This window comes from Marivita hallyeonensis (assembly GCF_900129875.1).
Taxonomy (GTDB): Bacteria; Pseudomonadota; Alphaproteobacteria; order Rhodobacterales; family Rhodobacteraceae; genus Marivita; species Marivita hallyeonensis.
The window spans coordinates 57672-170815 of sequence record NZ_FQXC01000005.1; the positions used below are offsets into that span (position 1 = coordinate 57672).

The 113144-nt window shown below is 60.2% G+C and carries 113 protein-coding genes and 1 tRNA gene (1 of these 114 only partly in view); 72 read left to right on the forward strand and 42 right to left on the reverse strand.

Annotated features, from left to right (window positions below):
- From BUA42_RS16435 to BUA42_RS16485, 11 genes are all read left to right on the forward strand, one after another.
- Positions 1 to 649, forward strand: the 3' portion of a protein-coding gene (locus BUA42_RS16435; protein ID WP_072779424.1) for an HpcH/HpaI aldolase/citrate lyase family protein. It extends 209 nt beyond the left edge of the window; 649 of the gene's 858 nt are visible here — the last part of the coding sequence; its start codon lies off the left edge, out of view; the stop codon is at positions 647 to 649.
- A gap of 3 nt (positions 650 to 652) precedes the next feature.
- On the forward strand, positions 653 to 1204 hold the full coding sequence (locus tag BUA42_RS16440) for an NnrU family protein (RefSeq protein ID WP_072779425.1): 552 nt from the start codon (positions 653 to 655) through the stop codon (positions 1202 to 1204).
- A gap of 3 nt (positions 1205 to 1207) precedes the next feature.
- Positions 1208 to 1411 carry a DUF1737 domain-containing protein gene (locus BUA42_RS16445; protein ID WP_072779426.1) on the forward strand — a complete coding sequence of 68 codons (204 nt, stop codon included), beginning with the start codon at positions 1208 to 1210 and terminating at the stop codon, positions 1409 to 1411.
- 41 nt (positions 1412 to 1452) lie between these two features.
- On the forward strand, positions 1453 to 2484 hold the full coding sequence (locus BUA42_RS16450) for a MaoC family dehydratase (RefSeq protein WP_072779653.1): 1032 nt from the start codon (positions 1453 to 1455) through the stop codon (positions 2482 to 2484).
- Complete coding sequence (locus BUA42_RS16455) at positions 2481 to 3203, forward strand: DUF4344 domain-containing metallopeptidase (RefSeq protein ID WP_072779427.1); 723 nt, start codon at positions 2481 to 2483, stop codon at positions 3201 to 3203. Before BUA42_RS16450 ends, BUA42_RS16455 begins: the two co-directional genes overlap by 4 nt.
- Before the next feature lie 49 nt (positions 3204 to 3252).
- Positions 3253 to 3918, forward strand: coding sequence for a DUF1194 domain-containing protein (locus tag BUA42_RS16460; protein ID WP_072779654.1), 666 nt, complete (start codon positions 3253 to 3255; stop codon positions 3916 to 3918).
- A gap of 155 nt (positions 3919 to 4073) precedes the next feature.
- Positions 4074 to 4460, forward strand: coding sequence for a succinate dehydrogenase, cytochrome b556 subunit (sdhC, locus tag BUA42_RS16465; RefSeq protein ID WP_072779428.1), 387 nt, complete (start codon positions 4074 to 4076; stop codon positions 4458 to 4460).
- 10 nt (positions 4461 to 4470) lie between these two features.
- Complete coding sequence (sdhD, locus tag BUA42_RS16470) at positions 4471 to 4842, forward strand: succinate dehydrogenase, hydrophobic membrane anchor protein (protein WP_072779429.1); 372 nt, start codon at positions 4471 to 4473, stop codon at positions 4840 to 4842.
- 21 nt (positions 4843 to 4863) lie between these two features.
- Positions 4864 to 6669 carry a succinate dehydrogenase flavoprotein subunit gene (gene sdhA / locus BUA42_RS16475; RefSeq protein WP_072779430.1) on the forward strand — a complete coding sequence of 602 codons (1806 nt, stop codon included), beginning with the start codon at positions 4864 to 4866 and terminating at the stop codon, positions 6667 to 6669.
- Positions 6669 to 7076 carry a hypothetical protein gene (locus tag BUA42_RS16480; RefSeq protein ID WP_072779431.1) on the forward strand — a complete coding sequence of 136 codons (408 nt, stop codon included), beginning with the start codon at positions 6669 to 6671 and terminating at the stop codon, positions 7074 to 7076. Before sdhA ends, BUA42_RS16480 begins: the two co-directional genes overlap by 1 nt.
- Positions 7073 to 7393, forward strand: coding sequence for a hypothetical protein (locus tag BUA42_RS16485; RefSeq protein WP_072779432.1), 321 nt, complete (start codon positions 7073 to 7075; stop codon positions 7391 to 7393). The genes BUA42_RS16480 and BUA42_RS16485 overlap by 4 nt, the downstream gene beginning before the upstream one ends.
- Here BUA42_RS16485 and BUA42_RS16490 read toward each other — a convergent pair.
- Complete coding sequence (locus BUA42_RS16490) at positions 7384 to 8157, reverse strand: FkbM family methyltransferase (RefSeq protein ID WP_218588642.1); 774 nt, start codon at positions 8155 to 8157, stop codon at positions 7384 to 7386. The genes BUA42_RS16485 and BUA42_RS16490 overlap by 10 nt on opposite strands.
- 125 nt (positions 8158 to 8282) lie before the next feature.
- Complete coding sequence (locus BUA42_RS16495) at positions 8283 to 9359, reverse strand: glycosyltransferase family 4 protein (protein ID WP_072779434.1); 1077 nt, start codon at positions 9357 to 9359, stop codon at positions 8283 to 8285.
- A gap of 148 nt (positions 9360 to 9507) precedes the next feature.
- On the opposite strand from BUA42_RS16495, the gene BUA42_RS16500 reads away from it, so the two are divergent.
- Complete coding sequence (locus BUA42_RS16500) at positions 9508 to 10287, forward strand: succinate dehydrogenase iron-sulfur subunit (protein ID WP_072779435.1); 780 nt, start codon at positions 9508 to 9510, stop codon at positions 10285 to 10287.
- Between the two features lie 107 nt (positions 10288 to 10394).
- On the opposite strand, the gene BUA42_RS16505 is transcribed toward BUA42_RS16500, so the two are convergent.
- From BUA42_RS16505 to BUA42_RS16525, 5 genes are all read right to left on the reverse strand, one after another.
- Positions 10395 to 10814: a GlcG/HbpS family heme-binding protein gene (locus BUA42_RS16505; RefSeq protein WP_072779436.1), complete on the reverse strand. Its 420-nt coding sequence runs from the start codon at positions 10812 to 10814 to the stop codon at positions 10395 to 10397.
- A gap of 62 nt (positions 10815 to 10876) precedes the next feature.
- Positions 10877 to 12157 (reverse strand): TRAP transporter large permease, encoded by a 1281-nt coding sequence (locus tag BUA42_RS16510; RefSeq protein WP_072779437.1) that lies wholly within the window; start codon positions 12155 to 12157, stop codon positions 10877 to 10879.
- Positions 12157 to 12699, reverse strand: coding sequence for a TRAP transporter small permease (locus BUA42_RS16515; protein WP_072779438.1), 543 nt, complete (start codon positions 12697 to 12699; stop codon positions 12157 to 12159). The genes BUA42_RS16510 and BUA42_RS16515 overlap by 1 nt, the downstream gene beginning before the upstream one ends.
- Before the next feature lie 107 nt (positions 12700 to 12806).
- Positions 12807 to 13787, reverse strand: a complete 981-nt coding sequence (locus BUA42_RS16520; protein WP_072779439.1) for a TRAP transporter substrate-binding protein — start codon at positions 13785 to 13787, stop codon at positions 12807 to 12809.
- A 32-nt stretch (positions 13788 to 13819) separates the two neighbouring features.
- A complete protein-coding gene (locus tag BUA42_RS16525; protein WP_072779440.1) occupies positions 13820 to 15007 on the reverse strand; it encodes a pyridoxal-phosphate-dependent aminotransferase family protein in 1188 nt (395 codons plus the stop codon).
- A gap of 197 nt (positions 15008 to 15204) precedes the next feature.
- Between BUA42_RS16525 and BUA42_RS16530 the strand changes: the two genes are divergently transcribed.
- From BUA42_RS16530 to BUA42_RS16560, 6 genes are all read left to right on the forward strand, one after another.
- Positions 15205 to 18021, forward strand: coding sequence for an FAD-binding and (Fe-S)-binding domain-containing protein (locus BUA42_RS16530; RefSeq protein ID WP_245819043.1), 2817 nt, complete (start codon positions 15205 to 15207; stop codon positions 18019 to 18021).
- Positions 18022 to 18030: 9 nt separating this feature from the next.
- Positions 18031 to 18714 carry a GntR family transcriptional regulator gene (locus tag BUA42_RS16535; RefSeq protein WP_072779442.1) on the forward strand — a complete coding sequence of 228 codons (684 nt, stop codon included), beginning with the start codon at positions 18031 to 18033 and terminating at the stop codon, positions 18712 to 18714.
- An 85-nt stretch (positions 18715 to 18799) separates the two neighbouring features.
- On the forward strand, positions 18800 to 19576 hold the full coding sequence (locus BUA42_RS16540; protein ID WP_072779443.1) for an enoyl-CoA hydratase/isomerase family protein: 777 nt from the start codon (positions 18800 to 18802) through the stop codon (positions 19574 to 19576).
- A complete protein-coding gene (locus BUA42_RS16545) occupies positions 19573 to 20775 on the forward strand; it encodes a CaiB/BaiF CoA transferase family protein (RefSeq protein ID WP_245819044.1) in 1203 nt (400 codons plus the stop codon). The genes BUA42_RS16540 and BUA42_RS16545 overlap by 4 nt, the downstream gene beginning before the upstream one ends.
- Positions 20776 to 21269: 494 nt before the next feature.
- Positions 21270 to 22439 carry a type III PLP-dependent enzyme gene (locus BUA42_RS16555; protein ID WP_072779446.1) on the forward strand — a complete coding sequence of 390 codons (1170 nt, stop codon included), beginning with the start codon at positions 21270 to 21272 and terminating at the stop codon, positions 22437 to 22439.
- Positions 22440 to 22561: 122 nt separating this feature from the next.
- Entirely contained in the window at positions 22562 to 23407 is an 846-nt protein-coding gene (locus BUA42_RS16560; RefSeq protein WP_072779447.1) for an urea carboxylase-associated family protein, read from the forward strand.
- A gap of 3 nt (positions 23408 to 23410) precedes the next feature.
- Here the strand turns inward: BUA42_RS16560 and BUA42_RS16565 are convergent, their stop codons facing one another.
- From BUA42_RS16565 to BUA42_RS16585, 5 genes are all read right to left on the reverse strand, one after another.
- Positions 23411 to 24043, reverse strand: coding sequence for a hypothetical protein (locus BUA42_RS16565; RefSeq protein WP_072779448.1), 633 nt, complete (start codon positions 24041 to 24043; stop codon positions 23411 to 23413).
- Positions 24044 to 24092: 49 nt separating this feature from the next.
- Positions 24093 to 24800, reverse strand: a complete 708-nt coding sequence (gene deoD, locus BUA42_RS16570; protein ID WP_072779449.1) for a purine-nucleoside phosphorylase — start codon at positions 24798 to 24800, stop codon at positions 24093 to 24095.
- Positions 24801 to 25115, reverse strand: a complete 315-nt coding sequence (locus BUA42_RS16575; RefSeq protein WP_072779450.1) for an H-NS histone family protein — start codon at positions 25113 to 25115, stop codon at positions 24801 to 24803.
- Positions 25116 to 25253: 138 nt separating this feature from the next.
- Entirely contained in the window at positions 25254 to 25733 is a 480-nt protein-coding gene (locus BUA42_RS16580; protein WP_072779451.1) for a hypothetical protein, read from the reverse strand.
- Positions 25734 to 25788: 55 nt separating this feature from the next.
- Positions 25789 to 27765, reverse strand: coding sequence for a protein meaA (locus BUA42_RS16585; protein WP_072779452.1), 1977 nt, complete (start codon positions 27763 to 27765; stop codon positions 25789 to 25791).
- Between the two features lie 239 nt (positions 27766 to 28004).
- Here BUA42_RS16585 and BUA42_RS16590 point away from each other — a divergent pair, with 239 nt between their 5' ends.
- From BUA42_RS16590 to BUA42_RS16615, 5 genes are all read left to right on the forward strand, one after another.
- Entirely contained in the window at positions 28005 to 29372 is a 1368-nt protein-coding gene (locus BUA42_RS16590) for a 1-acyl-sn-glycerol-3-phosphate acyltransferase (RefSeq protein ID WP_072779453.1), read from the forward strand.
- Between the two features lie 139 nt (positions 29373 to 29511).
- Entirely contained in the window at positions 29512 to 30798 is a 1287-nt protein-coding gene (ccrA, locus tag BUA42_RS16595; protein WP_072779655.1) for a crotonyl-CoA carboxylase/reductase, read from the forward strand.
- Positions 30799 to 31155: 357 nt separating this feature from the next.
- Positions 31156 to 31884: a helix-turn-helix transcriptional regulator gene (locus BUA42_RS16605; RefSeq protein WP_072779455.1), complete on the forward strand. Its 729-nt coding sequence runs from the start codon at positions 31156 to 31158 to the stop codon at positions 31882 to 31884.
- A 113-nt stretch (positions 31885 to 31997) separates the two neighbouring features.
- Positions 31998 to 32636 (forward strand): acyl-homoserine-lactone synthase, encoded by a 639-nt coding sequence (locus BUA42_RS16610; RefSeq protein WP_072779456.1) that lies wholly within the window; start codon positions 31998 to 32000, stop codon positions 32634 to 32636.
- 38 nt (positions 32637 to 32674) lie between these two features.
- On the forward strand, positions 32675 to 34204 hold the full coding sequence (locus BUA42_RS16615; protein WP_072779457.1) for an ATP-dependent DNA helicase: 1530 nt from the start codon (positions 32675 to 32677) through the stop codon (positions 34202 to 34204).
- A 28-nt stretch (positions 34205 to 34232) separates the two neighbouring features.
- Here the strand turns inward: BUA42_RS16615 and BUA42_RS16620 are convergent, their stop codons facing one another.
- The gene (locus tag BUA42_RS16620) at positions 34233 to 35252 is read right to left on the reverse strand and encodes an NADP-dependent oxidoreductase (RefSeq protein ID WP_072779458.1); all 1020 of its coding nucleotides are present in this window, start codon (positions 35250 to 35252) and stop codon (positions 34233 to 34235) included.
- Positions 35253 to 35341: 89 nt separating this feature from the next.
- Here BUA42_RS16620 and BUA42_RS16625 point away from each other — a divergent pair, with 89 nt between their 5' ends.
- Together BUA42_RS16625 and BUA42_RS16630 are read left to right on the forward strand one after the other, a co-directional pair.
- Positions 35342 to 36973, forward strand: a complete 1632-nt coding sequence (locus BUA42_RS16625; protein WP_072779459.1) for a long-chain-fatty-acid--CoA ligase — start codon at positions 35342 to 35344, stop codon at positions 36971 to 36973.
- Positions 36963 to 37397: a MaoC family dehydratase gene (locus BUA42_RS16630; RefSeq protein ID WP_072779460.1), complete on the forward strand. Its 435-nt coding sequence runs from the start codon at positions 36963 to 36965 to the stop codon at positions 37395 to 37397. Before BUA42_RS16625 ends, BUA42_RS16630 begins: the two co-directional genes overlap by 11 nt.
- Positions 37398 to 37400: 3 nt before the next feature.
- Here the strand turns inward: BUA42_RS16630 and rpe are convergent, their stop codons facing one another.
- The 8 genes from rpe to BUA42_RS16670 form a co-directional block, all read right to left on the reverse strand.
- The gene (rpe, locus tag BUA42_RS16635; protein ID WP_072779461.1) at positions 37401 to 38081 is read right to left on the reverse strand and encodes a ribulose-phosphate 3-epimerase; all 681 of its coding nucleotides are present in this window, start codon (positions 38079 to 38081) and stop codon (positions 37401 to 37403) included.
- Between the two features lie 25 nt (positions 38082 to 38106).
- Positions 38107 to 39042: a 2-hydroxyacid dehydrogenase gene (locus tag BUA42_RS16640; protein WP_072779462.1), complete on the reverse strand. Its 936-nt coding sequence runs from the start codon at positions 39040 to 39042 to the stop codon at positions 38107 to 38109.
- 3 nt (positions 39043 to 39045) lie between these two features.
- Positions 39046 to 40185: a rod shape-determining protein RodA gene (rodA, locus tag BUA42_RS16645; RefSeq protein WP_072779463.1), complete on the reverse strand. Its 1140-nt coding sequence runs from the start codon at positions 40183 to 40185 to the stop codon at positions 39046 to 39048.
- Positions 40182 to 42125: a penicillin-binding protein 2 gene (gene mrdA, locus BUA42_RS16650; RefSeq protein ID WP_072779464.1), complete on the reverse strand. Its 1944-nt coding sequence runs from the start codon at positions 42123 to 42125 to the stop codon at positions 40182 to 40184. Before mrdA ends, rodA begins: the two co-directional genes overlap by 4 nt.
- Entirely contained in the window at positions 42122 to 42658 is a 537-nt protein-coding gene (locus BUA42_RS16655) for a rod shape-determining protein MreD (RefSeq protein ID WP_072779465.1), read from the reverse strand. The genes mrdA and BUA42_RS16655 overlap by 4 nt, the downstream gene beginning before the upstream one ends.
- A complete protein-coding gene (gene mreC / locus BUA42_RS16660) occupies positions 42658 to 43563 on the reverse strand; it encodes a rod shape-determining protein MreC (RefSeq protein WP_072779466.1) in 906 nt (301 codons plus the stop codon). Before mreC ends, BUA42_RS16655 begins: the two co-directional genes overlap by 1 nt.
- A 29-nt stretch (positions 43564 to 43592) precedes the next feature.
- Complete coding sequence (locus tag BUA42_RS16665) at positions 43593 to 44639, reverse strand: rod shape-determining protein (protein ID WP_072779467.1); 1047 nt, start codon at positions 44637 to 44639, stop codon at positions 43593 to 43595.
- 203 nt (positions 44640 to 44842) lie between these two features.
- Entirely contained in the window at positions 44843 to 45283 is a 441-nt protein-coding gene (locus BUA42_RS16670; RefSeq protein ID WP_072779468.1) for a hypothetical protein, read from the reverse strand.
- A gap of 268 nt (positions 45284 to 45551) precedes the next feature.
- Between BUA42_RS16670 and BUA42_RS16675 the strand changes: the two genes are divergently transcribed.
- Positions 45552 to 46376: a hypothetical protein gene (locus tag BUA42_RS16675; RefSeq protein ID WP_072779469.1), complete on the forward strand. Its 825-nt coding sequence runs from the start codon at positions 45552 to 45554 to the stop codon at positions 46374 to 46376.
- Between the two features lie 123 nt (positions 46377 to 46499).
- The gene (locus BUA42_RS16680) at positions 46500 to 49001 is read left to right on the forward strand and encodes a GcvT family protein (RefSeq protein WP_072779470.1); all 2502 of its coding nucleotides are present in this window, start codon (positions 46500 to 46502) and stop codon (positions 48999 to 49001) included.
- 51 nt (positions 49002 to 49052) lie between these two features.
- Here the strand turns inward: BUA42_RS16680 and BUA42_RS16685 are convergent, their stop codons facing one another.
- From BUA42_RS16685 to BUA42_RS16695, 3 genes are all read right to left on the reverse strand, one after another.
- A complete protein-coding gene (locus BUA42_RS16685; RefSeq protein ID WP_072779471.1) occupies positions 49053 to 49376 on the reverse strand; it encodes a hypothetical protein in 324 nt (107 codons plus the stop codon).
- Between the two features lie 181 nt (positions 49377 to 49557).
- The gene (locus tag BUA42_RS16690; protein WP_072779472.1) at positions 49558 to 51246 is read right to left on the reverse strand and encodes an acyl-CoA dehydrogenase family protein; all 1689 of its coding nucleotides are present in this window, start codon (positions 51244 to 51246) and stop codon (positions 49558 to 49560) included.
- A 209-nt stretch (positions 51247 to 51455) separates the two neighbouring features.
- The gene (locus BUA42_RS16695; protein WP_072779473.1) at positions 51456 to 53054 is read right to left on the reverse strand and encodes a phosphoenolpyruvate carboxykinase; all 1599 of its coding nucleotides are present in this window, start codon (positions 53052 to 53054) and stop codon (positions 51456 to 51458) included.
- 344 nt (positions 53055 to 53398) lie between these two features.
- On the opposite strand from BUA42_RS16695, the gene BUA42_RS16700 reads away from it, so the two are divergent.
- Genes BUA42_RS16700 through BUA42_RS16730 form a run of 7 tightly spaced genes read left to right on the forward strand, consistent with a single transcriptional unit; the run spans position 53399 to position 58840 of the window.
- Positions 53399 to 54103 (forward strand): response regulator transcription factor, encoded by a 705-nt coding sequence (locus BUA42_RS16700; protein WP_072779474.1) that lies wholly within the window; start codon positions 53399 to 53401, stop codon positions 54101 to 54103.
- A 2-nt stretch (positions 54104 to 54105) separates the two neighbouring features.
- Positions 54106 to 55821 (forward strand): sensor histidine kinase, encoded by a 1716-nt coding sequence (locus tag BUA42_RS16705; protein ID WP_072779475.1) that lies wholly within the window; start codon positions 54106 to 54108, stop codon positions 55819 to 55821.
- Positions 55822 to 55830: 9 nt separating this feature from the next.
- Complete coding sequence (locus tag BUA42_RS21230) at positions 55831 to 56256, forward strand: HPr kinase/phosphorylase (protein ID WP_072779476.1); 426 nt, start codon at positions 55831 to 55833, stop codon at positions 56254 to 56256.
- A 37-nt stretch (positions 56257 to 56293) separates the two neighbouring features.
- The gene (gene rapZ / locus BUA42_RS16715) at positions 56294 to 57208 is read left to right on the forward strand and encodes an RNase adapter RapZ (RefSeq protein WP_072779656.1); all 915 of its coding nucleotides are present in this window, start codon (positions 56294 to 56296) and stop codon (positions 57206 to 57208) included.
- Positions 57205 to 57606, forward strand: a complete 402-nt coding sequence (locus tag BUA42_RS16720) for a PTS sugar transporter subunit IIA (protein WP_072779477.1) — start codon at positions 57205 to 57207, stop codon at positions 57604 to 57606. The genes rapZ and BUA42_RS16720 overlap by 4 nt, the downstream gene beginning before the upstream one ends.
- 26 nt (positions 57607 to 57632) lie before the next feature.
- The gene (locus BUA42_RS16725; protein ID WP_072779478.1) at positions 57633 to 57911 is read left to right on the forward strand and encodes an HPr family phosphocarrier protein; all 279 of its coding nucleotides are present in this window, start codon (positions 57633 to 57635) and stop codon (positions 57909 to 57911) included.
- A 47-nt stretch (positions 57912 to 57958) separates the two neighbouring features.
- Positions 57959 to 58840: a lysophospholipid acyltransferase family protein gene (locus tag BUA42_RS16730; protein WP_072779479.1), complete on the forward strand. Its 882-nt coding sequence runs from the start codon at positions 57959 to 57961 to the stop codon at positions 58838 to 58840.
- On the opposite strand, the gene BUA42_RS16735 is transcribed toward BUA42_RS16730, so the two are convergent.
- Entirely contained in the window at positions 58837 to 59712 is an 876-nt protein-coding gene (locus BUA42_RS16735; RefSeq protein WP_072779480.1) for a 3-hydroxybutyryl-CoA dehydrogenase, read from the reverse strand. The genes BUA42_RS16730 and BUA42_RS16735 overlap by 4 nt on opposite strands.
- Positions 59713 to 59860: 148 nt before the next feature.
- On the opposite strand from BUA42_RS16735, the gene BUA42_RS16740 reads away from it, so the two are divergent.
- On the forward strand, positions 59861 to 60676 hold the full coding sequence (locus BUA42_RS16740; protein WP_072779481.1) for a DUF6473 family protein: 816 nt from the start codon (positions 59861 to 59863) through the stop codon (positions 60674 to 60676).
- 55 nt (positions 60677 to 60731) lie between these two features.
- On the opposite strand, the gene BUA42_RS16745 is transcribed toward BUA42_RS16740, so the two are convergent.
- The 5 genes from BUA42_RS16745 to BUA42_RS16765 all read right to left on the reverse strand — a co-directional run bounded on the left by BUA42_RS16745 (position 60732) and on the right by BUA42_RS16765 (position 67194).
- Positions 60732 to 61661 (reverse strand): electron transfer flavoprotein subunit alpha/FixB family protein, encoded by a 930-nt coding sequence (locus BUA42_RS16745; RefSeq protein WP_072779482.1) that lies wholly within the window; start codon positions 61659 to 61661, stop codon positions 60732 to 60734.
- A complete protein-coding gene (locus BUA42_RS16750; protein WP_072779483.1) occupies positions 61662 to 62420 on the reverse strand; it encodes an electron transfer flavoprotein subunit beta/FixA family protein in 759 nt (252 codons plus the stop codon).
- Between the two features lie 172 nt (positions 62421 to 62592).
- On the reverse strand, positions 62593 to 63708 hold the full coding sequence (locus BUA42_RS16755; RefSeq protein ID WP_072779484.1) for a M48 family metallopeptidase: 1116 nt from the start codon (positions 63706 to 63708) through the stop codon (positions 62593 to 62595).
- Positions 63705 to 64880, reverse strand: coding sequence for a DUF898 family protein (locus BUA42_RS16760; protein WP_072779485.1), 1176 nt, complete (start codon positions 64878 to 64880; stop codon positions 63705 to 63707). The genes BUA42_RS16755 and BUA42_RS16760 overlap by 4 nt, the downstream gene beginning before the upstream one ends.
- A gap of 4 nt (positions 64881 to 64884) precedes the next feature.
- Positions 64885 to 67194, reverse strand: coding sequence for a DNA topoisomerase IV subunit A (locus BUA42_RS16765; protein ID WP_072779486.1), 2310 nt, complete (start codon positions 67192 to 67194; stop codon positions 64885 to 64887).
- 138 nt (positions 67195 to 67332) lie between these two features.
- Between BUA42_RS16765 and BUA42_RS16770 the strand changes: the two genes are divergently transcribed.
- From BUA42_RS16770 to BUA42_RS16785, 4 genes are all read left to right on the forward strand, one after another.
- A complete protein-coding gene (locus BUA42_RS16770) occupies positions 67333 to 67881 on the forward strand; it encodes an SH3 domain-containing protein (RefSeq protein WP_072779487.1) in 549 nt (182 codons plus the stop codon).
- A 1-nt stretch (position 67882) separates the two neighbouring features.
- Positions 67883 to 68710 carry an SDR family NAD(P)-dependent oxidoreductase gene (locus tag BUA42_RS16775; protein WP_072779488.1) on the forward strand — a complete coding sequence of 276 codons (828 nt, stop codon included), beginning with the start codon at positions 67883 to 67885 and terminating at the stop codon, positions 68708 to 68710.
- A 70-nt stretch (positions 68711 to 68780) separates the two neighbouring features.
- Positions 68781 to 68981, forward strand: coding sequence for a twin transmembrane helix small protein (locus BUA42_RS16780; protein ID WP_072779489.1), 201 nt, complete (start codon positions 68781 to 68783; stop codon positions 68979 to 68981).
- 3 nt (positions 68982 to 68984) lie between these two features.
- Positions 68985 to 69557 carry a cob(I)yrinic acid a,c-diamide adenosyltransferase gene (locus BUA42_RS16785; protein WP_072779490.1) on the forward strand — a complete coding sequence of 191 codons (573 nt, stop codon included), beginning with the start codon at positions 68985 to 68987 and terminating at the stop codon, positions 69555 to 69557.
- 72 nt (positions 69558 to 69629) lie between these two features.
- Here the strand turns inward: BUA42_RS16785 and BUA42_RS16790 are convergent, their stop codons facing one another.
- Positions 69630 to 69947, reverse strand: a complete 318-nt coding sequence (locus BUA42_RS16790) for a DUF1244 domain-containing protein (RefSeq protein ID WP_072779491.1) — start codon at positions 69945 to 69947, stop codon at positions 69630 to 69632.
- Positions 69948 to 69963: 16 nt separating this feature from the next.
- Positions 69964 to 70701 carry an N-formylglutamate amidohydrolase gene (locus tag BUA42_RS16795; protein WP_072779657.1) on the reverse strand — a complete coding sequence of 246 codons (738 nt, stop codon included), beginning with the start codon at positions 70699 to 70701 and terminating at the stop codon, positions 69964 to 69966.
- A 196-nt stretch (positions 70702 to 70897) separates the two neighbouring features.
- On the opposite strand from BUA42_RS16795, the gene pyk reads away from it, so the two are divergent.
- From pyk to BUA42_RS16825, 6 genes are all read left to right on the forward strand, one after another.
- Positions 70898 to 72343, forward strand: coding sequence for a pyruvate kinase (pyk, locus tag BUA42_RS16800; RefSeq protein WP_072779492.1), 1446 nt, complete (start codon positions 70898 to 70900; stop codon positions 72341 to 72343).
- 33 nt (positions 72344 to 72376) lie between these two features.
- A complete protein-coding gene (locus tag BUA42_RS16805) occupies positions 72377 to 72598 on the forward strand; it encodes a hypothetical protein (protein WP_072779493.1) in 222 nt (73 codons plus the stop codon).
- A 122-nt stretch (positions 72599 to 72720) separates the two neighbouring features.
- A complete protein-coding gene (gene rpmI / locus BUA42_RS16810) occupies positions 72721 to 72921 on the forward strand; it encodes a 50S ribosomal protein L35 (protein WP_072779494.1) in 201 nt (66 codons plus the stop codon).
- A gap of 12 nt (positions 72922 to 72933) precedes the next feature.
- A complete protein-coding gene (gene rplT, locus BUA42_RS16815; protein ID WP_072779495.1) occupies positions 72934 to 73299 on the forward strand; it encodes a 50S ribosomal protein L20 in 366 nt (121 codons plus the stop codon).
- A 293-nt stretch (positions 73300 to 73592) separates the two neighbouring features.
- A complete protein-coding gene (locus tag BUA42_RS16820) occupies positions 73593 to 74219 on the forward strand; it encodes a hypothetical protein (RefSeq protein ID WP_072779496.1) in 627 nt (208 codons plus the stop codon).
- Positions 74220 to 74389: 170 nt separating this feature from the next.
- The gene (locus tag BUA42_RS16825; protein WP_072779497.1) at positions 74390 to 75874 is read left to right on the forward strand and encodes a fused MFS/spermidine synthase; all 1485 of its coding nucleotides are present in this window, start codon (positions 74390 to 74392) and stop codon (positions 75872 to 75874) included.
- A gap of 86 nt (positions 75875 to 75960) precedes the next feature.
- Here the strand turns inward: BUA42_RS16825 and BUA42_RS16830 are convergent, their stop codons facing one another.
- The gene (locus BUA42_RS16830) at positions 75961 to 77154 is read right to left on the reverse strand and encodes an OmpA family protein (RefSeq protein ID WP_072779498.1); all 1194 of its coding nucleotides are present in this window, start codon (positions 77152 to 77154) and stop codon (positions 75961 to 75963) included.
- A gap of 255 nt (positions 77155 to 77409) precedes the next feature.
- Between BUA42_RS16830 and pheS the strand changes: the two genes are divergently transcribed.
- From pheS to mscL, 5 genes are all read left to right on the forward strand, one after another.
- Positions 77410 to 78483, forward strand: coding sequence for a phenylalanine--tRNA ligase subunit alpha (gene pheS / locus BUA42_RS16835; RefSeq protein ID WP_072779499.1), 1074 nt, complete (start codon positions 77410 to 77412; stop codon positions 78481 to 78483).
- A 70-nt stretch (positions 78484 to 78553) separates the two neighbouring features.
- Positions 78554 to 79060, forward strand: a complete 507-nt coding sequence (locus tag BUA42_RS16840; protein ID WP_072779500.1) for a hypothetical protein — start codon at positions 78554 to 78556, stop codon at positions 79058 to 79060.
- A gap of 68 nt (positions 79061 to 79128) precedes the next feature.
- Positions 79129 to 81525, forward strand: a complete 2397-nt coding sequence (gene pheT, locus BUA42_RS16845; RefSeq protein ID WP_072779501.1) for a phenylalanine--tRNA ligase subunit beta — start codon at positions 79129 to 79131, stop codon at positions 81523 to 81525.
- A gap of 138 nt (positions 81526 to 81663) precedes the next feature.
- The gene (locus BUA42_RS16850) at positions 81664 to 82113 is read left to right on the forward strand and encodes a YtoQ family protein (RefSeq protein ID WP_072779658.1); all 450 of its coding nucleotides are present in this window, start codon (positions 81664 to 81666) and stop codon (positions 82111 to 82113) included.
- A 148-nt stretch (positions 82114 to 82261) separates the two neighbouring features.
- Positions 82262 to 82687 (forward strand): large conductance mechanosensitive channel protein MscL, encoded by a 426-nt coding sequence (gene mscL / locus BUA42_RS16855; protein WP_072779502.1) that lies wholly within the window; start codon positions 82262 to 82264, stop codon positions 82685 to 82687.
- Between the two features lie 68 nt (positions 82688 to 82755).
- On the opposite strand, the gene ald is transcribed toward mscL, so the two are convergent.
- Positions 82756 to 83877: an alanine dehydrogenase gene (gene ald / locus BUA42_RS16860; protein WP_072779503.1), complete on the reverse strand. Its 1122-nt coding sequence runs from the start codon at positions 83875 to 83877 to the stop codon at positions 82756 to 82758.
- Positions 83878 to 84014: 137 nt separating this feature from the next.
- Between ald and BUA42_RS16865 the strand changes: the two genes are divergently transcribed.
- Positions 84015 to 84473, forward strand: a complete 459-nt coding sequence (locus BUA42_RS16865) for an Lrp/AsnC family transcriptional regulator (RefSeq protein ID WP_072779659.1) — start codon at positions 84015 to 84017, stop codon at positions 84471 to 84473.
- A 118-nt stretch (positions 84474 to 84591) separates the two neighbouring features.
- Positions 84592 to 85026 (forward strand): FKBP-type peptidyl-prolyl cis-trans isomerase, encoded by a 435-nt coding sequence (locus BUA42_RS16870; protein WP_072779504.1) that lies wholly within the window; start codon positions 84592 to 84594, stop codon positions 85024 to 85026.
- Positions 85027 to 85085: 59 nt separating this feature from the next.
- Here the strand turns inward: BUA42_RS16870 and BUA42_RS16875 are convergent, their stop codons facing one another.
- From BUA42_RS16875 to BUA42_RS16890, 4 genes are all read right to left on the reverse strand, one after another.
- Entirely contained in the window at positions 85086 to 85898 is an 813-nt protein-coding gene (locus BUA42_RS16875; RefSeq protein ID WP_072779505.1) for a LysR family transcriptional regulator, read from the reverse strand.
- 225 nt (positions 85899 to 86123) lie between these two features.
- A complete protein-coding gene (metG, locus tag BUA42_RS16880) occupies positions 86124 to 87842 on the reverse strand; it encodes a methionine--tRNA ligase (protein ID WP_072779506.1) in 1719 nt (572 codons plus the stop codon).
- 69 nt (positions 87843 to 87911) lie between these two features.
- A complete protein-coding gene (locus BUA42_RS16885; RefSeq protein ID WP_072779507.1) occupies positions 87912 to 89132 on the reverse strand; it encodes an MFS transporter in 1221 nt (406 codons plus the stop codon).
- Between the two features lie 169 nt (positions 89133 to 89301).
- Positions 89302 to 90012 (reverse strand): ImuA family protein, encoded by a 711-nt coding sequence (locus BUA42_RS16890; RefSeq protein WP_072779508.1) that lies wholly within the window; start codon positions 90010 to 90012, stop codon positions 89302 to 89304.
- Positions 90013 to 90104: 92 nt separating this feature from the next.
- Between BUA42_RS16890 and modA the strand changes: the two genes are divergently transcribed.
- The 5 genes from modA to BUA42_RS16915 are packed head-to-tail and all read left to right on the forward strand — an operon-like array spanning position 90105 to position 94940.
- Positions 90105 to 90923 (forward strand): molybdate ABC transporter substrate-binding protein, encoded by an 819-nt coding sequence (gene modA, locus BUA42_RS16895; RefSeq protein WP_245819045.1) that lies wholly within the window; start codon positions 90105 to 90107, stop codon positions 90921 to 90923.
- Positions 90923 to 91618, forward strand: coding sequence for a molybdate ABC transporter permease subunit (gene modB, locus BUA42_RS16900; protein ID WP_218588643.1), 696 nt, complete (start codon positions 90923 to 90925; stop codon positions 91616 to 91618). Before modA ends, modB begins: the two co-directional genes overlap by 1 nt.
- Positions 91576 to 92712 (forward strand): molybdenum ABC transporter ATP-binding protein, encoded by a 1137-nt coding sequence (gene modC / locus BUA42_RS16905; RefSeq protein WP_245819046.1) that lies wholly within the window; start codon positions 91576 to 91578, stop codon positions 92710 to 92712. The genes modB and modC overlap by 43 nt, the downstream gene beginning before the upstream one ends.
- Before the next feature lie 40 nt (positions 92713 to 92752).
- A complete protein-coding gene (locus BUA42_RS16910; protein ID WP_072779511.1) occupies positions 92753 to 93796 on the forward strand; it encodes an aldo/keto reductase in 1044 nt (347 codons plus the stop codon).
- A 22-nt stretch (positions 93797 to 93818) separates the two neighbouring features.
- On the forward strand, positions 93819 to 94940 hold the full coding sequence (locus tag BUA42_RS16915; RefSeq protein WP_072779512.1) for a CaiB/BaiF CoA transferase family protein: 1122 nt from the start codon (positions 93819 to 93821) through the stop codon (positions 94938 to 94940).
- A gap of 1 nt (position 94941) precedes the next feature.
- Here the strand turns inward: BUA42_RS16915 and BUA42_RS16920 are convergent, their stop codons facing one another.
- The gene (locus tag BUA42_RS16920; RefSeq protein ID WP_072779661.1) at positions 94942 to 95802 is read right to left on the reverse strand and encodes a helix-turn-helix domain-containing protein; all 861 of its coding nucleotides are present in this window, start codon (positions 95800 to 95802) and stop codon (positions 94942 to 94944) included.
- 82 nt (positions 95803 to 95884) lie between these two features.
- On the opposite strand from BUA42_RS16920, the gene BUA42_RS16925 reads away from it, so the two are divergent.
- Positions 95885 to 96856 carry a fatty acid desaturase gene (locus tag BUA42_RS16925; RefSeq protein WP_245819047.1) on the forward strand — a complete coding sequence of 324 codons (972 nt, stop codon included), beginning with the start codon at positions 95885 to 95887 and terminating at the stop codon, positions 96854 to 96856.
- A 19-nt stretch (positions 96857 to 96875) separates the two neighbouring features.
- Complete coding sequence (locus BUA42_RS16930) at positions 96876 to 97778, forward strand: DMT family transporter (protein WP_072779514.1); 903 nt, start codon at positions 96876 to 96878, stop codon at positions 97776 to 97778.
- Here BUA42_RS16930 and BUA42_RS16935 read toward each other — a convergent pair.
- Positions 97775 to 98482: an NUDIX hydrolase gene (locus tag BUA42_RS16935; RefSeq protein WP_072779662.1), complete on the reverse strand. Its 708-nt coding sequence runs from the start codon at positions 98480 to 98482 to the stop codon at positions 97775 to 97777. The two genes, BUA42_RS16930 and BUA42_RS16935, sit on opposite strands and share 4 nt — an antisense overlap.
- Positions 98483 to 98508: 26 nt before the next feature.
- Positions 98509 to 98901: a DUF983 domain-containing protein gene (locus BUA42_RS16940; RefSeq protein WP_072779515.1), complete on the reverse strand. Its 393-nt coding sequence runs from the start codon at positions 98899 to 98901 to the stop codon at positions 98509 to 98511.
- Between the two features lie 233 nt (positions 98902 to 99134).
- On the opposite strand from BUA42_RS16940, the gene BUA42_RS16945 reads away from it, so the two are divergent.
- The 4 genes from BUA42_RS16945 (at position 99135) to BUA42_RS16960 (ending at position 101072) form a co-directional block, all read left to right on the forward strand.
- A complete protein-coding gene (locus tag BUA42_RS16945) occupies positions 99135 to 99593 on the forward strand; it encodes an EF-hand domain-containing protein (protein WP_084066276.1) in 459 nt (152 codons plus the stop codon).
- Positions 99594 to 99669: 76 nt separating this feature from the next.
- Positions 99670 to 100266, forward strand: coding sequence for a sigma-70 family RNA polymerase sigma factor (locus tag BUA42_RS16950; RefSeq protein ID WP_072779516.1), 597 nt, complete (start codon positions 99670 to 99672; stop codon positions 100264 to 100266).
- On the forward strand, positions 100244 to 100585 hold the full coding sequence (locus BUA42_RS16955; protein WP_072779517.1) for a hypothetical protein: 342 nt from the start codon (positions 100244 to 100246) through the stop codon (positions 100583 to 100585). Before BUA42_RS16950 ends, BUA42_RS16955 begins: the two co-directional genes overlap by 23 nt.
- A gap of 1 nt (position 100586) precedes the next feature.
- Entirely contained in the window at positions 100587 to 101072 is a 486-nt protein-coding gene (locus tag BUA42_RS16960) for a periplasmic heavy metal sensor (RefSeq protein WP_178346924.1), read from the forward strand.
- Here the strand turns inward: BUA42_RS16960 and BUA42_RS16965 are convergent.
- Positions 101015 to 102496: a diguanylate cyclase gene (locus tag BUA42_RS16965; protein WP_143152731.1), complete on the reverse strand. Its 1482-nt coding sequence runs from the start codon at positions 102494 to 102496 to the stop codon at positions 101015 to 101017. The two genes, BUA42_RS16960 and BUA42_RS16965, sit on opposite strands and share 58 nt — an antisense overlap.
- Before the next feature lie 83 nt (positions 102497 to 102579).
- Here BUA42_RS16965 and BUA42_RS16970 point away from each other — a divergent pair, with 83 nt between their 5' ends.
- The 9 genes from BUA42_RS16970 to BUA42_RS17010 all read left to right on the forward strand — a co-directional run bounded on the left by BUA42_RS16970 (position 102580) and on the right by BUA42_RS17010 (position 113128).
- Positions 102580 to 102864, forward strand: a complete 285-nt coding sequence (locus tag BUA42_RS16970; RefSeq protein WP_072779520.1) for a DUF3572 domain-containing protein — start codon at positions 102580 to 102582, stop codon at positions 102862 to 102864.
- A gap of 29 nt (positions 102865 to 102893) precedes the next feature.
- On the forward strand, positions 102894 to 103583 hold the full coding sequence (locus BUA42_RS16975; protein ID WP_342716109.1) for an HAD family hydrolase: 690 nt from the start codon (positions 102894 to 102896) through the stop codon (positions 103581 to 103583).
- An 88-nt stretch (positions 103584 to 103671) separates the two neighbouring features.
- Complete coding sequence (locus tag BUA42_RS16980) at positions 103672 to 105231, forward strand: trimethylamine methyltransferase family protein (RefSeq protein ID WP_072779522.1); 1560 nt, start codon at positions 103672 to 103674, stop codon at positions 105229 to 105231.
- A gap of 68 nt (positions 105232 to 105299) precedes the next feature.
- Positions 105300 to 105899 (forward strand): heme NO-binding domain-containing protein, encoded by a 600-nt coding sequence (locus BUA42_RS16985; protein ID WP_072779523.1) that lies wholly within the window; start codon positions 105300 to 105302, stop codon positions 105897 to 105899.
- The gene (locus BUA42_RS16990) at positions 105896 to 106906 is read left to right on the forward strand and encodes a GGDEF domain-containing protein (protein WP_072779524.1); all 1011 of its coding nucleotides are present in this window, start codon (positions 105896 to 105898) and stop codon (positions 106904 to 106906) included. Before BUA42_RS16985 ends, BUA42_RS16990 begins: the two co-directional genes overlap by 4 nt.
- Positions 106907 to 106958: 52 nt before the next feature.
- Complete coding sequence (locus BUA42_RS16995) at positions 106959 to 108329, forward strand: mechanosensitive ion channel family protein (RefSeq protein ID WP_072779525.1); 1371 nt, start codon at positions 106959 to 106961, stop codon at positions 108327 to 108329.
- Between the two features lie 64 nt (positions 108330 to 108393).
- A tRNA-Gln gene (locus tag BUA42_RS17000) sits at positions 108394 to 108468 on the forward strand.
- Between the two features lie 335 nt (positions 108469 to 108803).
- Complete coding sequence (locus tag BUA42_RS17005) at positions 108804 to 109940, forward strand: efflux RND transporter periplasmic adaptor subunit (protein WP_072779526.1); 1137 nt, start codon at positions 108804 to 108806, stop codon at positions 109938 to 109940.
- Positions 109941 to 109942: 2 nt separating this feature from the next.
- Positions 109943 to 113128 (forward strand): efflux RND transporter permease subunit, encoded by a 3186-nt coding sequence (locus BUA42_RS17010; protein ID WP_072779527.1) that lies wholly within the window; start codon positions 109943 to 109945, stop codon positions 113126 to 113128.
- The last annotated feature ends 16 nt before the right edge of the window (positions 113129 to 113144 follow it).

Below are 113144 nucleotides of genomic sequence, written 5' to 3' on the forward strand. Positions count from 1 at the left end.
GATCAATGGGCTAGATACCGAATGGGGCCGCGCAGATGCGGAGGCGGTGCGGAACATGGACTGCGACGCGGTGCTGTTGCCGAAAGTCGAAAGCGCGGCGCAGCTTGATGCACTGGCCGAGATCACCGGAGACCTACCGATCTGGGCGATGATGGAGACGCCGCGCGGGATGCTGAATGCCGCAGAGATCGCGGCGCATCCGAAACTGGCGGGCATGGTCATGGGGACCAATGATCTGGCCAAGGAGTTGCAATCGCGGTTCCGGCCGGACCGGTTGCCTATGCTGACGTCGTTGTCGCTGTGCCTCTTGGCGGCGAAGGCTGAGGGGTTGGTGATCGTCGATGGCGTTTACAACGCGTTCAAGGATGACGAGGGGCTCAAAGCCGAATGCGCGCAGGGGCGTGACATGGGGTTCGATGGCAAGACGTTGATCCATCCGGCGCAGGTGGAGATTGCGAATACGGCCTTTGCGCCGGCGCCCGAGGAGATCGACCTGGCCCGCCGACAAATCGCGGCGTTCGAAGAGGCCGAGGCGGCTGGGCAGGGGGTCGCGGTGGTCGATGGCAAGATCGTCGAAAACCTTCACGTTGCCACTGCGCGCGAAATACTGGCAAAGTCCGAGGCGATTGAAGCAATTACTGCGGGATAAGCCATGTTCACCCTTCTGACACTCGGTCTTGCGCTGTGGATACTGGCGCATGTCTTCAAACGCGTCGCCCCGGAACGGCGCGCGGCGATGGGCGACAAGGGCAAAGGTATCGTTGCGGTTCTCCTATTCATCAGCCTTGGCCTGATGATCTGGGGCTATCGCGGGGCGGACTTCATCCCTGTCTGGTCCCCGCCGAGCTTTATGGTGCACATCAACAACCTTCTGATGCTTGTCGCGGTGTTCGTCTTCGGTATGAGCGCAACAACCGGGCGTTTGCGCGGGAAAATGCGGCATCCGCAACTGACCGCCGTCAAGATCTGGGCAGTGGCACATTTGCTGGTGAACGGCGATCTGGCGGCGATTATCCTTTTTGGGGGCATGCTGATCTGGGCGGTGCTCGAGGTGATCCTGATCAATCGGGCTGAGCCGGTGTGGGATCGGCCCGAACCGGGTGAGGCGAAGAAGGATGTGGTTCTCGTGATCATCACACTCGTCGCTTATGGCGTGATGACAGGTCTTCACGCATGGCTGGGCGTTTGGCCGTTTCCGGGGTGAGCTATGAAAATCTACCGATTTCTGACCGAGGATGACACATCGGCTTTTTGCCACAAGGTGTCGGATGCATTGAGCAAAGGCTGGGAGCTGTACGGCACACCGACCTACGCGTTCGATCAGGCCAATGGCGTGATGCGCTGCGGGCAGGCGGTGACCAAAGAGATCGACAAACCCTATAGCCCCGACATGACGCTTGGACAGGAGTGACCCCGATGAACGTGCAAAGCGAAATCACCAAGGAACGACCGATGTCCAAAACGAATGCGGGTCGCTTTTTCGAGGATTATTCGGTGGGTCAGGTGATCCGTCACGCGGTGCCGCGGACGGTGTCGGGCGGTGAGCGGGCGCTGTACCACGCGCTTTATCCTGCGCGACATGCGCTTTATTCGTCCGACTTTTTTGCGCAGTCCTGCGGTTTACCGTCGTCGCCGATCGACGACTTGGCGGCGTTTCATGTGGTGTTCGGCAAAACGGTGCCGGATGTGTCTTTGAACGCGGTTGCGAACCTTGGGTACGCCGAGGGGCGCTGGCTTGCCCCGGTCTATCCGGGTGACACGCTGCGGTCTGAATCCGAGGTGATCGGGCTCAAGCAGAACTCGAACGGCAAGACCGGGGTCGTCTGGGTCCGCACGCGCGGGATCAATCAGAACGACACGGTCGTCATGGAATATGTGCGCTGGGTGATGGTGCGGAAGCGGGATGTCGATGCGCCCGCGCCCGAAACGGTGGTGCCTGAGTTGAGCAAGGTGGTGCCGGTCGAGGATCTGGTGATCCCGAAGGGTCTGGATTTCACGGACTACGATTTCGAGTTGGCGGGCGAACCACACCGGTGGGGCGACTACACGGTGGGCGAGACCATTGACCATGTGGACGGTGTGACCATCGAGGAAGCCGAGCACATGATGGCGACGCGGCTCTGGCAGAACACGGCGAAGGTGCATTTCGATGCGACGTTCCGGCCCGATGGGCAGCGGCTGATCTATGGCGGGCACGTCATTTCGATGGCGCGGGCGCTGTCGTTCAACGGTTTGGCGAATGCGCAGATGATCGTGGGCCTGAACGGTGGCGCGCATGCGAATCCGTGCTTCAGTGGCGACACCGTGCGCGCGTGGTCCGAGGTGCTCGACAAGGCCGAGACCGACATGTCGGGGGTTGGCGCGGTGCGGTTGCGGCTTGTGGCGACCAAGGCGGCGGGTTCGTTCGAACTTAAGGGAGAGGACGGCAAGTACCTGCCGCATGTCCTTCTTGATCTGGACTACTGGGCGCTGATGCCGACATGAGGTCGGCGCTTGGACTGACGCTGGCCCTCGCCGCGACGCCTCTGTGTGCGGATGAGGCGGAGGATGCGTTTGTCGAAGCGAATATTCTTGGCATCTTTTACCATGAGCTTGGGCACGCCCTGATCGACGTGCTTCAGATGCCGGTCTTCGGGCAGGAGGAAGACGCGGCGGATGTGGCGTCGATCCTTTTGATTGACCAGTTCTTTGAGCCGGAAGCGGCCTTGCAGATGGCGTATGACGTCTCGGACGGGTTCTGGGCCGAGGCGGAGGTCAACCACGACGATCCGGTGCCGTATTGGGACGTGCACGGGCCGGATGAGCAGCGTTTCTACAACACGGTTTGCTTGTTCTACGGCGGCGACCCGGAGACGCGGGACGTGTTCGCCGAGGACATGGGGCTTCCGGAAGATCGTGCGGAGTATTGTCCGGAGGAGTATGACCTCGCGCTGGACAGTTGGGGCGCGGTGTTCGACGACCTGACGGGAGACGGCGTGCCGATGGCCTTTGTGACGGAAGGCCCCGGGTCAATCACGTCGGACGTCATCGGTGCCGAGGTTGCGGCGCTGAATGAGGATTTCGCGTTTCCGTCGGAAATCCTGGTGCGGGTTGAACCTTGTGGTGAGGCCAACGCGTTTTACGATCCGTCAGATCAGTCGATCATCATGTGCCAGGAGTTCGAAGATCACCTGCGCGACCTGTTTACGGTTCTGGGCAACTGACACGAATGTGAGAGACGCGGCGCGTGGCGGCGTGCAACATCGCAGGATGATGCTGCGCGGTATTCTTCCGGCCTTGTCTGCCCTTCTGCCGACCGCAGGGTGGGCGTGTGACCTCGCACTGGTGCTGGCAGTGGACGTTTCCGGTTCGGTGGACAGTTGGGAATACCGGTTGCAGCGCGACGGTATGGCAGCGGCTTTGCGGGATCCGGCGGTATCGGAAGCGCTTGTTGCCGCGCGGGCCGAGGTGATGGTGCTGCAGTGGACGGGATCAGGGCGCCAGAAGGTGACGGTGCCGTGGCGGACGATCGACAGCTTTGAGGGTCTGGACGCCTTTGCTGATGAAGTGGCGGCTGACCCGCGCATCTGGCGCAACTTCTCGACGGCGATTGGGGAGGCGCTTGAAAAGTCCATCGCGCAGTTCGAAAACGTGCCGCACTGCAAACGACGGGTCATCGATGTGTCGGGGGACGGCACGTCGAACGAAGGTGTGGAACCGTCCCGGTTGCGCGCGGCATTGCGCGCCGAGAGTATCACGGTGAATGCGATCGTCATCGAAAGCGCGGAGGAGGACCTGACGGGGTATTTCTGGGAAAACGTTATCTACGGCGACGGGGCTTTCGTTGTGACTGCGTCGGATTTCAAAGAGTATCCCAAACGGATCCGGCAAAAGCTGCGCCGGGAAACTACCAAACAAACCGCAGAGTTGCGCCGATAGTCGCAAATGTGATCACGCATTTTGCGCGTGTGATCACGAGTTCCCGAAAATCTGTCGTGTTGCGCCAAAAAACCGCGCCTCTGCGCGGTCGTGTCCCGTGACTCGGGTCACAAAACCAATACAAAGACGGTCAGGAACCGAAAAGGACTCAGACCATGGCTGACGTCAATCGGGGGAACCGCCCCCTGTCACCGCACCTGCAGGTGTATCGCCCACAGCTCAACTCTGTCACATCCATTCTGACACGTATCACCGGGAACGCGCTGATCGTCGCGGCCCTGATGATTGTCTGGTGGCTGCTGGCCGCGTCTACGGGTGAAGACTATTTCGCCGTTGCGAACGGGTTTGTCACAAGCTGGTTCGGTGATCTGGTGATGTTCCTGTCGCTTTGGGCGCTCTGGTATCACACGCTGGCGGGGATCCGGCACCTGATCTGGGACGAGGCGAAGATGCTTGAACTGGAGAAGGCCGAGCCGCTGGGCTGGGCCGTGGTGATCGGGTCAGTTGTCCTGACCGTTTTCTCTGTCGTTGTGCTTTGGTGAGGGGCGAGACATGGCTTTTCTAACAGACCGTAAACGCGCTGTCGGCTGGGGCGCCGCGAAATCCGGAACAGAGCATTTCTGGGCGATGAAGAAATCGTCCGTGGCGCTCTTGGTGCTGATCCCGTTCTTTGTCTTTACCTTCGGCAGTGTGCTGGGCTCCTCTTTCGAAGAGGTTCAGGCCTATTACGCACGTCCTTTCCCGGCGATCATCGCGGCGCTGACGCTGATCGTGGGGTTCAAGCACTTCAATGACGGTTTCCAGACGCTGATCGAAGACTATGTGCACGGGATTTGGGAAAAGGTCCTGATCCTCGGCATGACTTGCATCAGCTACGGCGCGGCCGCCATCGGCGTCTTCGCAATCGCCAAAATGGCCCTTTGAGACATCGGAGCTTCTAAGAATATGGCTGCATACGAATACGAGACGCATGAATATGACGTCGTGGTCGTGGGTGCGGGCGGCGCAGGTTTGCGCGCTACGCTGGGCATGGCGGAACAGGGGCTGCGCACGGCGTGCGTGACCAAGGTTTTCCCGACCCGGTCGCACACGGTGGCGGCGCAGGGCGGCATCGCCGCGTCCTTGTCGAACATGGGCCCGGACCACTGGCAGTGGCACATGTACGACACGGTGAAGGGGTCGGACTGGCTCGGCGACACGGACGCGATGGAGTACCTCGCCCGTGAAGCGCCCAAGGCGGTGTATGAGCTTGAGCATTACGGCGTGCCTTTTTCTCGGACAGAAGACGGCAAGATTTACCAGCGTCCGTTCGGGGGCCATACGACTGAGTTCGGTGAAGGCCCGCCTGTGCAGCGCACCTGTGCGGCTGCGGACCGGACAGGTCACGCGATCCTGCACACGCTGTATGGTCAGTCGCTCAAGAACAATGCCGAGTTTTACATCGAATATTTCGCCATCGACCTGATCATGTCGGACGATGGGGCGTGTACCGGTGTTATCTGCTGGAAGCTCGATGACGGCACGATGCATGTCTTCAACGCCAAGATGGTGGTGCTGGCGACGGGTGGCTATGGCCGCGCGTATTTCAGCGCTACGTCTGCGCACACTTGCACCGGGGACGGTGGCGGTATGGTGGCGCGGGCCGGTCTGCCGCTGCAGGACATGGAGTTCGTGCAGTTCCACCCGACGGGGATCTACGGTTCCGGCTGTCTGATCACCGAAGGCGCGCGTGGTGAAGGTGGATATCTCACCAACTCCGAAGGCGAGCGGTTCATGGAGCGGTATGCGCCGAACTACAAAGACCTCGCGCCGCGGGATTACGTGTCTCGATCCATGACGATGGAGATCCGCGAAGGGCGTGGTGTGGGCGACGAGGGGGATCACATCCATCTCAACCTGTCTCACCTTCCGGCCGAAGCATTGGCGGAACGGCTGCCGGGCATCTCGGAATCCGCGAAGATCTTTGCCGGTGTGGATGTCACCAAGGAGCCGATCCCGGTTCTGCCGACGGTGCATTACAACATGGGTGGCATACCGACGAACTACTGGGGCGAGGTGCTGAATCCGACCAAGGACGACCCGAACGCCGTGGTGCCGGGCCTGATGGCCGTCGGCGAGGCGGGCTGTGCGTCGGTGCATGGTGCAAACCGTCTTGGGTCGAACTCGTTGATCGACCTCGTGGTGTTTGGTCGTGCGGCGGCGATCCGCGCGGGCAAGGTGGTCGATCCAGAGAGCGCGGTGCCATCGACGAATACAGCTTCGGTGGACAAGGCGTTCGATCGTTTCGACAGCCTGCGCAACGCGTCGGGTACCGTGCCGACGGCGGAATTGCGGTTGGAGATGCAGAAGACGATGCAGGCCGATGCTGCCGTGTTCCGCACCGCCAAGACGATGAAAGAGGGCCTCGACAAGATGGTTTCGATTGCGGGCAAGCTGGATGACCTGCAGGTCACCGACCGCAGCCTTGTCTGGAACAGCGATCTGATGGAGACGCTGGAGCTGACCAACCTGATGCCCAACGCTTTGGCGACGATCGCCGGGGCGGAGGCACGCAAGGAAAGCCGCGGCGCACACGCGCACGAGGACTTCACCACACGCGATGATGAGAACTGGCGCGTGCACACCATTGCGCGGGTCGAGGGCAATAAGACAGAGCTGAGCTATCGTCCGGTTGTGGTTGACCCGCTGACCACCGAAGACCAAGGTGGCATCGCACTTAAGAAAATCGCTCCGAAGGAAAGGACGTTCTGATGCGTTTTGTTGCTCTGGTCTCTGTCTGTCTTTTGGGGCTGACAGCCTGTTCCGAGCAACAAATCCTGACCTATCAGGACCGTCCGGCCGAAACCGTGCAGGAATGTGAAGCCGCGTATCAGGCGGCACGGCAGCGCGGCAGCGGAACTTACACGGACTATTCGAGCGGCGCATCCGTGTTGGGCGCGTCGATCGGGCGAGGCCTTGCTCGGGGCATGATCGATTCGGCTTATCGCAGTTGTCTTGCCCGCGTGACAAATGGGCAGCCGGTTGCGCCGATGCGTGCGACCGCGCCGGTTCGGGCTACGAACTACCGGGAGCGCCTCAACGTGGAGACAGGGGTGTCAGCCACCTGTCCTGCAGGTGCAAACGTGTTGCACGGCGGATCGCGGTATTGCCCCCGATGAGGACGCGTCTGATCTGGCTCGCCTTGCCACTTTTGGTGGCCTGTTCACCGCAGGCACAGGACGAGATCGCCCGCGAAGCTGCACGGTCGGCGATCACGCCGGTGCTGGCAGAGCGGTTTCCTGGCGTACCCCTTGAGCCTGCGTTGAACTGCATCATCGACAACGCCAGTGCGGTGCAGATCCGGGCGCTGGCGATTGACAGCGTGACCGGACCGACGGAAAGCACCGTGCAGATCGTGACCGACATCGTCTCGCAGCCCGAAACGCTGACCTGTCTGGCTGCCGAGGGGCTACCGGCGTTGTTGCGTCAGTCCTGAGTGAGGTGAAAGCGTCCGCTGTCGAAGCGGGCAAAGAGCACGTCGCAATCCGCGGCATCGGGCCGGATCGGGCGCAGGAATTCGAGGATTTCGAAGCCGTTCTTGGCCATCGCCGCGACCAGTTCGGAAAAGCGATAACCGTCCTTGTACCGCATCTGTACGGAGGCTTCGGCGATCACGAATTCAGTTTTCTTGAGCGTCTGCGTCGCGCCTTTGATAACTTCGAGTTCGTAGCCTTCGGTATCGATCTTGATCCCGAACGTGCCTTTGTACCCCTTTGAGATCTCGTCCAGCCGTTTCATCGGAATTTTGCGTTCCTCGATAGAGGCGAAGACGTCGTTATAGCCATCTTCGAATTCAAGGATCGAGGCGCGGCTGTGACGGGTCTTGGCCTCGGTCGAGGGGACATTTAGGGTGATGTCACCCTTTTTTGCTCCAACCGCGCAGCAATGGAACTCATAGTCGATCCGGCCGCGCCAGGATTCGACTTTTTGCTCGCTCTCTTTCACCGGGTCGACGAGGACGAACTTCCGGTCGGGGAAGGCGTTATAAAGCTCGGGTGTGCCGAAATCGACGCCGATATCGAACACCACATCGGGTTCGAAGCCGTAACCCTGCAGGGTCTTGGTGTCGAGCCCGGTGCGTTCCACGGTGTAGCCCTGCCGGGCCAGTTTGTTCATCAGCTTGCGCGGTCGACCGGCAAGATCCGCGTCACCACTGCCCGTCGGTTCAAGCCCAACGCCAAGACGATTAAGGGTTTTCACGAATTCAAAAGGGCGTGCCCGTGCCATGGTCGTTCACTCTCTGCTCTGGCGCGAGATGCGCCGGTCATCCGTTAGCCGGATTTGGTTGCGATCGAGTTTCCCGGCTTGACCGAAGAATTCAACGCTTATTGCGCGGCCTGCAAAAGTTCGGCGATCTCTGTGCTTATCTTGCTTGGATTTCGGTCCTTTGCGAAGTCAAAGCAGGCTTTGCGGGCCTTCCGAAGTTCCATATCCGGCATCTCGATGAACTGCAGCATACTTCGGATCAGCCCGCGCGGCGAGGCGGGGTCGTAAAGCAGATGATGACACGCCTCGGGCGTGGTTTCGCGCAGCTCGCGGATATTGGGTCCGATGATCGGCAGGCCGAAGGTCAGGGCCAGCATGACAGAACCCGAGGTAAAGAGCGACTGGTAGGGCGCAAGGAAGACATGGGAAGCGCCGAAGATGTCGGGGATTTCGTCGTCAGGGATGCGGTCCGTGCGCAGATCGACATTGGGGTTTGCGTCAAGCCGGCGCAGGAGACGCGCCTGCGAGGAGAACGCTTTGCCGTACATCCGCAAGTGAAATGGCACCTCGCGGCGGGTCAGCTTTGCGGCGACGTCCTGAATCGCATGAACTCCTTTCGGACCACGGAACATGCCGAAAAACAGGAATTCCCGCACGTCGCTTTTGCGCAGGCCACGGGCGAGCGTTTTCTTCGACGTCTCATACGCGCCCAGATAGCTGGGGTGCGGGATGACGGCGATCTTGGATCGCTTGGCCCCGTAGGTTTCGACCATGTGGTCTGCCGCGTGATCGGCGTGGACATGGATGGCGTCCGCCAGATCGACCAAGGCGCGGCGGCCTCGTTCGAAGATCGCCTGATTGCGTTCCTTGTGAGGCGCGTCGTTGTGGATGGTCCAGACGATCCGGCCGCCATGTCGCTTGAACGCGCGGAGCTCTTTCAGGGACTCATCGAGTGCGGTTTCGTCCTCGGCGGTATCCTCGCCGCGCCCGAACATGCGATCGTCCCAATGGACATGGATCACGTCATAATCCGTCGTACGAAGCCGGTCGAGCCCGCCGGGACCCGCAAAATCGGTGTCGAAGTCGCCCGGGAGTTTGGAGTAGAGCAAAGCCTGATACGGGTTGCCGCCGGTCGAGGGCAGGCACAGCATTTTTTTCTGCTCTATCAGAGGCTTTGCCGCTGCGGCATTTTGCATCTCTTGTCCCTTTTTGCCTGTGTTTGCCTGTCTTTTTTTGCCTTGATGGCTTAGTTATCTAACGCGAAGAATACACGATCCCGCGCGGATGCGGTTGGCATTTTTGCCAGGCCGTGGCGACGATGGCAGGAAGGCAACAGAGACTGTTATGGTTCAACTGACACTCCCCAAGAATTCGACGATCCGCACCGGCAAGACGTGGCCGAAACCCGAGGGCGCGACAAACGTCCGGAAATTCAGCATTTATCGCTGGAGCCCCGATGATGGCGAGAACCCGCGTGTGGACACGTATTTTGTCGATATGGACAAATGCGGGCCGATGGTTCTGGACGCGCTGATCAAGATCAAGAACGAGATCGATCCCACGCTGACCTTCCGCCGGTCTTGCCGCGAAGGCATATGTGGCTCCTGCGCGATGAACATTGACGGGATCAACACGCTGGCCTGCATTTACGGCTTGGACGAGATTAAGGGTGACGTCAAAATCTACCCGCTGCCGCACATGCCGGTGGTGCGCGATCTGATCCCCGATCTGACGCATTTCTACGCGCAGCACGCGTCCATCATGCCCTGGCTCGAGACCAAGACGAACCGTCCGGCAAAGGAATGGAAACAGTCCATCGAGGATCGCAAGAAGCTCGATGGGCTGTACGAATGCGTGATGTGCGCGTCGTGCTCAACATCCTGCCCTTCGTACTGGTGGAACGGCGACCGCTACCTTGGACCGGCGGCGCTGCTGCATGCATACCGCTGGATCATCGACTCGCGCGACGAAGCGACGGGAGAGCGGCTTGATGAGCTTGAAGACCCGTTCAAGCTTTATCGCTGCCACACGATCATGAACTGCACGAAGACCTGTCCGAAAGGCCTGAACCCGGCCAAGGCGATTGCCGAAATCAAGAAGATGATGGTCGAACGGCACGTGTAAATCGTCAAGCCGACTACAGTCCTCTTAACGAGATAGCAAAAAACCCGCCTTGGCGGGTTTTTCGTTACCTTCGTTGAACGGGCTCCCTTTTGCGCAAACGCGTGTGATCAGCCAGTCTCAGCAACAAATCCGTGGTCTTCGATGGCGGCTACGGCGCAGGCTTCGTCGTTGTCGGAGCTGTCGCCGGTGATGCCGATGGCGCCGATCAGCGTGCCGTTCTGTTTGATCAGGACGCCGCCCGGGACGGGAACAAGGCTGCCGTTGTTCAGGGCGTTCATGGCGTCGATGAAGTAAGGTTGTTCTTGCGCGCGGTTGAAGAGTGCGCGGGAACCGAGGCCCATGGCGACGGCGCCTTTGGCTTTGCCTTGTGCGATCTCGGCGCGCAGGTTGCTGGTGCCGTCTTCGCGTTGCAGGGCGACGAGATGGCCTCCGGCGTCGATGACGGCGATGGTCAGGGGCTTCATGTCGTGGTCGCGGCGGTAGTCGAGGGAGGACGTGATCAGGGCGTTGGCGAGATCGAGATTCATGTTGGGGCTTTCGAAAAAAGGTGGTCTGCCCGCCGGGAGAGAGAGCGGACAGACCGAGGGAGTTAGTTGTAGAAGTAATCCACCAGGAACATCGGGATCGCCGGGATGTAGGTGCACATCAGGAGCACTGTCAGAAGCACCGCGATGAAGTACACGTTCACCTTGGTCACGTCCCAGATGTTTGCGCGTGCCACGGCGCAGGCGGTGATCAACACGCTGGCCACAGGCGGCGTTTGCTGGCCGATGGCAAGATTGAGCGTCACGACGAGGCCGAAATGGATCGGGTTGATGCCCACGGCGTCGATCAGCGGGATCACGATCGGTACCACGAGGATGATCGCGGCGGCGGAGTGGAGGAAGAAGCCGATGATCAGGAAGAAGAAGTTCAGGATCAGCAGCACGACCCACTTGTTGTCGGTGATGCTCAGGATGGCTCCGGCAAGTTCCTGAGGGTATTGCGCCCGCGTCAGGAAACCGCCCATGACAACCGAAGCCGCAACCAGCAGCATGACCACCGCCGTCTGCATGCCGCCGTCCAGCATGGAGCGCTGCAGGTGCTTGAGATCGACCTGGCGGTACCAGAGGCTGATCGCGATGGCGGCCAGAACGGCCAGACCGGCGGCCTCGGTTGCGGTCACGTACCCGCCGAAGATACCGCCAAGGATGATGACCGGCAGAGCAAAGGTCGGCAGGGCGTCGACGAAGGCTTCCCAAAGCTTGCGGCCCGAAAACGCCTCTTCCCGTGGCAGGTCGTATTTGACGGCGAAGTAATAGGCGACGCCCATCAGGCCAGCGGCGCCCATGAGGCCCGGGATGACACCGGCCACAAACAATTGCTCAACCGACACGTTGGCCGAGGTCGCGTAAAGGATCATCGGGATCGACGGCGGGATGATGATGGCGAGTGAGGCGGACGAGGATGTCACGGCGGCCGACAAGGCCCCGGAGTAGCCGCGTTTCTTCATTTGCGGGATCATCACCGATCCCATCGCCGCCACATCTGCCACGGCAGAACCGGAAATCTCGGCAAAGAAGAGCGACACTCCGATGTTCACATGGGCGAGACCGCCGCGGATAAACCCGATCAGGGCTGCCACGAAGTTGATCAGACGGTCGGTGATGCCGCCTGCGTTCATGATGGCCCCGGCAAGGACGAACATGGGGATCGCGATGAGTGAGAACTTGGTCGCGCCGCCATACATGTCCAGAGCCACATTCACCAGGGATCCGGCGCCTTCGAGCACCAGCAATCCGAGAATGGCTGACACGGCCAGGGCAACGCCGATTGGCACGTTCAGACAGATCATCGCGACCATGGCGATGAAAATACCCAGCATCAGCATCAGGCGTTCCCCGCTTTCTTCATCTCGGTTTCAACTTCTTCTTCGATTTCGGCGTGTTCGAGCGACACACCGCCCGCTGTCTTCCGCCAGTAATCGGGCAGGCTCAGGGCCTGACAGATCACGAACAGAACGGCGCCGATGGGGATCACGGACTGCGTGAAGCTGATCGGTACCCAGGTGAGCGACGTCAGCGACATGCCGCCCAGGATTGTCATCACCGTGTATCCGGCCCAGGCCAGCAGGATGAAGAAACCTGCCGTGATGGCTTCGGCAAGCATCACCGCCCACATGCGCGCGGGCATTGGAATGGACAGGAGAACGGAGTCGAAGCCGATATGCCGCCGGCGCAGCGCTGCGAGCGCGGAGCCGTAGTACGTGATCCAGGCCAGCATGATCGCGGCCACCTCGTCGTACCAGGCGAGGCTTGATCCCAGTAGTCGGTAGATGACCGCGACAACCACGATGGCTGTCAGGATCACCATGAGGAAGATCACGAAATATTCGAGAACGACCTCAAAGAATTTGCGCAGTGAATTGAGCATAGGTGGCCCCCGCCGGGCACTTGGCCCGGTGATTTCAGAAGAAGCAGTCATGGTTGGTTATCCCAAAGCGGGCAGGGGGCCGTGATTGGCCCCCTGCGCAGTTCAGGTCAGGACCCCGATGCGAGGCTCTGAATGCTCTCGATCAGTTCTGCACCGCCTTCGACGGTGGTTGCGAACTCTTCGTAGATCGGTGCCGAGGCTTCGATAAAGGCCGCATTGTCGGCTTCATTGACCGCAACACCGGCATCACGGATCACTTGCAGAAGCTCTTCTTCCAGCTTGGCCGCGTGATCGTAGACGAAGTCCTGTGTCTCGGACCCGCAGGCCTCGAGATCGGCGCGGACATCTTCCGGCAGACGCTGCCAGCGGCTTTCCGCGACCAGTACATACGCGGGGGTGTAGACGTGCCCGGTGATCGACAGGTATTCCTGCACTTCCTGGAACTTGGCCGACGCGATCTGGGCGTAGGGGTTTTCCTGCCCGTCGATAACGTTGGTCTGAAGCGCGGTGAACACCTCAGAGAACGACATCGGCGTCGGGTTCGCGCCATACAGCTGGAACATCTTCACGCGCCATTCACCGTTGGGCGTCCGCAGTTTCACGCCCTGAAGGTCTTCGGGCGTGTTGATCGGGCGCACGTTGTTGGTGATGTGGCGGAAGCCGTTTTCGAAATAGCCGATGATCCGGTAGCCTTCGCCCATCGCGGCTTCCTGGAACGTGTCGCCCAGTTCAGCCTGGATCGCGCGCATGTGGTCGCGATCTTGCACGATGTAAGGCATTTCGAACACGCCGAATTCCGGTGCTACCGACGACATGACGGATGATGGCAGCGAGAAATCGACCTGACCGAGCTTCAGCTTCTGCAGAAGCTCGCGGTCATTGCCAAGCTGGCTCGACCCGAAGGTCTGCACTTCGGCGCGGTCACCCAGTTTGCCGTTGGCGCATTCCGCGAAGGCGTTGACGGATGCCTCGAACAGCGATCCGGGGTTGCCGACATGGCCGAAGCGCAGTGTCAGGTCCGCAGCGCTTGCCGCAAGTGGCATCGCGATCGCTGCCGCACTGGCGAGTATGGTTGCTTTGAGTTTCATGGTTTTCCTCCCTTTATGCCCCCTCCCGGGCGCTATTCAGCGGCGAACCGCTCTTCCGTTGTATGCTTGAGATGCTCCATTGCCGCCTGCGCGCCGCCCGCATTGTGCGGGATGCCGGCTTTGGCGAGGCCCATCTCCACGCCGGACAACGTGGCCATCAGCATCAGATCGTTGAAATCCCCCAAGTGCCCGATCCGGAACACCTTGTCCGCGACCTTGGACAGGCCGTTGCCAAGGGAGATATCGTAATGTTTGAGTGTCGTCGCGCGGAACGCATCGGCCGAATGGCCGTGCGGAACCAGAACGGCGGTCAGGACGCCTGATTCCTCGCCCTGCCGTGCGCAGAGCACTTCGAGGCCCCAAGCGCGCACAGCCGCACGGGTCGCAGCACCATGACGGGCGTGACGTGCGAAGACGTTGTCCAGCCCTTCTTCGTGCAGCATGTCGATCGCTTCGTTCAGGCCATAAAGCAGATTTGTGCCCGGTGTGTACGGGAAGTACCCTGTAGCATTCGGGCCGACCATATCATGCCAATCCCAATAGCTGCGCGGCATGGTTGTCGACTTGGCGTATTCCAGCGCCTTGTCGCTTACAGCGTTGAAACTAAGCCCCGGTGGCAGCATCAGACCCTTTTGAGAACCGGAGACACACACGTCGACGCCCCATTCGTCGAAGCGGAAGTCGACGGAGGCGAGGCCGGATATCGAATCGACCATCAAGAGCGCCGGGTGACCTGCCGCGTCGATAGCCTTGCGCACGTCGGCGATGGGTGAAACGGACCCCGTCGACGTTTCGTTGTGAACGACGCAGACTGCCTTGATTTCGTGATTGGTGTCTTCGCGTAGACGGGCCTCGATGCGGTCAGGTTCGGCCCCGCCGCGCCAGTCGCCTTCTAGAAACTCCGGCTCAAGCCCGATCTTGCGTGCCATCTTGTTCCACAGGGTCGCGAAATGCCCGGTTTCGAACATCAGAACCTTGTCTCCGGGAGACATCGTGTTCACCAGCGCCGCTTCCCACGCGCCCGTTCCGGACGAGGGGAAGATGAAGACGTGCTGTTTGGTCTTGAAGATGGTCTTCATTCCCTCCAGCGCCTTCTGGCCTACCGCGGCGAAATCGGGTCCGCGATGGTCGATCGTTTGCTGGCCAATGGCCTTGAGAATGCGATCAGGAACCGCACTGGGCCCCGGAATTTGCAAGAAATGTCTGCCAGCCTGGCGCATCGAATCTGGTCCTCCCACAAGCGCCGTTTGGTCGGCGCGATTAGCTGTTGATAAAACGTAATTATGAATTCATAATTCAGTCAACTAAAAAATTTGGCGTCGAAAACAGGATGCCGACAGGGGAGGATAATCAAAGGCTCATGCGTGAGAATGCCCGTCTTTCCAGCCGTTTGACCGCTGCCATCTCTGGCGATGTGATGACAGATCCCGCGTCGCGCGGACGCTACGCGACAGACGCATCGATCTACCAAATGATTCCCGAAGCGGTGGTTGTTCCGCGTTCGGTCGAGGATGTCGAAGCGGCGATGGACATCGCGCGGGAAGAGGAAACGCCCGTCCTCCCGCGCGGGGGTGGCACCTCGCAATGCGGACAGACCGTGAACCGAGCGGTCGTGCTGGACAACACGCGCCATCTGAACCGTATTCTTGACATCGACACCGAGAAACTGACCGCGCGGGTCGAGCCGGGTTTGGTGCTGGACGAGTTGAATCGTGCGCTCAAGCCGCATGGGTTGTGGTTCCCGGTCGATCCGTCAACAGCGTCGCGATGCACGTTGGGTGGGATGGCGGCGAACAACTCTTCGGGTGGCAAATCGCTACGCTACGGAATCATGCGCGACAATGTCCGCGCGATATCGGCCATTTTGCCGGATGGTACGAAGGCCCGGTTCAACGGTGCGAACCCCGAGCCGGGCGTCTACGCCGATCTGGTCAACGACATGCGTGCGCTTGGGCGGCGCGAGGCCGACGAGATCGATGCGCGCTTTCCGAAGGTTCAGCGCCGGGTCGGGGGCTACAACATCGACGCGCTGACCGGTTACGAAGTGAATATGGCGCATCTTCTGGTGGGGTCCGAAGGCACGCTTGCCTATTTCACCGAGCTGGAGCTGAGCCTTGCGCATCTGCCGGGCGAAAAGGTGACCGGCGTTTGCCATTTCCCGACTTTTTACGCCGCGATGGATGCCGCGCAGCATCTGGTGACGCTGAACCCGCAAGCCGTCGAACTGATCGACGATACGATGATCGCCCTGGGTCGGGATATTCCGCTGTTCCGCAAAACCATCGAGGCGTTTGTCGAAGGCGATCCCGCCGCGTTGCTGCTGGTCGAGTTTGCGGAAGGCAGTGCCGAAGGAAACGCGGCCAAGCTGGCCGAGCTTTCCCAGATGATGGGTGACCTTGGATTTGCCTTCACCGGGACGGGAAAGACGTGGGGCGGCGTGGTGCCTGTCACCGACAACGGCCTGCAGGGCGCCATCGCCGAATACCGGAAATCCGGCTTGAACGTGATGATGTCGATGAAAGACGCGGGCAAACCGATTTCCTTTGTCGAAGACTGCGCCGTCGCGCTGCCCGATCTGGCCGAATACACGCAGGGCGTCACCGACGTTTTCACGAAATACGGATCAAAAGGCACATGGTACGCGCATGCGTCGGTCGGGTGTCTGCATGTGCGCCCGATCCTGAACATGCGCCAAGACAAGGACGTCAAAACCATGCGCGCCATGGCGGACGAGATTTTCGATCTCGTGAAGCACTACAAAGGCTCGCATTCTGGCGAACACGGCGACGGGATCGTGCGGTCCGAATTCCACGAAAAGATGTTCGGGCCTCGGATCGTTTCGGCGTTCGAGGAGGTCAAGGCGCGGTTCGACCCCAAAGGCCTCATGAACCCGGGCAAGATTGTCCATGCACCCGCGATGGATGATCGCCGGGTGTTTCGCTACGGACCGAATTACGAGGTGCCAGAATTCGAAACTGCGCTGGACTGGTCTGCCTGGCCGGGTGCTGCCGGCGGTTTTCAGGGCGCGGTTGAAATGTGCAACAACAACGGCGCCTGCCGGAAGCTGAAGGGAGGCGTGATGTGTCCGTCCTTCCGCGCGACCCGTAATGAGCGGGACGCCACACGTGGACGGGCGAACACCCTGCGCTTTGCGATCAGCGGGCAGATGCCGGGTGGCCTGACCTCCGACGCAATGGCCGACACGATGAAGTACTGTGTGTCCTGCAAGGCCTGCCGCCGGGAATGCCCGACCGGCGTCGACATGGCGCGGATGAAGATCGAAGTGCTGGCAGCGCGGCGGAAGAAGACCGGCCTCACACTGGCAGAAAAGCTGGTGGGCTACCTGCCCCGCTATGCACCCAAAGCGGCGAAGTTCGCGTGGCTGATGAACCTGCGAAACAAGATCGGGCCGGTGCGTCGTATGGCCGAGGGTCTGACCGGCGTGTCGCACCGCCGTGACCTGCCGGTCTGGTCGTCCAATCCGTTCCGGGATGACGAGGCGCAGGATGCAGACCCGGACGTCCTGCTCTTTGCCGACGTGTTCAACCGCTACTTCGAGCCGGAGAACTTGCGCTCTGCCGTCCGCGTCCTTCGCGCTGCCGGCTTGCGCGTGGCGGTCGCACGGGATGGGTCTGGCACCGCACTTGATTGCGGGCGCACCTTGCTGGCCGTCGGTTGTGTCGAGGAGGCCCGGGCCGAGGCGCAGCGCGTCATCGACGCCACCAAGGATGCCATCGCAAAGGGCATTCCGGTCGTCGGGCTGGAACCGTCCTCGATCCTCACCTTCCGCGATGAATTCCTCGCCCTTTGCCCGGGTCCGGACGCGGAGGCCTTGGCGGGCGCGACACATACGTTCGAGGAGTTCCTGGCCAAACGGTCCGACCTGCGAATGAAGCCGCTGGGCCGGCCAATCTATGTTCACGGTCACTGCCACCAGAAGGCGCACGATGCGGTGACGCCGATGCTGGATCTGCTGAAACGCATCCCGGAGGCGGAAGTGCACATGATAGAAAGCAGTTGTTGTGGGATGGCTGGCGCCTTTGGCTATGCCCCCGACACGATTGACGTGTCGTTGAAGATGGCAAATCTGGACCTCTTCCCCGCTTTGGAGGCGGCACCTACGAACGCTTTTATCGTGGCGGACGGCACGTCCTGTCGCCACCAGATCGCAGATGGCACACCGCGCCGCGCAATGCACGTGGCGCGCTTGCTGGATCAGGCCCTTGATGGATAGGATGCGGATATGAACCTGACTGAAAGCATCAAACGCCCGACGCTGCACGAAGAACTTGTAGAACGGTTGCGCAACCTCGTCGTCGAAGACGCGTTGAAGCCGGGCGAGAAAGTGCCTGAAAAGGACCTGTGCGAATCTTTCGGAGTGTCGCGGACGCCGCTGCGCGAAGCGTTGAAGGTGCTGGCGTCAGAGGGGCTGGTGGTGCTGCAGGCAAACCGTGGCGCACGCGTGGCCGAGGTGACGCGTGAAGAACTTGAAAACACGTTCCCCGTCATCGCGATGCTGGAACAGCTTGCCGGTGAGCTTGCGTGCCGAAACCTGTCGGATGCGGGCATCGCCCACATCGAAAAGCGCCATGATGCGATGGTCAAAGCCTTCATCTCGCGAGACCGGAAATCGTATTTTCAGGCCAATCAGGACATTCACAACGCCCTGATCGAAGGTGCGCAGAACGAAATCCTTGAATCCCATCACCGCATGCTCGCCGCCCGTGTTCGTCGCGCGCGGTTCATGGTGAACCTGTCAGAAGAACGCTGGGCGCAGGCGATCCAGGAACACGAGCAGATGATGGAAAAGCTGCGGGCACGGGATGCCGAAGGGTTGGGTCAGCTCATGAAGACCCACATGATGAACAAATACGCCGCGCATATCAAAGCCATGGCCGAGACGTCGGATGAGGTCGAGCAGCACTGACGCGGCATGCGGTGCCACAAGGCCTGATCCACAACAATTCCATCACATCAGCAGTCAGTTGCGCTCATAGGGGAGGTGAGAACAGATGACCGAGGACCTGATATCCGAAAAACGGGGTCACACGCTCTGGGTGACGTTCAACCGACCTGAGGCGCGAAACGCGATCACCTTCGGCATGTACGAAGCGCTCGCTGAATTGTGCGCATCGGTGCCGACCGATGGATCCGTGCGTGCGATGGTCATCATGGGCGCGGGCGGAAAAGCGTTTGCCGCTGGCACCGACATGACCCAGTTCCGCGCCTTCGAGACAGAACAGGATGCGCTGGATTACGAAGACGAGATCACGCGCGTTCTGACAGCGGTCGATCAGTGCCCGGTTCCCACCGTGGCGGCGATGCACGGCGCCTGCACAGGCGGTGGCGCGTCCATCGCGGCGGCCTGCGATATCCGGATCGCCAGTGCGCAGCTCAAGTTCGGCTTTCCCATTGCGCGGACGCTGGGCAATTGCCTGAACGCCGGGAACCTCGCACGGCTGAGCGAGCTTATGGGCGCGGGCCGCGTCCGTGAGATGATCTTTACCGCACGCCTCATGGGGGCGGATGAGGCTTTGGCGTGTGGCCTGATCTCTGAAGTGCTGCCTGACGAGGCCGCACTTCTGGACCGCGCCGATGTCCTGGCACAGCACCTTGCTGGGATGGCGCCGCTGACACTTCGCGCAACCAAGGAAGCCATGCGTCGCAACCGCGCCGCGTTGGCGGTCGAGGACAATGACCTGATTGCCCTGTGCTACATGAGCAACGACTTCAAGCACGGGCTCGAAGCGTTCCTCGCCAAGCAAAAGCCGGAATGGAGCGGGACATGAGCGGTCACGGTCCCCTCAGGGGAATGAAAGTCATCGAATTGGCCCATATCATGGCTGGTCCCGCCTGCGGCATGATGCTGGCCGATATGGGCGCAGATGTGATCAAGGTCGAAAAACCGGACGGTGACGACAGCCGCCGCTTTCTGCCGCCCGAAATCAACGGTGAAAGCGCCGCCTATATGATGATGAACCGCAACAAGCGCGGTATTTCGTTGAACCTGAAGGACCCGGACGCGATCGAGGTCTTGCGCACCCTGCTGGATAGCGCCGACGTGGTGGTTGAGAACTACCGGCACGACACGATGCAGAAGCTCGGTCTTGGATACGAGACGCTGCGCCAGAGCAATCCGAAACTCGTCTATTGTGCCATTTCCGGGTTTGGCCGTACCGGACCTTATGCGGAGCGTGGTGGGTTTGACCTGATTGCGCAGGGCATGTCTGGCCTCATGTCGATCACCGGGGAAGGCCCCGGTCGCCCGCCGGTGAAACCGGGAGCTCCGATCTCTGACATTACGGCAGGGTTTCTTGCGGCGATGGGGTGCATCGCGGCGTATTCGCACGCGCAAAAGACCGGAGAAGGCCAGATGGTCGATACGTCGCTCTTCGAGGCCGGGATATCCCTTACCTACTGGCAATCCGCGATTGCCTTCGCGACCGGCGAAGCCCCAGGCGCACTTGGGTCGGCCCACCCTTTGAACGCACCCTACCAATCATTCCGCACACGCGATGGCTGGATCAATATCGGCGCAGCGAACCAACGCAACTGGCTGCGTCTGCTCGACGTCATCGACGCGCCCGAGCTTGAAAGCGATGCCCGTTTCGCCACCAATCGGGATCGCATGACGAACCTTGCCGCGCTGGTTCCGCTGCTCGAAGACCACCTTAGGACGCGCGACACCGACGACTGGTTGGACCGTATGGAGGCTGCAGGCCTGCCCGCCGGACCCGTCATGGATATCTGCGAGATGCATCAGGATCCGCAAGCCCACGCGAGGGACATGATCGTCGAGACGCAGCACCCGAAAGCAGGAACGGTGAAGGCCATCGGCCTGCCGGTGAAATTCAGCGAAACCCCCGGCGCGGTGACCCGCCCGGCCCCCGTACTGGGCGAGCACGGCCCGGAGATCCTTTCCGAGTACGGCTACTCGCCGGATCACATTGATGCGCTTCGCCGACAGGGGGCTTTGATCGTAGCATGACCCTGCAGACTTGAGGCTACTGGAACGCCCGATTGCCGAATTGCGGCGCCTGCTTGCATCTCCGGACTTGTCGTCAGAGAAGGTCCGCTATGCCTGTTCTCCTGATACTGCTCCTGATTGGTGTCCTCGGATATCTATACTGGCAGCGCCGCACCACAACTCTGACACGGGCCTGCCGATGGCGGCGGACTGCGCCCGGGCGGTGGCGTTGTGCGTTTTGTGGTGCGGAGATGGGGGCGGAGGAGAGCCCGAAGATGTGTTTGAGACACGAAAACGATCCCTCGGAAAAAAATTGAATCTGCACGATTTTTTCTATTGCTTCGACTCGCGATCGGCCCCATATGCGCCTCCACAGACGCCAACGCACGCGCCTCTGGCGAGGTGGGCAAGCAGGACCTGCACCCACGCGGTTACGTAGCGACGGTAACGTCTCCCTTGGAACTGAGCGGTCTGCGCCGAGCAATCGGAATGGCCGGGTCTTTTGGAGATGACCAATGAACGCATACGTAACCGGGCTTTCGGCCCGCGATTCCGCATCTGTATCCCGTGCGGAAGCCTTTATCCTGAGCAATCGTTTCGAGCGCCCGACGCTGGTGATCGACACCGAGGCGGTGGCGCGGCAATACGCGGCGCTGGCACAGGGTCTGGGGCGTGCGCGCATCCACTATGCGGTCAAGGCGAACCCGGCTCCGGAAATCCTGCGGACGCTCGCCGCGCTGGGCAGCAATTTCGACGCGGCGTCGCGGGTCGAGATCGAGATGTGCCTTGCGGCAGGTGCCGATGTATCTCGCATTTCCTTCGGCAATACGATCAAACGCGCGTCCGACATTGCGTGGGCGCATGATCGCGGGATCACGCATTTCGCCGCCGACTCCGAAGAAGAGCTGCGCAAACTGGCGCAGAACGCACCCGGCGCGCAGGTCTACATTCGTCTGATCGTCGGATCGCTTCAGGCCGACTGGCCGCTGTCGCGCAAGTTTGGCTGTGCGCTCGACAAGACGCCGGCGCTGTTCCGTCTGGCCATCGACCTTGGTCTCAAGCCGGTCGGTTTGTCGTTTCACGTTGGATCGCAGACACGCAAAGCCGAGATGTGGGGCGAAACGCTTGATCAGGTGGCGGGTGTCTGGAACTGGCTCAAAGCCGAAGGGTTCGAGCTGTCGCTGCTGAACATCGGCGGTGGCTTCCCGGCGTTCTACGGTCAGGAACTGGACGCGCCGCAGAACTATGCAGCGGCTGTCATGCGCCAAATCCACGCGCGTTTTGGTGACATCGCAGAGATCATGGCGGAGCCGGGTCGCGGTTTGGTGGCCGAAGCTGGTGCGATTGCGGCAGAGGTGCTGCTCGTGTCCCGCAAGTCGGACAGCGATCTGCACCGCTGGGTGTATCTGGATATCGGCAAGTTCTCCGGGCTGGCCGAGACGATGGATGAGGCGATCCGCTATCAGTTCATCACTGACCGTGACCACGAGCCGACGGGAGCCTGTATTCTTGCGGGTCCGTCTTGCGACAGTGCGGATGTGCTGTACGAAAAGCAGCCGGTTCAACTGCCGCTGGGTCTGCAGTCCGGCGACCGGATCGTGATCCGCAACTGCGGGGCCTATACCTCGACCTATGCGTCGGTCGGCTTCAACGGTTTCCCGCCGCTGGACGTCATCGCGATTTAAGATTTTGCCTTTCGCGCCAGGGAGGGGCGCGGCGGGCCGTGTAGGTCGGACAGAACTGTCCGGCCTACGCTTGTTTTTGTGGTGGGCTTCGCGTTTCGTGTTCAAAAGACCCGGAGCTGCCTATGTTTCTTCCCCCTGACGATGCCGACGCGCGCCGTGCGATTGCGCCGGTGATCTGTTATCCGACCGACACCCTGCCGCAGCCGGACATGGCGTTGTATCAAGCTGCGTTGGCTGGTGCGGAGATTGTGGATGCGGTCACCGCGGCCCCGCGCGAGGCCTGCACGTTCCGGGTCTCCGCTGGCGGGTTCTTTCGCATTGTCAGCATCGACGGGCCGCAAGTGGGTGATCTGAACCTCTGGCACGCGGATGATCTGTCGGAGCGGTTCTATTCCGGCAAGACACGCGCGCTGCATGGGACGCATGTTTCCACCGGCGACCGGCTGTGGTCTTCATTTCCGACGCTGCGGCCGATGGCGACGGTCGTCGAGGACAGTCTGGATTGGTACGGGATCGACGATTTCGGCGGGTCGGTGCATGACGTGATCGGCACGCGCTGTGATCCGTACACGGGCAACCTTCTTGCCGGCACGCAGTACCATCATTGCTGCCATTCGAACCTGACGCGGGCGCTGGCTGATGTGACGGGCCTATCTTTGGCCGATGCGGAACCGTATGTGCACGACGTCCTGAACGTGTTCATGTGTACGGGGTTCACGCGGGACACCGGGCAGTATTTCATGAAGGCCAGCCCGGTGCGGCCGGGCGATCACATCACGTTCTTTGCCGAGATTGACGTATTGGGCGCCTTGAGCGCGTGTCCGGGCGGCGATTGCTCGGCGGAGCATTCGAGCGATGCTGCGGCGTGTTTTCCGTTGAGGGTGGAGATATTGCGCCCGGCGGACGGTGCTTTGGAAGGGTGGACGTCGCCTGCGGTCAATGCCTATGACCGCAGTCACGGAAGGTGAAGATCAGTCCTGCCGGAAATCGTCGTTCCGGTTCTCGTACGGGTGGGTGACGATGATAGTCCAATACATCAGGTAGTGCAGGGCGATAGGCCCGAGGCACATGGCGATGACCCAATCTGTCGGCGTGCCGGTGCGGGAGACAAGCTCATTCCCCACGATCAGTGCGACCAGGCGGGCGACATGCCAGTTGGCGGCGTTGCGTTTGCCCTCGTCCCAGCCTTCGCCGAAGAGTTCCGATTTCGAATTGGATGGCCCACCAATGGTGAAGATTGCAAAGACCATGGCGACGCCTGCAAGCAGCAGGCTGATGGCGTGCTGCGCCCATTCGAGACTGGGTGCAAAGATCGCGACCGAGCACAGAATGAACGGAACGGCAAAGGCGCGTGGACCCGTGACTTTGCCGTTTTCGCGCTCAAGGCGCTCGACCGTTGCCGGTACGTTCAAACCGACCACGAAAACATATCCGAAGAGCGCGCACAGCACCGGGAGAATCAATCCGATTTCGGTGAAGGCGGCGTAGTACGGGGCCAGGAGCGTGTAGGCTGCCAATGTCGACATGCCGAACAGCATCGTGTTCGTGGGGATTGGCACGCGGGTGGTCAACAGGACGTAGAGGCCGATAAGGAAATTTGGCATGTCCGTTGAGTGCCAACGGAATGCGGCAGGAATACGGGTTGGATTGCGGCTATTCGGTGAAAGCTGCGGTCAGCGCGATGTCGATCATGTCGCCGAAGCTGCGTTCGCGATCTTCGGAGGGCAAGGCTTCGCCGGTTTGCAGGTGGTCCGAGACGGTCAGGACGGCCAAGGCCCGGACCGAATGGCGCGCTGCAAGGTTGTAAAGCTCGGCGGCTTCCATCTCGACCCCCAGGATGCCGTGGCGCGTCATCTGTTCATTCAGATCGGGGCGTTCGTCATAGAACACGTCTGACGAGTATATCCCGCCGATATGCGTGGTGATACCTTTGACTTGCGCGGCGTCAGCGGCGGCGCGCAAGAGGCCGTAATCGGCGCACGGTGCGAAGTTCAGTTCGCGGAAGATCCCGGTCGACGGTGTTGAAATCGAACTGGCGGTCATGGCGATGATGACATCGCGAATGCTCACCTGTTTTTGCATCCCGCCGCAAGAGCCGATCCGGATCAGGGTTTTCGCCCCGTAATCCCGGATCAGTTCATTTGCGTAGATGGATAAAGAAGGCATGCCCATGCCGGAGCCTTGGATCGTAACGCGGTGGCCCTTCCACATGCCGGTGAACCCCAGCATGCCGCGCACCTCGTTGACCAGTTTGACGTCTTCGAGAAACGTCTCTGCGGCCCACTTCGCGCGATATGGATCGCCGGGCATGAGAACGGTTTCGGCGATATCGCCGGGGGCTGCTCCGATATGGACAGTCATTTAGATTGCAAGATCGTCCAGCGACTTCCCGCTTTTGAGCGCGTCATTCACCCAGTTTGGTTTGCGACCGCGACCTGTCCAGGTCTGGCTTGCATCCGCCGGGTTGGCGTATTTCGGCGCGCTTTTTGCGCCTTTTTTCTTCGGCGATCCACCCAGGAGTTCGTCGAGCGAAAAACCATATTCCTTCGCGGCTGTTTCAGCGGCTTTCTTGGCTTCCGCAAGGCGGCGTGTTTCCAGGGATTTCAGGGCTTTTTCGGCGTCTTTGATCAGCTTTTTGAGCTCGTCTTTCGACATTTTGTCCAAATTGACGGCCATAGGTCTCTCCTACCACGTGTTCTTTTTATGTAGCCGGGATGAGAGGAGTTTCGACAAAAGTCAATTCATATCCCAAAAATGCAATTTATGGGCGTGAAATTGCAATTCGAGGTTGTTCGTCTTTGATGCGGTTTGGCGTCAGTTACCAGCCATGGATTGCATCATCGCGGCCATAAAGCCGGATTGCTCCATCCTGTCCAACATTAAATCGGTCAATCCGCATTCCTCATTTACCTGAATCGAAAAGTCTTCGGAAATACCCTCAGGCAGGAAATCGTTATCCTGACCCATGGCGTCGAGATCCATGTTCGCCAATTGCGGGATGAACGCTTCCATCTTGTCGAGCATGTCATCCACGGCACCGGCGCTCGAAGCCTCTGTGAAACGGTCGAGCATGCAGGCCCCGGCGTCGCGGTATTCATCATTCCACGCGCTGTCTGGAACTTTCTCGCGGAGAGGTTCGGGATTGCCGCCTTCGTTTTCCACCATGCGGATCATCGCGTCGAACATGGCGTCGTTCATTTGTTCCGAAATGACCTCAAGACGTTCGAGCTGCGTTTCGGCTGTTGCGGCAAACGGAAAAAGGGCTGCGGTGAGGACGAGAGAAAAGCGGATCATGAATGCCCCTTGGACTGGTGGATTGAAACAATGAGCGCGGAATATGGCGCAGCTTTCATTCGGCTGCCACCGCTTTGGGATCGGCGAGGGTCACGATATCCATCATGATGGCGTTCAGTTCGAAGTCTTTAGGGGTGTAGACCTTTGCAACGCCCATTGCGCGGAGGCGGTCGGCATCGTCGTCGGGAATGATACCACCAACAATGACCGGCACATGGCCAAGCCCGGCTTCGCGCATTTTGGTCATCATGTCTTCGACCAAGGGGATGTGGCTGCCCGAAAGGATCGACAGGCCGACGACATGAACTTCGTTGTCCTGCGCGGCCGCCACAATCTGATCGGGGGTGAGGCGGATGCCTTCGTAATCGATGTCCATGCCACAATCGCGGGCGCGGAAGGCGATTTGTTCTGCACCGTTCGAGTGGCCGTCGAGGCCCGGTTTGCCGACGAGGAATTTCAGGCGGCGACCAAGCTTGTCACTGACGGCGTCAACAGCGGCGCGCAGGTCTTCGAGGCCTTCTGTCTTGTTGCTGACAGACTTTGAGACACCGGTCGGACCGCGGTATTCGCCGAAGACGGCGCGCATTTCGCCGGCCCATTCACCGGTGGTCACGCCAGCCTTTGCGCAGGCAATGGAAGCGGGCATGACGTTTTTGCCTTCCTTGGCGGCGGCGCGCAGGTCGGCCAGTGCGGCTTTGACTTCGCCATCGTTGCGCTCGGCCCGCCACGCGTTCAGGCGGTCAATCTGTTCCTGTTCTACGGCTGGGTCGACAACCATGATGCCGCCATCTTCGGTTTGCAGCGGGCTTGGTTCGCCATCGGTCCATTTGTTCACGCCGACAACGATGGTTTCGTTGCGTTCGATGCGGTTCAGGCGATCGGCGTTGGAGTCGACCAGACGGCCTTTCATGTATTCGATAGAGCCGATTGCACCGCCCATAGCATCAAGGTTGGCAAGTTCGGCGCGCGCGCCTTCTTTCAAGGCTTCAACCTTGCGGTCTACTGCCGGGTTGCCGTCGAACAGGTCGTCGTATTCAAGAAGATCGGTTTCGTAGGCGAGGATCTGCTGCATGCGCATTGACCATTGCTGATCCCACGGGCGGGGCAGACCTAGCGCTTCGTTCCAAGCGGGCAACTGCACCGCACGGGCGCGGGCATTTTTCGACAGGGTCACGGCGAGCATTTCAATCAAAATGCGGTAGACGTTGTTTTCGGGCTGCTGTTCGGTCAGGCCAAGCGAGTTGACCTGCACGCCATACCGGAAGCGGCGGAACTTGGGGTTTTCGACGCCGTATCGCTGTTCGAGGATTTCGTCCCAGAGGTCCACAAAGGCGCGCATCTTGCACATCTCGGTGACGAAGCGGATGCCTGCGTTGACGAAGAAGGAGATACGACCGCAGAGCGCCGGGAAGTCTTCGGCTGGGACGCGGGGTTTTAGCTCGTCCAGTACGGCGATGGCAGTGGCGAGAGCGAAGGAGAGTTCCTGTTCCGGTGTCGCGCCGGCCTCTTGCAAGTGGTAGGAACAGACGTTCATCGGGTTCCATTTGGGAATGTTGGTGTAGCAGTACTCGGCGACATCCCCGATCATCTTGAGCGATGGCTTCGGTGGGCAGATATAGGTGCCGCGCGACAGGTATTCCTTGATGAGGTCGTTCTGCACGGTGCCCTGGAGTTTCGAGATATCCGCGCCCTGTTCTTCGGCTACGGCAACGTAAAGCGCGAGCAACCATGGCGCAGTCGCGTTGATCGTCATCGAGGTATTCATCTGTTCCAGCGGGATCTGGTCGAAAAGCGTGCGCATATCGCCCAGATGGCTGACCGGCACGCCCACCTTGCCGACCTCACCGCGTGCCAGCACGTGGTCGCTGTCGTAGCCAGTTTGCGTGGGCAGGTCGAAAGCGACGGAAAGACCGGTTTGACCCTTGGCGAGATTCGACCGGTAAAGCGCGTTGGAGGCCTGAGCGGTCGAGTGCCCGGCATAGGTACGAATGAGCCACGGGCGGTCACGGGTCGGGGTCTGTGCGTCGGTCATATCACCTCCGATGGGGCAGATTCGCCCAGGTAATCTTGTTGCGTTCTGCGCTCAATACGCGAAACATTATGTCTCTGTCAATTCGCTGCGCTGCGGCGCATTTTGAATTGCTGCATTGCCGAAGGCTAGCGGAATTTGGGTCGGATTGGCAGGGCCAATTGCGCGCAGTTGGCGGGAATGGCGTCATGCTTTGGTCTTGAGGCTTGCAGTTGTGCACGGGCCTCGCCACGGTGGTGCGCATGACACAGTCCGTGACGCTTCCGCTTTGGGCCTTCCTGCTCATCTTGTTGTTCGCGGGTGTCACCTTTGCGTCGCATTTCCTGTTTCCGTCCGTGCGCTGGTTCTTTCGGCGACGTATGGAAAAGGCCGTGGCACAGCTGAACCAGCGGTTGGAGCGGCCCATTCAGCCGTTCAAGCTGCTTCGGCGGCAGGACATGATCCAGCGACTGGTGTACGACCCCGAAGTGACCGAAGCGATTGTGGCGCATGCCAAAGAAACTGGTGTGCGCGAGGACGTGGCTTTCGAGCGGGCACGGCGGTACGCGCGTGAGATTGTGCCGTCATTCTCGGCGTGGGCCTATTTCGGATTTGCGATCCGCGCGGCCCGGCTTTTGAGCACGTCCCTGTATCGGGTGCGCATGGTGCATCATGATGTGGGGCTCGCGGATGTCGACCCCGAAGCGACGGTGGTCTTCGTCATGAATCACCGGTCGAACATGGATTATGTCTTGGTCACGTATCTTGCGGCGGATCGGTCCGCCTTGTCTTATGCCGTGGGTGAATGGGCGCGTGTCTGGCCGCTGTCGCGGCTGATCCGTGCGATGGGCGCGTACTTCATCCGGCGGAAATCGCGCGATCATCTGTATCGCAAGGTTCTGGCGCGCTACGTTCAGCAATCTACGGGCGCGGGCGTGACGCAAGCGGTGTTTCCCGAGGGTGGGTTGAGCCTAAACGGGAGCCTGGCGCAGCCGAAGGTGGGTATCCTGAAATACATCCTCGAAGGATCGGACGCGGCCAATCGCGATGTGGTGTTCGTACCTGTGGCGTTAAACTACGACCGCGTGTTGGAGGACACCATCCTGATCAAAGCTCAGGAGGCCGGAACACGGCGGTTCCGGGCGCGGATCAGCGTGGTGTTCAAGGCGATCCTGCGGCAACTCTGGTTGCGGATCACCCGACGTTTCCATCGGTTCGGCTATGCTGCGGTGAGTTTCGGAAAGCCTGTGCTGCTGAGTGAAGTGCCGGGTGGTATCGACCGACCAGAGGCGGTTTCCGAGCTGATCATGCAGCGCATTGCAGAGGCTGTGCCCATTCTGCCGGTGCCGTTGGTGACGTCACTGCTTTTGGACAAAGGTCCACTATCGCGCGAGATGCTGTCCATGGCATTCACCGAGGAGTTGGACCGGTTGAAGGATGCTCAGGTTCATTTGCCGCGAAATGATGCGGCCTATGCCTGCGAATTCGGTCTACGGACCCTGATCGAACGGGGAATCGTGATGGAGGAAGACGAGGCCTTGTCCATTGCCCCGTCCAAGCGCGCGCTGGCTTTGTTCTATGCGAATTCAATTGCGCATGTTGTGGGCGATCGTTCTGCGGCTGCACAATGAATTCTGCATCCGCTCGGTCATAAAATTACAAAATTGACTTAAATCTTGTTGCAAAATTTCAATCTGGGTCATATTGCAGGGTCAGATGCTGCGATTCTGCGTTGCGGCACAGTTGTGACATAACCTTATGGAGGCTTCGATGGCTCTCGACCAGCAAACCGGAATTGCGGAATACGACGCGCCGGAAAAGGATTTGTACGAAATCGGTGAGATGCCGCCGCTGGGCTACGTCCCGAAGCAGATGTACGCGTGGGCCATTCGCCGCGAGCGTCATGGTGAGCCGGAGAAGGCGTTCGAGATTGAAGTCGTCGACACGTGGGAGATCGACAGCCACGAAGTGCTGGTCCTCGTGATGGCCGCTGGCGTGAACTACAACGGTGTCTGGGCCGGTTTGGGCCAGCCGATCAGCCCGTTTGACGGCCACAAGCAACCGTATCACATTGCAGGCTCTGACGCGTCGGGCATCGTCTGGAAAGTCGGCGACAAGGTGAAGCGCTGGAAAGTGGGAGACGAGGTGGTCATCCACTGCAACCAGGATGACGGCGACGACGAGCACTGCAACGGTGGCGACCCGATGTATTCGCCGAGCCAGCGCATTTGGGGTTACGAGACGCATGACGGATCGTTTTCGCAGTTCACCCGTGTGCAAGCCCAGCAGCTTATGCCGCGCCCCAAGCACCTGACCTGGGAAGAGGCAGCGTGCTATACGCTGACGCTCGCCACGGCATACCGGATGTTGTTCGGGCACGAGCCGCATGACCTGAAGCCCGGCCAGAACGTTCTGGTGTGGGGCGCGTCGGGTGGCCTTGGGTCCTATGCGATCCAGTTGGCGAACACGGCTGGCGCGAACGCGATTGGTGTGATCTCGGACGAGAGCAAGCGTGACTTCGTGATGTCGATGGGGGCCAAGGGCGTCATCAACCGCAAAGACTTCAAATGCTGGGGTCAGCTTCCAACGGTGAATACGCCGGAATATAACGAATGGCTCAAGGAAGCGCGCAAGTTCGGCAAGGCGATCTGGGATATCACCGGCAAGGGTGTGAACGTCGACATGGTGTTCGAGCATCCCGGTGAAAGCACGTTCCCGGTTTCTACGCTTGTCTGTAAAAAGGGCGGCATGGTCGTGATTTGTGCGGGAACCACCGGGTTCAACTGTACCTTCGACGTGCGCTACATGTGGATGCACCAGAAGCGCCTCCAAGGATCGCACTTTGCGCACCTGAAACAGGCATCTTCGGCCAACCAGCTCATGGTGGAGCGTCGTCTCGACCCGTGCATGTCGGAAGTGTTCCCATGGGACGAGATTCCGCAGGCGCACACGAAGATGCTGCGCAATGAACACAAGCCGGGAAATATGGCGGTTTTGGTACAATCGCCGAAGACTGGATTGCGCACATTTGAAGACGCTTTGGCGGCCAGATCGTAACGAACTGATTACTTCTTCCTGCTAGATCGAACCCGCGTGGCAATGACTGCCGCGCGGGTTTTTTCACGCGAAAGGTCGATGCAGCCAAATCCAAATTGTGCAGATCTCTGTCTCACCATTTCTGGGGAGGGGAAATCAGGGAATTTTGTCAAATATGTGTACATGCTATGGTTGTATTAACGATCTATTAACCATCTGGAGGTGACGCTTATATGGGACATGATTGGATCATAGATGTGTTGACCGACCTCAAGACATTCGCATCGGCGAATGGTCTCGAAGCCCTGGCAGATAAGCTGGACGATACCCAGCTCGTTGCGCAGGCAGAGCTTGTGTCACACGGTAAAGGGACAGACCGTGGGATTCTTACAGAAAGTACCGCAATTGGACGACGTGATCGCGCGGTTGGAATGCGCGGATCGTCTTGATGAATTGCAAAGCGCAATCGAATGGCTGCGCGATCACTACGCCATCGAAGACATGGTGTATCACTGGGTTTCGAGCAACGGTGAACAATACGGTTGCGGAACTTACGACCCGAAATGGGTCGTGCGATACCTAGAAAAGGGATATCTGCGGATCGATCCGGTTGTCATCGGGTGTTACCAGCGGTTCCATCCGGTAGACTGGAAACGCCTCGACTGGTCCAGCAAAGCCGCCCGCGCGTTTCAGAAAGACGCGGCTGACCACGGGATTGGCAACCAGGGGTTCTCCATCCCGATCCGTGGGCCGAACGGTCAATTCGCCCTTTTCACCGTTTCGCATACCTGCGGCGATGAGGAGTGGGACAGTTTCACCGAATTGAACCGTCGCGACCTGATCCTGTACGCGCATTACTTCAATCAAACCGCCCTGCGGCTTGAGCCGGGCCGGAAGCCCGAACCGACGCAGCAACTGTCGCCGCGTGAGGTGGAAACGATGACATTGCTTGCGGTCGGGTACAGCCGTGCCCAGGTGGCGGATACGCTGAATATCTCGGAGCATACGTTGCGGGTTTATATCGAAAGCGCGCGCTTCAAGCTTGGCGCGCTGAACACGACGCATGCCGTGGCGCGCGCCATGTCGCGCGGGCAGATTGTGGTGTGATGTGCTTCGGGGCGGCGGGCGCGCATTACGTGCGCAACACCCGCAGCGCGGTAAGGCAGGATATCGTTTACCACTGAGCCTCAGCTTGGCCTCCAGCAACGGAGGACGCGCTGATGATTCGATACCTGTATGCCGACCAACTGACGAAGTTTCCGAGACTTGCCCGCACGATGTTCGAAGACCGCGCCGATCAGTTCAAGACGCGGCTGGGCTGGGAGGTCGAGGTCGACGCGGCGGGGCAGGAGCGCGACATCTACGACACGCTCAATCCGCTCTACGTGATCTGGGAGAGGGCGGATGGCACGCATGGCGGGTCGATGCGGTTTTTGCCGACAACCGGGCGCACCATGGTGAACGAGCATTTCCTCGATTCGACCGGGGGCGTCGCCTTCCAAAGCCCGTTCATCTGGGAATGCACACGGTTCTGCCTCTCGCGCAACACAGAGCCGGGCACCGCAGCGGCGCTGATGTTGGCCGGGGGCGAGATCATGGAGGGCTTCGGCATCAAGCATTTCGTCGGTGTCTTCGACGCACGCATGGTGCGCATTTACAACCGGATCGGGGCGGCGCCCGAAGTCCTGGGGACGACCGGGTTCGGCAGGCAGGCGATCAGCGTCGGTTTGTGGGAGTTTTCCGAGGCGGCGCAACGACGTGTGGCGCGGGTTGCGGGCGTGTCATTGGAGGCGTCAAGACGATGGTTCGAGGCATCGTTCGGAGACGCGCAGCGATTGCCCGAAACAAGCGTCGCCTGACGCTGGCACCTCTCGGCCCGGGCGGATAGGGTCCGGGCATGACCACCGCATTGACCTATTCCGACGACCAGGCCGAAGCGCATGACCGCGTGTCGGACATGCTGCGCGAGGCGGGGATCGATCTGGATGAGGGGCTTTTGCTGCCGCCGCGAGACGGCAAAACGAAGATCATGGCGATCACGGGCAAGGCCGGATCGGGCAAGACGCTTTTGCTGGCGGAACTGTTCAAGGCATTACAGGCGGCGGGCGTTGATGTGGTCTCGGGCGATTACGAGGGGCGGCGGCGCAAAGATCGTCGGACGCTGGCGATCCTTGCGCCGACCAACAAGGCGGCGAGTGTCCTTAGGATGCGCGGTGTGCCGGCGACGACCATTCACCGCATCCTCTACACGCCGGTCTACGATCCCGAATACGAACGGATCGCGGAATGGCTGATGGGGCAGGGGGATCAGCCCGAGATCGAAGGGCTGACCGAGGTCGGGCTGGAGCGGGCGAAGGCATCCTACGAGGCGCATAAGTCCATCCCGGCGGCATTGGCGGCGGCAGGGTTGCGCGGGTCGGACTTCATCACCGGGTGGAAGCGGCGGGAAGACCCGCTCGACATCGGGTTCATCGACGAGGCGTCGATGTTGGACGAACGGCAGGTGGAGGATCTGCGCGAGATCTTCCCGAACCTGCTATTGTTCGGAGACCCGGCGCAGCTTGCTCCTGTCAATCAGTCCGGCAAGATGGTGTTCGAAACGCTGGCCGAGAGCCAGATCGTCAACCTGAACCGCATTCACCGGCAGGACGCGGATAACCCGATCCTCGATCTGGCTCATGCCCTGGCAGATCCGGACCTGGGTTTCGAGGATTTCGAGCGCATGGTGGAGGACACGGCGCGTCGCGATGATCGCGTTGTCTGGGGCCAGCGGGTCGAGGTTGACCTGATGGCACGGTCTCCGGTTCTGGTCTGGCGGAACGCAACGCGCATTCGGCTGATCCACGCTTTCCGGTCGGTACATGGTGCGCCGGAAGAAGCGCTGCTGGAGGGCGAGCCGTTGATCTGCGACGGGATCGAATTGCCGCTCAAGCATCGCAAGAAGCGGTTGGACCTTGAGGCGCGCGGGCTTATAAAAGGGGCGCAGGTGATCTATCTCGGACCGGGGCGCAAGCCCGGGTTTTCGCGCCTGCACGTGATGGGCGCCGAAGACCCGCAGGTGTCAGCGGCGTCGATCGTGAAGATCGAAAAGCCCGACGAGGAAGAGCCGTTCATTCCTTTCGCAGCCCGCATGGGGGCGACGTTCCTGCATGGCGCGGCGGTGACGATCCACAAGGCGCAAGGGTCGCAATGGGACGAGGTTCAGGTGTTCGCGCCTGATCTTTATGCGGCGGCCCGGATGGGGCGGGTCGAAGCGGGTCAGCCGCTCTGGAAACGGCTGGCCTATGTCGCGATCACACGGGCGTCAGAGCGGTTGCACTGGGTGGTGCGGAACCGGTTGTCGAAACCGTCCGGGCCATTGCAGATCGACGATCTGCGCGCGGCTCCGGCTGCGCCATTGGCGCTCGAGGTCGAAGCGGAGTTCTAGCGACTTGGGTCGGACATGGGTGTCCGACCTACAGCTTGACGATCTGTTTTCCGGTGTTGCCGCCCTTCAGCATTGCGATGAAGGCGTAGGGCGCGTTTTCCAATCCTTCGGCCACGTCTTCGAGATAGGCGATCTCGCCCGCCGCAACCTTGGGGCCGACATCGGCGAGGAACGCGGGATACTGATCCCAGTGGTCGAAGATGATGAAGCCGGAGACCTGTAGCCGCTTCACGAGGATACTGCGCCACATCGCGGGCAGCTGGTTGGTGTCCTCGACATTCGCGCCGCCGTACCACGCGATCATCCCGCACACCGGGATGCGTCCGTGCACGTTCATCAATGGCATGACGGCATCGAGCACCTTGCCGCCCACGTTCTCCCAATAGATGTCGACGCCGTCTGGCGCGGCCTCTGCGATGGTCTTGCGCAACGATCGCGCATCGTCATGCGCACGGTGGTCGATGGCGGCGTCAAAGCCGAACGTGTCCGTGGCAAGCGCGCACTTCTCAGGTCCACCCGCAATGGCGACTGTGCGAAGGCCCACCGCCTTGGCAAGTTGACCGACCATCGACCCGACCGGGCCCGTTGCGGCCGCGACCACCAGCGTCTCGCCCGCCTTGGGTTGACCGAATCTGTGCAACCCGACCCAGCCGGTCAGGCCTGGCATGCCCAGAACGCCAAGAGCCGTCGAAGGCGGTAGAGTGCCGTCGAGTTTGTGAAGCTCGGACGCAGGCAGGCAAGCATGGCTGGCCCACCCGGTCATGCCGGTGACCATGTCACCTTTGGTGAACCCGTCCGCCTTGCTGGCGATCACACGTCCGACGCCCTGACCGGTCATCGTGCCGCCGATATCAACCGAGGGTGCGTAGCTTTTCGCGTCATCCATGCGTCCGCGCATGTACGGATCGAGCGAGAGGTGGGTGACTTCGATCAGCACCTCGCCTTCTGCAGGTTCGGGACGCGCCTCTGTCACCAATTTGAAATCGTCGGGAACGGGGGCGCCAGAGGGGCGTCGGGCGAGCGTGATGCGGGACATTTGGTCGGACATGAAAAACCTCTGCGCGGTTTGCGGTTGCGTGTGTCGGGTTCGCGCCTAGTGTATCGGGACAAGGGATGCAGAAGGCAAGGGAGGGCCGGATGCTGGGACAGATGATGAATCGCCCGTTATCGGTGATTGAGATCCTGAAATACGGGGCGGAAATTCATGCAGATGCAGAGATCGTTTCGGTGCGGACCGAAGGTGATCTGCACCGTCAGAGCTATCGTGAAACATATGCGCGGACAGGCAAGCTGGCCCATGCGCTGAAGGCGCTGGGGGTCGGGCATGGTGACCGGGTGGCGACGCTGGCCTGGAACGGGTATCGCCATTTCGAGCTGTACTACGCGATTTCCGGGATGGGCGCGGTCTGCCACACGATCAACCCGCGCCTGTCGGCGGGACAGATGATCTACATCCTGAGCCACGCCGATGATCGGGTGCTCTTCACCGATGTGACCTTCATTCCAATCCTCGAGGCGTTGCAGGATCAATTGCCGTCAGATTTGCAGATCGTGGCGATGACGGATGCCGCGCATATGCCGGACACAACGCTGGATGTCCTGTGTTACGAAGACCTTCTTGCACCGCAGGACACAGACTATGACTGGCCCGAGTTGCCGGAGGAAACGGCGGCCGGGCTGTGTTACACGTCCGGCACGACCGGCCATCCGAAGGGATCGCTCTACTCTCATCGGTCGACGGTCTTGCACGCCTTGTTTGTGGCCGTCACCATCCCACGGTCGCTGCACGAAGGCGCGCGTCTTTTGCCCGTGGTGCCGATGTTCCACGTCAATTCCTGGGGCATGCCCTATGCCGCGCCGATTGTCGGGGCGTCCTTGATCATGCCGGGCGGAAAACTGGACGGCCCGTCGCTTTACGATCTCATGGAGAACGAGAAGGTCACGGCAAGCTGGGGTGTGCCGACCGTCTGGCTTGGCCTGCGCGCCGAGATCGACGCGCGGGGCAAACCGCCTTCTGCACTGGATCAGGTCGTGATTGGTGGCTCTGCCGCGCCGCGCAGCATGATCGAGTTCTTTGAGAAGATGGATATCGACGTCTGCCACGCCTGGGGCATGACCGAGATGAGCCCGGTAGGAACAACCGGTCAGTTGCCGGTCACGATGCAGGACAAGCCATTTGAAGATCGCATGGCGCTGAAATCGCTTCAGGGTCGGCGGATGTTCGGCGTTGATCTGAAGATCGTTGGCGACGATGGACAGCGCCTGCCGCATGACGGAGAGGCCGTTGGTGAGCTTTACGTGCGCGGCAACGGTGTTGTCGCTGGGTATTTCGACAATGACGAGGCGACGAAGGGTGCTGTCGATGCCGAGGGTTGGTTCGGCACAGGTGACGTGGCGAGCATTTCGCCGGACGGGTATCTGAGCATTCAGGACCGGTCGAAGGACCTGATCAAGTCGGGCGGCGAGTGGATCAGCTCCATTGATTTGGAGAATGTCGCGATGTCCCATCCCGACGTGGCTAATTGTGCGGTGATCGCGATTGCGCATCCGAAATGGGACGAGCGCCCCGTATTGGTGGTCGTTGGTAAGGACGGGAAGCATCCGCCGCTGGAGGAATTCCACACCCTCATGGAGCCGCATTTCGCGAAGTGGCAGTTGCCGGATGATGTGCTTTATGTCGATGCCCTGCCGCTGACGGCGACGGGCAAGGTATCGAAACTGACCCTGCGAAAGCAGTTTGCGGATTACACGCTGCCCGATGTCGGCTGATGCCTTGCGAAACATGCCGATGTCCTATTCGCGCTGGTACGAGATGAGCCAGACGCGGATCGACGCCTTTGCCGGCGTGACCGAGGATTGGCAGCATATCCATCTCGACGTCGCGCGGATGGCGCCGCAAGGCGGGACGATGGCGCACGGATTTCTGACCCTGTCGATGCTGTCGGCCATGTCCTACGATGTGCAACCCGATGTGCCGGGATTGGTGCAAAGCCTGAACTACGGGTTCGACCGTATTCGGTTCGTCTCTCCGGTGCGGGCCGGACAGCAGATCCGAGGGCGGTTCGAGGTCGGTGACGTGACCGAGAAGCCGGGACGCTATGACGTTGTTTGGGACGTCGCGGTCGAGATCGACGGGGTCGACAAACCCGCGCTTGTTGCGAAGTGGATCAATGTGTTCGAGGTGAACGGCTGAGTGCTACTCTGCCGCGTCGCGGATCGCCTTGATGTTTTCGCCGTACGGCGCCGGGTTCGACACGGAGCCGCCCTTGAACGCGGCGGAGCCTGCCACCAGAACGTCCGCCCCGGCGGCCCGGACCAGCGGTGCGGTGGTTGGATCGACGCCACCGTCGATTTCGATATGGATCTCTCGGTCCCCGATCATCTCGCGCAGTTCGGTCACTTTCTGCACGCAGGAATGAATGAACTTCTGACCACCAAACCCGGGGTTCACGGTCATCACGCAGATCAGATCGACCAGATCAAGCACCGGGGCCGCGGCTTCGGCCGGGGTGCCGGGGTTTAGCGCCAGCCCGGCCTTAGCACCGGTCGCGCGGATTGCCTGAAGGGTGCGGTGGATGTGCGGGCCCGCCTCCAGGTGTGCCGTAATCACGTCCGCGCCGGCGTCGGCGAAGGCCTGAATATACGGATCGACCGGGGCAATCATCAGGTGCACATCCATGACTGTCTTGATATGCGGGCGGATCGCGGCACACATCGCCGGACCGAAAGTGATGTTCGGCACGTAGTGCCCGTCCATCACGTCGACATGGATCCAGTCCGCGCCCTGCGCCTCGACCGCTTCGATCTCGGCCCCGAAATTGGCGAAATCGGCGGCGAGGATGGAGGGGGCGATTTTTACCGAACGGTCAAATTTCATGGGGCAGCTCCTTTGGCCAAAGCCCTTAGTAGCCTGCGTCGCGATCCACAAGGTACAAGAACGGCTCACCGGCTTCGCCTCGACGGATGTTCTCGGCAATGGCACGGGCCGCGCTGGGTGGACGCGTCTCGGACGCGATATGCGGGGTGACCGTGACCTTCGGATGGGACCAGTAGGGGTGGTCCTTGGGCAGCGGTTCTTGCCGGAACACATCAAGCGTCGCGTGGGCAATGTGTCCGCTGTCGAGTGCCGCAAGAAGCGCGTCGTCGTCGATCAGCGGACCGCGGCCCGGATTGATGATGAACGCGCCCTTTGGCAGCATTGCGAGTGTGTCCGCATTCAGCGTGTTCTCGGTTGCTTGTGTGCTGGGCAGAAGCAGGATCAGGATTTGCGACTGACGTAACACGCGTTCCAGACCGTCCTGCCCCGTTTCGCAGGGGATGCCGTCCACCGATTTGGGGCTGCGTGCCCAGCCGGTGACCGGGAAGCCGAGACGACGGAGGGCCTGACCACAGGCGGAGCCGAGCTCTCCCAGTCCCAGGATACCGACGGGGCGGTCGGCCGATACGGGCGGCGCATCGGCATTCCAGACGTGATTCGGGTTCACAATATGCGCGTCCATTCCGAGGTGGTGGCGCAGCGTGTGACCTGTAACCCATTCAACCATGCCTTGCGTAAGACCCTCTTCATCGACCATCCGGGCGTAAGGGACCGTGAGTGTCGGGTTGCCAACGGCGTCTTCGACACCGGCCCAAAGGTTCAGGACGGCTTTCAGGCGGGTATAAGGCGTGAAATCCTGTACGTGCGAGTTCGGCGCGTAGACGATGTAGTCCACATCTTCGGGTGGACATTCCGTTGCCAGAGCGTAATCGATACCGATGTCGTCAAGCGCCGTGCGCAAGGGCGCCTCGTATTGCGCCCAGCGGGATTTGTGGGCCGCGAACAGGACATTGACGGGCATGGTTTACCTCGGGCGGTGGATATGTGCGCTCTGTACCAGCCCGAACGCAATCATCAAGACCAGCATGGCCGATCCACCGTAGCTCACCAGCGGCAGAGGCACACCGACGACCGGTGCAAGTCCCATGACCATCGACATGTTGACGGCGAAGAACAGGAAGAATGTCACGCCGATCCCGAGGATCAGAAGCGAGGAGTATCGGTCGCGGTTCTGAAGTGCGGAGACAATGCAGAAGATGAGGATCAGCACGTACAGGATCAGCAGAGACATGCCACCGATGAAGCCGAACTCTTCGGCCAGCGTGTTGAAGATGAAGTCGGTGTGTTTTTCCGGCAGGAAGTTGAGCCGCGATTGCGTGCCTTGCATGAAGCCCCGCCCGGTCCAGCCGCCGGAGCCCATGGCGATCTTGGCTTGAGTGATGTGATAGCCCGCGCCCAAGGGATCGGAGCTTGGGTCGAGAAAGGTATCGATGCGTCGAAACTGGTAGTCTTTGAGCAACTGCCAATCCGTACCGCGGCTCAGGAAGACCGTGTAGATGCCGCCGATCCCTGCCGCCAAGAGCGTGGCGAAATACGCCCAGTGCACACCAGCCAGAAACATCATCAACCCGCCGCCCGCGACGAGCAGGATCGCAGTGCCGAGGTCGGGTTGGGTCAGGACAAGGAAGGTTGGCAGCAGGATGATGAACACCGGCACCAGCACCCAGAACGGGTGTGAGACCCGCTTCATCGGCAACCAGTCGTAATAACCGGCAAGAACCATCACCATCGCGATCTTCATCAGTTCCGACGGCTGCAGTCGCATGAACCCGAGGTCGATCCAGCGTTGGGCGCCCATACCGACGGAGCCGAAAAACTCGACAGCGATCAAAAGCGCAAGCGCCACGAGGTAGGCCATCACGGACATATTGCGCCAGAACCAGATCGGCACCATCGCGACAATGAACATGAGCGCGAGGCCAAGCGCGAAGCGTTTCAATTGCGGCTCGGCCCAGGGGGTCATGGAGCCACCGGCGACCGAATAGAGCATGAGGATGCCGACGCCAGTGATCGCGGTCAGAAGGACGACCAGCGGCCAGTTGATGAAGAGCATCTTGCGCCAGCCCGCCGGGACGGTTTTGACGGTATATTCAAGATAACTCATGCGCGGCCGCGTCCGTCGGTGTCATTGGCTCGCAAAACCTGTTGCAGACGCTCCTGCTGTTCGCGAATGCGGTCGCGGTCCTTCGCTGGGTAGGCTTCAAGTGGGGGATCATCCCCGAACAAGGCTTGCAGGGTGACGTCCCGCCCGATGGGCGCTGCCGCGCGCGACCCGCCTCCGCCGTGTTCGACCACGACCGACACAGCGATCCGCGGATTGTCGAACGGCGCGTAATTCACGAACAGTGCGTGGTCGCGTCGGTTCCATGGCAGATCTTCGTTGCGCGTCACACCGCGTGCGCGTTCGGCGGCAGTGATGTTGCGAACCTGGCTGGTGCCGGTCTTGCCTGCCATGCGCACCGCGTCGTCGATGATACGCGAGCCATAGGCGGTCCCGCGCCTGTTGTTGGACACGGCGTACATGGCGCGGCGGATCTGGCGCAGGTGGTTTTCGTTGAAGCCTAGGCTCTCACCGCCCCGGAGCGCCTTTTCCACACCATCGACACTGCGGACAAGGCGCGGCTCGACCGCGGTGCCGGTGGCGAGCCGGGCCGTCATCACGGCCAGTTGCAGCGGCGAAGACAGAACGTAGCCTTGTCCAATAGATGCGTTGACCGTATCGCCGATGCGCCAGTCCGCATCGCGTTCGGCACGCTTCCATTCCTTGTTGGGGATCAACCCTTGCGTAACCGCCGACATGCCGATCGGAAACACCTGACCGAGCCCGAGGCGCTTTGCGGTCGCCGCGATACGGTCGATGCCGACTTTCAGGGCGAGATCGTAGTAGTAGACGTCGCAGCTTTCGCGCAAAGACAGTTCGAGGTTCATGTGCCCGTGACCGGCGCGTTTCCAGCAGTGGAATCGGCGGCCGCCGACCTCCATGTGGCCGGGGCACCAGACGGTTTCGTCGGGCGCGACCAGACCCGCATCCATCGCGGCGAGTGCGGTCACCATCTTGAAGGTCGATCCCGGTGGATAGGCGTCCTGCACGGTTTTCGAGGCAAGCGGACGGTGATCATTGTCGCGCAATTCGCCGAAATCAGCGACCGAGATGCCGCGCACGAATTTGTTCGGGTCGTACGACGGGGACGACGCGATGCCCAGAAGGTCGCCATTCTGAACGTCCATCACAACGACGGATGCGCTTTCCTCGCCAAGGCGGGCCTGAATGTAGCTTTGCAGCTTGCTGTCGACGGTAAGCTGAAGATCGGCACCCGGTGTGCCTTCACGCCGGTCGAGTTCGCGCATAACGCGGCCGACGGCGTTGACCTCGACGCGCTTCGCGCCGGCACGCCCGCGCAGGTCTTCTTCGTGTCGTGCCTCGATCCCGACCTTGCCGATCTGGAAGCGCGGGATGCGCAGAACCGGGTCCGGCGTTTCGTACCGCGCGAGATCGCGTTCGCTGACCGGGCCAACATAGCCCACGACATGGGCAAAGTCGCCGCGACGGGGGTAGAAGCGGGACAGGCCGACCTCTGGTGTGACACCGGGTAGGGCGGGGGCGTTGACCGCGACGCGGCTGATGTCCTCCCACGTAACGCGTTCGGCCACAGTGACGGGTAGGAACGGCGCGCTGCGCTCCATTTCGGCCAGAGCGCGGTTCAATTCGTCTTCGTCCAGTTCAACCAGCGAGGACAGTCGCAGGATCACGTCATCGACGTTTCCGGCGTCCTCGCGCACGATGGTGATCCGGTAGGACGGTTCGTTCGCCGCCAGGATCGCGCCGTTGCGGTCGAAAATCTGACCACGGGTGGGCGGGATCAGGCGGATATTGATGCGGTTTTCTTCGGCGAGCAGGCGGAATTCATCGGCCTGATCGACCTGCAGGTGCTGCATGCGAAGGCCAAGCGCACCGGCAAACGCCAATTGTACGCCGCCGAGGATCACACCCCGTCGCGAGATTTTGCGGATGCTTTCCGCGGTATCTTTCGGTGCCCTCCTCATAGCCCGCGTCCCAACCGATCCACATCACCGGGGGCGCTCCGGCGCACCCCGAACACGAAGTAGGACACTCCGACAACCAGCGGGTAGACCGCGATGGTCATGGCCACCTGAATAAGGCTCAGCGTGAGTGTGCCCGGGGCCAGAATAAGGACCATCATCACCGCCCGGTAGAGGAGCGTAATCACAATCAGGGTACCGGCAAAGGTCAGCCATTCAAGCGCAAAGGTCGTTTCGCGCTGACGGCGTTCGCGGGATTTGAGCCATTCTGCTGCGCAGAGGACCAGCACGGACCAAAGACCCGGCGGGCGCTGTAGCAGGAAATCCGCAATCAGCATGACGAGCGCGATCAGCACGATGGGCACGTAATCCGGTCGGCGCACCGCCCAGGCAAAGACCATGGCCGTCAGGACGTCTGGTCCGGCCCAGCGGCTGGGTGCGGCGTCGAGCGGCAAGAGGTGAAAGAACAGGATCACGAGAGCCGTGAATGCGAAGGCAGCGCGCATGCCCCAGAGTTGCAGGAGGTTCTGGTCCATTACTGGCTGACCTCGGTGTCCGGCGTGGCGGTTTGACTCGGTGGTGCTTCCGGCAGGATCAGCGCCGACGGATTAGATACACGGCGCGCTCCGTGGTCGCGGAGGACGCGCAGGAATTCCAGCCGTTCATAATCTGCCGCAAGCCGTGTGCGCAGGCGTCCGCCGGGGTCTTGTGCGACCTGACCAATCAGAAGTCCCGGTGGGAAGACGTCTCCGTCCCCGGAAGTCACGATCCGGTCGCCGGGACGCACCTGATCGGGATCTTCAAGGAAGTCGATTGGCGGTGCAGAGGTGTTGTCGCCGACGATCAGTGCGCGTTGGCCCGAGGGTTGGATGGTTGCCGGAATGCGGCTGGTGGCATCGGTCAGCAGGATCACGCGGCTGGTATTTGCGCCAACACCAGAGATGCGGCCGACGAGCCCGGTGCCATCCATTGTTGCCCATCCGTCAACAATCCCGTCGCGCGACCCGACATTGATCAAAACGGATTGACGGAAGGGAGAGCCGGAATCGGCAAGGACAACCCCGGTAATATAGGTCAGGCGCGGGTCAAGGCGCACGTTGTTCAGGTCCCGTAGCTTGGCGTTTTCCTGTTCCAGCTGAAGCGCGGCTTCCTTCCAAGCGGTCATTTGGCGCAGTTCGCGGCGCAATTCCTGGTTCTGCTCGTAGATCCGCTGGTAGCTTTGGAAATCTCGAACGATGTTCACGGTGGCGGTGACGGGGGCCATCGCCCAGTCGAAGCTGGGCATCACGGTGTCGATCACTGCCGCGCGGAAGCGTTCGACCCGGGGGCTATCGATGCGCCACAGGAAGAACAGGCCAAGCAGGCACATCACCATGATCGCCAAGAGCAAGCGCCTTAGCGGTGTGGTGTAGTCTTCGCTATTGGATCTGTCCTTTGCCAAAGATCCCCCTTCCCGAAAGGGTGATGGGTTCAGCTATCGTAGTCAATCGCGTGGCGCAGCTGTTTTTCGTATTCGAGCGCTTTGCCGGTACCGAGCGCCACGCAGTTGAGGCTCTCATCGGCGATAGACACGGCAAGACCCGTCTGTTCGCGCAATGCGAGGTCCAAATCGCCCAAAAGCGCGCCACCGCCGGTGAGCATCACGCCCCGGTCGACGATGTCGGCGGCGAGGTCAGGCGGTGTGGCTTCAAGCGCCGTCATCACCGCCTCGCAGATCGCCTGCACCGGCTCGGACAGCGCCTCTGCCACCTGCGCCTGGCTGATTTCGGTCTCCTTGGGCACACCGTTCAAAAGGTCACGACCCCGGATCTGCATTGAGGACCCGCGCCCGTCATCCGGCATGCGTGCTGTTCCGATGGAGGTCTTGATGCGCTCGGCCGTGGATTCACCGACCAGCAAGTTCTGTTGGCGGCGCAGATAGTTGATGATGGCTTCGTCCATCCGGTCGCCACCGACACGCACGGAGCGGGCGTAAACGATATCGCCAAGCGACAGAACGGCCACTTCCGTGGTGCCGCCGCCGATATCGACGACCATGTTGCCCGTAGGGTCGGTGATTGGCATGCCCGCGCCAATGGCCGCCGCGATGGGCTCGGCAATCAGGCCCGCCTTGCGCGCGCCCGCTGACAGCACAGATTGCCGGATCGCCCGTTTTTCAACCGGGGTTGCCCCGTGCGGCACACAAACGATGATCTTGGGTTTGGAGAAGGTCGACCGCTTGTGCACTTTGCGGATGAAGTGCTTGATCATTTCCTCGGCAACATCGAAGTCGGCGATCACGCCTTCGCGCATGGGGCGAATGGCCTCGATCGAGCCCGGCGTCCGGCCCAGCATGAGCTTTGCGTCTTCGCCAACGGCGAGGACTTTCTTTTGTCCGTCCTTGATGTGATAGGCGACCACGGAGGGTTCGGACAGGACAACGCCGCGCCCCTTCACGTAGACGAGCGTGTTGGCTGTCCCAAGGTCGATGGCCATGTCCGATGAAAACATGCCCAGCAATTTGTCCAGTCCCAGCATTTTGCGTCCCGCCCCAAGCCAATATGTCTTAGGCCCGCGACTCTATCGGGTCGCAGGCCGAGGGTCTTATAGGCTTGGTTTCGCAGGTGCGAAAGGGCCTCTGGACGCATTGCTGGCATGAATTTGCCGCGTGTTTCGCAACGTCGCTCTGGCGCAGATTTTCCTTGGCCTCTTGGTTTTGACCGCGCCGGAGGTCGGGTGTCTTATTGTGTCACGCGAGCTCGAGGAAGAAGGGATGTCTCCGGGGCCAGATGCCCGGCAGCGGAGGCCATCTGCACAACTGCACCTTCAGTGGCAATCGCCGCCTCGATGGCTGGCTCTGCCTGGGGCGCAATCAGCATCTGAAGGCTCTTGGCGTGCTCTTCGATGCCGAGTTTTTCAATCGCACCAGTGTTTTGCGCCCATTCGAGCCCGGCGGTCAGACCGGTCTTAGCAGTTTCAAGTGCAACTTCGGTCGCGGCCTGCACGTCGTCGCCGTAGCGGTCCGTCAGCGATGCCACGTAGCGTTCCATTGTGTAGTCGGGTTCCGGCGTCAGGCGGGCTGCTTCAGCCTCTCGGGTGAAGTCCCAAACGCCGATCACCGCCACGGTTCCAAGGGCGTAGAACGTGAATTTGACGAGTGTTCCGAACAGTTTACCAAGCATGGGGAGCCTCATTTCGCTTTGCGTCAATTCTTGGTTTCGAACGAGGCGCGCATGCGTCGTAACTTTGCCATTTTCGCGGCATCTTGCACATTTCAATGGTAGAAAAAGAGACGATCTTGGGCATGTCTGACGACTGTTTCCGTTGATTGCCCAACACCGGTAAGCGGTCACTTCGCACCTTGGTGAATGACCCGCCATTTTCGCAGCATTGCCAAAACCTCGCCCTGATTTGCGATCAGCATGTTGCCGTTTGGTAAGGAGATTTCCGATGTGGGTTTTGCGGGCTTTGTCGATTGCATTCTTTGTAGTCGGTATCGGACTTCTGGTGGCCGTCTGGGATTATTGGACCCAGATGGAACGGGCAGAGGGTGAGTTCGACACCCGCGTTTATGTCACCACAGTGATGGATCGCTTCGGCGACATGGGTGGCGCGATGACGGTCGCCCTGAGCCGGTCGCAACTGGTATTGATCGCTTTGCCAGATGCCCCGGAAGGGTGGACGGCAGAAGCTTATATTGACACGGATGATAACGAGCTCTTCAGCACGTCACAGTGGAACGCAAGCGACGAAATCCTCGATGCCGCTATTGGTCATATGGAGCCGGAGTTGCAGCGCTTGTCGCAAACGGATCACGCGATTTTCAACGCCTACCTGCGCAACACGACACGGACCTACAGGCTGGGAGACAGCCGTATTGACCTCTATGTGACCGATCCCGACAAGCCGGTCGCACACCCGGTCTGGCAGCGCTACGATCAGGCCATCACGAACCATTTCGACAGTATCTCTGACACAATGCCGTTCGGCATGATGCAGGGCATCGAGTGGGTGGAGCATGTAAGCGCGTTGGAACGGGCCAGCAACGGACCGCTTCCGCACGAATTGCGGGCCTTTGTCGGGTATATCGGGGATGTGCGTCTCGACCTTATCACGCGGGCGAGTGACGATGCGCTGAATGCGTTTCTGAACACAACTGACTGGTCGGAATTGCGAGACCTGTCCGCCGCGTCGGCACCAAAGCAAGTGGCCGTGGTCCAACAATCTGGCGATGTTTCGTCATCCGTGACCCCACGCGCCCGTTCCGAGGACTGACGACGCGTTTCAAGTCACCGTTTCAACGGCGCGTCGTTTTCCTGCTGCAACGGGTCGGGAAGGTTTCGCGCGGCGTGCAGGGGCAGGGTATTCACTTGGGCAAACGCCTTGGAGTGAAGACCCATGAAAACGCATGTCAAAGCTTTGGTTGTCGGTGGCGGTGCCGTTGGCACGTCGATTGCCTATCACCTCGCGCGGGCGGGCTGGGACGACGTAATGCTGCTGGAGCGTGACGAGCTCACGTCGGGCTCGACCTGGCATGCGGCGGGTTTGCTGCCCTACTTCAACATGTCCTACGCGACGACGCATATCCACGACTATTCGATCAAGTTCTACAAGACGCTTGAAGAGGAAACGGGGCTGAACGCCGGTTTTTCGGTCGTCGGCAACCTGCGCATGGCGCAAAGCCAGGCGCGGATGGACGAATACATGCTCTACGCCACGACGGCCGAGACCTGTGATGTGCCGTACGAGTGGCTCTCGCCCGCGCAGATCAAGGAGCGGTATCCTCTGGTGCGGACGGAAGACCTCGTCGGCGCGATCTATCATCCGACGGATGGCTACATCAATCCGGCCGATGTGACGATGGCGATGGCCAAGGGCGCGCGGCAGCGAGGTGTCGTGATCGAACGCAAGTGGCAAGTGGATTCGTATCACTGGACCGGCGACCACTGGGATGTCACCGTGACCAAGATGGTCGAGAAGGGCGGCAACCTTGTGCCGTCTGATGAGCAGACGGTGATCCACGCCCAACATGTCGTCACAGCAACCGGAAACCACGCGCAGCGCACGGCGCAGCTTTTGGGGATCAAGATCCCGGCGATCCCGGTGGAACACCAGTATATCGTGACAGAGCCCGACCCGGCTCTGGTGGAATGGCGGAAGGCAGGTAACCCGGAACATCCGGTCCTGCGTGATGCCGATGCCAAGTGGTATGTGCGCGAGGAACGCGGTGGCTGGATTCTTGGCCCCTATGAGCGCAATGCGCCCGCGCGGTTCGAATATGGTGTGCCGGACAGTTTCCGGGCCGACCTGTTCCCACTCGATCTGGAGCGGATCGAGGAAGAGTACATGAGCATGATCCACCGTATCCCGACATCGGAAACGGTGGGGCTGAAAGACGATTTCAACGGTCCGATTTGCTACACGCCGGATGGCAACCCGCTTCTTGGGCCTGCGCCGGGCTTGCAGAACATGTGGCTAGCCGAGGGCTTTTCCTTCGGCATCACGGCGGCGGGTGGCACAGGGTACTACCTTGCGCAATTGATGGTGAACGGTGAGGCCGAGATCGACATGGCGTCGCTTGACCCCAAGCGTTACGGGTCGTGGATGACCACCGAATACGCCGCGCGGAAGAACGAAGAGGCGTATGAGCACGTCTATATCCTGCACCACCCGGATGAAGAACGCCCCGCCTGTCGTCCGCTTCGTACGGCGCCAGCGTACGATCGGCAAAAGGCGCTGGGCGCGCAGTTTGGCTGCGTGAACGGATGGGAACGGCCGAACTATTACGGGCCTCTGGAAGTAGGTGAAACTTTCGATCACGACGCACGGTCGTTCCGGCGCGGGGGATGGTGGCAATATGCGGTCAAGGAGGCCAAGGCGATCCGGGAAGGTGTTGGCCTGATTGACGCCACCGCCTTTGCCAAGCACCGCATCAGCGGTCCGGGTGCGACGGCGTTTCTGGATTGGTTCACCACCAACAAGCTGCCCAAAGTCGGGCGCATCAACCTGACCTATGCGTTGACTTCGCACGGCACGACGCGGACGGAGTACACGATCGTGCGGGTGGCCGAGGATGATTATTACCTTGTCAGCGCAGGAGGTTGGCACGCCTATGACGAGGATTTCCTCTACAAGGCGATCATGGAAAAGGAAGCCGAGTTCGGGCGCATCAACGAAGAGGATGTGACCACGAAATGGGGTGTGTTCGCCATCGCCGGTCCGAAATCGCGGGATGTCCTGAACGAGTTGGTCAAGGATGCCGATCCGTCGACGGTGCTCGGTAACAAGCGCTTCCCGTGGCTGTCGATGCGCGAGATTGAACTGGGCATGTGCCCGGTGCGGGCGATCCGTGTGGCCTATACCGGTGAGTTGGGTTGGGAATTGCACCATCCCATCGAGATGCAAAACTACCTTTGGGACCAGTTAATGGCGGCCGGGGCGAAGCACGGGATGAAGCTCGTAGGGGCGCGCGCGCAAAACTGGTTGCGGCAGGAAAAATCCTACCGTGCTTTCGGCACCGAACTGGGCCGGGATGCGACGCCGCTGGAGGCGGATCTGCCTCGGTTTGTGGACCTATCCAAGGACTTCTACGGAAAGGCGGCGCTGGAGAAGACCGGTGTTCGGGTCAAGTGCTGCACGCTGTTGATTGACGGGCCGGACGATGCCGATCCGTGGGGACGCGAGGCGCTCTATGACGGAGAGGTACGCGTCGGGCGTTTGACGTCTGGCGGCTACTCGGTGGCCTTCGGAAAGTCGATTGGCATTGGCTACGTGACGCCCGATCTGGCTGTGCCGGGGACCAAGCTGAAGGTGAAGATGTTCGATCAGCTTTGGGATGCCGAAGTTGTCGAGGACAGCCCGTACGATCCCAAGAACGAGCGTATCCGGATCGACGGCTGAAGCATCGGTTCCCAAGAGCGCCGGACGTCACAAGGATGACGATCCGGCGATCTAGAACTTCGCGCATCCCGTGAAGCCTTCGGCTTTGAGGAAATCCTCGAAGTCGACATCGGTCGCGCTGTTGATCTTCAGATTGAGGTTCAGCGAAGCGGCGAGAATGCGGTCTTGGTCGTATTCATCGTCGCAGCGGTACTGGGTGGACCAGTCGCTCCAACGCACGTCGAACACCATGCGTTGATCGCTTTGACGGTAGAAATAGCCACGAACAGTGTCTTTCGGAACGACATAGCGTCCGTTGACGACGATCATCTCGGCCACGGCGCCGGTTGCCGTGATCGAAGTCAGGAGCGCCAAGGCAAGCGTGCGTCGTTTCATGTCCGGCCACCCGTGAAACCCGTTCGATTATCTCGATCACGATGCACGGTGGCTGCCGCCGTGGCAATTTTGAAGTTTATGACCCGGCAAGTAATCGCTGTAGGTCGGTTCGGCTGACGGTTGTGGGCAACAGAAGATGCCCCGCCGAAGCGGGGCTCAACACTGTCTGCGACGGTTGGGGTTACCCCAGAAGCCGTCGCGCGATGACCTGAGCCTGAATCTCGGCGGCACCCTCAAAGATGTTCAGGATCCGCGCGTCACACAGGATGCGGCTGATCTTGTATTCAAGCGCAAACCCGTTGCCACCGTGGATTTGCAGCGCGTTGTCGGCGGCGGCCCAAGCGACGCGCGCGCCAAGCAGCTTGGCCATGCCAGCCTCGAGGTCGCAGCGACGGCCTTCATCCTTTTCGCGAGCCGAGAAGTAGGTGAGCTGGCGCGCGATCATGATCTCGACTGCCATCATCGCCAGTTTCGACGCGACGCGCGGGAAGTGGATGAGCGCCTTGCCAAACTGCTTGCGGTCCTGCGCGTAGGCCATGCCTTCGTCCAGCGCGGATTGTGCCACACCAATGGCGCGGGCGGCGGTCTGGATGCGGGCGCTTTCGAAGGTCTCCATCAGCTGTTTGAAGCCTTTGCCCTCTTCCATGCCCAAGAGGTTCTCACCCTTCACTTTGAAATCGTCAAAGTTAACGGTGTATTCCTTCATGCCGCGATAGCCGAGCACCTCGATCTCTCCGCCCGAGATGCCGGGGTCCTGCCACGGCGCCTCGTCGGTGCCCGGCGTTTTCTCTGCCATGAACATCGACAGGCCTTTGTAGTTGTCGGTGTCGGGCACGGTGCGGGCGAGGACGGTCATCACATGGGTGCGCGCGGCGTGGGTGATCCACGTCTTGTTGCCATTGATGATCCAGTCACCGTTTTCGTCTTTCACAGCCTTCGTGCGGAGCGAGCCGAGGTCGGAGCCCGTGTTCGGTTCCGTGAACACGGCGGTCGGAAGGATTTCGCCGGACGCGAGACCCGGGAGCCACTTTTCTTTTTGCTCATCCGTGCCGCCAGCGATCACCAACTCCGCCGCGATCTCGGACCGGGTGCCGAGCGAGCCGACGCCGATGTAACCCCGAGATAGTTCTTCCGAAACGACGCACATGGAATTCTTCGTTAGACCAAAACCGCCATGCTCCTCGGGGATGGTCAGGCCGAAGACACCCATTTCGGCCAACTCGTCGATGATTTCCATCGGGATGAGTTCATCCTTAAGGTGCCATTCGTGGGCGTAGGGTTCGACCTTGTCGACCGAGAAGCGGCGGAACTGTTCGCGGATCATGTCAAGCTCGTCATCAAGGCCGCACGCCCCGACGGTCAATTCAGCGCTGCGTTCCTGCATCAATTCTACGAGGCGGACCCGTGCGGCCTGCGTGTTGCCTTCTTGCGTGAGACGCATGACTTCGGGCGCCATCAGTGCGCGCATGTCGTCCTGGCCCAGCCCGATATCCTGCAGGCGTACGATTTCGCCCTGATTCATCTGGATGCCGCCATAGATCTGCCAGAGGTATTCGCCAAAGGCGATTTGGTGGATCAGCTGCTCGACCTCGCCGAATTTGCCATCGGCCTGCAGACGTTCGGCCCAGCCCTGCATCTGGCGGAGCGATTCGACATACGTGGCAAGCCATGCCAGGCCATGCGCCGCAGTCTGATTGTCCTCGATCAGCGCGCCAGAGACGCGGCCATCGGCCTCGACCATCTCCCGGACGCGGGTCGTCGCAAGCTCAAGCACCTTGTTGGCCGGATCAACGGCGGCCGCGGTCAGCGTCAGCAGATCGGGCAGAATGATGTCCGTGGTCAGGGTGAGGTCTTGTCCGTCGTGGGCCATGAATCGCATCCTTTTCAGCTTTGCGCTTGAATAGGCACTTTGCAGGTGCAGCGCAACAAAAATACCAAGTCGGCGCCGGATTTGTTCAAAAATTGCGCCTTGAAATGCTGCGTCGCGGCGTTAGGGGCGGCGCTGCACACAAAAAAACCGGGTACAGCACATATGGCGCACCCGGTTTCAAAGTATATTGGACGTGCTGACGCAGCAGTTCAGCCGATGGCAGCGGCCTTCACGTCGTCATCGATAAACGGCACGTACTGCGCGAAATTGTCCGCGAACATCTGCACCAGCTTTTGCGCCTGAGCATCGTAGGCGTCCTTGTCGTTCCACGTGCGGCGCGGATCGAGCAGCATATCCGTCACGCCTTCGACGCGCACCGGAACTTCGAAGCCGAAATTCGGGTCCTTGCGGAACTCGGCCTCGGCCAGGCTACCATCGAGTGCGGCGGTCAGCAGGGCGCGCGTGGCCTTGATCGGCATTCTCTGCCCTTGGCCATAGGCGCCACCTGTCCAGCCGGTATTCACCAGCCAGCAAGTTGCGCCATGCGAGGCGATTTTTTCTCGAAGCAGGTTGCCGTAGACTTCAGGGCGGCGCGGCATGAAAGGCGCGCCAAAGCAGGTCGAGAATGTGGGTTCAGGTTCGGTGACACCACGCTCTGTCCCGGCCACCTTGGAGGTAAAGCCCGACAGGAAGTGATACATCGCTTGCGCCGGTGTCAGGCGCGAAATCGGAGGAAGAACACCAAATGCGTCACAGGTCAGCATGATGATGTTTTTTGGGTGCCCACCCAGCGCAGTGGAAGACGCGTTCGAAATGTAATCGAGCGGGTAAGCACAGCGCATGTTGGCAGTGAGGCTGTCATCCTGAAAGTCGAGCTCGAACGTTTCCGGATCAAAGACCATGTTTTCGATCACCGTGCCGAACTTGGTCGTCGTGGCGTAAATCTCCGGCTCTGCCTCGGCGCTCAGGTTGATCGTCTTGGCGTAGCAGCCGCCTTCGAAGTTGAAGGTGCCACGGTCGGACCAGCCGTGTTCGTCGTCGCCGATCAACACGCGGTTCGGATCGGCGGACAGTGTCGTTTTGCCGGTACCCGACAGACCAAAGAAGATGGCGGTATCGACCGGGTTGCCGACGGCGTGGTTGGCCGAGCAATGCATCGGCATGATGCCCTTGTCCGGCAACAGGTAATTCAGCAGCGAGAAGATCGATTTCTTGTTTTCACCCGCGTATTCCGTGCCACCAATCAGGATCAGCTTCCTGTCGAAGTTCATTGCGATCACGGTTTCGGACCGGCAGTCGTGCCGCTTCGGGTCTGCCTGGAAGGACGGGCAGTTGATGACCGTGAAGTCGGCCTGGAAGGTGTCGAGGTCCTCGCGATCGGGACGGCGCATCATGTGGCGGATGAACAGGTTGTGCCACGCGAGCTCCTGAACGAAGCGCACGTCGATGGAATGCTTCGGGTCTGCCCCGCCGGTCAGATCCTGAACGAAGTATTCGCGACCCTTCATGTGATCGAGCATGTCGGCGTACAGCGCGTCGAACCCTTCGGGTGACATTTCGGCGTTGTTTTCCCACCAGATCGTATCGGCAACGCTGTCCGTCTTGACGACGTGCTTGTCCTTGGGAGAGCGGCCGGTGAACTTGCCGGTGGTGACAAGGAAGGCTCCGCCGTTGCCCAATGTGCCTTCGCCGCGTTTCAGTGCGGCCTCGATCAGCGCCGGCTCTGTGAGGTTGTAATAGACATTGCCGAGCCCGTTGATCTGCTGATCTTCAAGTCGGAATTCCGGGTTCACCCGTCCAAATGTCATTTGCCAAGCTCCTGTAGCCGCGCCCAGTGCGGCGGTGGTAGATTGGGCCGCAAAACAAAGCGCCCACCCGTCAACATCGCGTCGAAGGTGCTCGGGTCTTAACACGCACATTCCAAAGCTGAACAGGACGCAAACGCGCAGTTAGCGCAACCAAATCGGGTTTAGCGCAACCATGGCGATGTCCCGCCGGACAAGGTGATGCAAATTAGCCATTCGTAAGGACTTTTCGGTCTGAATAGGGCGGTGAGACCAAAGTGATTCGCAAAATTGGATTGGCGCAAAGGGAAAAAAGACGCATAATGGCGGAAAAAAGATAAATGAGAGCAGAACAAGGAACACAATCCATGTCGAAAATCGCCCTTGTGGACGATGACAGGAATATCCTGACATCCGTTGCGATCACCCTTGAGGCAGAGGGGTTCGAGGTCGAAACATATAATGATGGGCAGGCCGCGCTGGATGCCTTCAACAAGAAGATGCCGGATATGGCCGTCTTTGACATCAAGATGCCAAGGATGGATGGCATGGACCTGCTACAGCGGGTGCGCCAAAAGTCGAAAATGCCAGTCATTTTCCTCACCTCCAAAGATGACGAAATCGACGAGGTTCTCGGACTGCGCATGGGGGCAGATGACTACGTCAAAAAGCCGTTTTCCCAGCGCCTTCTGGTGGAGCGTATTCGTGCGCTTCTGCGTCGGCAGGATGCCGTTGCAGGTGACGCCGCAGGCGGAGAGGTCGAAGAGGCCAAGCTCATGGTGCGCGGTGATCTGACGATGGATCCGTTGCGCCATTCGGTGTCCTGGAAAGGCCAGGATGTGTCGCTGACCGTCACCGAATTCCTTTTGCTGCAGGCGCTTGCCCAACGCCCCGGTTTCGTGAAGTCGCGGGATCAGCTGATGGATGTCGCCTACGACGATCAGGTCTATGTCGATGATCGCACGATCGATAGTCATATCAAGCGCTTGCGCAAGAAGATGCGCACGGTCGATAATGAATTCTCGGCTATCGAAACGCTCTACGGGATCGGGTACCGTTACAACGAAGAGTGACCATGGCTTTGGTTGAAGGCGCCAACACCGGAAACTCCGGCGGGCGCAAAGATGCAGATGTGGTGCTCGGGGACGACTGGGTCGCCCCCGACAAAACCGTTGAGTCCGAAGTTCGCGACAGTCGCGAAAGGCGGGGGCTATTTTCGCTCAATCGGTCACCGCTGACACGCAAGATCATCACGTTCAACCTTGTCGCCCTCAACTTTCTGGTTGCGGGCATTCTCTTTTTGAATTCGTCGCGCGACACGCTGGCTGAGCAGAAGGCGAATGCTGTCCGCGTCGAAGCGGAACTGATCGCGGACGTGTTCGAGGCAGAGGCATCCGGGATCAATACCGTCAACCTTGGGACCGGTCAGGGCGTCGATGTGGCCAGAACCCTGAATGAAATCGAGGTGCGCCCTGGGCTGCGTGTTTTCGTGTTCGATTCCGCCCGGTTCCTTGTGGGCGATATCGATGGCGGCACGGCGGGATTTGCCGATCTGGGCGGTGCAGAGCGCCCCACCGTCATTTCTGATTTCCTGTTGACCGTCTGGACCGGCGTCTCCTCCATCTTCCGCCCCGAAGTTGGAGGCGAAGATCTGACACTGGAGGACGGTCTACGCCGGCAAATCGAGGAAACAGACCCATCCGTGACGCGGGTGGACCGGAGCGAAGGTCCCAGCGGTGAGACCATCTTTACCGCCTTGAGCCCGATCGAGGTCGACAGCGGCGTCGCAGGGACGATTGCGCTTGTCAGTTTTGCGCCGGAAATCGATGCCGCGGTGCGGCTGGAACGCGAGAACGTCCTGCAGATGTTCGTGATCGCGACGCTCGTATCGATCGGTCTTAGCCTTGTGCTAGCCTCGACAATCACTAACCCGATTTCGAACCTCGCTGACGCGGCCGAAGTGGGTCGCGAACGGAACCGCCGGAACGTCGCTTCCGGGCGGATCCGCATCCCGGACCTTACGGCTCGCCCGGATGAGATCGGTCGTCTGTCCGGCGCGTTGCGCGGCATGGTTGCGGCGCTTTACGACCGGATCGATGCAAATGAACAGTTCGCGGCGGACGTGGCCCACGAAATCAAGAACCCGCTGGCCTCCTTGCGCTCTGCCGTTGGGACTTTGCGGCTTGCCAAGCGGCCGGACCAGGTGAACCGCCTTCTTGACGTGATTGACCACGACGTGCGCCGGTTGGACCGGCTGGTCAGCGACATCTCGAACGCTTCCCGCCTCGATAGCGAACTGGTGAAAGAGGAAGAGGCAGAGTTCAACCTTCTGGACATGCTCGCAAATCTTGCGCAGTTCCTCGGCGAAGATGCCAAGCGGCAGGGGATCGAATTCATCTCTGACTTGCCGCCGCGCGCAATCATGGTGCACGGGCTTGAGGCACGTCTGGCGCAGGTTTTTGTCAACCTGATCACCAATGCGATCAGCTTTTGTGAAGACGGTGATGCGATCCGCCTTTGGGCTCGCAGGCGCGAAAACCGTGTTCTGATCGTGGTTGAAGATACGGGTCCCGGTATCCCGGATGAGGCACTGACGAAGATCTTCAAACGCTTCTATTCCCAGCGGCCGGAAAACGACTTCGGCAACAATTCCGGGCTTGGCCTCGCCATCTCCAAGCAAATCGTCGAGGCGCATGGCGGGGTGATCTGGGCCGAAAACATTCGCCCGACCGAAGCTGATGCCACATCCGAACCTCTCGGCGCGCGATTTGTGGTCGGCTTGCCGCTCTAGCCATTTCCCATGACCCGAACGGACCCGCTCACGATCCACGCCACCGCCGTTGCAGTGGCAGGGCAAGCGGCGATGTTCATCGGTGCATCCGGGTCTGGGAAATCCTCACTTGCCCTTGAGATGATGGCGCGCGGTGCTGATCTGGTGGCCGATGATCGGGTCATCGTGACACGAGAGAGCGACAGTCTTTGGGTCTCTTGTCCGGACCCGTTGCGGGGCAGAATTGAGGCGCGAGGGCTGGGCATTCTTCATGCGCGGTCCGTCGACCGGGCGCGCCTAGCCGTGGTGGTCGACATGGATCAGACGGAGCAGACACGCATGCCGCCCGAGCGGAGCATCGAATACCTTAACGTCAAGCTCCCGCTGCTTCACAATGTTGCGTCGCAGCATTTTCCTGCCGCCCTTATACAATATCTAAAGTCCGAGGCCCTTTAGGCGGGACTCGGGACACATAATGGGGAATGGCGCTGCCATGTCGGTTCGCAGTCGAATTGTTCTGGTCACGGGGCCTTCGGGCGCAGGGCGATCCACTGCGATCAACGTGCTGGAAGACGTAGGCTTTGAAGCCATCGACAACATTCCGTTGCGGATCGTGCCGCATCTTTTCGATGATGCCCCGCAGGATCGGCGTCTGGCCATCGGCATCGATGTGCGGAATCGCGATTTTTCGATGAAGCGGTTGCTGCGCCTTCACACTGATTTGCTGAAACAGGAGGATGGCGCGGTCACGTTGCTGTATCTTGATTGCCGTCCCGACATCCTCGTGCGCCGGTTCTCCGAGACGCGTCGCCGCCACCCCCTGTCGCCGGAGGAGACGCCGGAGCTTGGCATTGCACAGGAAATCGCACTTCTGGGGCCGGTTCAGGCCCGCGCCGACATCGTCATTGATACATCAAAGCTAAGCCCGCACGACCTCAAGTCCGAGCTTCACCGTTGGTTTGTCGACAGTTCAGACCAGCGTATGGCGGTATCGTTGCAGTCTTTTTCGTACAAACGGGGCATACCGCACGGTGTCGACATGGTTTTCGACTGCCGTTTCCTGTCGAACCCGCATTGGGAGTCAGACTTGCGGTCCAAAACCGGCCTTGACGCCGAAGTGCGCGATTTTGTGATGCAAGACACTCGACTCGCGCCATTTTTGAACCAAATCACTCGAATGTTGGCATTTCTGCTTCCAGAATTTGAAACTGAAGGCAAAACGCATGTGTCTGTCGGTTTCGGGTGTACCGGAGGGCAACACCGATCAGTTGCCGTGACGGAAGATGTGGCACAGACCCTTGCAGAGCAGGGCTGGCGGGTGTCAACTCATCACAAGGAACTGTCGCGCCGGGAAGGGGTGGCGACCGGCGGTGTGACCATGCCGCAAGCTGGAAAGGCAACTCGGTGATTGGGATCGTGATCGTGGCCCATGGGGGTTTGGCGCAGGAGTACCTGTCCGCCGTCGAACACGTTGTCGGTCACCAACCCGGAATGGCCGCAGTTTCAATTGCCGCCGATCACAACCGCGAGGCAAAGCAGCTTGAAATCTGTTCGGTCGCGGATGCCGTGGACACCGGAGACGGCGTCGTCATCGTCACGGACATGTTCGGGGGCTCGCCATCGAACCTTAGCCTGCGGGCCTGCCAACCGGAAAATCGCCGGATCGTCTACGGCGCAAATCTGCCTATGCTGATCAAACTGGCGAAAAGCCGCAACAAAACCGTGCCGGAAGCGGTGCGCGCGGCATTGGACGCAGGTCGGAAATACATTGACAGCCAGAACATATCCTTGGATCAGAGCGCCTGATCACAGGGAGTGGGAGGCCCGTCCGTATGTCGGCGACTGCAAAGCGCGTATTGAAAATCATCAATGAGAAGGGGTTGCACGCTCGCGCTTCCGCCAAACTGGTTGAAGTGGTAGAAGGGTTCGATGCAACGGCCGAGGTCCAGAAAGACGGGATGAGCGCGTCCGGCGACAGCATCATGGGGCTTTTGATGTTGGCAGCCTCCAAAGGAAGCTCTATTGAGGTGCACACCTCGGGCCCAGACGCAGAACCGCTAGCCGCCGCGATCGAGACGCTGGTGGCCGATCGTTTCGGCGAGGGATGCTGACCATCGGGTGAGCGCAGGCAACCGGAAACAGGACGTAACACTGGCCTATGGTTGACAGCTACCAGCATACATCTGCGGACGCGCAACCTTTGGCGCCTGCCGAGGTGCCGTATGACAAGCGCAAGCTCAGCTACGCCAATACGTTCACCAACCCCTGGAAAGCCAACACCATTCGGACGCTCGAATGGATGACGGGCAAGATCCCTCTGCTGCGGTTGGTGCGCCGGTTCGAGCGGATGGGACCAGCCGAGGGACAGGCGTTCTGGGGGCAGGCGCTTGATTTGATGAAGATCGCCCTGGAAACCCCGCCGGAACAGATTGCGCGCATTCCCAAAGAAGGACCGGTGATCGTCGTGGCCAATCATCCGCATGGATTGGTGGACGGCATGATCCTTGCCGAACTGATTGGCAAGGTACGAACCGACTACAAGATCCTTACGAGATCTCTGTTGACCGGTGTGACCGAAGTCGAAGAGTTCATGATCCCGGTGCCGTTCCCCCACGAAGAGGACGCCCGCGAACAAAGCCTTGAGATGCGCAGTCGGGCGATGGCCCATCTGAAGCAGGGTGGCGTGATCGCGCTGTTCCCTTCGGGTGTCGTTGCCTCAAGCGACACAATGTTCGGTCCCGCGATCGAGCGGACGTGGAACCCGTTCACTGCCAATCTGATCCAAAGATCCAAAGCGACAGTGGTGCCGCTTTTCTTTCCGGGTCAGAATTCCCGCGCGTATCAGATCGCCAATCGCATCTCGCCGACCGTGCGTCAGGGGCTGCTGATCCACGAAGTCATCCACGCTTGCGGCAAACCGCAAAAGCCGGTCGTCGGAGAGCCGATCAGCCCAGACATGATCGAAAGCTTTAGCGGCCGTGGCCGCGACTTCGTAGCAGCGCTGCGCGAGATCACGATGGGATTGGGCGACACGGCCTAGCGCGTCGGAACGGGCGTTTCCCCACGATAGTCATAGAACCCACGCTGCGTCTTTCGACCCAGCCAACCGGCTTCGACATATTTGGTCAAAAGCGGGCAGGGGCGGTACTTTGTGTCGGCCAGCCCATCGTGCAGCACGTTCATGATCGCGAGGCAGGTGTCCAGACCAATGAAATCGGCAAGCTCCAGCGGGCCCATGGGGTGGTTCGCACCAAGCTTCATCGACTGATCGATGGAGTTCACATTTCCGACGCCTTCGTAAAGCGTGTAGACTGCCTCGTTGATCATCGGCATCAGGATGCGGTTCACGATGAAGGCGGGAAAGTCTTCGGCGGACGCGGCCGTTTTACCGAGCTTTTGCACGACGCCAAGGCAGGTCTCATAGGTGTCCTTGTCGGTCGCGATGCCACGGATCAGCTCTACCAGTTGCATCACCGGGACGGGGTTCATGAAATGAAAGCCCATGAATTTTTCGGGGCGATCCGTCCGGCTGGCCAGTCGTGTGATCGAGATCGACGATGTGTTCGACGTAAGGATCGTCTCCGCACCAAGGTGGGGTAGAAGCCCGTCGAAGATTTTCTGCTTGATCGACTCGTCTTCGGTGGCGGCTTCGATGACCAGATCGGTTTGCGCGACCTGGGGCAAATCCTGCGTGGCGACGATGCGGGCCATGGCCTGGTCCCGGTCGGCTGCCGAGATCTTCTCGCGGCTGACCTGGCGGTCCATGTTGCCCTGAATCAGCTCCATGGCCTTCTTCAGCGCGTCTTCATTGATGTCATTCAGAACAACGTCATAGCCTGCCAAGGCCATCACATGCGCGATGCCATTGCCCATCTGTCCGGCACCGATAACACCGATTGAATTGACCGCCATCAGAAAGCTCCGTCCGTTTCGCGCAACAATGGCGTGTGGGTCAGGGGGCTGCAAGGCGGATCGGCCGGTTGCGTCGAAATTTAGCTTTAGCCGTTTGAGAACCGAATCGGAGCATCTTGATCAACGGGATTATTCGAGGGGTGAAACCATGACGGTTTCTTTGGCGCCGGATCGTGGCGTTGATTATGCGCCGTGCCGATACAACGGATCGCGGCTTTGGTTTCGGGGACCGCGACAATCGTTGCGAACTCCGTATGTGGCCTGCCTTGGCGGGTCTGAGGTTTATGGCCGGTATCTTGCGGCGCCTTTCACGGCGGAGTTGGGTGACCGTATCAATCGCACGGTGGTGAACCTTGGTGTCGAACATGCGGGGCTGGACGCGTTTGTGAACGATCCCGGTTGCATGACCACGGCGGCCTCTGCCGCTGTCACACTTGTCCAACTGACCGGCGCGCATAACACGTCCAACCGCTACTATGCCGTGCATCCCCGTCGAAACGATCGGTTTTTAAGGGCGTCGGGCGCATTGAAAGCGCTTTACCCGGAAATGGACTTCACCGAGGTGCATTTCACACGGCATTTGCTGGAACGGCTGAATGGCATCTGTCCAGATCGGTTCGCGGACATCGCTCAAGAAATCCGGCAGGCATGGCAGGCCCGGATGCGGTATCTCATCAGCCAGATGAACGGAAAAGTCGTCCTGTTCTGGTTCGCGCCGACATCCTTGACGGAGACATCGGGTGAGTACCTGGCAGACTGCGTCGTGTCGGAAGCGGTGATCGCTCCGCTCAGTCCATTGGTGGCGCGGTTGGTCGAAATCGTGCCGGAGAACTGGCAGGCCGGTCGCACGGAGATGCACATCCCGAAGGTGGAGGAAGTGCGGGCGGCTGAATTGCCTGGTCCAGTGGCCCACCGACAGGCGGCAACAGCCCTGTCAGATATCGTCGCGCCTATGCTCGCATGAAAAAACGGCGCACTTGTTACAAGCGCGCCGTTCAAACAGGTCTTGAGGAAGGTTGTTAGCCAAGCTTTTCCGTCAATTCCGGTACGGCCTCGAACAAGTCGGCAACAAGCCCGTAGTCGGCCACCTGGAAGATCGGGGCCTCTTCGTCTTTGTTGATCGCGACGATGATCTTGCTGTCCTTCATACCGGCAAGGTGCTGGATCGCGCCCGAAATGCCGACAGCGATATAGAGATCCGGGGCAACGACTTTGCCCGTCTGTCCGACCTGCCAGTCGTTCGGTGCGAAACCCGAGTCGACCGCCGCACGGGACGCGCCGACCGCTGCGCCAAGGGTGTCGGCGAGCTTTTCGATCATCGCGAAATCGTCTTCCGATCCGACGCCGCGGCCACCGGACACAACGATGCCTGCTGATGTGAGTTCGGGGCGATCGCTTTCGGCGACCTTGTCCTCGACCCATTCGCTGAGGCCGGGGTTGTCGCCGGCTGCGATGGCTTCGACGGCAGCAGAGCCGCCTGTCGGCGCGGCATCGAAGGTCGAAGTCCGGAAGGAGATCACCTTGGTCGGGTCAGAGGATTTCACCGTCTGGATCGCGTTACCCGCGTAGATCGGACGTTCGAACGTGTCGGCGTCGACGACGGCGGTTACGTCAGTCAGAACCATCACATCGAGAAGCGCGGCAACGCGCGGCAGGATGTTTTTGGCGTCCGTCGTCGCTGGGGCGACGATGTGCGAATAGTCGCCCGCGAGCGAGGCGATCAGCGCTGCGACCGGTTCGGCGAGACGGTGACCGTAGAGGTCATCTTCCGCGACGAGCACCTTGGAGACGCCGTCAATCGTGGCAGCCTCGTCGGCGGCCGCCTTGGCGGATGCACCTGCGGCCAGAACGGTTACGTCACCCAACGACTTCGCCGCTGTCACAGTCTTGGCGGTTGCGTCCATTGCAAGCGCGCCATCGGAAATCTCGGCAATCAGAAGTACAGCCATTTACACAGCCCCCGCTTCTTTGAGTTTCTCAACCAATTCGTCGACAGAGCCGACCTTGATACCTGCGGCCCGTTCTTCCGGCTCGGACGTCTTCACGATCTCGAGCCGCGGCGTTACGTCAACGCCGTAGTCGGCAGCCGTCTTTTCATCCAGCGGCTTCTTCTTGGCCTTCATGATGTTCGGCAACGATGCGTAGCGCGGTTCGTTCAGGCGGAGGTCGGTGGAGATGATGGTCGGCATCTTGACCTTCACGGTCTGCAAACCGCCGTCAACCTCACGGGTCACCACGGCGTGGTCCCCGTCGATATCGACCTTGTTGGCATACATCGCCTGCGACCAGCCCAGAAGCGCGGACAGCATTTGCCCCGTCGCACCAAGGTCATTGTCGATCGCCTGCTTGCCGCAGAGCACGAGGCCAGGCTCTTCTTCCTTGATGATCGCGGCGAGAATTTTCGCCACGGCCAGCGGTTCGATGTCAGTGTGCACATCGTCGGCGGCCACAACGAGGATCGCCCGGTCTGCGCCCATCGCCAATGCGGTGCGCAGCGTTTCCTGGCTTTGTTTCACGCCAATGCTGACTGCGATGATCTCATCCGCCTTACCCGCTTCCTTGAGACGGATGGCCTCTTCGACAGCAATCTCATCGAAGGGGTTCATCGACATTTTCACGTTGGCGAGATCGACACCGGAGCCGTCCGCTTTGACGCGGACTTTGACGTTGTAGTCGATCACGCGTTTGACAGGCACCAAGACCTTCATAATCGCGTTCCTCTCGTTGGTATCGCAGCAAACTCTGCGATTCTGGCATTCCGTTCCGGGCAAGGGATACCCAACACTGGGCAGGGGAAACAGGGCAAAATCGTCACGTTAGCGCCATCGGACGTCGCGTTTTTCAGGAACTCCGGATTGTTACGTTGCGTGCCGAACGTCGTCAGTCGCAAATCGACTGCAGCGCGCGCCATTCCGCCGCGGTGAGTACTGGGACGGATTGAAATCCGTTGGGCGTTGCATCCACGGCTGCCTGTATCCGGTCCCCCAAGGCCGGGTGGCTGAGGAAGTGGGCGACAAAGGGGTTGGCATCGCCACCCAATTCGCGGAAGCGTTCGAACATGGTGGCAAGCGCCGATGGCGCAATCTGCGCATCCCGCAAAACCTGATGGGCAAAGACGTCTGCCTGTGCTTCGGCGTCCTGGCTGTAATTAGCTTCGATCAGCCGCTCGGCCAGGAGAAGCACTGCTGCACCCCCCGCGAAATCGCCGAACAGCAAACCAAGGACACCGAGCGATCCTGCGGAGCGCAAGGCATGGCGCGTGGGGTCGCGGCTGACGACATGGCCGATTTCGTGGGCAAAGACTGCCGCCACTTCCTCTGGCGTTTGCGCGTTGTCGATGAGGCCGCGGAAAAACACGACGTAATTGCCCGGTAGCGCAAAGGCATTGATCATGTCGTGGTCCAGAACGGCCACTGTCAGCCCGTGTTCTTCGGGCAGGGCATCCTGCAAGCGCGTTTCCATTTTCTCAAGCGCTGCCAGACCGGCCCGGTTTTCACAGACCGGAACGGGGTTCAGACCGGTCTGATCTAACGCGCTGCGGATCTGATTGAAGGTCACCTCTCCCAAGGCGCGTTCACCTTCGGGAGGAATGAAACGGGCCAATTGGTTGGCCATTGCGGGTACCAGAACGAAGATGATCAGCGCCACTGAGGCCACTGCGGCGAACGCCCATCCCACAAGGGGGCCGCGATTTGTGACCTTCGGACGTTTCGTCCGATTTGGCAGACGAGGTTCAAGGGCGCGATCCGGCAGGATGAGACGTTGCACAGGGTCCGTTGCCAGTTGGATCACCATCTGGTCACCCCCGGCCTGATCCAGCACCTCGCGAATTTCGGACAGCGGCCATCGAAAATCAGCGCCGGCATGTGCAACGAGTGCGTGCGCCTCTTCATCGACCGTGACCGATACGGGCACGGGATGCGCGCTGGTGCCGTCGAAATACGTGGCGCTTGTCGAGAATGTTTCGGGCGTACGGCCGATGCGAAGCGTGGTCATAGCGAGGCTCCCACGTCCAGCGCATCCGCAAACCCTTCGGCCTCTGCGAATTCGTCCCGTGGGCGTTGCCGGATATTTGCTACCCCATCCTGCGGCGAGAGCGTCAGGGTTGAGAAGTAATGCCGCACGACCGGTAGCGTGACAAACACGTTGGTAAGAGCCGACCACAGCAGGAAAATCGTGAAGTAGATCACCACGCTCGCGCCGATGATCATGTATCGGCCTGCACCGGCAATCGGTGCCACGATATCTTCCATACCCACCTCAGCCAGCACATCCGCAGATTGGATCGTGAGCAGGAGCAACCCAAGGATCACCAAGGGAAGGAACACGGCAGCAGCGGCCAGAAGCGTGCCGAGCACATAGATCATTGTGACGCGGAACGGGCTTGGCGAGAGCGCAAGGGAAACGCCATTGACGGTTTTCGCATTGGTCAAAAGACGCAGCGTGACAACCCGATAATGAACAAAGCCGTATAAGGCGATCATTGCGGCAATAACCCAGAGGCCGGCTGCCACCTCTGGTTCTCCGAAGTTGAAACTTGCGGTTCCGAGTGCGCCGATCACAGCGGCGATGACGAGCGGAATGATCGCCGGGTAGAGCATCTGCCAACGGCCACCCTGGTTCATGCGGGCCGATCCGAAGAAAGTGCGGTCGGTCTTGTACTTTTCGAGCCAGAACGTCATGCGAGGCCAGAGGATACCGAGGGTCAAAATCGTCAGCGCCCAGTGCCAAAGCGCGCGTCCCGCATATCCCCAGGCGCCGGGTTCAAGCCCGAACCGCAGGCCGCGCCAGCGCGTGCGCGCAAGAATGTATCGCCGTGCGCGGTATTGAGCGAAGAACCAGAGTGGAATAACGCCGACCAAGCTCGCTGTGTAGGCGGCGAAGTTGTCCTGAAACAGCGAGAAGCTCAGGAACATGAGGATCAGATTGACGATGCCGATGTAGAACGCCAGCACGACTACCGCGAAAAGGAAGCCAAGCAGTTTTTCAACCGGATCGCCGACGTATTCGAGAGGGTGCCCGCCAGGCCGGATGGCAGACCAGTACCAGCGGCGCAGGCGGGTTTTCATCCAGAAACGATAGAACCCGAGAGTCAGAACCGTCAGCAGACCCGTTTTTAACGCCAGCCAGAACAGCGCGCCGCGACTGCCGGCAAGCTCGGTGGTCAAACGATCAGGTGAAGGTGTTGTCTCTTGGGAAGCCGCGCGGGGCCATACGTCCGGCGCTGGCCCGCTTTCCGGTCCACTCGGCCAGTTCGGTCTCTGTTCGGGTGCGTCCTGCTGGGTCGCGCCAGGAGAGGCCTTCTGCCAGGGTGAAGGTGGTTGCATCCGAGAGGCCCCCGTCCTTGTATTTCTGCAGACGCACGCCTTTCCCGCGTCCCATCTCAGGTAGTTCGTCCAGTGCGAAGATCAGCACTTTTCGGTTTTCGCCGACCACCGCCACACTATCACCGGCGACGGGTTTGCACACCTTGGCGCGTGTATCGCCCTTGACGTTCAATACCTGTTTGCCCGCGCGCGTCTGTGCGACGACCTCGTTTTCAGGCACGACGAACCCGTCACCCGCGCTGGAGGCGACCAGCAGTTTGCGCTCCGGATCGTGGATGAACAAGTCCACTATGGCGGCTTCGTTCGGCAGGTCGACCATCAAACGCACGGGTTCGCCCATGCCACGCCCGCCCGGCAGGTTGGCGGCACTGAGCGTGTAGAACCGTCCGTTCGAACCGAACATCAGCAGGCGATCCGTCGTTTCGGCGTGGAAAATGAATCGCGGGCCGTCGCCGTCCTTGAACTTCAACTCTCGCGTGAGGTCGATATGGCCGGTCATCGCGCGAATCCAGCCCATTTGAGAGCAGACAACCGTGATCGGTTCCCGTTCGATCATGGCTTCCAGAGGCACATCTTCGATTTCGTCGGCCTCTTCGATCAGCGTCCGGCGCGCACCACCTTCGTAACTTTTGCCAAAGGTCTTTTTGACCTCTTTCAGCTGATCCGAGATAGCCTCCCACTGCAGGTCGCCGCTTTCGAGAAGGTCCTCCAGCCCGGCGCGCTCCTCCATCAGGCGGTCGCGTTCGGACACAAGCTCCATCTCTTCGAGCTTGCGAAGGGACCGGAGACGCATGTTCAGGATCGCTTCGGTCTGGACTTCGGTCAGGCCGAATTCTCCGTCGCTTGCCGGAGGCGAGACATAATCCGCCTCGTCGCGCGCGCGGGGATGGTCCTTACCCCAGTCTTCGCGCATCAGGGCCGCTTTGGGGTCTTCGTCATAGCGGATGATGTCGATCACGCGGTCGAGGTTCAGGAAGGCGACGATCAGCCCTTCCAGCACTTCGAGCCGGTGGTCGATCTTGTCCATCCGGTGCTGGCTGCGCCGGATCAGCACCTCGCGCCGGAAATCTAGGAAGGCGCGCAGCACCTCCTTCATCGAACAGACCTTGGGTGTCAGCCCGTCGATCAGCACGTTCATGTTGAGACTGAAGCGCACTTCCAGATCGGAATTGCGGAACAGCATGCCCATGAGCAAGTCGGGATCCACATTCTTGGAGCGCGGCTCCAGCACCATGCGAATATCGTCGGCGCTCTCGTCGCGAATGTCGGCGAGGATCGGCACCTTCTTGGTCTGGATTAATTCGGCGAGCCGTTCGACCAATTTGGATTTCTGCACCTGATAGGGGATTTCGGTCACGACAATCTGCCATTGACCGCGGCCCAGATCCTCGATCTCCCACTTCGCCCGCACGCGCATCGACCCGCGTCCGGTTCGGTAAGCCTGAGCAATCGTTTCTCGCGATTCGACGATGACACCGCCGGTCGGGAAGTCCGGTCCGGGCACGTAGTTAAGCAGCGTGTCGTCGCGGGCGTCGGGTACCTTGATGAGATGAAGACAGGCGTCGATGAGTTCGGCGATGTTGTGCGGTGGAATGTTGGTGGCCATGCCGACTGCGATGCCGGACGAGCCGTTGGCCAGAAGATTGGGGAATTGTGCGGGCAGGACGACCGGTTCCTGCAGCGTGCCATCGTAATTGTCGCGAAAATCGACGGCGTTTTCGTTCAGGCCATCAAGCAGGGCTTCTGCCACAGAGGTCAGCCGCGCTTCGGTGTAGCGGGCCGCGGCCGGGTTGTCGCCGTCGATGTTGCCGAAATTGCCCTGTCCATCCACGAGCGGGTAGCGAACGTTAAAGTCCTGTGCGAGACGCGCCATCGCATCGTAGATCGCGGCGTCGCCATGCGGATGGTAGTTGCCCATCACGTCACCGGAGATCTTGGCCGATTTTCGGAAGCCACCGGTGGAACTCAGACGCAACTCGCGCATTGCATAAAGGATACGACGATGTACCGGTTTCAACCCGTCACGCGCATCGGGCAAAGCGCGGTGCATGATCGTCGACAACGCATAGGTCAGATATCTCTCGCCGATGGCACGGCGTAGCGGTTCTGCCACATCTTTGGGCGTCATCTTGGGGTCGTCGACATCATCGGCCATAGATGATGTGATACGCGGCCCCTGAAAGGCCGTAAAGCAATTGCGGGAAAAATTTTCGCCTTTCCCCGTCGGCGCGTCCAAAGAATCGCGTTAATGTAAGTAAATGCTGCTCGGGCGAGGGGCGGTTGGGGGATAGGAATGAACAAGTATATCGTGATCGCGTTCGCATTCATGGGCGTGTGGTTTTATGAAGCCTCCGGCGGCGCGGATTTCGAACCCGGCGAAAACACACTTGTCGTGTTTGCCGAGCCCAAACCAATTCCTTCCAGAGCTGAACCGCGTGCCGAAGTCGTGGCCCGCGCCGACACCTCCGCTACTCTCCTGACCGACGTCGTCGAAGCGCGCGGGACTGTTGAAATCGAGCAGCCAGCCGCGACCGAAGGTTTGGCTATCGCACGGATGGAGGCGTCGGAGCCGGTCACAGTCGCCGATGAACCAGATCAAGTCGCCGCAATCGAACCGATCGCACCGGCACCAGAGCCGGTCCGCGATATTCGCTTTGTCGATGCGGACCGCGTGAATATGCGTAGCGGACCGGGGACAGATTTCGATGTCGTCGGCAAGCTGTTGCGCGACGACATGATCGAAATCCTGGATGATGCCGGGACAGGATGGTTGCGCCTGCGCGTCACGGCGACAGGTGAAGAAGGCTGGATGGCTGACTGGCTGGTGACGGCCGCAAACTGACGTGACCGCACGGACCATTCTTATCACCGGTTGCTCGTCCGGCATCGGCCTCGATACAGCGCGCCGCTTGCAGACCAAAGGCTGGCAGGTGTTCGCCTCCTGCCGCAGGGAAGATGACTGCGAACGTTTGCGCGCAGAGGGTTTCGGCGCGCCCTGGCTCGACTACGAGGATCCGGATAGTATCGCGCGCTGCGCGGATGAGGTGTTGTCACGCACCGGTGGAACGATCGACGCGGTGTTTCACAACGGTGCCTACGCTTTGCCCGGCCCGATCGAAGACATCCCGGCCGACGGGATGCGAGCGCAATTCGAGGCGAATTTTCTTGGATGGCACGATCTCAACCGACATGTCATCCCGGCGATGCGGGCGCAGGGCCATGGCCGAATTCTGTTCAATTCGTCCGTTCTTGGTCTCGTGGGCATGAAGTGGCGTGGTCCCTATGTGGCCACGAAATTTGCCCTGGAGGGTTACGCTGACGTGCTGCGCATGGAAATGGCCGAGACCGGCATCCGCGTCGTTCTGATCGAACCGGGACCGATTGAAACGGAGTTCCGGAAGAACGCGGTCAAGCAGTTCGAGAGATGGGTGGATTGGAAAACTTCGGCCCGCCGCGACCAATACGAAGCATCTCTGCTTGATCAACTCCACAAGGGCGGCAGTTCCAAAGTCCAGTGGCCGGCGTCTGCCGTGACCGACGTGGTCGAGAGGGCGCTGACAGCGCCCCGCCCGAAAGCCCGGTATGGCGTGACCACACCCACGCATGTGATGGCGGTTGCCCGCCGCTTGCTGCCCACGCGTGCGCTAGATTGGCTTTTGTCGAAAGCCTGACTTTTCATTCGCCTTCAGGCACGTTACGGCTACGTCAAACAAACACCGGTTGTAAGAAAGACACGTACATATGTTGAGTGACCCTCTCTTTATCATCGCCGCCATCGCCTGTCTGGCGGTGGTTGCCGTGCTTTTGTTCGGCATTGGCAGCTTTGCCAAAGGCGGAGAGTTCAACAAGAAATACGCCAACAAAGCGATGCGATGGCGGATCATTGCCCAGTTCGCGGCGGTGGTTCTGATCCTTCTTTTCGTCCTGCTGCGCGGAGAATAGCAGATGGTCGTCCTCAACAAGATCTACACCAAGACCGGGGACGCCGGAGAGACCGCGCTTGGCAACGGCGCGCGTGTGGCGAAACACGCTATGCGTGTGACCGCCTACGGAACGACTGACGAATTGAACTCCGTGGTCGGCCTCGCGCGGCTCCACGCGGTCGAGGAAACGGACCGCTTGTTGTCCCTCATTCAGAATGATCTTTTCGACCTTGGGGCAGACCTGTGTCGTCCCGATATGGAAAAGGATGCAGAGGCTGAATACCCGCCGCTGCGTATGGTGACCTCTCAGGTTGAGCGGCTCGAATCCGAGATCGACGCGATGAACGCACGGCTGGAACCGTTGCGCAGCTTCATCTTGCCCGGCGGCTCACCTTTGTCGGCTTACCTCCACCAGTGCCGCACAGTTGCGCGGCGCGCCGAGCGGCTCACAGTAGAGCTCGCCACGATGGAAAGTGTGAATCCGGCGGCGGTCAAATACCTGAACCGCCTGAGTGATTGGTTCTTCGTGGCCGCCCGGATTGCCAATGATGATGGCAAGGCGGATGTGCTTTGGGTTCCGGGCGCGAACCGGTAAGCGCTTCTTCTTTTCAAAAATATGCTTGCGCGCCGCGGCCACTCCGCGCGTCGGATTGAGGTCCGTGCAGGCTTAGCCTTCGCGGTCCGTCACGTTTTCCTTGAACGATTTTTCAAAGGCTTTCTGTTGCTCCGGCGACGCATCGGTCTGGTGCTTGGCCTTCCATTCCGCCATGGGCATGCCGTAAAAAATCTCGCGCGCCTCTTCTTTATCAAGCGTGACCCCGCGTTCGGCGGCGGCTTCCTGGTACCAGCGGCTCAGGCAGTTCCGGCAGAACCCCGCAAGGTTCATCATGTCGATGTTCTGCGCGTCCGGGCGATCTTCGATCAGGTGCTGTCTCAGACGGCGGAAGGCAGCGGCTTCGATCTCCAGTTGCGTTTGTGCGTCCATGTTGGTCTCCTTGGGGTCAGTCGCTTGTCTGCTCCAGCGCAGCTTCAAGCAAAGGGGCAAGTCTTTCGCCCCAAGCGGCTTGCGACGCTTCGGTTTCGATCAGATCGTTGCGCAGTTCGATAAGTGTGTTCTGCCGACCGTGATGCAAGGCGTGCCGGTCGATGGCATCGCCGGGCAGATGGCCGGGATAGGGTTGGTTGCGCCCGACGACCAGGTCCGGCTCTGCCTCAAGCAACGCAATCAGCGGATCGGAGAGGCGGCTGTCATAAGCATGCAGGATGCCGATATGCCAAGGGCGGCTTGGGCGGGACTTGAGTTGCCGTGTGTAGGAGTGGATCGCGACGATCACGGTGTCTTCCCGCCTCTCGGCCAGTGAAGACAACGCCTCGTGGTACGGCCGATAATAGGCATTCAGCCGCCGTTCTTTCTCGGCCTCGTCCACAAAGCGGTTCCCGGGTATCACGGACCCGTCGTAGAGCCGCATCAGCAGCGTGGGATCATCTTCGCCGCGGTTCGGGTCGATGACGAGGCGCGAATAATTCGCAAGAATCGCTGGCGCGCCGAGCGCATCTGCCAAAGCCAGTGTGACGCCGGCGGCACCGGGATCGAATGCGATATGACGCGACATGTCCGCATCGGTCAGGCCAAGCGTACCTCCAAGTTCCGGTGGGACGGTGTTGTAGGCATGGTCACAGGTGATCAGCCAGCGGGACGACCGGCTTTCTCCGTGGATGTGATAAGGCTCGAATGTCATGGTCACGTCATCTCCCGAGCGCATCAAATAGTTGAGTTGCGCCGGAAAGGGAATTGCGCAATAAGGCCGCAAAACCGTTAGCGGTAACACAAGAATTGCGCTGTGCGGGAGAAGTCGCGTGAACTGACACCGCCAATGCTCTAGGTTGGCGTGAAACGACATCCAGCGGCCTGAATTAAGAAGGACTGTTCTTTCTATGAGACGTTTGCGGAGTGTGAAAATCGTGGCCACACTTGGCCCGGCATCCAGCACCTATGACATGATCCGGGCTTTGCACGAAGCCGGGGCGGACGTGTTCCGCCTGAACATGAGCCACGGCAGCCACGCAGAGATTGCGGAACGTCACGCGATCATCCGTCAGGTCGAGAAAGACCTCGACAGCACTATCGGTATTCTTGCGGATTTGCAGGGGCCGAAGCTGCGCGTGGGTGTTTTTGCCAATGGCGAAGAAGAACTCGAGGAAGGTGCCTCTTTCCGCCTTGATCTGGCTGAAGAAGAGGGCACTGCCAAGCGTGTGACGCTTCCGCATCCCGAGATCTTTGCGGCGCTCGAACCGGGCGCACATCTGCTGGTGAATGACGGGAAGATTCGCCTCAAGGTCGAAGACTGCGGCAAGGATTTCGCGGACTGCACCGTGATCGCGGGCGGCACGATTTCCAATCGGAAGGGTGTGAACGTGCCCGATGTGGTTTTGCCTTTGGCGGCGCTCTCGGAAAAAGATCGCAACGATCTGGAATTCGTGGCGGATCTGGGTGTTGACTGGCTGGCCCTCAGCTTTGTTCAACGCGCGGAAGATGTGACCGAGGCGCGTGCTCTGTGCAAAGGGCGCGCGGCGATCCTGTCGAAGATCGAAAAACCCGCCGCCGTGAAAGCCTTCGAAGAGATCCTCGAAGTGTCCGATGGTATCATGGTGGCGCGGGGCGATCTTGGGGTGGAACTGCCGGTCCAGAATGTCCCGCCAATCCAAAAGCGTCTTATTCGTCGGTGCCGCGCGGCGGCCAAGCCGGTGATCGTGGCGACGCAGATGCTGGAATCGATGATTGAATCCCCGATGCCGACGCGTGCCGAGGTCTCGGACGTGGCCACGGCGATCTACGAAGGCTCCGATGCCATCATGTTGTCTGCGGAATCCGCCGCCGGTGATTATCCGGTCGAGGCCGTGACGACAATGAACAACGTCGCCGAAGAGGTCGAAAGCGATCCCACCTACACCGAGATCATCGAGGCGTCGCGGGCCGCGAAACGGGCAACTGTCGCCGACGGGATCGTGGCGGCGGCGCGGGAAATCGCGGAAACCACAAATATCAAAGCGATCTGCTGTTTCACGTCATCCGGCACAACCGCGCTTCTCACGGCGCGGGAACGTCCCCGCGTTCCCATCATCGCCATGACAAGCTCGGTCGGTACGGCGCGACGACTGGCCCTGACATGGGGCACGGAATGCGTGATCACCGGCGATCTGGAGCGGTTCAAGCAAGCTGTCGTAAACGCCGCGCGGGCGGCCCGGTCGGGTGGCTACGCCGACGAGAACGATCAGATCCTCGTAACCGCTGGTGTGCCCTTTAACACACCGGGAACAACAAATATTCTGCGGGTGGCTCCCTGCGACGAGCGTTTGATTTACAATACGGACCCAGAGTAAGCTTCCCTGGGGGTAACGAGTGGGAGTGGGGACATGGATCCTGACACGCTTTTTGTGGTGGGGCTCGGTCTAGGCGTTCTTTCGGTTCCGGCGGTCGTCTCGGCGATTTCGCGGGGCGAACGTCCGCGGATCGCAACGATCACGCTGATGATTTCGGGTGCGATGATTGTCTGGGCCATCACGAACAAACCGGGTGGTTATCCGCTGGAGCAGGTGCCTGCGATCGTGGCACGCGTGATCAACCGCTTCACCTGAACCCTACGCAAATCCTCTTGCATCAGGCGGGAACCCCGCCTATACGGCGCGCTCTACCCGCACGGCCGGTCAATATGGCATACCGAGTCGTGCGTTCACCGATCGAAAGACAGGAGACGGAAATGCCGAAAATGAAGACGAAATCGAGCTGCAAAAAGCGGTTCAAGGTGACGGCCAAGGGCCGCATCAAGGCAGGTCAGGCAGGCAAACGCCACGGCATGATCAAGCGTTCGAACAAGTTCATCCGCGACGCGCGCGGAACCACCACGCTATCGAAGGCTGATGAACAGATCATCAAGCCGATGATGCCCTACGCGCGCTAAGGAGGAAGAGCTATGTCCCGAGTCAAAGGCGGAACCACAACGCACGCCCGTCACAAGAAGGTCATCAAGGCGGCGAAAGGCTATTACGGCCGTCGCAAGAACACCTTCAAAGTCGCCCGTCAGGCGGTCGACAAAGCCAATCAATACGCAACCCGCGACCGTAAGAACCGCAAGCGCAACTTCCGCGCTCTGTGGATTCAGCGGATCAACGCGGCGGTGCGCGCGCATGACGAAGCGCTGACATACTCGCGCTTTATCAACGGCCTTACATTGGCCGGTATCGAAGTCGACCGGAAGGTTCTTGCCGATCTTGCTGTGCACGAACCGGAAGCCTTCGGCGCGATCGTCGATCAGGCGAAAGGCGCGCTTGCAGCGTAAGCGGCGCAAATCTAAAGTAGAAAGCCCCGCCGTTGCGCGGGGTTTTTTATTGGCTCTGGCAACAAAATTGCTTTGAATATGCCTTCATAAAAAGAATCGAAAAGTATTTCGCAGAATTTCTTTCCTTTGTGAGAGATCGGCTTACTTCCGCCGTAGGGGAGAATAGACTCGACTCTTTTTCGGCATGTTATATGGTGTGTTTAGTTTACATGTTTGATGTAAACTTCACGTGACACCAAGCTTCGAAAAGCGCTGGATAACAAGCGTTGAGCCACATCAAAAGAGGGCTTTCAATGCCGTTCCGAACATTCATGGCAGGCAGGTCTGCATCGCCCGTTACGGCGATCATCGCTGTTTTGATTGCGATCTATGCAACTCTTGCACTTGTCGTAGGATGGGGCCTCCGGGTCGACCTTCTGGTGCGTAACCCGACTGCCGATGCGGCGATGGTCCCGGCGACAGCATTTTGCTTTGTCCTGTCCGCGGGGGCTATTCTTGGCGCGCTTGCCCAGAACAGGTACATGGTACGTACCCTTACCGCTGCGATCCTTGTGATCAGCGCGGTCACCAGCTTTGGACAGATCTCCGGCTGGACGGATGCCACCGGGCTTCTGTTCATTCAGGTGGCCGAGTCAGAGCGTATGGCACCTGTGACAGCGGTCGGTTTCCTGTTCGTGACCTACGCAATCAATCGTTTGCGAAACGGGCGGACCTTCGCCGTTCAGGCGATCAGCGCCCTCGGCTTATCGAGCGCTATCGGAGTTGCGGTCCTCGCCATCAGTGACGTGACCGGCCTTATCAATGGATGGTTTCTCTCTGGTGTTTCCGTACAGACAGCCGCGCTGTTCAGCATCCTGTTCTTCGCCCTCTCATGGACTGGCGTTGCGCCTGCCGATGATACGGACCGACTTGCCTTTTAGGGCACGGCAAACCTTGAATCCTACGTTGAGAGTAACCTGACAAGGTCAGCGCCGTTGCCGAAAGCGCCGGTGGCACCTTGGTGCATTTCGTTCCACCAGAAGAACGCCGAACTTGTGTTCGCAGTTGCGTCAGGCAAGATGCCGGACATGCCGCAAGTCCGGAGACCTTCATGCGCGCCGTGCCCCTTTCCGTTCTTGTCGCACTTCAAGCCACCGTTTCTGCCGCGTCCATGGTGGTTGAGATCGTCGCGGGTCGGATGCTGGCGCCGTATGTCGGGATGTCGCTCTACACCTGGACGTCGGTCATTGCCGTAGTTCTTGCAGGGTTTTCGGCGGGCCATTGGATTGGTGGACGGCTTGCAGATCGACCACGGACCAACGCCATGCGCGCGACCGGGTGGGCGCTGGTTGCCGCAGCGGTGACCACGGCGCTGGCGAGTGTGGCCTTACGCGCCTCGGCAGAGCCTGTCCTGACGCTCTTGCCAAGTCCGGTCTGGGGGATCACGGGCCTGACACTCGCCGCTTTCTTCCTGCCGTCGCTGTTCGCGGGCATTCCGGCGCCGTTGCTGACGCAAGTCTCTCTGTTGGGGCCATCAAGACAGGGACAAGCGTTGGGTGCGATGTTTGCAGCAGGCGCGGTCGGAGCCATCGTTGGCACGCTGCTTGCCGGTTTCCTGTTTATCTCGTGGCTCGGTAGCCTTTGGACCCTGGCAACCGTTACCGCAGTTTACGCAATTGGAGCGGCGCTGTGTTTTTGGCTCGCAGGTCGCCTGACATGGACCGAGGGGGCCTCGGTTGTCGGTGTGTGTGCCGCCATGGTCTTTACCGCGTTGTCGCCCAACCCGTGCACTGTTGAAAGTCGGTATTTCTGTTTGCAAACGGTCGATGTGGCGGCAGATCCTGCGCGTCCAACCCGGGCCATGGTGATCGATCATCTTGTGCACGGCATCTCCGCCGAACACGCGCCAGAGGTGATGTTCACGGACCACGCCGCGATGCTCGACGCGCTGTCCCGCTTGAGGTCGCTTTCGCCGGATCCATCAAGCTTTCACATCGGTGGTGGCAATTACGCGCTGCCCCGCGCCTTTGCCATGCGGGGACTGACGCGAACCACCGTCGCGGAAATTGACCCTGCTGTGACGGATCTCGCCATGCAGGACTTCTGGTTTGATCCGGGCGGCACGCGCATTCTCCATATGGACGCGCGCCGTGCGTTGCGGATTGAGGATCTCGAATACGATATCATCGTCGGCGACGCCTTCACTGATACGGCCGTTCCGCAACATCTGGTGACCAAGGAATTCTTCGAACTGGTCCGACGTCGGCTGGCACCGGACGGCACGTATCTGATGAACGTCATCGACTACGCGGACCGGATGCAGGCGGTCGGGAGCGTGGTGGCAACGCTGCAAAGCGTCTTTCCCGTGGTGGAGGTCTGGTCCGAAGCGCGCCGGCCCGAGCCGGGCGAGCGGGTTGTGATGGTGATCGCGGCGGGGATTGCAGAAACCCCTGCGAACAGCTTCTCCGTACCAGCGCCCGAGCGCACGACGTTTGCCGCGCTTGGACAGGGGTTCGTCGATCAGATTGCGTCCAACGGCATCGAGCTGACAGATGACTACGCGCCGATTGACCGGCTTGTAGGCCCGCGCGACTGAATCGCGAAGCGTTGCTCGTCTTGCGAAAGAAAGGGCGATCCAATTGCCTGGGTCGCCCTTGACGCTGGTGCTTGCAAAGAGTGCGTCTAGTCGATGATCACATCAAAATCCACACGTCGTTCGCTCAGCCCCGGCTGCCCGGCCAGCACCGTGGGCCGCGAATGTGCTGCGATGATAATCTGTTCCGCGTCAAACCCGGCGCCGACCAGTGAACTCATAAGGGCCACCGCACGCAGGCGCGCCGTCGCTGGCGTTTCGCCTGATCCGATATCGTCAGAATACTGGCCGATTACCCGCAGGCGCGCATCGGGGCACGCGCTGGCTTTTGTTGCGAGATCAAGTACTGCTGGCAGCCCGTCCGACGGGGCCGTGATGGACCGTGGCGAGTAGAAGAGACGTGTTTGGGCGACGGCCTGCTGCAAATCCAATGCGCAGCTCGACAATGTTCCAGACCTGAATATCGACGCGTTGCCGGTGTTGCGGGTTGTTTCGCGAATTTCGAACTCGACCCGGCGGTCATAATAGGCGGACGGGCGGTCGCCTTTGAGGCCGGAGGGTTGAGCACTGCCGAGGCCAACTGCACTGAATCGGCTTGTATCGATGCCCGCGGCCGAGAGGCGCTTCAGCACAGCATCTGCGCGTTGTTGGCTCAGGCGCAGATTCGCTGCCGGGTCGCCTGAGGGATCGGAATGGCCTTCGACGATGATCTCGACATTCGGACAGTCTTGCGCGACCAGACCCAGAAGGCGCGCTTGCGCCAAGCCGGTTTCCTCACCCGCCAAACCGCCGCTTGGGAAATAGATGCGTGCGTCGCTGGCCAGAACGCGGAGGTCCTCGACACAAGAGCGGTCCTGCGCAAGTCGCGCCTGCGCCGCTTCGAAAAAGGCGGCGGGGTTGGACACAGGGTTTGTCACCTCGTTGCGGTCAACGGACACCGGTTGGGGTGCCACGGGTTGAAGCGGTTCGGGCTGCGGCGCGACGACTGCGGCCGTGGTGACCTGCAGTACGGGTTGCGGCTGGGCCTGTGGTTGAACCACCGCGGCGGGAAGTGCCGTGGCACCGCCGGACGCAAGTGGCGCGAGCCCCGTTCCCTGTTGACCCACGGCAACCGGGCTTTGCGTCAATGTCCGCGAAACCTCGGTCTCTTCAAAACTGATAGGTTGTGTCAGTGCGGATTCTGGTTCGTTTGGTGAGAAATCAATGACACCGGTAGCGGCCAATAGAATGACGACCGTGGGGGCCACCCACGGCAAATGTTCTTTCAAAATACGTAGTGACATGCTCTTCCCCCAAAGAACGATACTGCAATATGGGCGGTTTTCCGCTCTATATCTTGACGTTGATAAACTGCATTACGGCTGAATTTGGTGCTATGGTCAACATCTATGAAGCGATGATCCGCCAATGCCCACAATTCAGTCACACCGGTCGGTTCCACCGCCGTCACGCGAAACTTTCCCATGTCAAAGGTCGGTCATCTTGCGTCGCGGCAGGCGCGAGGCTAGGGAGTGCCACAGACAAGCCGGAGGGTGACGATGGACGACCTGCGCGACAAGTATCTGGGCCTGATTTCCGACGCGGCGGACGAAGCTGCGCTGGAAGACCTGCGCGTGCAGGCGGTCGGAAAGAAGGGCGAAATCAGCCTCAAGATGCGCGAGTTGGGGAAAATGACTCCGGAAGAGCGTCAGGTGGCAGGTCCGGCCCTGAACGCGCTGAAGGACGAGATCAACAGCGCGCTGTCGGCCAAGAAAGCCGCTTTGGAAGACGTGGCGCTCGATGAGCGTCTGCGCGGCGAATGGCTGGACGTGACGCTGCCGGGTCGGGCGCGTCGACAGGGCACGATCCACCCGATCAGCCAAGTCACGGAAGAGGTCACGGCGATCTTTGCCGATATGGGCTTCTCGGTGGCCGAAGGGCCGCAGATCGACAGCGACTGGTATAATTTCGACGCGCTCAACATCCCGGGCCATCACCCCGCGCGGGCTGAGATGGACACGTTCTACATGCACCGCGCCGACGGCGACAATCGCCCGCCGCATGTGTTGCGCACCCACACGTCGCCTGTGCAGATCCGGTCGATGGAGGCCAACGGCGCCCCCATTCGCATCATCGCGCCGGGGCGCGTCTACCGGGCCGACTACGACCAGACCCACACGCCGATGTTCCATCAGGTCGAGGGCCTCGCCCTCGACAAGGATATCTCAATGGCGAACCTGAAATGGGTGCTGGAAGAATTCGTAAAGGCCTATTTCGAGGTCGACGATGTCGAGTTGCGCTTCCGCGCTTCGCACTTCCCGTTCACCGAACCGTCGGCCGAGGTCGACATCCGCTGTTCCTGGGAAGGCGGCACGCTGAAAGTGGGCGAGGGCGACGACTGGCTCGAAATCCTCGGTTCCGGCATGGTGCATCCGAAGGTCCTCGAAAACGCGGGCGTCGATCCAAACGAGTGGCAAGGCTTCGCCTTCGGCATGGGCATCGACCGGATCGCGATGCTGAAATACGGCATCCCGGACCTACGCGCGTTTTTTGATTCAGACCTCCGCTGGCTGCGCCACTATGGATTCTCTGCGCTGGATGTGCCGACATTGCATGGTGGGTTGAGCGGCTAGGCAGGGCGTAAGTCCGGCACTTTCATCACCGCCGGTCTGATGCTCGGCCTACAAATTGCCGGAGACTGTTATGAGCACCCAACTCTCCCGCCTGATCCGGACGATGGACCGCTACCTGATGTCGGAGGCGGATCAGCTGACCATCGGTACGGTCTGCGTTGTCTCGGACGAAACCGTCGCGCCGATCCAGATGGAGTTGAGTGAGGCGCGGGAGATCATGGCGGAGATCGACGCGAAGTCTTCGGCACTTCTGGCCGTGCTTGCCATCATTCTCGCGGCGAGCGCCTTTCTGTTCTCTTTGTCACAGAACCTCATTGCCCTGACGCTGATGTTTGCGCAGGTGGCGACGATCTCACTCTCGATCATCTACCTGTTGCGGTGCCTGATCTATGAACCCGCGCCGCACCTGCGCCGATTGCTCGACCTTAACATCAGCGACACGGACTACCCGATGCAGATCGAGGCGATCAAGCAGGTGCGGTATTTCAACCGGGTGATCTTGCAGACGACATTCACATCGATCCTGTTTTTCCTGATGTGTCTGCTGATCGGCATTGAAGCCCTGATGATGACCTGACGGGCCTTTCCCCTTCGGCGTGCCTCCGGTAAAGAGCGGCGAAACGCAATCAACCGGCGGCACGCGCAATGAAATTCACGCTTTCCTGGCTGAAACAGCACCTCGATACGAATGCTTCAGTGGATGAGATCACCGAGGCGCTGACTGATTTGGGTCTCGAAGTGGAGGGGGTCGAGAATCCGGCCGAAAAGCTGAAGGCGTTTACGCTGGCCAAGGTGAAACACGCCGAGCAGCACCCCGATGCCGACCGCCTGCGCGTCTGCACGGTTGAGACCGACGAGGGCGACAAGCAGATCGTCTGCGGCGCACCGAACGCGCGCGCCGGGATCACGGTCGTTCTGGCGAAGCCCGGTGACTACGTGCCGGGGATCGATGTGACGCTTTCGGTGGGCAACATTCGAGGGGTGGAAAGCCACGGGATGATGGCCTCTGAACGCGAGCTCGAACTCAGCGACGAACATGACGGGATCATCGAACTGCCGTCTGGCGAGGTGGGCGAGAAATTCATCGACTGGCTGGCCGAGAATGACCCCGCGAAGGTCGATCCGGTGATTGAGATCGCCATCACGCCGAACCGTCCCGATGCGTTGGGCGTGCAGGGGATTGCGCGCGATCTGGCAGCGCGGGGGCTGGGCACCTTGAAGACCAAGAAGGTGGATCCGGTTGAGGCAAGTTTTGCTGCCGACATGAGCGTATCCATCGACGAGGACACTCTGGACGGCTGTCCGCTGTTCTGCGGACGGATCATTCGTGGCGTGACGAACGGGCCAAGCCCGGCGTGGCTGCAGGACCTGTTGCGTGCGATTGGCCTGCGCCCGATCAACTTCCTTGTCGATGTAACGAATTTCTTCACTTACGACCGCAATCGCCCGCTGCACGTATTCGACATGGCCAAGGTCAACGGAAACCTCCGTATCCATCGGGCATCGGGTGGCGAAGAACTGCTGGCGCTCGATGGCAAAACATATGCGTTCCAGCCGGGCCAGATGGTGATCTCTGACGAAAACGGGCCAGAGAGTATCGCCGGGATTATGGGAGGCGAAGAGACCGGCTGCACCGAAGAGACCACCGACGTCTTCGTGGAAAGTGCATACTGGAACCCGATCCAAATCGCCTATGCAGGCCGGGCGCTCAAGATAAACTCGGACGCGCGATACCGGTTCGAGCGCGGGGTCGATCCCGCATTCACGCCCGAGGGGCTGGACTTGGCCGTCCGGATGATCCTGGATCATGCGGGTGGCGAGGCGTCCGAGATGATCGTCGCGGGCGCAGTGCCGGACACCAGCCGCGCATACAAGCTTGACCCGGCGCGGGTGATATCACTAGTCGGGATGGAGATCCCCGAAGCCGAACAGCGTCAGACGCTCACCGCACTTGGCTTCCGGTTGGAGGGCAATATGGCGCACGTGCCGTCCTGGCGCCCTGATGTGACGGGCGAGGCGGATCTCGTGGAAGAGGTCGCGCGGATTGCATCGCTGACCAAGCTGCAGGGCAAACCGATGGCGCGCGTCCATGATGGTGTGCCCAAGCCGATCCTGTCGCCGATGCAGCAGCGCACGCGCGCCGCGCGACGGACGGCGGCGGCACTCGGGTACAACGAATGCGTGACATACAGTTTTATCGACCAGCAGGCGGCAAAGCTCTTTGCCGGAGGCGACGACGCGTCCATGCTGGCGAACCCGATCTCATCCGAGATGAGCCATATGCGCCCGGCGCTGCTCCCCGGTCTTTTGCAGGCGGCAGCACGCAATCAGGCGCGCGGGTTCATGGACCTCGCGCTCTTCGAGCTCGGCCAGGCGTTTCATGGCGGTGAACCGGGTGAAGAGCATATGCTGATCTCCGGTCTTCTTGTCGGCCGAACCGGGCCAAAGGACGTACACGGTGCGTCACGCGGCGTGGATGTGTTCGATGCCAAGGCGGATGCCGAAGCCGTTTTGGCCGCGATGGGAGCTCCGGCCAAGGCCCAGATCCGGCGTGGGGCCAATGACTGGTGGCATCCGGGCCGTCACGGAGTGATTTGCCTGGGTCCGAAGAAGGTGCTGGGCATCTTCGGCGAACTGCATCCCAAGGTGCTCAAGGCCATGGATGTGAAAGGCCCGGCGGTTGCCTTCACGCTTTGGCCGGAGGAAATTCCGATGCCCCGTAAATCGGGCGCGACGCGACCCGCGTTGGTGTTGAACGATCTGCAGGCCGTCGAACGGGACTTCGCCTTTGTCGTCGATAGCGACGTGGCCGCGCTTGATCTGGTGAACGCTGCAGCAGGCGCGGACAAGGCGCTGATCACGGATGTGCGGGTATTCGATGAATTCATCGGCGGTAGTCTGGGCGAGGGCAAGAAGTCCCTGGCCATCACCGTACGGTTGCAGCCGACGGATCGTACGTTGAAGGAAGCGGATATCGAGGCGGTCGCACAAAAGATCGTCGAGAAAGTCACAAAAGCGACGGGCGGAACGCTCCGGGGTTGAGCTTGCCCCGACGCTGTTGCGGGATCGGGACAAAGAATCTTCGTACGAAGATTCTTTGTGACCTTCGAAAAGATTGCGTTAAGTGCTGGCGGAACTGGCCATACGCGCGGTTTCGAAAATTCTGGGGAGGACACCATCATGAGCTTGAAAGTCTACTTGTCGGGCGAAATTCACACCGATTGGCGTGAGCAAATCATCGACGCGTGCCAAGGTCTCGACGTGACCTTCGACAGCCCCGTGACCGATCATGCGGCCAGCGATGACTGCGGTGTTGCGATCCTCGGCGCCGAGGAGAACAAATACTGGCACGATCACAAAGGCGCGATGGTCAATGCGATCCGGACGCGGAAAGGGATTTCTGACGCGGATGTTGTGGTGGTGCGGTTCGGCGAAAAGTACAAGCAATGGAACGCGGCTTTTGATGCGGGCTACGCCAGCGCGCTGGGCAAATCGCTGATTATTCTTCAACAGCCCGAACATGACCACGCGCTGAAGGAAGTGGATGCCGCTGCGCTTGCCATGACGCGCACGCCGCAAGAGGTCGCTCAGATCCTGCGATACGTGCTCACGGGCGCTTTGCCGTCCTAGACTGCGTCCGGATTGCCGCATCCTGCGGCAGGGATCCGCAATTTCCACGCGGATCGTTTACCGAAACGTGACAATGGCCATCGTGTTGTTAACTATTCGTTGACCCCGGTCGAAAACCGGGGGCAAGCCAACACGAGGGAAACTAGTAATGATTCAAGAATTCAAGGACTTCATTGCCAAAGGCAATGTGATGGACATGGCCGTCGGCATCATCATCGGTGCTGCATTCACGGCGATTGTGACGTCGTTGGTCGGTGATTTGATCAATCCGATCATCGCGCTGTTTACCGGAGGTATCGACTTCTCCGGTTGGTTCTACACTCTGGACGGCAGCGAACACGCCTCGCTCGCTGCGGCACAAGAGGCCGGTGCTGCCGTGTTTGCCATCGGCAACTTTATCATGGCCGTGATCAACTTCCTGATTATCGCCTTTGTTGTGTTTATCCTCGTGAAGATGGTGAACCGGATCAAGGAAGCCGCAGAAAAGCCCGACGATGTAGCACCCGAGGTCGACACCGGGCCAAGCGAACTCGATGTGCTTCTGGAAATCCGAGATGCCCTGAAAAAGGGCTGATTGCGCGAAATCACCTGACACATAGTCGGGCGTTTTGAAGGTGTCCCTATGCGGACACCTTCTTCTTTTTAAGCCGCTTTCAGCACAAGCTGCGGTGATGTCACGTCGATGCCAAGCGCTTTGCCGACGGCATAGTAGGTGAGCTTCCCGGCATGCACGTTCAGGCCGTTCAACAGGTGCGGGTCGTCGGCGCAGGCTTGCTGCCAGCCTTTGTCGGCCAGCGACAGCATGTACGGCATCGTGGCGTTTCCAAGCGCAATCGTCGACGTGCGGGCGACGGCGCCGGGCATGTTGGCGACGCAGTAATGCATGACGCCATCGACCTCGTAGATCGGGTCTTCGTGCGTGGTGGGTTTTGAGGTTTCGAAGCAGCCCCCCTGGTCAATAGCAACGTCCACAAGGACCGCACCGGGTTTCATGGTCGACAGATCGGCCTTGCTCACCAATTTGGGTGCTGCCGCGCCTGGGATCAGAACGGCTCCGACCACCATGTCCGCGCCCGTGATCAATTCAGCGATGTTCGACCGGCTGGCATACCGCGTGCGGAACGTGCCACCGAAGACATCATCGAGGTAGCGCATCCTGGGAAGAGAGCGGTCGAGCACGGTCACGTCCGCACCCATGCCCGCGGCAACGCGGGCGGCGTGTGTGCCGACAACGCCGCCGCCGATCACCACAACCTGCGCCGGGCCGACGCCGGGTACGCCACCCATCAACACGCCACGTCCGCCATTGGCTTTCTGCAACGTCCACGCGCCGACTTGCGGCGCAAGCTTGCCGGCCACCTCGGACATCGGGGCGAGCAGCGGCAGACCACCACTGGCGTCGGTCACCGTCTCATAGGCGATGGCCGTGCAACCCGACGCGAGGAGGTCTTTGGTCTGTTCAGGATCGGGAGCGAGGTGAAGATAGGTGAACAGCACCTGACCTTCGCGGAGCATCTTGCGCTCGACGGCCTGTGGTTCCTTCACCTTCACGATCATGTCGGCCTTAGCGAACACCTCTTCCGCCGTGTCGACGATCCGGGCTCCTGCAGCTTCGTAGGCGGCGTCGTCAAATCCCGCGCCAACGCCCGCGCCGCGTTGCATCACCACTGTGTGGCCGTGTGCTGTCGCTTCCTGCGCGGCGCTTGGTGTGAGGCCAACGCGAAATTCCTGCGGTTTGATCTCTTTTGGGCATCCGATTTTCATGACTGGTTCCTCCCGACGTCTTGCGGAGCAGCATGCCGTACATCTTGCGCAATTGGATCTGGAATTGCGGCGTGTGGCAGGGCATCCTGCGAAGGATCTTCGAAGAATGCGCCAAAACGCAGGAGAATTCAGAGAACATGGCTTTGGACGATACAGACCGGCGTATCCTGCGCGTGTTGCAGCGCAAGGGGCGCATTTCTAACGCCGACCTCGCAGATGCCGTGCATCTTTCGGCGTCGGCCTGCCATCGGCGTGTGCAACGGTTGGAGGCGGACGGCTATATTCGTGACTACGTCGCGCTGCTCAATGCGCGAAAACTGGGGATGCCAACGACCGTCTTCGTCGAGATCAAGTTGAAAGCGCAGGCGGACGAGATTCTTGAGGCCTTCGAGAAAGCGGTCGCACGCGTGCCCGACGTCTTGGAATGCCATCTCATGGCAGGCACGGCGGATTACATTCTCAAGGTTGTGGCGGAAGACACCGAGGATTTCGCGCGCATCCATCGGCAGTATCTCACCCGGTTGCCGGGTGTGGCGCAGATGCAGAGTTCGTTTGCGTTGCGAACCGTCTTCAAGACCACCGCCCTGCCTGTCTGACGGGTCATGCAGGGCCAATTTGCGGCCACGCCACAAATGCAGTAGGCATGGTCTTGAGCAGGAGCACCCGCTACATCACGGCCTCCGAAAACACACCCCCGAAATCATTGGAGACTTCATGACCCAGGTCAAAACGGGCGATACCGTATCGATTCACTACACCGGCACACTGGCTGACGGAGCAACGTTCGACAGCTCGGAAGGGCGCGATCCGCTGGAGTTCACAGTCGGCGCCGGACAGATCATCCCCGGTCTGGACGAGGCTATTCCGGGTATGGCGGTCGGTGACAAGAAGGTGGTCGATGTGTCCGCAGACCAGGCTTATGGTCAACCCGACCCTAACGCGCGGCAGGCGGTCCCGCGCGCCGAAATTCCTGCCGACATCCCGCTTGAGCCGGGCACGCAGTTGCAAATGCAAACACCGACCGGGCAAGTCGTCCCGGTCATGGTGGCCGAGGTGAGTGAGACCGAGGTCACGCTGGACGCCAATCATCCCTTGGCGGGAAAAGACCTGACCTTTGCCATCGAGCTGATGGAGATCAAGGCGGCCTGACCACCGATTCAGCATCTGAAGTGAAACAAGAGGCCCGGAATTCCGGGCCTCATTTTCGTTCACCCAACGCGCAGAATCGATGTGATTTCGTCGATTGCGGCGCGGATGGGCGGGTCGTGTCTGGCGTCCTGATGCGCGACGAGCCACGCTTCGTGTGTCAGGTCCGGCACCGGGTCCGACATGCGTTCAAGCGCGGCAATTGTGTCTCCTGCGAATGTAGGCAGAAGCAGGCGACCGTGCCCTGCAAGGGCAAGATCCAGACATAGACGCGGGTCGCTTGCGAGGCAGGTGATCTCGGTGCCGTGGTTTTCGTGCAACCAACGCTGGGACCGGACATTGGGCGGTGTGGCGACGATGCCGTTTACCCCCGGCTTGCCGTAAAACGCGAAATGGACCGTTGCCAGTTGTTTGCGCGCGAGCCAGGGATGCTCGGGCGGCGCGTTGCGAACGCCGATATCCGCCTCGCGTCGCGCAAGGTCCAGCGCTGCCGTGGCTGCGACGAAATGCGGTCGCCAGTCACGCGACATGTCGGGGTTCAACCCGTGTGCGATGGCGCGCGCGGTCCAGAAGCCGGTTGTGATGCGCACGACACTTGGACCGGTTTCGGCGGCCCACCATCGTGCCACGCGACGCCGCGTGTCTTCCAACCCTGTGAGTTCATCGGCAAGAGCGCGACCCTCTGCGGTGAGCGCGTAGCCCGACGGACCCCGCTGGAACAGTGTCCGATCGAGCTGCCGTTCAAGCTGCGCCATTCGGCGCGAAAGCGTGGGCAATGGGGTTTTGGTCGCGCGACTGGCCGCGCTCAGTGATCCGGATTGAGCAACCGACGCAAACAGTGCGAGATCGTCGAGGGACGGCGGGGTTTCATTCATGAAACCCATGTTGCCAGAAACGACGCTGCCGAGCCATTACTTTACGCAGTAAGTTCACTCTTGGCATTTCAGGAGTGAAACGATGGACCTTGAAAACGACTTCACATATCGCGCGCAGCATCCGATCACCGAACGCGATCTCATCATGCGCCGCGTGCGCAGTCACCGAAAATGGGCGCAGCGCCGGTTTTGGCTACGGCTCCGCGCGACCGTCTTCGGGCGGCGTCAGGTGCGGGTTCCGGCGAATCTGACTTGCCAGTCTGAGCGCTCGTCATCCGTGATCTTGCGGAAGGTCACGTCGGGGACGCTGAAGGCGTGACCGGCTGGGAGGGCCGAGAGCGCCTGTTCTGCACTCTCCGGCCATCGCCCGTCAGTCGACCGCATCGCCGTCAAAAGCTGCGCCGATGCATCAGGGATGAACGGGCTTGAGATGACCGCGTAGAAAGGGATCAGATTAAGCGCCATGCGGATTTGCATCGCCGCCGCGTCCGGGTTTTCCTTGAACGTGGTCCATGGGGCGACATCCTGCAGATATTCGTTGCCCATGACCCAAAGCGCACGTAGTGCCGCAGCGGACTTGCGGACGTCGATGGCGTCCATATGTGCTTCGTAGTCCCGCAGACCCGCTTCGAGGTCCTGCACAAGCTGCGCTTCACGGTCGCCGGGTGTACCGCCTGCAGGGACCTCTTCGCCGAATTTGGAGCGGCAGAACTTCGTCACGCGGCTGGCGAAGTTGCCGAGCACATCGGCAAGGTCCTTGTTCACCGAGCCTTGGAAGTTCTCCCAGGTGAATTCGCTGTCCGAACTTTCGGGTGCGTGGCTGAGCAACCACCAGCGCCAATAATCGGCGGGCAGGATATCGAGCGCCTGGTCCATGAAGACCCCTCGTCCCTGTGATGTGGAGAACTGGCCACCATCGTAGTTCAGGTAGTTGAACGACTTGATATAGTCGACAAGCTTCCAGTCTTCGCCCGAACCGAGGATGGTCGAGGGGAAGCTGAGGGTGTGGAAGGGCACGTTGTCCTTGCCCATGAACTGGGTGTAGCGCACATCGTCGGCGCCTTTGTCGGTGCGCCACCAGCGTTCCCAATCGGCGTCCGTCTTGCCATTCGCCTCGGCCCATTCGCCCGCGCAGGCGATGTATTCGATGGGCGCATCGAACCAGACGTAGAAGACCTTGCCTTCCATGCCGGGCCAGTCGTCGTCACCTTTCTTGACCGGGATACCCCAATCAAGATCGCGGGTGATGCCGCGGTCCTGAAGGCCGTCCCCGTCGTTGAGCCATTTCTTGGCGATGGACGTGGTCAGAACGGGCCAGTCCGTTTTGCTGTCGATCCATTCCTGCAACTTGCCGCGCATTTGCGATTGGCGCAGATAGAGGTGCTTCGTTTCGCGCACTTCCAGATCGGTTGAGCCTGAAATCGCGGATCGCGGGTCGATCAGATCTGTTGGGTCAAGCTGCTTCGTGCAGTTTTCGCATTGATCGCCACGGGCCTTGTCATACCCGCAATTCGGGCAGGTGCCTTCGATATATCGATCCGGCAGGAAGCGCTTGTCGGCGTGGGAATAGACCTGTTTTTCGGCCACTTCGCGGATCAGACCCGCGTCGGCCAGCCGTCCGGCAAAGTGCTGGGTCAGCTTGTGGTTCTGCGGGCTGGAGGATCGGCCGAAATGATCGAAGGACAGGCGGAACCCATCTGCGATTTCAGACTGCACCGCGTGCATTTCACGGCAATACTCGTCTACCGGTTTGCCCGCTTTCGCCGCTGCCAGTTCGGCCGGAGTGCCGTGTTCGTCGGTGGCGCACAGGAACATCACTTCATGCCCACGCGCACGCAGGTAGCGCGCGTAGAGGTCGGCGGGCAGTTGGCTGCCCACGAGATTGCCCAAGTGCTTGATCCCGTTGATATAGGGAATGGCCGAGGTGATGAGATGCCGTGCCATCGTGATGCGTCCGCGTTTTGTCCGAGGTTTGCCGTGCTTTAGCGGAACAATGGGGCAAGGGCTAGGGGATCAGTCCCTGTCCCGACTCGACTTCATCAATCGGCCAATCAGAAACGACGTGCGCGGGGCATAAACGTAAGGCGTTTTCGCTTGCGTCGGGCGCACGCGCGTTCGGATGATGCCAAAAATAACAAGGACGGCGTGCCCGACGGCGATCATCGCGAAAAGTGCGGGTGGCCCGAAGGCGGTCATCAGCACAGAGGCCAGATACGGCGCGGCGATCGCGCCGGTGGCGTACCAGAACATGAGCGCGGCCGACAGTTCCACCCGTTCGTCCGATGTTGCAAAGTCATGTGCATGCGCGGCGGCGACCGAATAGATCGGAAAGGTCGTGAGTCCGAAGATCATCGCGGTGATGAAGATGCCTGTCGTCGACAAATCCGTCAGCGTCGCCGTCAACACACAGGACGCGATTGCGGCGACCGAAAGCCAGATCAGCACCCAACGCCGGTCATATTTGTCGGCAAGCCACCCCACCGGATATTGCGCCAGTGCGCCGCCCGCCACAAATGCCGCCATGAAGAGCGCGATCTGGTCCAGTGCCAGTCCGACGCCCTGGCCATAGACTGGCCCCACCATCCGGAACGACGCCGAAGATAACGCGGCGACCACGACACCCGCGGCGGCGAGTGGCGACCGCGTAACGGCCAGCATCGGGCGCAGGCGCGGAGCAGACGGGGTCTCCGGCTGTGGACGTTTGGTCAGGGCGATTGGCAGAAGCGCCGCACAGCAGAGGATGGCGAGCAGGTTGTAGCTCACGTAGGACGCGGGCGTGAGGACACCTATGAGGAGTTGGGCCACGAGCGACGCGCCCATATCGGCGATGCGGTAGAGCCCCATGGCACGGCCGCGCGTTTCGTTTGTCACCTCGGCCTGCAGCCACGCTTCGATCACCGTGTAGCACCCCGCAACGCAGAGACCCGTGGCCATCCGCATGATCGACCAAGCGGTGGGATCTGTCACGAGCATGTGGGCCAGAAGGCCGATGGCCCCAAGCGTGGTGAAGGCGGAAAAGGCGCGGGCATGACCGACTGATCCGATAAGCCGCGGAGCCCACCAGCAACCGACGAAGAAACCGATGAAATGGGCCGATCCCAGAAGACCGATCTGGGCGGTTGAGAATCCAAGTGTGATGCCCGAGATCGCGTCGAGTGGGCCAACGCCGCCCGAGGAGATCTGCAAAAGGATGACGGACAGGAAGAGGGCGGCGAAGGACAGGGGCAGGCGCATGGGATCAGCGATAGGGCGCTGAGGATGGGATGCCTGTCTTTATTCGACGTCTCGCGTCGTTTCCGTCGCTCTGGCGGCTTTCAACCAGAATTTAATGGGTGGCCGCTTAGAATTTTCGTACGAAAATTCTTGGCCAGCGCGGGTTTTTGCCGTGTGGACGTTTCAAGTACTATGCACGTGTGAGCATGCGCTCTGACGTATGGATAGTGCCCTGATTGTTCTGGTCGTGGGCCTTTGTTGCGTCGAGGGCATGCGTTTCAACCGCTGCGTCGGGCGCGGGATCATTCGGGCTCAGCCCCTCTTTCGTGCATGTCATCACCCACTGTTTTGGCGGCGCCATGCGGGCGCGCAGGCGATCGAGCTTCCAAAGCGGTGTGTGGTGCCGATGTGCAGCGTGAAGCGCCCACCGGGTTTCAATCCCCGGCGCGCCGCCGTCTTCCGGGGTCAGCAGAAGCGCCAGCGGATGGCAGAGGCCCTTGCCGCATCCGGCTTCGGCGGCAAGGTGCAACCGCCGAACCGGCACCATGCCGGGCGGGCCGGGCAGATCGGCGATGACCACCGGTGCCTGACCGTCACGCAACGCCTCTTCCATCGCCCAGAGCAGCGTGTCACGCTTCATGGCTTTGACGAACAGGATATCGCCGGGATTGATCCACTCCGCGATTGCATCGGGGCAGAGCGAGTCGGCCGGGTCCGATGCCGTGATCCAGATCGCAGGTCCGCCCGCCCGTGCTGTGACCGCCAGCGCCAGAGTATGCCGCGCCGCGCCGCAAAGCTCATGCACGCGCCCCAGCCGGAGGGCGATCTCGGCATCACCAAGCGTGATCTCCGGAAAGGCGCGGTGGGAGCGACGGGACAGGAGAGTGGAAGCCGGTTTCATGGGGTGAAGTATAAATGTTCCCATTTTGTTCTCAAGAGATTCGTCGCAGATCCCGTGGTCACCTCTTGCCTCTCTGAACCGCACTTGGTCTGGTGCGCCCAAGACCGCATTTCGGGGACAAGGACATCGCCAACGTGATCGCATCGCTTCGTGCCGCCGTGCTGGCGATACTCTGTGCCCTGCCAGCGCAGGCGGCGGACATCACGGTGTTCGCCGCCGCGTCGTTGGGTGATGCGCTGACCGATTTGGCCGAGGCATGGCAGGCAGAGACGGGGCATTCCGTCACGCTTGTCCTCGCGGGAAGTTCGACGCTGGCGCGGCAGATCGAGGCCGGGGCACCTGCGGATATTTACCTGTCCGCAAACGTGGACTGGATGGATTGGTTGGCCGCGCGTGGGCGTCTGAATGAGGTGTCCCGCATCGATGTGGCGTCGAACACATTGGTCCTTGTTGCGCATGATGGGGCTGCCGCATCAGAGGTATTGCTGTCACCCAAGACCGACATCGCTGCTCTGCTCGGCACTGACGGACGATTGGCGGTGGCTTTGCCCGAAGCGGTCCCGGCGGGCCTCTATGCCAGGGCCGGGCTGGAAACGCTGGGTCTGTGGGATGACGTCTCGGACCGCCTTGCGCCGACCGACAACGTGCGCGCCGCTCTGGCACTTGTTGCGCTGGGCGAAGCTCCGTTGGGGGTCGTCTATGCGACGGACGCGCTGGCAGAGCCGCGCGTGCATGTCGTGGCGACGTTCCCCGAGGGCAGTCATCCGGCGATCGCCTATCCGGCTGCTCTGGTGGCGGAAAGCGCGGAGCCTGACGTCGCCTCGGACTTTCTTCAGTGGTTACTTTCCGCTGCCGCGCAATCTTCATTGAGGAAACATGGTTTCGGTCCACCGACGGCGGAGCCCAAATGATGTTGGGGCTTGGTCCGGAAGAATGGCAGGCGGTGCTTTTGTCCCTCAAAGTTTCGTTCTGGGCGACGCTGGTGAGCCTTCCTTTCGGTGTGATTTGCGCCATGGCGCTCGCGCGGGGACAGTTCATCGGGCGGGACGTTCTGAATTGGCTGGTGCATCTGCCACTGGTCTTGCCTCCGGTGGTTACAGGATATCTTTTGCTTCTGAGTTTCGGGCGTCGCGGTCCTGTGGGTGGATTTCTATACGACACCTTCGGCGTCACCTTCGCGTTTCAATGGACTGGCGCGGCGCTGGCAGCGGCCATCATGGCCTTTCCGCTGATGGTGCGGGCCATGCGCCTTGCGATCGAGGCGGTGGACCCGAAGCTGGAAGAGGCTGCGGCCACGCTTGGCGCAAGCCGATTGCGTGTCTTCACTTCTGTGACGCTGCCATTGATCCTGCCTGGCATCATTGCGGGCGCCGTGTTGGCTTTTGCCAAAGCCATGGGGGAATTCGGCGCGACGATCACCTTCGTGTCGAATATCCCCGGGGAAACACGCACGGTGCCCTCGGCAATCTATGCTTTCCTTCAAGTCCCGGGCGGAGAGGACGCGGCGCTTCGCTTGGTTGTCGTTGCGGTGTTCATCGCGGTCGCCGCGTTGATCCTGTCGGAATGGCTTTCGCGCCGGGTGGCAAGACGGATCGCGGGCAAATGACGCTAACGGTGGATATCCAGCGGCAACTGGGCCACTTCTGCCTGAAGGCCGCATTCGATGCGCCAGAGGGGGTCACGGTTCTGTTCGGGCGATCGGGGAGCGGAAAGACGTCGATCATCCGTTCCATCGCAGGGCTGCTGAATCCGGATCGAGGGCGCATCCACCTGGGGGATCGGGTGCTCTTCGATAGCGACGCCCGCACCAACGTTCCGGTGCACAAGCGTCGTCTGGGATATGTGTTCCAGGACAGCCGTCTGTTTCCACACCTCTCGGTCCGGGACAACCTGTGCTATGCATCCCGCGTGTCAGGGCGAGGAAGCCGCCGGCCTGAAGAGGTGGCGGGCCTTCTTGGCATCGAGCACCTTCTTGCCCGGCGCACGCATGGCCTGTCGGGCGGGGAAGCACAGCGCATTGCAATCGGGCGCGCGCTTTTGGCCGAGCCGGATATGCTCTTGATGGATGAACCGCTGGCCTCGCTCGACGGACCGCGCAAGGCCGAGATCCTGCCCTATCTGGAGACATTGCGCGGCGAAACGGGTGTGTCGATCCTTTATGTGACCCACAATATGGCCGAGGTGGCGCGGTTGGCGACGCATATCGTGCTGATCGAAGACGGGACCGTCGTGCAATCCGGGCCGCCTGAACGTGTGTTGACGGATCCTGACATGGTGCGCGTCGTCGGCATTCGCGACGCCGGGGCGGTGCTGTCCGCGCGTGTCGTCGCGCAGCCGGATGATGGGGTCAGCGAACTTGCCGTTTCGGGCGGGCGCCTGTTCCTGCCAGCGGTCGACGCGCCGGTGGGATCGGAGTTGCGGGTGCGCATTCTGGCGCAGGACGTGATCCTGTCGCGGACCAGACCGGAAGGCTTGTCCGCTTTGAACATCCTTCCGGTGCGCGTCCTTGCCGTGCGCCGTGGTGAGGGGCCTGGCGTCATCGTTCAGATGCAGGCGGGCGACGACCTGTTGCTCGCCCGGATCACGCGACGCAGTGCGGATGCGATGGGCGTTGCAGAGGGCGCCACCTGCTTTGCCGTGATGAAATCCGTTGCCGTCTCGCAAACCGATATTGCGGTCGGCTTGCAGACCGGGATCTAGCCGCTAGGGTGCGCGGACGCCAAACGAGAAGGATCGCGCGATGAAGATGAACCGATTGGGCCGGACCGATCTGATGGTGTCCGAGTTGTGCCTCGGCACGATGACCTTTGGCAATCAGACACCCGAAACGGATGCACATCGACAGATAGAGATGTCGCTTGACGCGGGCATCAATTTTCTGGACGCGGCCGAGATGTACCCGGTCAATCCGGTGGCCAAGGAAACCATCGGTTTGACGGAAGAGATCCTTGGCAACTGGTTCGCCAAAAGCGGCCGTCGCAACGACTGGATTGTCGCGACCAAGCATTCGGGTGAGGGCATGCAATTTGTCCGCGATGGTGCGCCGATCACGTCCGAAAGCGTTCCCGAGGCGGTCGAAGGTTCATTGAAACGTCTCAAGACCGATCACATCGATCTGTACCAATTGCACTGGCCAAACCGTGGGTCCTACATGTTCCGCCAGAATTGGTTTTTCGATGCGACCACGCAGGACCGGACCGAAACGCTGCAGAACATGGCAGATGTGCTGGGTGCGCTGGGCCGCGAGATCGATAAGGGGCGCATTCGGCATATCGGCCTGTCCAACGAAAGCGCGTGGGGCACCATGATGTGGCTTCAAGTGGCGCAGGCGATGGCTGGTCCACGGATGGAAAGCATTCAGAATGAATATTCTCTGATGTGTCGCCTCGCCGATACCGACCTCGCCGAGGTGATGGTGCATGAACAGGTGTCATTGCTGCCCTTCTCGCCATTGGCTGCGGGTCTTCTGACCGGAAAGTATCAGAATGGCGCTATTCCCGAAGGCTCCCGGATGTTGCTCAATGACACTCTTGGTGGACGAAAGACCGACCGCGCGTTCGAAGCGGTCGATGCATATGCGCGCGTGGCAGAGGACGCGGGGTTGGATCTAACGCTGATGTCCTTGGCGTGGTCGGCGCGGCGGCCGTTTGTGGCGTCGTCCATTTTTGGGGCGACCACGTCGGCGCAGTTGGAGCATGTGCTGAAGGCCGCCGATTTGACGCTCTCGGATGATGTACTGGAGGCGTTGGACGAGGCGCATCGCCGGCACCCCATGCCATATTGACGTACACTCAAAGGGTCAGGTGATGGCAAAGGCTCCGCTGGACGGCATTCGCATCCTAGAGGTTGAAGGGATCGGTCCCGGACCGTTCGCTGCCATGATGCTGGCCGATCTTGGGGCGGATGTGATTGTCGCGCATCGGCCCCGAACCGGTCCAGCCATCGGGATCAAGGAAAGGCCTGTCATCGATCGCGGCAAGCGGTCGATCGTGCTCGACCTCAAGGGCAATGAAGACCGCGACGTGTTCCTTGGGCTCATGAAAGGCGCAGATGGCCTGATCGAAGGGTTTCGGCCCGGCGTGATGGAGCGGTTGCAACTCGGCCCGGCGGATTGTCATGCGATCAATCCGCGCCTCGTTTACGGGCGAATGACAGGGTGGGGGCAGGATGGTCCGTTGGCGACGCAAGCCGGGCACGACCTGAATTATCTCTCCGTCGCCGGAGCCCTTTGGGCTGTGGGACGCGAAGGGCAGGGCCCTTCCGTGCCGCCGACGGTTGTCGGCGATATCGGTGGAGGTGCATTGTACCTCGTCTCCGGCATGCTGGCGGGGTTCTTGTCTGCGGCGCGCACAGGGATGGGCACGGTGGTGGATGCCGCGATTTCCGACGGCGCAGCGCATATGCAGAACTTGCTTCTGTCGATTGAAGGCGGGGTGGAGGACGCTGCATCGCGTCGGACCAATCCCTTGGTCGGGGCGCACTGGTCGCGGACTTATGCCTGCGCCGATGGTCGCCACATCAGCGTGCAATGCCTGGAGCCGAAATTCTACACCGTGTTTCTGGACAGGATGGGATTGTCAGACGACGCTGACTTTCGGTCAAATCAATTTGACGCAGTAGCCTGGCCCCGCCTGTCGGAGCGTTTGTCGGCGATGTTCCTTGAACAGGATGCCAGTCATTGGGACGCGGTGTTCGCCGGAACGGATGCGTGCGTGGCGCGTGTGCTGTCTCCCAAAGAGGCCCAAACGCATCCGCACAATCAGGAGCGCGGCACGTGGTTGGAGACATCGGACGGTTTGCAGGCGGCACCTGCGCCAAGATTTCTGGATCGGGAGCCGCTGAAAGCGCAAAAGATCTCTGAGCGCAATGCGCACGGGGTTGCAATACGGGCTGCCTTAGCGGCCGGCGATGGTTGGTCTCGGCACTGAACTAAGGCGATGCATCTGCGATTGTTCTGCGCAAGGCACCGATGTGGTCCGGGAAGCTTCTGGCACTGATCTGGGCTTCCCGCACGAGGTGGTCAAAATGGTCCGAAAACGCGCGCACACGCTGGACGTCCCGAAAGGCAAGGTAGTTCCGCCCGACATAAATCACCGCGAGCAGGGGCCCGAACACCGTGATTGGTGCCGAGTAAAGCCGTCGCGCATCAAAGAGATAAAGGCGCATGCGAGGATACAGAGCCTCGGAAAGATCGAGCCAATGGTCGACCTGATCCAGACGGGTTTGCCTGGACAGCCCTTCGTAATAGCCGGTGCCCTGAACAAGGCTTTGAATCTCATGAAGCGGCATCGCGACTTCGTAGTCCGACGCCGATTGGCGCATCCACGACAAACGCTTGGCCGAAGCAGTGATCGCCTGTGATGCGGTTCGGCCCAGGTGTGGACCGTACTCCCATTGCAGCATGTCATGGGTTTTGAGCATGTCAGGGAGCGCCGCCGGAACGTGCCGGATTTTGTAGCCTTCGGCCTCACGGTGCCAATCGAAGATTTGTTCATCCACCAACGCCCGCGGCGCGTCCGTGAGGGTCAGGGCGCTTGCCATCAGATCGGCTGCGCTTTCGGGATGCTCGGCCAGACCGAGTAGCCAATCTGCGGACACGCCGAGCGCCGTCGCACAGGCACCCACCACATGCGCATTCGGTAACCGGGCGGCATCATCCCTGAGAAGTTGCGAGATGGTCGACCGGTCCACGCCGGTCTGTCGCGCCAAATCACTTTGGTTCGACCCGCCGCGGCGGAGGGCGTCTTTCAGACGGTGACGAAAAAGTTGCGCGCGATGTCGTTTGTCCATTTTCAGAAAGTAGCAGTATGTGACAAAAATCACCATACTTGAGATTTATGCACCAAATCCAGACTTCTTGGGATGTGCTGTCGTGACTACGCTGCGCGTGGGAACAAGCAACGGTGATACAATGGAAGATCGGCAGGCGCTGCGCGCGGCTGAGTTCAAAAGGTTTGCCGAATGGCCAACTCTTGTGGTGTTGGGTCTGACCTACCTCGTTTGGGCGGCGGCGACGGTTTGGGTCGCAACGTGGTCCGTGCCGCTTGCGATTGTCCTGTGTGCTCTGGCGGGTGCGCAGCATTCGTCACTGACACATGAAGCGCTCCACGGTCACCCGTTTCGCAGCGACGTTCTGAATGCGGCGCTTGTGTTTCCCGCACTGACCATGGCTGTGCCCTATCTTCGGTTTCGTGACACGCATCTGGCGCACCATCATGACGAAGTGCTGACCGATCCGTACGATGACCCCGAGACCAACTACCTCGATCCGGCAATCTGGGCGGCGCTTCCAGCTTGGCGAAAAGCGCTGCACCGCTGGAACAATACCTTAGCAGGTCGCCTGATTGTCGGACCCATTTTGGGGCAGATCGCTTTCATGCGGGCCGATTGGCTCTTGATCCGGCAGGGTGAGAAGCGGGTCATTTCAGCGTGGCTCTGGCATATTCCGGCTGTGGGGATAGTGGTGTGGTGGATGCTTTCGGTCGCGCAGATGCCATTGTGGGCATGGGCCTTGTCGGTCTACCTGTCACTCTCGATCTTGAAATTGCGGACGTATCTTGAACATCAGGCCCACGATCGCACGTTGGCGCGAACTGCGATTGTCGAGGATTGCGGCATCCTGAGCATTCTGTTTCTCTACAACAACCTGCACGTGGTGCATCACATGCATCCGGGCCTGCCGTGGTACGCCTTGCCCCGGATCTACGCCGATAGGCGGTCCGAGTTTCTGTCTCAGAATGAAGGCTATCGCTATGGCGCGTATTCTGAAATTTTCCGCAAATACCTGTTTCGGGCGAAAGATCCGGTGCCACATCCGCTCTATCCGGATGGACATCAGTCCTGAGCTGACGCCATAGAGGCGCATGGAACTTTGGATCGTCGCCAGTGTCGCGGCCGCGCTGTTTCAGACAGTGCGGTTCATGCTGCAAAAAGTGCTGAGCATGGATGTGCTGACCACGGCAGGGTCGACCTTTTCGCGCTTTGCCTATGCCGCACCCGCGGCAGCACTTGTAACAGCGCTGTACCTTTGGCATCAGGACCTATCCTTCCCCGCACTTGATCTGTCCTTCTGGGGCTTCGCATGGTTGGGCGCGATTTCGCAGATCCTTGCAACGGTCTGTGTCGTCGCCTTATTTCGCCAGCGCAATTTCGCGGTGGGGATCACATTCAAGAAGACCGAAGTCATTCAGACCGCCATCGTAGGCGCGCTCTTGTTCGGTGATGCAGTATCGTTTGTCGGCTGGATCGCGATCCTGATCGGCCTGTTTGGTGTCTTGCTGTTGTCGCGCGCGCCAGGCCTCGATCACGGTGTCTGGAAGAGCTTGACCAGCCGCGCCACGTTGCTGGGGCTGACATCGGGCTTTTTCTTTGCCTTTTCCGGCACAAGCTACCGCGCCGCGTCGTTGACGATCGACAGCGAGGACGCGGTGTACCGTGCACTCATCACTCTGGCCTGCGTGACGGCATCCCAGTTCATAGGCATGGCGCTTTGGCTGAGGTGGAGAGAGCCGGGGCAAGTCACAGCTGTGTGGCGGGCGCGTCGTGTCGCGGTCTGGGTCGGGCTCACCTCGATGGCGGGATCTGCGGGTTGGTTTTTGGCCTTCACTCTGCAGACGGCGGCCTACGTGCAAGCTGTCGGACAGATCGAATTGATCTTCTCGCTCATGGCGTCAGTGCTCTTTTTCAAAGAAAGAATAACGGCGAGAGAGCTGATCGGGATCGGATTTCTCGCCCTGTCGATCCTGACGTTTGTCCTTGTGATCTAGTCCGGCAAGGGCCGCCCGTAGAGGCGTAGGAACAGGCTCTCTTCGTCGTCGTTGCGAAAGAACGGCACCGACGCAGGCGGGTGAGGATCCGCCGCACGCGCAGCGATCTCGGCCAGCACGACCTCGGTGATGAAGGGCAGGTCGAACTGTCGGATCTCGTCAAGCGATATCCATTGCAGATGCGCCAATTCGTCGGACGCGGCTGAGAAATCGTCAGGGTCTGTCGCCAGGTGCTCGGCGTCCAGAAGAAAGAAGCGCGCGTCGAAGCGGCGTGGGCGACCGGGCGGTGTGATGGCGCGGAACACGAATTGCATCGGCGACGCGTTCGGCAGATGACCGTGTGCCGCGAAGTCCTGCCAGTTTGCGGGCGGCGGCGTGGTCCATGCGCCCGGAGCGCCAAGTATCTGACCCGTCTCTTCCCACAATTCGCGGATGGCTGCAGCTGCGAGCGCTGGGCCGCAGGTCGCAGGCGCATCGTCGGACAACCGGTTGGCACAGAGCGTGGACAAGGGTGCTGCGAATGGGACGGAGGCATCCTCGGGATCGACTGCGCCGCCCGGAAAGACGAATTTGTTCGGCATGAAAGCGGCCTTGGCGCCACGTTGCCCCATGAGCACCTTCGGCGTCGTCGCCCGGTCGCGCAGCACGATCACCGTCGCCGCGTCTCGGATGGCGGATTTGTCGACTATGGGTGCTTCGCTCATCCTGGCCTCATCGTTGTGCAAGAAGGTCAGGTGACACCACCGGAAAAACCGTGCATGAAGCGTGCCCATTGGAACGCCACGATGACCCCTTTCAACCGCGGCAAAAGGTAGAGCGTCAGTGCGACACAGCCAACTCCGAAAATGGAAAACAGCACCAGCGGCTCCGGCCGGAAGTTGACAAATACGATGTGCAAAAGCGGGGCCATCAGGTGCCCGACGATCAGGATCGTCAAATAGGCTGGCCCGTCATCCGCCCTGTGATGGTGCAATTCCTCACGGCAAACGGGGCAGGAATGGCGCACTTCGAGGTAGCCGCGCAGCAGCGGTCCGCTTCCGCAATTGGGGCATTTCTTTCGCCACCCTTTTCGCAAAGCTGGCCAAGTCGGACGCGTGTCGTCCGTTGCAATATGATCTGTCATCGTTCTCGCTCTCCCGTGCACAGAGTGCTGCGTTTCGGAGGGTTTTGAACAGTCGCCAAACTGTCCTTGCGTCCGGATGTCGCAAGTCACGCACCCGTGATCGAAAAACTTGGATCAGAGCGACGGAAACCTGCGTGTCGTTCGTGAAATGCAGTGGATGGCAAGACAGAACAGGTGTCGCGTCACCTTGGAAAACCCGCCGACTTACAGTCGGCTTGACGAGAGGTAAGAACATGACTTCCAAAATGCAGGTTTCGGCATTTTTGATCGCCGCCTTGATGACAACTGGCGTTGCGACAGGCGTCTCAGCGCAAAGCAATGGGATGCGTGACGACCGGCGCGCGGAGATGTTTCAGCGTCTGGACGCCGACAATAATGGATCGGTCAGCGCTGAAGAATTCGCGGCTGGCGCGGATCGTTTCGCGCGGGCGGATGCAAATGGCGACGGTCTACTCACCGCTGCAGAGCTTTCGGCGCTGGGACAGGATCGGGCCGAACAGCGCGCCGCGCGCATGATCGAGCGTCTGGACAGCAACGGCGACGGCGCATTGTCCAAAGCCGAGATCGACGCACGGCGCGATCCCGCCCGAATGTTCGAACGTCTCGACGCCAACGATGATGGTGTCGTCAGCGAAGAGGAATTTGCAGACGCACGGATCGGCCATCGCGGCAAGCGCCCAGGCAACCGCTGAGGCCAGTGGTGAGAGCGATGCGCGTGCATGGCTCTCACTTGCTGTTACACTATGCGTATTTTCGTTCTCTGGTGGTATGACAGACAGCCCGACCGATCCTGCCGCCGAAGCGGCTTTGCTGAAGGCGTATGCATCGGGCGATGCAGAAGCGGCACGGGCTTTGGCCATGACATATACACCGCTTGTCTACGCGCATGCGTTTCGGATGCTGAACGACCGGGCAGAGGCCGAAGATGTGGCTCAGGATGCCATGCTGCGATTGTGGAAACAGGCACCCGGTTGGGATGCGTCAGGGGCCGCGTCGGTCCGCACATGGCTGTATCGCGTAACCGCCAACCTGTGCATTGACCGCCTTCGAAAGGCGCGCCCTGATGGCATGTCGGCTGAGGTTGATGTCGCCGATCCGGCGCCGGGTATTGAAACACGGTTGCAGTCTTCGGCGCGACATCTGGCTTTGGAGGAGGCACTTATGCAGCTTCCGGACCGGCAGAGACAGGCAGTGGTCCTGCGCCACATCGAAGGTCTGGGCAATTCCGAGATTGCCCAGATCATGGACATTGGTCCGCGCGCGGTGGAAAGTTTGACCGCGCGTGGAAAACGGGCTTTGACCGCCCTTCTGAGCGGCCAGCGCAAAGAGTTGGGGTACACTGATGACACAATCCAATCCCCCTGAAGTCGACGGGCTGGACCAAGCTTTGGCCCGTGCTGCGGAAATACCGCCAGGCGTGCCGGATGGTCTCATGGCGAGGGTGCTTGATGATGCGCTTGCGGAAATGCCGACGCCTGCGCGCGGATCGCTTTGGCGCCAGGTTCTGGGCGCGCTCGGCGGGTGGCCGGCCGCGGCGGGCCTCGCTGCGACGGCATGTGTGGGTCTTTGGGTTGGTGGCGTGATGTCCGAAGAGTTCATCGTGACGCTTGGAATTTTCGAAGGTGCATCGCTGGACGTCGGTTCGGATTTTGGCGCATTCGATCTCCTGCTGGTGGATGGCTGACATGGCTGAGATCGCGCCTACACGCCCGGCCCCGCTTTGGATGCGCGTCACCTTGGTGGTGTCGTTGGCCCTGAACGTGTTGATCATCGGCGTGGTCGCCGGATTTATCCTGTCGGGCGGGCCCGACAAACATACGGACCGCGACGTTCGCGACGTTGGGACGCTCTTCACCCGTGCGCTTGCACCTGAGGATCGCCGCGCCGTGAGGCGGGAGTTTGGATTGGCTATGGCGGCGCAGGGAAGGGATCGCAGCACCATCCTCGAACAAATACAGACGACCGTCGCGAGCCTGCGGCAGGACCCGTTTGACGCTGACGCCTTTGTTCAGGCGCTCGAAGATCAATCCGGACAGCGCCGGGCGCGGGAAGCCTTGGGGCGTGATGTGCTTGCGGCGCGCATTGCCGAGATGAGTGATGCAGAACGGTTGGCTTACGCGGATCGCATCGAGTTGGGTTTACGTGAACTCGCAGGTGGTTGGCGGCGGTAAGTGCCCATTGTTTCTCTGGCAAGACTTGAAGAGGATCGATCAGCACACCCAAAAAAATCGTCCACCGTCGCGATGCGCAGTCGATTTCTACCGTCTGATTTCGCGCGGTACAGCGCTTTGTCGGCGGCGTTGAAAAGATCCCTCGTCGACTGGCCGGACGCCTTCGAGATATGCGCCAGCCCCAGACTGATTGTGGCACGAACATGTGTGCCGTCCGAAATCTGTTTGGGGTCGCGTGCCACTGCGTTCAGGAGGCGGTCTGCGACGCTTTTTGCGGCGTGCAGGCCAATGCCCGGCAAAACCACCAAAAACTCTTCGCCGCCGTAGCGGGCCACCATGTCACTGCTGCGAACGCTGGATTTCAGAAGTGATGCTATGTGCGCGAGCACCTCGTCGCCGCACGTGTGGCCGTGATTGTCATTGATCTTCTTGAAGTGATCGATGTCGGCCAGGATCAATGCCATCGGCTGCGGGTTTTCCGCGCGCTCTCGATCCTGACGCTGGAGGTATTCATTGGCAAACTGCCGGTTGTGCAACCCCGTGACTGGATCGGTATATGCTTTTCGGTCAAGCGTTTTCAGGGTTTCGCGGGCCTCATCCTCGAGTCGTTTCGTCCGGGCAAGCCGTTTGATCCGCAGCAGGAGTTCTTCGTTCGAGACGCAATCAGGCACCTCGTCCGCCGCACCGATGTCCAAAGGCGATACGGGGCTAAGCTTGCTGCTGCTATCGGCGACAAACAGGATCTTTGAATGGCGTGTGATTGGAGTGCTTTTCAGAATGCCCAGAAGGTGTCTTGCCGTGTTGGGTTGCCCGGCCTCCCAGATCACACAGACATCATAGGCCTCAGGTAATCCTCGTCTTGCGTCTTCTGCGGACAGGATCGAGGTCCGATGGTCCGTGCCTGCTCCCAGTGCTGTCGTGCGCGCGACAAGGTCTGCGCAATCGGTGCAGAGGATTGTTGCGACGCGCGCGGTTTGCTCGAACAGGATTTGATCTTCCGCAAACCCGACGGCGTCAGCGATTCCCGTGCGCGTTCGCGTGTCCCTGAGGCTGCATTGCTGCCGCATGAAGCTTCGCAATCGGGCCTGGAGGTCTGACGCGTCAACCGCGTATTCAATTACATCAGCAGCGCCCGCGCTCAGCGCCGCGACCCTCGCGGAATGGTTTTCCGTGGGTACCGCGACCAAGACGGCGGTCAACTGTGTCTTCGGATTGGCGCGCAGTAGCTTACAAAAGCTCGCTAGCTTCAGACCCGGAAGGTCATGCGCGATTATGACGACATCCGGTGGCGTTGCCCTGATCTGGCTGAGCCCGTCAAGTTGCCGCTCAGCATGGTCCACGCGATGCATGGCGCAATCCAGAAGCGCCTGCAGTTTTATGCGGCGGTTTGATAGAGCATCGATGATAAGAACGTGACCGGACACTGGCGCCCCGCACAAGAGTTGCAGCTTTGATGCGGAAACCTTTCTCGTTATTGGTTAAGAAAACGTTTGGGAATTAGTTAAAAATGGCGCTTTCGCAAGATGCGGTTGAACAGGTGGCGTTGACGGCCATCGCATGGCTGGCCGGGAATGACGAGTTATTGCCGGTGTTCATGGGTGCCACCGGAGCAGATGAGGCGGCTTTCCGCGAAGGTGTGAGAGACCCGGAGTTTCAGGCTTCGGTTCTTGATTTCATCCTGATGGACGACGCCTGGGTCGTGGCGTTTTGCGACAATAAGGGTGTCCCGTACGATCATGTGATGCAAGCCCGTGGTGCATTGCCCGGCGGCGCGCAGGTACACTGGACATGAGTGCTCGGGGTCCGAGCGAATACCGCGCTGTGATATTTGACAAAGACGGGACACTGTTCGATTTCGGCGCGACATGGGAAGCGTGGGCCTCGGGCCTGCTCTGGCAACTCGCGGAGCAGGAGGCGGAACGGGCCGCGTTCTTGGGAAAGCTGATCGGGTATGACTACCTCAATCAGCGGTTTTCACCCGACAGCGTGGCCATTGCCGGCACACCTTTTGAAATAGTTCAGGCGCTTTCGCCGGAGTTCCCCAACATGTCGGACCGGGAACTCCTGCAGGTTCTGAACGCGGAAGCGGTCTCGGCCCCAATGCGGGAAGCCGTGCCTCTCGCCGCACTTCTTCATAGGTTGAAGTCGGTCGGACTGAAGCTTGGCGTCGCGACGAATGACGCCGAGGAGCCCGCCTTGGCGCATCTCGACGCGGTTGGTGTAAGGGCATTTTTTGATTTCATCGCCGGGTCGGACAGTGGGTTCGGAGCAAAGCCGGAACCTGGTCAGTTGTACGCTTTTTGTGACCAGGTCGGCATCGCGACCGAGCACACCGTGATGGTTGGTGACAGCACGCATGATCTTGTGGCAGGGCGCGCGGCGGGGATGGCGACTGTGGCCGTACTCACGGGCATGGCGGACGCCGAGCAGCTGATACCCTACGCCGACGTCGTGATTCCCGATATCGGGCACCTGCCGGATTGGATGGGTCTGACCCCCCTTGAAGGCTAACCGACAAAAGCGACGGGAAGCGTCGTGTTCCGACAGGATTGCGCGTTTGGACGATGCCTAGCTGACCTTGGTATCACAGGAGGGCGGCATGACCGAGGCACCGACACGCAGACGCCGCAGCGGCGGACGATCCGGACATGCCATTCGTCGGGGGACTTCTGCTATCGAGCAATTGCCGTGGACCATTCCGACCAATATCGACCGACCAACAGAGCCTTTGAGCGAAGACGGTGTGCAGCGTATCCACAATGCCGCCATGCAAATTCTCGAAGAGATCGGAATCGAGTTCCTCAATCCGAAGGCGGCGCAAATCCTGAAAGACGCGGGCTGCAACGTGGATGGCGAAAATGTCCGCATGGGTCGCGACTTCGTCATGGAGTGGGTCAGAAAAGCGCCGTCCTCGTTCACGCTGACCCCGCGCAATCCGGATCGCCAGATCACGATCGGTGGGGACCATATCGTTTTCGGCAATGTCTCGTCGCCGCCGAATTACTGGGACCTCGAGATCGGCAAGAAGGTACCCGGAACGCGCGAGATGTGCGCGAACCTTCTGAAACTCTCGCAATATTTCAATTGCATCCACTTTGTCGGTGGATATCCGGTGGAACCAGTGGATGTACATGCAAGCGTGCGACATCTTGATGTGCTGTATGACAAGCTCACGTTGACGGATAAGGTCGCGCATGCCTATTCGCTTGGCAAAGAGCGCGTCGAAGATGTCATGGAAATGGTGCGCATAGCGGGCGGCCTCACTCAAGAAGAGTTCGAAGCAACCCCTCGGATGTATACCAACATCAATTCCACTTCGCCGTTGAAGCACGATTACCCGATGCTCGACGGCTGGATGCGCTGTGCCGCACGCGGGCAGGGTTGCGTGGTGACCCCGTTCACATTGGCGGGTGCCATGGCACCTGTGACGATGGCGGGTGCAGTGGCGCAATCGTTGGCAGAGGGGCTTTGCGCCATCGTTTTGGCCCAGATCATCCGACCCGGCGCGCCTTGCGCCATCGGTACATTTACATCGAATGTCGACATGAAATCCGGCGCGCCCGCATTTGGCACGCCCGAGTACATGCGCGCCACGCAGATGACGGGTCAGTTGGCCCGCTTCTACGGCTTGCCTATGAGGTCGTCCGGGGTTTGCGCCGCCAACGTACCCGACGGTCAGGCGATGTGGGAAACCGAGCACAGCCTCTGGGCCGCCATCCAGTCGGGAACACATATGGTGTACCATGCGGCAGGATGGCTTGAGGGAGGGTTGATCGCCAGCCCGGAGAAATTCGTGATGGATTGCGAAGTGCTGCAGCAACTGATCCGCTACATGGACCCGGCGATCTGCGACACAAGCGACGATGGGCTTGGCTTGGACGCTATTCGCGAAGTGGGACCCAACGGCCATTTCTTCGGAACGCAGCACACGCAGGATCGCTATACCTCGGCATTTTATCAGCCCTTCCTTTCGGACTGGAAAAACTTTGAAGCTTGGGAAGTGGCTGGATCGGTGTGGACGGCGGAACGGGCACACCAGACGTACAAAGCCATTCTTGACGAATTCGAGGCCCCGCCGATGGATGAATCCATTCGGGAAGAACTTGCCGACTTTGTAGCGCGGCGAAAGGTTGAAGGTGGCGCTCCGACAGATTTCTAAAACTTGAAACGTTCGCGCCCTGTTAACGGACCCATGCAACATTGCGTTTCAGGCAAGGAACGCACGACATGCACGGGCTCATCTTTCGAACGGTAGAAACGTTCATATCGGACAGTTTCGGTCACGACACTTGGTCGAAGGCCCTGGTAATGGGTGACGTGCCCGTCACCTCGTTCGAAGCCATGCTTACTTACGATGCGGCGCTTCTGGATCGCGTGCTTTCGGGATGTGCGACCATTCTCAACCGCCCGCGTGAGCACGTTCTCGAAGACATCGGAACCTATCTGGTGACTCACCAGACCCATGCCGCCATTCGCCGGCTGATGCGGTTTGGTGGACAGGACTTCGTCGAACTGCTGCATTCGCTGGACGAATTGCCGGGTCGGACACGCCTCGCCGTTCCCGGTCTGCTCTTACCCGGCATTGCGGTAACCGAACATCGCCCGCATCACTTCTCGATCCGCTGTGACGGCGGGCCTTTGGGTTTCGGTCATGTCCTTGTCGGACTACTGCGCGCGATGGCCGATGATTATGGAACGCTGGCAATGGTAGACCACATCGGCGCTAAAGACGGATCGGAAATCCTTCAGGTGACGGTCATCGACGCGGAATTCGCCGACGATCGGGGGTTTTCGCTCGCGCCACAGAACGCGGCCACCGCATCATGATTTCTACCGCCGATCTTTTGCAGCGCCTTCGGCCGCTTCATGTCTGCGTAGGCAAGACCGGGCATATTTCGGGCCATGGTCGCAGTCTGACGAAACTAGGGGTCGAAGACCTGCGCGGGAAACGATTTCTCGAAGAGTTCGAGGTTCTACGCCCATCGGCGATCGGCAGCATGGCCGATCTGGCGGATTGCCAGGAGCGCGTCATTCGGCTTCGCTTGCGCAGGGTGCCTGATATCGTTCTGCGTGGTCTCGTGATCAACGATCAGGCGGATGGCATCATTCTCGACCTGTCTTTCGGCATCGCGGTCGTCGACGCGGTTCGGGCATTCGACCTGACCGCACAGGACTTCTCGCCGAGCGATCTCGCGGTGGAGCTGCTCTTTCTGCAAGAGGCCAAATCGACTGCCATGGCGGCGTCATTCAACTTGAACGCCCGTCTCGACGACGCGCGTCTGGCGGCGGAAACTCGCGCGTTGACCGACGGTTTGACGGGTCTGCACAATCGCCGCGCGGTGGACGGGGTGATGCACCGGCTTGAGCAATCACAAACCGTATACTCAGTGCTTCACCTGGATCTTGATCTGTTCAAGGACGTGAACGACACGTTTGGACATGCGGCGGGGGATACTGTCCTGAAACATGTCGCAGCCATCCTGCGGCGGAACACGCGAAAAGACGATTTGTTGGTGCGCATCGGTGGTGATGAGTTTCTGATCATCTGCCCGGGTCTTGTGGACCGGACGAGGTTGGCAACCCTGTCCGAGACTGTGATCCGTGATATCTCTGCGCCGTTTGAGTTTGACGGCCATCGCATCGCCATTTCGGCAAGCATTGGCATCGGGCTGTCGTTGGACGTCCCGCACCTTGGGCCGGAACGCGTGAGCGACAATGCTGATATCGCTCTTTACGCAGCAAAACGGTCGGGCAGGGGGCAGCATGTCTTCTGGACCAAAGAGCTGGGACTGACCCTCGCGGATATGCCGCTCTCGCAAGCAAGGCGCTCGTGATCCAGTAGCCGTTTCGCTTGCAAGCGCTTTTTGGCTGACGCAATCTTGCGCCATGTCATTGAAACGATTTTTGAACTTGTCGGTGCTGTGCATCGTTCTTGGGTTTGCGAATGCGCCTGAAGCGGCGGCACAGTCATCCGATCAGCCAAGCGGCACAATCGCCGTGGACGACAGCGCCGAGCAGGACGCTGCCATCGCCAATCGCATCCGCGAAATCCTGCGGGAACTTGATGGCTACGAAGACGTCACGGTCACGGTCAGTGCCGGTATCGTCACGCTGCGGGGTACCGCGCTCGACAGTGCGGCTGTCGCGCGGCTGAACGAATTGACGGGCCGCGTTGAAGGTGTGGTCACAATCCAGAACGAGGTTCAGGAAACAACGGATGTCGTGCGCCGTCTTGACCCCGCGCTGGAACGCTTCCGTGACAGGACGGAACAAGTCGTCAACTACCTGCCTTTGGCGGGCATCGCGTTGGCGGCGTTCCTGATCGTTGTGTTCATCGGTTTCGCGATCGCACGACTGGACCGGCCGTGGAGCCGCATCGCCCCCAATGCCTTCATCGCCGATATCTATCGTCAATTGATCCGTATCGCTTTTCTTGTCGGTGGATTGGTTATCGCCCTCGATATCCTCGGTGCCACGGCGTTGCTGTCCACCATTCTTGGGGCGGCAGGGATTATCGGTCTGGCCATCGGCTTTGCCGTCAGGGACACGGTAGAGAACTTCATCGCCTCGATCATGCTGTCTATCCGCCAACCCTTTCGCCCCAATGACACGGTCGAGATCGAGGGCGACATCGGCAAGGTGATCCGCCTGACAAGCCGCGCCACGATCTTGCTGAGCTTTGACGGCAATCACATCCGCATACCCAATGCGACAGTGTTCAAAAGCCGGATCGTCAATTACAGCCGAAATGACGAGCGGCGCTTCGTCATCAGCCTTGGTGTGGCCTTTGATTCCGACCTTGCTCAGGCACAGGATCTTGCGCTGCGGACGGTCAGCTCTCTGCCGTTCGTGATCGACGAACCAGCGCCGTCCGTTTGGATCGAAGACCTTGGGGACAGCGCAGTCATCATCCAGGTCGCAGGCTGGATACGGCAGCACGAGAGCAACTTCCTCAAAGCCCGAAGTGAGGCGTGGCGTCTCTGCATGAGCGCATTCGATCACGCGGGGATTGTCATGCCTGAAACCACTCTGCGCGTCGTTGGCGTCGGCGACACTGCGCCCGACACGCGCGAAGGCCTCGTTCCGCCGCAAAGCGCCTTACAACCCAAGTCCACCGCCGCCGCTGTCGCCGCAGTCAAAGCCACTGTCGCAGACGTGGACGCCGCGATAGACCAGGAGCTGGAGCGCATCGTGGACACCGAACGCGCCGAGAAACGCGGAGACGATCTCCTCGAAAAAGGCGCCCTCGAAGAGTAGCCAAATTTTCCGATTTCCGGGTCTTGATCCCGAGTTCATGCCAGCGTAAGAACCGCCGCACGGTTGGGGTGTAGCCAAGTGGTAAGGCAACGGTTTTTGGTACCGCGTACCGTAGGTTCGAATCCTACCACCCCAGCCAAATCTTACTTACATCAACATTGAGTGCCTCGGGTGTCTCTCTCGGGCCAGAAATGCCCCCGAAAATGCCCTCGTTCGGATTGGGCCCGTGCTTGGGTGTTGTAGTGAGAGGATTAGACCTGTCGCGGTTTGATGCCGCTCCTTTGATAGCATTTATTGCAGCAAAGGAGACTAAGTATGGGAACGAAAGGCGTGTCTGCGCGTTCCGATCATCAACGCGGGTGTCTTGTGCTCTTTTCCGTCAAAGCGAAGGCCGGGGAAGGCGGTCATTCGCAGAATGATTAGTACTCGCTTCCGAAGTCAGCTTCAGTTTCGGCATCGAACGAAAGGCCACCAATGGCAGTTAGGTCACTCATTTTCTTTTCCGTTTTTGGGGCCGCGATCCTCGGCGGCGGGATCGCAGCGCTTATCTGGGCCGGAAACGAGACTGAGGCGCCTCAGTCCCAGACTCGCTTGCCGCCGCTTGTGACCGTCGCAACCGTAACCGAAGTGACACGTCCTCCAGCCTTGCTGACAACCGGCTTCGTGCGACCGTCTGATCCTCTTACGCTCACGACCGAAGTTGCGGGGCGTGTCGAGTTTATCCATCCCGATTTCGAAACCGGTGGAAGGATCGACGCAGACACTCCGGTGGTCAGGCTCGGGAGAACGCCTTACGAGGCCGAACTGATGCGCGCGGAAAGCCTTCGGATGAGCGCGGAAGCGGCTCTGATGCAAGCCGAGAACGCGCTGGAGAGGCAAAGGCAGTTGGCCGCCAATAATTTCGCATCCGACGCGCGTATTGAAGAACTGGAAGCGGCACGCGCCGCTGCTCAGGCCGATCTGGGCTCCGCACGTGCATCGGTCACGATTGCACAGGATCAAGTTGCGGATACGTCGCTGTCCCTTCCCTATGTCGCGCTCGTCACGAGCGAAGACATTTCACCGGGAGCACTGGTGCAGCCCGGACAAAGGATCGGCGATGTTGTCAGAGCTGACCGCGCTGAACTGCGCACATCGCTGACCGAGCGGGATTACCGTCGGTTCGCCGCGAATGGCGGGATTATTGGCAAAACCGTCATCGTGCGGCTTCGGGATAGCGACGCTTCGCGAGAAGCCGAAATCACGGCTGTTTCACCGCAACTTGGTGGCGCCACGCGCATGGTGGAAATCATCGCAACAATCACAGACCCCTTCGAAGGCGAAAATAAATTGCTCTTGAATGCGCTGGTCGATGTCGAAATCCCGTTCAATGATACACAAAGGTCTGTGTTGTCCGTTCCAAGTTCCGCCCTTCAAACGCGGCAGCGCCTGTGGCGGGTTGATGAGGACCTCAGACTCAGGCCTGTGGACTTCGTGATCGAGCGCCGAACAGAGGATACCCTGTTCCTTCTGTCCGATGAAATTGCTCCGGGTGACCGCGTCCTGACGACTGCGTTGCAGACGCAGATCGAGGGTCGCGAAGTTCGCATTGACGAAACGGACGGTAGCTGAATATGCGCCGCCTGATTGAAGCCGCGCTTGGCAATCGAGTCCTCCCGAATCTTTTGATGATTGCTCTGCTGTTCGCAGGGGCATTTTCGATTGCCAATCTGACGATCAAGAACTTCCCTGAAATCACCACAGGTGCCGTGTCGGTCACCGTCGCTTTTCCCGGTGCGTCGCCGCAGGAAGTGAGCGACGGCATCATCGAACCGATCGAAAACGAGATCCGGTCGCTCGACGGCGTCCGAAAAATTACGGGAACAGCCCGCCAAAGCGTCGGCGTCGTGACGGTCGATATCCTGCGCAGCGCGGATGTCGCGACGGTTCGAGACGATATCGAAACGGCAATTGCGGGGATCACAGTGTTTCCGTCCGGGTCCGAAGATCCGGTCGTCACCGAAGTGGACGCGCCTGAGCTGGCCATTCAATACATTCTTGCTGGCAATATGGATCCCGCAACGCTCAAGGACCTGGCTCAGACAGCGCGCGAGGAACTGCTGGCTCAGGAGGGTATAAGCACAGTCGAGATCTCCGGCGTACCGGTTGATGAAATCGGGATCGAGATCGACCGGGCCACTCTGGAGAGTTTTGGTTTGAGCCTGAACGACATCGCAGCGCGGATCACGGCCGAGAACCTCGATCTGTCCGGCGGAACGCTGCGCTCATCAGACACACGGTTGCAGATACGCGCCTTGGGAGAGCGAGAGACCGGGGCCGATTTGCGCAGCATTGCTTTGTTCGAGGATGAGAACGGGGCGGTCTTACGGCTCGGAGACATCGCGGAAATCGACGATGGCTTGGCCGAAGAGGCCGTTTCGGCGCAATTGAATGGCGCGCCGGGTGTCTACATTTCAGTGTTTCGAAACGGGAATGAACAAATTCTCGATCTGGTGGAAACGACCCGAACCTATATTCAGCAAGACTTCGTAACGACGCTGCCCAACACGGTTGAGATCGTCGAATGGCGTAATGAAGCGGACAACCTGCAGGGGCGCATCGACCTTCTGATCAAAAACGCGGCCATCGGTGGCGGCTTGATCCTTTTGCTGCTCACGTTGTTTCTGGACCTGCGGATCGCGCTGTGGGTCTCGGTCGGTATCGCAGTCAGCTTTGTTGGTGCATTTGCACTGATGCTGGCCTTCGGTGTCACGATAAACCAGCTTTCGCTGTTTGGCTTTATCCTCGCACTTGGGATCGTTGTAGACGACGCCATCGTTGTCGGAGAGGCGATCTACGCGCGGCGCAAAGCAGGCGATGCAGGCCTGTCTGCCGCGAAAGCGGGCGCGGCGCGCATGGCGCCGCCCGTGTTTTTCGCCGTCGCAACTTCGATCGCGGCCTTCACACCACTTCTGTTTCTTCCAGGCACATCGGGATCCTTCATTGCACCCATCGCAGCGGTGGTGATTTTCGTGCTTCTGATGTCGCTGGTAGAGAGCTTTTTCATTCTCCCGCAGCACCTTGCCCACCTGAGCACCGATGACCCACGCAGGTATTCGCCGCGTCGTGTGACGGATGCTTTGCGCAATCGGATTGGCGGTGCGCTGGATCGGTTTAGCGATGGTCCAGTTCGAAAAGCGGCAGCATTTTCCGCGCGGCAGCCTTTGTTCGTCATCCTGACATGTATCGGCATTTTGGTCGCCAGTTTCGCACTGCTTGCCAGCGGAACGGTGCGCGTTGTCTTTTTCCCCGAAATCGAAGGAAATTTCATAGCTTCGACAGTCGAGCTCCCATCTGGGACGGGGTCAGAGAGGACACAAGACGTTGCCGGAAACGTTGCCGAGGCCGCAAACCGTGCGGCAGAGACACTCGCGCAAGATCTCGGTGTGGAGCCTGGTCAGATCATTCAGGCGACAGCCATTGCCGTGGGCTTTGCACCGGGAACCGGGGATCCGGAAAGCGGCGGAAGCGGGTCACCCAACAGAGCGACCGTCGATATCAAGATCGAGGATGCCGAAACACGCACTTTTGCCGCCGAGCGGCTGGAAAACCTTTGGCGGCAAGAGGTCGGAGACGTGCCCGGCGCGCGCCAATTGTCCTTCTCGGCATCCCTGGTTGGTGTCGGTGCACCCGTGTCTTTACAGGTCTCAGCAGCGTCGGAAGAGGCACGGGAGGCGGCTGTGCAGCGCATCACCGAGGCTCTGCAAAACCGCGATGGCGTGTTTGCCGTCCGGAACAGCGCGGCAACTTCGGCACAGGAGGTGCAGATCACCCGCACCGCTGAGGCTGAGGCGCTGGGCGTGTCGCTGGCACAAATCGCGGAAGCGGTGCGTGGCGCGGTTTTCGGAATTGTCGCGACTGAACTGATACGGGACCGGGAAGAGATCGAATTGCGCGTGCGCCTGCCGGAAAATGAACGCGAGACCCTCGCCGACATCGCCGCTTTCCGCGTGCAGGTCGGCGACGCTCAGGTACCGCTTTCAACTCTGGCACGGCTTGATCTGGCACCTGCACCCACGGTCCTGACGCGGATCGACGCGCGCGAAATCACAACTGTCGAAGCCGATGTCGATACGGCGCTGACATCCGGCACCGCTGAGACCAGCTATATCACCGGCACTGTTTTGCCTGAGATTCAGACGGATCATCCCGACGTTCAGATAAGTTTGGGTGGTGAGCAGGAAGAGCAACAACGATTTGGCGCCGCACTTGGCCAAAACTTCCTTCTTGCGCTTTTTGTCATGTATTCGATCCTTGCGCTTGCTTTCCAATCGTTCTCGAAACCGTTCCTGATGCTTTTGACGGTGCCGTTCGGCATCATTGGGGCTTTGGGCGGCCATGCCTTGCTGGGACTGAACCTCACCCTATTGTCGATGTTCGGGATCATCGGTTTGTCCGGGATCATGATCAACGCTTCCCTTCTGATCGTGAACGAGTTCGAACAGCGGCGCGCAGAAAACAGTGATGCTGACGTAATCGACGTCATCTCCGCCTCCATCGCTGCGCGGTTTCGTCCGATCTTTTTGACAACGACCACAACCTTCCTGGGAATAACTCCGCTCATTCTGGAACAAAGCCTGCAAGCCCAATTTTTGATCCCCACAGCCGTTTCACTGGGCTTCGGGATATTGGTCGGCTCTGTCATCGTTATCCTGTTGATGCCAGCCTATCTCAGAACCCACGAATGGCTCGCCGACCATGTGGCGAAGTTGGGGATCGCGCCGGAGGGCCAAGGGGACAAGACCGCTGAAGCGCAGTAACCGCTTGATGTCTGAA

Excerpts from the sequence above, each read along its gene's own strand:
- BUA42_RS16440 (WP_072779425.1), top strand. The coding sequence starts at position 653 with ATGTTCACCCTTCTGACACTCGGTCTTGCGCTGTGGATACTGGCGCAT.
- BUA42_RS16445 (WP_072779426.1), top strand. The coding sequence starts at position 1,208 with ATGAAAATCTACCGATTTCTGACCGAGGATGACACATCGGCTTTTTGC.
- BUA42_RS16450 (WP_072779653.1), top strand. The coding sequence starts at position 1,453 with ATGTCCAAAACGAATGCGGGTCGCTTTTTCGAGGATTATTCGGTGGGT.
- BUA42_RS16455 (WP_072779427.1), top strand. The coding sequence starts at position 2,481 with ATGAGGTCGGCGCTTGGACTGACGCTGGCCCTCGCCGCGACGCCTCTG.
- BUA42_RS16460 (WP_072779654.1), top strand. The coding sequence starts at position 3,253 with ATGCTGCGCGGTATTCTTCCGGCCTTGTCTGCCCTTCTGCCGACCGCA.
- sdhC (WP_072779428.1), top strand. The coding sequence starts at position 4,074 with ATGGCTGACGTCAATCGGGGGAACCGCCCCCTGTCACCGCACCTGCAG.
- sdhD (WP_072779429.1), top strand. The coding sequence starts at position 4,471 with ATGGCTTTTCTAACAGACCGTAAACGCGCTGTCGGCTGGGGCGCCGCG.
- sdhA (WP_072779430.1), top strand. The coding sequence starts at position 4,864 with ATGGCTGCATACGAATACGAGACGCATGAATATGACGTCGTGGTCGTG.
- BUA42_RS16480 (WP_072779431.1), top strand. The coding sequence starts at position 6,669 with ATGCGTTTTGTTGCTCTGGTCTCTGTCTGTCTTTTGGGGCTGACAGCC.
- BUA42_RS16485 (WP_072779432.1), top strand. The coding sequence starts at position 7,073 with ATGAGGACGCGTCTGATCTGGCTCGCCTTGCCACTTTTGGTGGCCTGT.
- BUA42_RS16495 (WP_072779434.1), bottom strand. The coding sequence starts at position 9,359 with ATGCAAAATGCCGCAGCGGCAAAGCCTCTGATAGAGCAGAAAAAAATG.
- BUA42_RS16500 (WP_072779435.1), top strand. The coding sequence starts at position 9,508 with ATGGTTCAACTGACACTCCCCAAGAATTCGACGATCCGCACCGGCAAG.
- BUA42_RS16505 (WP_072779436.1), bottom strand. The coding sequence starts at position 10,814 with ATGAATCTCGATCTCGCCAACGCCCTGATCACGTCCTCCCTCGACTAC.
- BUA42_RS16510 (WP_072779437.1), bottom strand. The coding sequence starts at position 12,157 with ATGCTGATGCTGGGTATTTTCATCGCCATGGTCGCGATGATCTGTCTG.
- BUA42_RS16515 (WP_072779438.1), bottom strand. The coding sequence starts at position 12,699 with ATGCTCAATTCACTGCGCAAATTCTTTGAGGTCGTTCTCGAATATTTC.
- BUA42_RS16520 (WP_072779439.1), bottom strand. The coding sequence starts at position 13,787 with ATGAAACTCAAAGCAACCATACTCGCCAGTGCGGCAGCGATCGCGATG.
- BUA42_RS16525 (WP_072779440.1), bottom strand. The coding sequence starts at position 15,007 with ATGCGCCAGGCTGGCAGACATTTCTTGCAAATTCCGGGGCCCAGTGCG.
- BUA42_RS16530 (WP_245819043.1), top strand. The coding sequence starts at position 15,205 with ATGACAGATCCCGCGTCGCGCGGACGCTACGCGACAGACGCATCGATC.
- BUA42_RS16535 (WP_072779442.1), top strand. The coding sequence starts at position 18,031 with ATGAACCTGACTGAAAGCATCAAACGCCCGACGCTGCACGAAGAACTT.
- BUA42_RS16540 (WP_072779443.1), top strand. The coding sequence starts at position 18,800 with ATGACCGAGGACCTGATATCCGAAAAACGGGGTCACACGCTCTGGGTG.
- BUA42_RS16545 (WP_245819044.1), top strand. The coding sequence starts at position 19,573 with ATGAGCGGTCACGGTCCCCTCAGGGGAATGAAAGTCATCGAATTGGCC.
- BUA42_RS16555 (WP_072779446.1), top strand. The coding sequence starts at position 21,270 with ATGAACGCATACGTAACCGGGCTTTCGGCCCGCGATTCCGCATCTGTA.
- BUA42_RS16560 (WP_072779447.1), top strand. The coding sequence starts at position 22,562 with ATGTTTCTTCCCCCTGACGATGCCGACGCGCGCCGTGCGATTGCGCCG.
- BUA42_RS16565 (WP_072779448.1), bottom strand. The coding sequence starts at position 24,043 with ATGCCAAATTTCCTTATCGGCCTCTACGTCCTGTTGACCACCCGCGTG.
- deoD (WP_072779449.1), bottom strand. The coding sequence starts at position 24,800 with ATGACTGTCCATATCGGAGCAGCCCCCGGCGATATCGCCGAAACCGTT.
- BUA42_RS16575 (WP_072779450.1), bottom strand. The coding sequence starts at position 25,115 with ATGGCCGTCAATTTGGACAAAATGTCGAAAGACGAGCTCAAAAAGCTG.
- BUA42_RS16580 (WP_072779451.1), bottom strand. The coding sequence starts at position 25,733 with ATGATCCGCTTTTCTCTCGTCCTCACCGCAGCCCTTTTTCCGTTTGCC.
- BUA42_RS16585 (WP_072779452.1), bottom strand. The coding sequence starts at position 27,765 with ATGACCGACGCACAGACCCCGACCCGTGACCGCCCGTGGCTCATTCGT.
- BUA42_RS16590 (WP_072779453.1), top strand. The coding sequence starts at position 28,005 with ATGACACAGTCCGTGACGCTTCCGCTTTGGGCCTTCCTGCTCATCTTG.
- ccrA (WP_072779655.1), top strand. The coding sequence starts at position 29,512 with ATGGCTCTCGACCAGCAAACCGGAATTGCGGAATACGACGCGCCGGAA.
- BUA42_RS16610 (WP_072779456.1), top strand. The coding sequence starts at position 31,998 with ATGATTCGATACCTGTATGCCGACCAACTGACGAAGTTTCCGAGACTT.
- BUA42_RS16615 (WP_072779457.1), top strand. The coding sequence starts at position 32,675 with ATGACCACCGCATTGACCTATTCCGACGACCAGGCCGAAGCGCATGAC.
- BUA42_RS16620 (WP_072779458.1), bottom strand. The coding sequence starts at position 35,252 with ATGTCCGACCAAATGTCCCGCATCACGCTCGCCCGACGCCCCTCTGGC.
- BUA42_RS16625 (WP_072779459.1), top strand. The coding sequence starts at position 35,342 with ATGCTGGGACAGATGATGAATCGCCCGTTATCGGTGATTGAGATCCTG.
- BUA42_RS16630 (WP_072779460.1), top strand. The coding sequence starts at position 36,963 with ATGTCGGCTGATGCCTTGCGAAACATGCCGATGTCCTATTCGCGCTGG.
- rpe (WP_072779461.1), bottom strand. The coding sequence starts at position 38,081 with ATGAAATTTGACCGTTCGGTAAAAATCGCCCCCTCCATCCTCGCCGCC.
- BUA42_RS16640 (WP_072779462.1), bottom strand. The coding sequence starts at position 39,042 with ATGCCCGTCAATGTCCTGTTCGCGGCCCACAAATCCCGCTGGGCGCAA.
- rodA (WP_072779463.1), bottom strand. The coding sequence starts at position 40,185 with ATGAGTTATCTTGAATATACCGTCAAAACCGTCCCGGCGGGCTGGCGC.
- mrdA (WP_072779464.1), bottom strand. The coding sequence starts at position 42,125 with ATGAGGAGGGCACCGAAAGATACCGCGGAAAGCATCCGCAAAATCTCG.
- BUA42_RS16655 (WP_072779465.1), bottom strand. The coding sequence starts at position 42,658 with ATGGACCAGAACCTCCTGCAACTCTGGGGCATGCGCGCTGCCTTCGCA.
- BUA42_RS16665 (WP_072779467.1), bottom strand. The coding sequence starts at position 44,639 with ATGCTGGGACTGGACAAATTGCTGGGCATGTTTTCATCGGACATGGCC.
- BUA42_RS16670 (WP_072779468.1), bottom strand. The coding sequence starts at position 45,283 with ATGCTTGGTAAACTGTTCGGAACACTCGTCAAATTCACGTTCTACGCC.
- BUA42_RS16675 (WP_072779469.1), top strand. The coding sequence starts at position 45,552 with ATGTGGGTTTTGCGGGCTTTGTCGATTGCATTCTTTGTAGTCGGTATC.
- BUA42_RS16680 (WP_072779470.1), top strand. The coding sequence starts at position 46,500 with ATGAAAACGCATGTCAAAGCTTTGGTTGTCGGTGGCGGTGCCGTTGGC.
- BUA42_RS16685 (WP_072779471.1), bottom strand. The coding sequence starts at position 49,376 with ATGAAACGACGCACGCTTGCCTTGGCGCTCCTGACTTCGATCACGGCA.
- BUA42_RS16690 (WP_072779472.1), bottom strand. The coding sequence starts at position 51,246 with ATGGCCCACGACGGACAAGACCTCACCCTGACCACGGACATCATTCTG.
- BUA42_RS16695 (WP_072779473.1), bottom strand. The coding sequence starts at position 53,054 with ATGACATTTGGACGGGTGAACCCGGAATTCCGACTTGAAGATCAGCAG.
- BUA42_RS16700 (WP_072779474.1), top strand. The coding sequence starts at position 53,399 with ATGTCGAAAATCGCCCTTGTGGACGATGACAGGAATATCCTGACATCC.
- BUA42_RS16705 (WP_072779475.1), top strand. The coding sequence starts at position 54,106 with ATGGCTTTGGTTGAAGGCGCCAACACCGGAAACTCCGGCGGGCGCAAA.
- BUA42_RS21230 (WP_072779476.1), top strand. The coding sequence starts at position 55,831 with ATGACCCGAACGGACCCGCTCACGATCCACGCCACCGCCGTTGCAGTG.
- rapZ (WP_072779656.1), top strand. The coding sequence starts at position 56,294 with ATGTCGGTTCGCAGTCGAATTGTTCTGGTCACGGGGCCTTCGGGCGCA.
- BUA42_RS16725 (WP_072779478.1), top strand. The coding sequence starts at position 57,633 with ATGTCGGCGACTGCAAAGCGCGTATTGAAAATCATCAATGAGAAGGGG.
- BUA42_RS16730 (WP_072779479.1), top strand. The coding sequence starts at position 57,959 with ATGGTTGACAGCTACCAGCATACATCTGCGGACGCGCAACCTTTGGCG.
- BUA42_RS16735 (WP_072779480.1), bottom strand. The coding sequence starts at position 59,712 with ATGGCGGTCAATTCAATCGGTGTTATCGGTGCCGGACAGATGGGCAAT.
- BUA42_RS16740 (WP_072779481.1), top strand. The coding sequence starts at position 59,861 with ATGACGGTTTCTTTGGCGCCGGATCGTGGCGTTGATTATGCGCCGTGC.
- BUA42_RS16745 (WP_072779482.1), bottom strand. The coding sequence starts at position 61,661 with ATGGCTGTACTTCTGATTGCCGAGATTTCCGATGGCGCGCTTGCAATG.
- BUA42_RS16750 (WP_072779483.1), bottom strand. The coding sequence starts at position 62,420 with ATGAAGGTCTTGGTGCCTGTCAAACGCGTGATCGACTACAACGTCAAA.
- BUA42_RS16755 (WP_072779484.1), bottom strand. The coding sequence starts at position 63,708 with ATGACCACGCTTCGCATCGGCCGTACGCCCGAAACATTCTCGACAAGC.
- BUA42_RS16765 (WP_072779486.1), bottom strand. The coding sequence starts at position 67,194 with ATGGCCGATGATGTCGACGACCCCAAGATGACGCCCAAAGATGTGGCA.
- BUA42_RS16770 (WP_072779487.1), top strand. The coding sequence starts at position 67,333 with ATGAACAAGTATATCGTGATCGCGTTCGCATTCATGGGCGTGTGGTTT.
- BUA42_RS16780 (WP_072779489.1), top strand. The coding sequence starts at position 68,781 with ATGTTGAGTGACCCTCTCTTTATCATCGCCGCCATCGCCTGTCTGGCG.
- BUA42_RS16785 (WP_072779490.1), top strand. The coding sequence starts at position 68,985 with ATGGTCGTCCTCAACAAGATCTACACCAAGACCGGGGACGCCGGAGAG.
- BUA42_RS16790 (WP_072779491.1), bottom strand. The coding sequence starts at position 69,947 with ATGGACGCACAAACGCAACTGGAGATCGAAGCCGCTGCCTTCCGCCGT.
- BUA42_RS16795 (WP_072779657.1), bottom strand. The coding sequence starts at position 70,701 with ATGACATTCGAGCCTTATCACATCCACGGAGAAAGCCGGTCGTCCCGC.
- pyk (WP_072779492.1), top strand. The coding sequence starts at position 70,898 with ATGAGACGTTTGCGGAGTGTGAAAATCGTGGCCACACTTGGCCCGGCA.
- BUA42_RS16805 (WP_072779493.1), top strand. The coding sequence starts at position 72,377 with ATGGATCCTGACACGCTTTTTGTGGTGGGGCTCGGTCTAGGCGTTCTT.
- rpmI (WP_072779494.1), top strand. The coding sequence starts at position 72,721 with ATGCCGAAAATGAAGACGAAATCGAGCTGCAAAAAGCGGTTCAAGGTG.
- rplT (WP_072779495.1), top strand. The coding sequence starts at position 72,934 with ATGTCCCGAGTCAAAGGCGGAACCACAACGCACGCCCGTCACAAGAAG.
- BUA42_RS16820 (WP_072779496.1), top strand. The coding sequence starts at position 73,593 with ATGCCGTTCCGAACATTCATGGCAGGCAGGTCTGCATCGCCCGTTACG.
- BUA42_RS16825 (WP_072779497.1), top strand. The coding sequence starts at position 74,390 with ATGCGCGCCGTGCCCCTTTCCGTTCTTGTCGCACTTCAAGCCACCGTT.
- BUA42_RS16830 (WP_072779498.1), bottom strand. The coding sequence starts at position 77,154 with ATGTCACTACGTATTTTGAAAGAACATTTGCCGTGGGTGGCCCCCACG.
- pheS (WP_072779499.1), top strand. The coding sequence starts at position 77,410 with ATGGACGACCTGCGCGACAAGTATCTGGGCCTGATTTCCGACGCGGCG.
- BUA42_RS16840 (WP_072779500.1), top strand. The coding sequence starts at position 78,554 with ATGAGCACCCAACTCTCCCGCCTGATCCGGACGATGGACCGCTACCTG.
- pheT (WP_072779501.1), top strand. The coding sequence starts at position 79,129 with ATGAAATTCACGCTTTCCTGGCTGAAACAGCACCTCGATACGAATGCT.
- BUA42_RS16850 (WP_072779658.1), top strand. The coding sequence starts at position 81,664 with ATGAGCTTGAAAGTCTACTTGTCGGGCGAAATTCACACCGATTGGCGT.
- mscL (WP_072779502.1), top strand. The coding sequence starts at position 82,262 with ATGATTCAAGAATTCAAGGACTTCATTGCCAAAGGCAATGTGATGGAC.
- ald (WP_072779503.1), bottom strand. The coding sequence starts at position 83,877 with ATGAAAATCGGATGCCCAAAAGAGATCAAACCGCAGGAATTTCGCGTT.
- BUA42_RS16865 (WP_072779659.1), top strand. The coding sequence starts at position 84,015 with ATGGCTTTGGACGATACAGACCGGCGTATCCTGCGCGTGTTGCAGCGC.
- BUA42_RS16870 (WP_072779504.1), top strand. The coding sequence starts at position 84,592 with ATGACCCAGGTCAAAACGGGCGATACCGTATCGATTCACTACACCGGC.
- BUA42_RS16875 (WP_072779505.1), bottom strand. The coding sequence starts at position 85,898 with ATGAATGAAACCCCGCCGTCCCTCGACGATCTCGCACTGTTTGCGTCG.
- metG (WP_072779506.1), bottom strand. The coding sequence starts at position 87,842 with ATGGCACGGCATCTCATCACCTCGGCCATTCCCTATATCAACGGGATC.
- BUA42_RS16885 (WP_072779507.1), bottom strand. The coding sequence starts at position 89,132 with ATGCGCCTGCCCCTGTCCTTCGCCGCCCTCTTCCTGTCCGTCATCCTT.
- BUA42_RS16890 (WP_072779508.1), bottom strand. The coding sequence starts at position 90,012 with ATGAAACCGGCTTCCACTCTCCTGTCCCGTCGCTCCCACCGCGCCTTT.
- modB (WP_218588643.1), top strand. The coding sequence starts at position 90,923 with ATGTTGGGGCTTGGTCCGGAAGAATGGCAGGCGGTGCTTTTGTCCCTC.
- modC (WP_245819046.1), top strand. The coding sequence starts at position 91,576 with ATGGCTTTCGCGCCGGGTGGCAAGACGGATCGCGGGCAAATGACGCTA.
- BUA42_RS16910 (WP_072779511.1), top strand. The coding sequence starts at position 92,753 with ATGAAGATGAACCGATTGGGCCGGACCGATCTGATGGTGTCCGAGTTG.
- BUA42_RS16915 (WP_072779512.1), top strand. The coding sequence starts at position 93,819 with ATGGCAAAGGCTCCGCTGGACGGCATTCGCATCCTAGAGGTTGAAGGG.
- BUA42_RS16920 (WP_072779661.1), bottom strand. The coding sequence starts at position 95,802 with ATGGACAAACGACATCGCGCGCAACTTTTTCGTCACCGTCTGAAAGAC.
- BUA42_RS16930 (WP_072779514.1), top strand. The coding sequence starts at position 96,876 with ATGGAACTTTGGATCGTCGCCAGTGTCGCGGCCGCGCTGTTTCAGACA.
- BUA42_RS16935 (WP_072779662.1), bottom strand. The coding sequence starts at position 98,482 with ATGAGCGAAGCACCCATAGTCGACAAATCCGCCATCCGAGACGCGGCG.
- BUA42_RS16940 (WP_072779515.1), bottom strand. The coding sequence starts at position 98,901 with ATGACAGATCATATTGCAACGGACGACACGCGTCCGACTTGGCCAGCT.
- BUA42_RS16945 (WP_084066276.1), top strand. The coding sequence starts at position 99,135 with ATGACTTCCAAAATGCAGGTTTCGGCATTTTTGATCGCCGCCTTGATG.
- BUA42_RS16950 (WP_072779516.1), top strand. The coding sequence starts at position 99,670 with ATGACAGACAGCCCGACCGATCCTGCCGCCGAAGCGGCTTTGCTGAAG.
- BUA42_RS16955 (WP_072779517.1), top strand. The coding sequence starts at position 100,244 with ATGACACAATCCAATCCCCCTGAAGTCGACGGGCTGGACCAAGCTTTG.
- BUA42_RS16960 (WP_178346924.1), top strand. The coding sequence starts at position 100,587 with ATGGCTGAGATCGCGCCTACACGCCCGGCCCCGCTTTGGATGCGCGTC.
- BUA42_RS16970 (WP_072779520.1), top strand. The coding sequence starts at position 102,580 with ATGGCGCTTTCGCAAGATGCGGTTGAACAGGTGGCGTTGACGGCCATC.
- BUA42_RS16980 (WP_072779522.1), top strand. The coding sequence starts at position 103,672 with ATGACCGAGGCACCGACACGCAGACGCCGCAGCGGCGGACGATCCGGA.
- BUA42_RS16985 (WP_072779523.1), top strand. The coding sequence starts at position 105,300 with ATGCACGGGCTCATCTTTCGAACGGTAGAAACGTTCATATCGGACAGT.
- BUA42_RS16990 (WP_072779524.1), top strand. The coding sequence starts at position 105,896 with ATGATTTCTACCGCCGATCTTTTGCAGCGCCTTCGGCCGCTTCATGTC.
- BUA42_RS16995 (WP_072779525.1), top strand. The coding sequence starts at position 106,959 with ATGTCATTGAAACGATTTTTGAACTTGTCGGTGCTGTGCATCGTTCTT.
- BUA42_RS17005 (WP_072779526.1), top strand. The coding sequence starts at position 108,804 with ATGGCAGTTAGGTCACTCATTTTCTTTTCCGTTTTTGGGGCCGCGATC.
- BUA42_RS17010 (WP_072779527.1), top strand. The coding sequence starts at position 109,943 with ATGCGCCGCCTGATTGAAGCCGCGCTTGGCAATCGAGTCCTCCCGAAT.